This window comes from Acinetobacter courvalinii (assembly GCF_014635545.1).
Taxonomy (GTDB): domain Bacteria; phylum Pseudomonadota; class Gammaproteobacteria; order Pseudomonadales; family Moraxellaceae; genus Acinetobacter; species Acinetobacter courvalinii.
The window spans coordinates 1,817,542-1,932,884 of sequence record NZ_BMDA01000001.1 but is presented as its reverse complement, the minus strand read 5'-3'; the positions used below and the strand labels follow the sequence as shown (position 1 = coordinate 1,932,884).

Below are 115,343 nucleotides of genomic sequence, written 5' to 3'. Positions count from 1 at the left end.
CTAAAAATTATATTATCGACGGAGAGCCGCTAGATATTTTCTAGTGCCTCTCCGTTTTTTATGGATCAACGTTTTGAAATGCAGTCAGTCACGCTTCGATCTGCTGATTGGATTTAATAAACAATTTAATTGCTGATATGTTTATATATTGTGTAACAATGATCGCCTGTGGTTGTGATTGTTAAAAGAAAAGGTATAACTGGTATACGTTTAAACACGAAAGAATTTTTACAATGGGCAGGGCATTATGGCGAATAAAAATAATCAGCCCTTAGCAATCGGTCAGCAGGTCAGACTGTCTGAACTGGCAGGTTGTGAAGAATGTGATGCGATTTACCGCAGGGTTGAGCTTTCATCTGGTGAACGGGCTTACTGTACCTGTTGCGGTGCAGAATTGTACCGTAGAGGTCAGTCCTTTTCCGCGCTACTGGCTTTAGTGATTACGGCATTAATCGTGTTTGTGATTGCCAATAGTTTTCCTATCGTGATTGTGGAGCTGCAAGGCAATATTTCACAAACGACCCTGATTGGTGCAGCATGGACCATGTTTCATATCGATCGGGCGCTGGTCGGGATATTGATCCTGATCACCACCTTTATTGTGCCTTTGGTCGAGCTATTATTGCTGAGTTATGTGCTGTCTTGCATTAGTCTATTTCGGCGTCGACCAAAATATTTAACCCCAGCACTCCGAATGCTGTTTTTATTCCGGACCTGGGGCATGGTTGAGGTGTTTCTCATCGGGGTGCTGGTCACTTTGGTCAAACTGGTGGGGATGGTGACCGTGATTCCGGGGGTAGCGCTGTGGGCATTTACCTTATTAAGTGTACTGTTGGTCTATATTGCTTCGGTTAAGATCAAGGATCTCTGGGACGAAGTGGATCGGAGTCTTGGATGAATAACAACAACGAAGATGAAATTGGAATGATGGCGCCTCATCTTGCTGCCGCTGATTTAAAGGTTAAAAACTATCTCAGGGCAAAAGATGTTGGCTTGATCCAGTGCCATTGCTGTGGATTACTCAACGCTGCTGCGAATAAAGAGGTGGCACAAGATCACCTACATTGTTGCAGATGTAACAGTCGCTTGCATGTACGTAAGCCACAAAGTTTAAATCGTACCTTCGCTTTGGTGATCGCAGCTGCTATTTTATATATTCCAGCCAATGTAATGCCGATGACCGTTACAGATTCATTATTGGGCCGTCAGCAAGATACCATTATCAGTGGGGTCATTTACTTTTGGCAAAATGGCGATTATCTGGTGTCTGTGGTCATTTTCATGGCCAGTATCTTTATCCCGATTTTAAAATTACTGATTCTGGTTTTTTTACTGGTTGCCGTTTCTATGCAGTCTTCGGCAAAACTGCATTTTTCACCTGAACATTGCGCATTGCTGTACCGGATTGTTGAGTTTATTGGACGCTGGTCCATGATTGATGTATTTGTGGTGGCATTATTGACTGCCTTGATCCAGATCCAGTCGCTTGCCACCATTCTGGCCGGGCCGGGTGCTGTGGCTTTTGGAGCGGTGGTGGTACTTACCATGTTTGCTTCCATGAGTTTCGATCCACGGATTATCTGGGATAATTATTTCAAGGCAAATGCGGTGCATGATCCACAGGCTGAGCATTTAAAAACAAGCACGCTTCAACAACTGAAAAGTTAAAACTGTAAAACCCTGTTTTTGACCCATAAAAGAACGATCACTATGTCAGAAAATACACACAATAGCCAAGATTCTGCAGAGAACCTGACCGAGTTAACTCAACAGGATCAGGTTCTCGCGGAACCTGAAAAAAAGAAAGGCCGCTGGAGACCTGCGCTGATCTGGCTGGTACCTTTTATCGCTCTGTTAATCGCGCTTTCACTTGCTGCCAAAGCGGTGCTGGATACTGGCCCAACCATTCAAGTGTCATTTCGTACCGCAGAAGGCTTAGTGGCAGGGAAAACTACGGTTCGCTATAAACAGGTGGATATTGGTCTGGTTCGCCAGATTGATTTGTCTGATGATCGTTCTCATATCATTGCCAAAATTGAGCTACGCAAAGATGCCAGTAATTTTGCGGCCAAAGATTCACGTTTCTGGGTGGTACGACCGCGTATTGGCACAGGTGGAATTTCCGGCATTGATACCTTGCTTTCGGGTGCCTATATTGGTGTGGATGGCGGCAAGGCTGAAGAAAAGCAGGAAAATTTTATCGGACTTGAGGTGCCCCCAGTGGTGTCCTCAGATATTCCCGGAAAAGTCTTTTTCTTGAAAGCACAGGATTTAGGTTCGCTGGATATTGGGGTGCCGATTTACTACCGCAGAATTAATGTCGGACAGATTACCGCCTATAAGCTGGCGAATGATGGCAAAAGCGTAGAACTGCAAACATTTATTCAATCGCCTTATGATAAGTTTGTGACCACCGATGCACGATTCTGGCAAGCCAGTGGGGTCGATGTCACCCTGAATGCTTCAGGCTTTAATTTAGACACGCAATCTCTTGCCAGCATTGTGGCGGGCGGTATTGCATTTGGCTATCCAGAGAACTCTACAGGTGCAATTGCGCCGAATCACAGCTATTTTAGTTTGTCGGACTCCCGAAAAGAGGCGATGAAAGAACCGGATGGTAAACCACGCCCGATTATCATGTATTTTGATCACTCGTTACGTGGCTTAAGTGCTGATGCGCCGATTGATTTCATGGGGATTGAAATAGGCAATGTCAAAGCCATCAATGTGGAGTTTGACCAGAATTATACCCAGTTGCGTATGCGCGTGGATGCGGTGATTTATCCATCACGTTTGGCGCATGGTAAAGAACTTGATCCGGATGGCGAAATTTTCAGAAAATTCATCGCAAAAGGCTGGCGTGCTCAAATGCGTACCGGCAATCTGTTAACGGGCCAAAACTATATTGCGTTTGATAAATTTCCAAAAGCCAAGCCTGCTGCTTTGATCATGCGTCCAGATGGACGGGCCGAAGTGCCAACCACTGCGACAGAGCTGAGTGGATTACAGGCACAAGTGTCACAGATTGCCGATAAGGTGAGTAAGTTCCCGCTTGAAGAGATTGGCCAGGATGTGCGTAAAACCTTAAACAATATGAATACCACCATCGAATCAACTGACAAACTGGTAAAACAGCTGGATGGTAAAGTGGCCCCTGGTCTACAGGCCACCCTGAATGATGTGCGTAAAACCATGCAATCCAGTGAGTCGATCCTATCCAGTGATGCACCGATGCAGCAGGACGTACGTAAGGCATTGCAGCAAATGACCAGAGCAGCTGCCTCCTTGCAATTAATGGCTGATTATATTGAACAACATCCTGAATCGCTGATTCGCGGAAAAAAAGCAGAGAGCAATAAATAATGATGACACTATCTAAACAAGCATTCACTGCTCAAAAGATGATACGTGGTGCGGGCATCGTTGCTGCGACTTTATTGATTGCTGCATGTTCTGGATCACCTACGCCGAATTATTATACCTTGGCCAATAAAGTCACGCCTTTACCGAGCTCCAGAGTGAAGGTGATTGAAGTCTTGCCTGTAGGCTTACCGGATCGAATCAATCGCGCACCGCTGGTGATACAGGAAATCAATGGCCGTTCAAATATTCTGGATAATGAGCGCTGGACCTCAACCTTAGGAGCAGAGCTCAGGGACAATTTATCGGCAGGCTTACAGCAAAAGCTTGGTGCGGTGGATCGCTATAACAGCGGCATGATCGGTGGAAAGGTATCTTATCGTGTGGCAACCGACTTTTCCCATTTTGATATTGTGAATACTACTTCTGCCAATACCAAGAATGTTGAAGTTTCGGTGGCATGGATTATTAAACGTAACGATCCGAATATCACCATTGATCAAAATTCTACCCAGAATCAGCAGTTGGCTTGCCGCATGACATTCAGCCAGCCTGTCAGCGCCAGCAATAACCAGATTGCACCCATTGTAAGCACGGCAAGTACATCACTGGCTCGTGTGATTGATGCCATGGCTGTTTCGATTGCGGCATTGGACAGCAAAACACCCGTCAGCGTAGCAGGGGCGGTGTGTTCTTAAACTACCCGGGAAAATGCATCCAGATGGCAGTGATCTAAGAAAGATGCTTGCTGCTCAAGCGCATCCATAATTTTACAGGAGGCTGGGTATTATTTTATACAATGCCCATCTGAGCAGTGAGGCAGGGTTAAGATCTCTGTATCTGATAAATAAAGGCATAAGACAATATGTGCGCTGGTGCCTTTTGTATGGCTTTTTAGTGTAGACGGCGCTGTAATGGTTTAATGCGCGGTCAAGGCAGGTTTTGATTTAAAACAGACCAGGCAAACAACAATAAAAGTCAATAACAGGAATGAGGCTCCGAATCGGCTTAAATCCAGACCGCCGTGGTTCAGCGGCTTATCGAGAAAATCACCCAACACAGCGCCGAGAGGACGGGTTAAAACAAAAGCTGACCAGAACAGAAAGGTTTTGGAAATTTTAGTCCAGTAATAGCCACCCACCAACATTAACAGTAATGAACCGAAGATCAGCGCTGCCGCTGTATAACCTAGACCTTGGGTATCAGCTGTCCAGTCACCAAGCGCTGTCCCTAGTGTTTGAGAGAACATAATGGTGACCCAGTAAAAGGCCTCGGTCTTTGCGGACTGAACACTGTTTACTGCAATATTTCCACAACGCCAGTACCAGACAGCGAGCGTGCTGATTAATAAGGTGAACAGGATGAGACTTCCACCAAGATAACCGATACCTAAGGAGCGATCGACAAAATCGGCAATCGTGGTCCCTAGGGTTGTGGTTGAAATAATGGTTGCCCAATATAACCACGGTTTATATTGTTTCGCTTTTATCTGCAATGAAACAAGCGCAATAAAAATAACAGTGAAAATACAAGAGCTGAGGATATAACCTAAATTCATCGACATCGATAAAGCATCGCCAGCCGTTTCTCCAAGCGTCGTCGCTGCAATTTTTACAATCCAGAAGAGCAGGGTCAGCTCAGGTACTTTACTGAGCGTTTCAGATATCATCTTTGGATTATTCATAAGGTATTCCAAATTGTATTTAGATAAAATTTAAGCGTCTTTTATTAATAAAGACTTAAATAAAATTTATGATTTACTTATGCATTCATAGAAAAAATTAATTTTGTTTTAAGCTACTTTTTTTATCGTGCCGATATCAAATCATCATGGATCGATTGGCAATGTCAATTGAAGATGTCAATATTGCTTTGTTTCAGTGGGTTAATGCAGCTGCGACTCAAAATTCATTTTTGGATAAAATCGCTATATTTGCTTCGCATAATCTGATTGGCGGTTTATTCGGATTTCTGATTGTTTCTGTCGTGTTTAAGGATAAAAAATACAGAACGCAATTTATAAAAACCTTAATGTTCATATTGGTCGCCTTGCTATTTAGCCAAGTGATCCATGCTTTGTATTATCATCCTCGTCCATTTGCGATGGGGTTAGGACATACGCTGGTCGGGCATGGTTCAACCTCATCGTTCCCGAGTATGCACACACTTACCGTGGCGACGATTGCCTTTTCTTATCTGTTGTCTGGCTTTAGAAAAATTGCAACTGTCGGGTTATTCCTGGGGGCTATTGTGGGCTGGTCCAGAGTGTATGTCGGTGTGCATTTTCCTTTTGATATCGCCGCTTCATTTATTTTCGCCTTTATAATCGTTTCGGTTACTGATTATATTTATGAGCTCTGCAAAGCAAAATTGAGCAGAATCGTATCTATTCCGGTATTTGGTGAAAATATAATTTAAATCATATGATTAAAGACTTATGGTGTTTTTGGTTTGAAATAAAGACAGATAGGCATGTAGATAATCTGTCTGGAAATGTTAATCACTATGAATCACCTGTTCGCGCTGTTAATTGACCCTCAGCAATCAGTTGATCTGCCATTTCCTTGGTTTTCTTTAAACCAGGCATACGATATTCGGTATGACCATAATCCTGAATTGATTTCCAGCGACCGCCCCAGGTCAGGCCAACCGATTCGGCAACCTGGCCATAGAGTTGATAACCCCGCATTGCCCACGGGTCCCGTTCACTAATCACCACTTTACCATTGCGTTTAAAGGCAACATCCGCAGCCAGACCAAACTGGTGGTAACTTTGATAGCCTTTTGCACGCGTGGTATTCGGGTTGCCTGCCAGCATGTTTTGACGATTCGGACTACGATAACCTTCGAGTAAGACCAGTTCATAGCCATGCTGTTCTTTCATGATTTTAAAGACCATGAGTAAACGCTGCTTATAACGTGGATTAATTTTATCCCATTTACGATCCACCATTGATGAATCCAGACTGCCATGAGAATGGGTGAGCGGCACTTCAATTTGTGACGCGTCAATGCTCGGATCAGTCGTATGTTGAGCCTGATAGGCCTGTTCTAAACGAGTTGCCTCTACAATCGCATCTTGAATCAGGGTCTCGTCCACATCTGGTGGAGGGCTCAGCATTTCGCCATTCAGGAGCGCATAGACTTGGGGATCAGTTTCCTTTAAATATTCAGCTTCAATACGTGTGGAACTGATCGGACGGGTAAAGGCAAAAATCAGAATACTGGCAAATAAAAAGAAACCTGCGATCAGGATCCACCATTGTTGCAAATGCCAATGCGACTGTAATTTCTCCGGAGAGGCTGCCTGATGCATATGCTCTGCAAATTGCATGGCATTGGCGATTTTCTTTTTCCCGCTTGGGAGTAGCGATTGTAAAAGCTGCGTACATTTGTAACGCAGCTCATAGGACATCAGTAAAGTTAGCCCAATTGCAACCCCGACAAAGCAGAGAAAAATAAACCAGATCATCTGTTATTTGAGTTCATTGACAGCAAAAGGCTTCTGGGTGACTTTAATCTGCACGGTGGCATCAGGTGCTTCGGCTTCAGGTTCTTTTGCTGGTACAACTTTCGCGGGTTGAGCAGCGGGTTTAACCACTTTGGCTGGTACTGCTTCACTTTTTGCAACGGGTGCTTTTGCTGGAGCTGCCGGTTGAGCTGCTCTGACATGCGGTTCGTTGGCAAAAGGTGAGGCATGTTGTGCTGTTTGGGCTGGTGCAGCCGCTGGTGGTGGCGTGCGCTGGAAGAACTTGTTCAGGTCATTGCTACCTGGCTGGGTAAAGTTACTGTCTTCTTCTGACTCAGTCGATTCATATTGAACAGGAGCAGCGGCTTCAGTTACCTGAGTGGTCTGTTTGGCGCCAGGAAGTACCGTGGTATTTTCTTCTACAACCTGAGTCGGTTCGACATATTCACTGGATGATCCCGTTCCGGTGGACAACATGAAGAAAAACAATGTAGTTAAAATAATCCCCGAAATAAATCCGATCAGTAAATAGATCACAGGAGATAACGTTTTTTTCTTATTTGTCTGTAAGATGCGTAAAGAGGTAGTTCTTTCCTGACTCATACTTCAATCAACTAAGGCAAATGGATAGTAATATGTGCTTCTTCCGCTGGCGCTGAAATCACATTTTGATAAGGTGTTAAAGCATTATGATTTTGTTTATTCAGCATAAACTTTAACCCTGCAAAGGCGAGTGCTGCGAATAACAATAAGAAAATCAGGATCCAGAAAAATGGCAGCTCATGATGAATAATGTGCTTGATCTGGTCAGGAATCGCGGCAAACGGAGAGAACGCGGCTTTCTTGCCTTTGAGATAATCAATTTCATCACCGACACGTGCCACCAGATGATTGAGGCTTTCCACCGATTCGAGACGATATTTACCTTGGAAGCCTAGCAGTAAGCAGTAATGAAACACTTCAAGCGAGGCCAGACGTTCTTTGCCGCGGCTACGGAGCTGTTCCAGAATTTCAAAAAAGCGATAACCGGCCAACTGAGAGCCAAATAAGCTCAATTGTAACGGGCTGATCAGCCAGCTATTTTGCAAGTTAAAGTAAGCTGCATCCTGTTGCGTGGCAATGGTTTCATCAATCAAGGCACAAAATGCATATTTCGCATCATGAATATCCTCTGCAGAAAATTGCAAACGCTTCGCCTGTTGCTCAAAACGGTTGAGTAAATCCAGAATTTTTTCACGAAAATCACCCGGATTTGAGGGGATATAACGGTTACGAAGCAAGAACACCAAATAAAATCCATCGTGTAACAGATCGATCAGATTCGTTGCTTGGGCCTTATTTTGTGGCTGGTCAGTACTAGGTAAGCCTGAACCGATTTTGCCATCATCAAATAAAGAAGGAATACCCGCTGGATGTTGAGTCATTGTGATTCTCTTAACTATTCATTACAGCAATGAGTTCAATACTAATATCTTGGAAACCGGCTGGTACATAGACACAGATGGATTCTGACTCAAGCATACGTTGATAGAGTTCATGATGCGGTTCAATTTCAAAGTAACTCACACCAGAACGCACTGGAATTGCGGTTGGGACTTGCATCAAATGATGCAGTGGAACTGCAGGCAGGGCGGCAATCACACGTTGCTCAACATCAATGGTACTACCCACTTTAAAGCGTAACGGCACGATCTGGATCAGTTCATGGGTTTGCATCATGCTGCTCGAAACCGCAATATAAAGACGTGTATCACGGGTAATCTTGTCAGACTCAAGGCTGCCGACCCAGTAGGATGGACGTGTTTCTTTCAAGGCAATACTGAAATAACGGCTTGAAATAATGGTATCCAGTAAATCTCTCAGAATAACATCGAGTTGCTGGAAACTGTCCTGCAGCTGATGATGCTTGTAATGCGGTAAATGGTCGACATCATAAGCGGTTGAGAAGGTTAGCAGGGAACCGGTCAAACGCAATAATTCAGAGAATAAACGTTCTGGATGAATTTGCGGATAATGCAGTAAATGATTCAATCCTGCATAAGCAGTATTCAGGGCATTGATCAACCAGAATGAAACAATATCGCCTGAACGGAACTCGATCAGTTTCTGTTCGTTTTCACGGTTATTGCTTTGAATAGTTTTAATCTTGGCCTTAATCACATTCAAGGTACGTTTTAAGTTATTGATTAAAGACTCTGACGCAGCCACATGTAAAATCGGTGGAATGAATTTGCTATCCAGCTCGAAAGTCCCCGAGCTTTGGCGTTTTAATCGTCCTACCGCCAGATACAGGAAGCCGTCCAGGTTCTGGGTTGGTTGAATATGCGGATCAAGCAGCTTGAATTCAGCACGACGACGCAACAGACTCAGCTCAGCAGGGCTGGCATCGGTAAACAGGTCATGGGTTTCTGACAGGTAGTTATGATAACGGCTCGACAGCGAACGGGTTTCATCGGCAATATTTTTTTTGTTCGCCTGTAAAATAGGCAGGGCAAGGTAAACAATCATTTCACCTTGTAGATTTAAATCGTCCAGCAATAAGGGTTCTGGTAATAGATCCTGTGCAGGTGCATGGTAGATTTCACCATCCTGCCAGATGATTTCAGCGTCTTCTAAAGCCAGAATATGGGTTGAAAGCTGTACTTCATCAAATTTGAGCTTTTGAACGCCATACGCATGCGGAATTAACGCCCGAACCGTATGGTTCAAGCGTTGCTCGTGGTAGGTGTCCTGAATCTGGAAATGCTGAGGACGTAAAAACAGGCCCTCACCCCAAAGAATTTTCTCTGCTTTAAACATATCGATTTACCAACAATTATTCGTATTCATTCTTTGGTTGCACACCGAGCGTATCTTGCAGCATTTGTAACGGATGCTCATCTTTAATCACTTGGGTTAACCATTCATGTAGTGGCATTTGGCTCCACTTAATGGTTTTTTGCAACATATAGCTCACAGGACTATGCGGTTCATTTTTTTGAAAATAAGTCGCGATTTCCTGTAAAACGCGCATTGCTTGCTCACGATTTTCAACATGCGATTGAACTTGTGGCTGAAAGGTCGGTTGCGCTTGAGCTACAGTCGGCTGAGCGGTCAGATTTTGTGGTGTCGTGGTCATAGCGGTTTCACTGTCAGTCGCCACGGTTTGAGTTACTTGCTCAAACTGTTCTGTTTTATAAATTTTCTTCAGACTAATATGAATATGATCGAGGCTAGAGTCAATTGCAGCAAAGCTTGGTGAATCTAGACCAAGTAAACCATCCAGCACATTTTTCAGGGTCGACCACTGTTGGAAAATCTCACTGAAATGTTGATAGTTCTGGCGTTGGAAGGCTTTGTCTGTATTCAGTAAAGCCTGCTCAAACTGCTCTAGCTCACTGGTACTGCTCGCACTTTCATAGTCATCACTCTGTTTACGTCGAATATTTTCATGATAAAGAAAATTATCATAGTCGAGTAAATGATAAAAAGGAGCGTGATTGATCAGTGGGACTTTTTTAATCAGTAGGGGTAACTGGTTAATTAAACCCTGTAATAATCCAATCCGTTGATCCAGATCATCATCTTCCACTTCTGGATGCAGTGTCAGCCAGTATTGTTCAAGCAAGCGATGACTGAGCTCAAGGCTCTTGGCAATTCCTTCGAAGCCATAGAGATTGGCCCAGGCTTCAGACAGCCAGGTGAGGATACGGATATCTTTACTTTTGCTTTGCAGTAGATCAATTGATGTGGCTGCAACAAAGTCCCAATCAGCCTGTTTCGGTTCTGTGACCCAATCGCCTTGATCAAGCAGCAGATCATCTTGAGTCCGGGCTTTTTTAATGGCATGAAACTCATTTGAAAAAGAGTAATCTTCACCGCAAGGCGACTGCTCATTAATCGGGTTCAGTAATGGGTTAATATCCATATGTATCACAGTGTTGGCTCAATCTTAAAGTTCAGCTTTCGCTTTTTTGCTGGTACGCTTTTTCGTGGTTTTTGCAACAGGATCAAGCTGATAGATGATTTCATCATCTTTGGTATCAATGTTGATCAGTTTCGGCAATTTATGCTCAGCTAAAGCCACCAGAATTTCTGTCGCAAGTGCTGGTAAAACGGTCGAGTTTAAAATGTTATCTACATTGCGCGCGCCGCTATCAACTTCGGTACAACGACTTAAAATCAGTTCAATCAAATCGTCTGAATATTGCACCTGAGTTGCATATTGTTTTTCAATACGTGCAACAATCTTCCCAAGCTTATGTTTGATGATACGAACCAGTAAATCATCATGTAAAGGGAAGTAAGGCACAATGCGCATACGACCAATAAATGCGGGCTTAAACTGTTTATACAAGCTTGGCTTTAAATGCTCGATCAGGTCATCCGCATCCGGCCATTCCTCGACAGGCTGATTTAAGCAGGCCTGCATGATGGCGCTAGAACCCGTATTCGAGGTCAGGATAATGGTAGTGTTTTTGAAATCGATGACACGGCCTTCACCATCTTCCAGAGTACCTTTGTCGAAGACCTGATAAAACAGTTCCTGAACATCGCTATGCGCTTTTTCAATTTCGTCCAGAAGCACAACACTATAAGGATTACGACGTACCGCCTCAGTTAAAACACCGCCTTGGCCATAACCGACATAACCGGGAGGTGCACCTTTTAAGGATGAAACCGTATGCGCTTCCTGATATTCAGACATATTAATGGTAATGAGATGCTGTTCACCACCATATAACTCATTGGCCAAGGCAAGGGCAGTTTCCGTTTTACCTACACCACTTGGACCGATCAACATAAATACACCTTGCGGTTTATTTGGATCTTCCAGCTTGGCTTTAGAGGTCTTGATGCCTTTTACCAATTGATTCAATGCATAATCCTGCCCCATGACGCGCTCACCAAGCTTATCTTCAAGGCTTAGAATCTGTTTGATTTCATCATTGACCATATTGCCAACCGGAATACCGGTCCAGTCGGAAATGATCTCATTGATGATGCGTGCATTGACACGCTCGAAGACCAATGGCGTCTGACCTTGTAACTGAGTCAGTTGATCTCTTAAGGCAGCGACCTGAGTGCTATGTTGTTCTTTCTCATCTTGATTGCTCAGTTGCTGGATCTGTTTGACCAAATCCAGTTCTTGCTGCCATTTCACTTCAACATCCTGTATTTCTTTATCTAAAGAAGCCAGTTGCTGATTGAGTTCTTCCAGACGTTCATGATGAATCGGGAAGTGCTGATGTTCATTGCTTAAAATCTGCTGTTCTAATTTCAGGTTATGCTGTTGCGCTTTTAACTGGTCGAGCACCACCGGCTGCGCATTTTGGGTTAAGGCAACACGAGCAGCTGCAGTATCGAGTACACTGACGGCCTTATCCGGAAGCTGGCGTCCACTGATATAACGGTGAGAAGCCTGAACAGCAGTAATGATGGCCTGATCTTCGATTTGCAGATTGAAATGCTTCTGCATCACCGGAATCATGGCACGTAACATATCAATCGCGACTTCTTCAGTCGGCTCTTCAACCTTAACCACCTGAAAGCGGCGACTTAAAGCCGCATCTTTTTCAAAGTACTGTTTATATTCAGCCCAAGTGGTTGCGGCGATGGTTCTTAGTTCACCACGTGCCAAAGCCGGTTTAAGCAAGTTAGCAGCGTCATTTTGCCCCGCCTGACCACCCGCACCGATCAGGGTATGTGCTTCATCAATAAACAGGATAATCGGGTGTGTTGAAGATTGAACTTCCTGAATCACCTGTTTTAAACGATTCTCGAATTCACCTTTAACGCTCGCACCGGCCTGCAGCAAACCCATATCTAACACATGCAGATGCACATGTTTAAGTGCATCTGGTACCTGACCTTGTGCAATCTTTAATGCAAGGCCTTCTACCACAGCTGTTTTACCAACACCCGGCTCACCGGTCAAAATAGGGTTGTTTTGACGGCGACGCATCAGGATATCGAGCATCAAGCGAATTTCAAACTCTCGACCAATGACCGGATCAATGCCGCCTTTCTTGGCTTTCTCTGTCAGGTTAATCGTATATTGATCAAGTGCCGGGGTTTTTACGCTGCTTGTTGTGGTCGCCGGATTTTCTTCCGAGGATAGATCCGCAGCGGCAGACGGTTCGGAAGCTGGTTGTTCCGTGCTGTTGCCGCAAATATCCAGAAACTTGTGTTTCATGGTATCAATCGGGAACAGTTCAAATAGACTGGAAGCCCTGAACGCAATCTGTTGTAAATCTGGCGCGGTGAGTAGGGCAATCAGTAAATGACTGCTACGAATGACGGGGGTTTGTTCAGCAGACGCTAGCAACCAGGCCTGTTCAAATAATCTTACAATTGATTTGGCAAAAATAGGGGTACGGGTATTGCCTTTTGGTAGAGAACCTATAGTTTCTTTTAAATCATTAATTAAGGCTTCAGCAGAGATATTATTTTTTTTTAGTAAAATGTGTAAATCATTGGCAGGATTTTGATTTAATAACTCAACCAGCAAGTGTTCAATCTCAATCTCATAATTTAATTGGTTAATACAGTAATTTGCTGACTTTTCTAATGCAGTACGAGTAGGAGGTGATAGTTTTGTAATTAAAACCTTTAAGTTACTCATTTAATACTCACAGTAATTTTTAAATACCAAGTTCTATTCGGTACGTATTAACTTGATATGGTTGTTTTCTCTTAAAAATATTTTTTGAATAAAATCAAAAACTTAACTAAACTCTACACGAGTATACAGATTATTCTACAACAAAAAATGTCACTTTTAAACAAAAAATGCACGTTATTTAAGTTTTTTTTTACAGGAATGTCTGTCATGAAACTTTAATAATGTTAATAAACGTAACTGGTATTGACTTTATATGTGTTTTTTTTGTTAAATTCGCGGAAATGATGTAAATGTACAAAAATTGACGAGTAAGAGGGTTTTTTAACAATAATTGTCAGCTCTTCAATTATAAGTTAAATAATGACGAGGCATATTTTGAAAAAAGGTATTGTAATATCAATTCTTTGTATAGCGACTGGTTTAATCGGCAATTCAGTTTATGCTGAAGAGCAGGCTGCGAAACCAATTAAATTAAAAAGCAAATGTATTAAACAGAATCCGTTGGTGGCAGGCCAGACGGATCAAACGCTATTGGGAATTTATCAACAGGTTTGTGATAAAGATAATGCTTCACGTGTCAATGACCTGTTAGCTCAAGCTGCAATGCGCATGTATGAACTCAAGCAGCCGATGAATGCCTTAAAACTGGCGACACAATTACAAGAGCAGAATGTCCGTGGTGCAGCGTTAACCGATGTTGCTTTCTTGGCTAGTGTTGAGCTGGCGAATCAATCGCTTCAGCACATGCGCTCAAGTGAAATGCGTTATTTAAGCAATGAGTTGACGTACCCACCTGCAAAGCAGTTGAGTGACAATATCCGTGCAGCAGTGCCCGCACCTGATACCTCAACCAGCAAAGCCATTACTGACGAATCTTTAAAGAAAGAAGTTCGAAATACTGTGTCGAATACAAATACTCGACGTACAACAAACAGAAAAGCACCTACAACCCAACCAGCACGTAATAATGTAACTCGTACTGCTGCACCTAAGCGACCAGCAGCTGCAGCAGCACCAGCGACTAAACAACCAAATACTGTTCAAAAGACAGGCTCGAATCCTTTTGATTCGTTGAAATAATAAGCAAGGGTAGAAAGTTATGGCAAAGAGAGAAAGCGTACAGAAGAAACTGCAACGCATACGTCCTCCTCGTGTACAGCTGACATATGATGTTGAAGTTGGTGACGGTAAAGAGTCAAAAGAATTGCCTTTTGTTGTCGGCGTCATGGGTGATTTCTCTGCTGCATCCGAGTTAGAGAAAACCAAATTAAAAGATAAGAAATTCATCAATGTAGACCTCGATAACATTGATGAAGTCATGGAATCATTGGCACCACGTGCAGCCTTCCAGGTTGAGAATACCTTGACTGAAGAGGGTGGTCGCATGTCTGTTGACCTAACGTTTAACTCGATGGAAGATTTCCGCCCAGAACAGGTGGTACAGCAAGTTGATCCATTACGCAAACTGGTTGCGGCGCGTGAGCGTTTAACGGATTTGCGCAACAAGATTTCCAATAGTGAACGACTGGAAGACTTGTTGGATGAAGTATTGAAAAATACCGATCAGGTCCGTCAATTAAGTGCGGAGGCTGACAATGAGTAATTTACAGGCAGCTACTGTTGCAAGTGTGGAAGCTGAATCAGCGAACCTGCTTGACTCCATCGTTGAGCAAAGCCGTATTGCACGTAATGATGATGAGCATGTTCGTGCAAAAAGCCTGATTGGTGAGTTGGCAAAAGAAGTGATGGCCGGAACCATTACGGTTTCTGAAAATATGACCTTGTCGATTGATAAGCGTATTGCCGAGATTGATGCATTAATTTCAAATCAATTGAGTGAAATTATGCACCATGAGCAATTCCAGAAAATTGAATCGACCTGGCGTGGTCTTTACTATTTCTGCCAAGAAACACCTTCTAACTCGATGATCAAGATTCGTATGTTGAATACGACCAAAAAAGAGTTGGTGAAAGACTTTCAGGGTGCGACTGATTTCGATCAAAGCACACTGTTTAAAAAGATTTACGAAGAAGAGTATGGCTCATTCGGTGGTGCACCGTATGCGGCCCTGATTGGTGATTTCGAGTTTGATCGTACACCGTCAGATATGTATTTACTGGAACAGATCTCTCATGTGGCTGCTGCGGCTCATGCACCCTTTGTTTCAGCGGCAAGCCCAAGTATTTTAGGCCTTGAATCATTTACGGATATTGATCGTCCACGTGATGTTTCAAAAATCTTTGAAACAGCTGAATACGTGCAATGGCGTTCTTTCCGTGACAGCGAAGACTCACGTTATGTTGCATTGACCATGCCTCACGTGTTGGGTCGTCTGCCATATCATCCAAAAGAGGGAACTGCGACTGAAGGTTTCAACTTCATCGAAGATGTCTCTGGTGAAAACCATGACGATTATTTATGGATGAATGCGGCCTATGCCTTTGGTACCCGTTTAACCAATGCATTTGATATGCATGGCTGGTGTGCGGCGATTCGTGGGGTAGAGGGCGGTGGTCTGGTTGAAGGCTTGCCAGTGCATACCTTCAAGACCTCAGATGGCGAAGTGGTATTTAAATGCCCAACTGAAATTGCCATTACAGACCGTCGTGAGAAAGAACTGAGTGATCTTGGTTTCATCCCGCTCGTTCACTGTAAAAATACAGACTATGCTGCTTTCTTTGGTGCGCAATCAACGCAAAAGCCGAAGAAATATGACAGCGATACGGCCAATGCCAACTCTGCACTTTCGAGCCAGATCCAGTACATCATGGCAGTATCACGTATTGCGCATTACTTAAAAGCAATGATGCGTGACAAAGTTGGAAGTTTTGCATCTGCAGGCAATGTTGAAGCCTTCTTAAATGAATGGTTGTCTCAATATGTCTTGCTAGATGATGGTGCATCTCAAGAAGCAAAAGCACAATATCCGCTTCGTGAGGCATCTGTAAAAGTTGTAGAAGATCCAGCTCAGCCGGGTCACTACAAGTCTGTGGTTTTCTTAAGACCACATTTCCAGCTGGATGAGTTGTCTGTTTCTTTACGACTCGTGACTGAACTACCTCAGTCCTCAAATTAACAATGAGATCAGCTAGATAATAACTTTAAATAAAATAGAGGTAATGTTTAAATGAAAGATATATATGTTGAGTTTCGTGGCAAGTACAAGGTAGACGGAGAATCTCGCGATTCTGAACACAAAGGTTGGCTTGAAGTTAACTCTTGGTCTCATAACATTCGTCAACCAAAATCTGCGACTTCTAGTAGCGTTGGTGGTCACACTGCTGAACGTGTTGAACACTCAGACATGATTTTCGTTAAAGATTTGGATGCAACTAGTCCAAAACTTTGGGAAGCATGTTCTGCGGGTTACACTTTTGATGAAGTACAAATCGATTACTACCGTGCAAATGGTGACAAGCGTATCAAGTACTTACAAATCAAATTGAAACACGTTCTTGTTTCAAGCGTAACGCCAACTGTTAATGAGGAAGGCGTTCCTACTGAAACATTTGGTTTGAAATATGCTGCTGTTGAGTGGACATATAACCAACAAGACATTAACGGTACTGCGAAAGGTGCTGTTACTAAGAAATGGTCACTTTCTAACAACACAGCGTCATACGCTGCGTAATAGAAACCGTGATGTTCTAGTAGAGGTTAATAGTCGCCTATTAGCCTCTATTTTTCCAAGATTTGTTCTTAAAAATGAATTTAGATCATTTATATCCCTATGGCTTCCGGTCAACTTTATTTGATCGTCTGGTGCCTGAGCAGGAAGATTATTTAAGAGGCATGTCGATTCAGCAATTACGAGAGTCTGTTGCTCGGGATCTGGAAGACTTGCTCAATAGTCGGATTGCACAATTTGATCGTGATATGGATGAATATCCACTCGCCAAGAAATCGATCTTGCAGTTTGGAATTATTGACTTTGTTGGCCTGTCAACCGCCAACCCGCTGGATCGGGATAAAATTTGCCAATCCATTGAGCAGTCAATTGCTGCACATGAGCCAAGATTGAGACAGATAAAAGTCGAGATGTTATTAGATGGTCACAATATGGGTTCACTGTGTTTGAGTATTCAAGCTTACTTAAACATCCATCCTTTATATGAACCTGTGTTTTTTGACGCTTTACTCAAACCGACAACACAACAATATGTTATTTCTGCCAGAACCTAGTGTGAGCGAACTGTGATAGAGCAACTTTTACCGTATTATGAAAAACAACTACAAGAATTCGGTCAACAGTCCAGAGAGTTCGCGCAGAAGTATCCCAAAATTGCGCAGCGTCTTTCCTTAAATCAGGAACAGATTGATGATCCGCATATAGAACGGTTAATCCAGGCTTTTTCCCTGATCGCTGCACGTATTGATAAAAAACTAGAAGACAGTTACGACGTATTTACCCATTCACTGTTTGAGGTGATGTTTCCTCAATATTTACGTCATTTCCCCGCCTGTACCGTTGTCAGCTTTGAAGATATTAATAAACTGAAACAGCTCACCGCAGCACATGTCATTCCACAAAAAACAGCCTTGAAATCGCGTAGCTTTAAAGGCGTGCAATGCGAGTTTAATACCACCAATGAAGTTCGCTTATTGCCGATTTCATTAACGCAGCTAGAGTTTCAAACCTCACCCAGTATTCATATGCATTTGAACCAGAATGCGACTTTAAGCCTGAAATTTGAAATTTTTAATGAGGCGCAAAATTGGATTCTGGATGAGAAACTGCCGATTTATCTGGATGCGATTTCAAACTTTCCATTACAGGTGCTGGACAGTATTTTCCGTAAAGATACCGGCTTTGCGCTCCGTGTCGGGCCGCGCGTGGTAGAAATCAGCAATCCATTTGAAGTGATGGGGTTTACCGAGCAGGAAAGCCTGTTGCCGATTGATCAGCATACCCATCATGCTTATCGTTTATTGATGGAATATTTCTGTTTTCCTGAAAAATTTAACTATCTCAATTTGGATTTAAGCCGCTTAAAAGGCTTGCTGGGTCAGCAGAATCAGTTTGAAATCCTGATTCATCTCAAGCTCAATTTAAACGATCAGGCGGTGGTACGGAATTATTCCGAGCTGAATGTCGCAAACTTTAAGTTGTTTACGACTCCCGCAATCAATCTGTTTGAAAAACAGGCCGAGCCGCAGAAAATTTCACATACCCAATTACAATATCCACTCATCACCGATGCGCATCATCCTGAGCTTTATCAGGTCTATTCGGTGATTGAAATGAATATGGTGCGGGAAAAAACCAATCAGGAACAGACCCATCTGCCAGTATTGCCGTTTTTTGCAATGAGTCATTATCATAATGATAAAGTACAGTTCTTTTATTCGCTGAATTATGTGCCCGCACAAAATAAAACCACGCAAATGGGCTATTCAATCGTTTCAAAACATTTGAAACCTTATGAAATTAAATCAGATTTTATTAGTACCCGTTTACTCTGCTCAAATGGCGATTTGCCGCATGAAGCATTAAGTCAAAGTAATAATATCCTGAACCTGAATGACAGCAGCTTGGCACGACGGGCATTAATTTTAAAACGTCCGACTTCGCCTTTCTATTTTGATAAGAATAAAAATGAGCAGTGGCGGATTATTTCTCATCTTTCATTGAATACGCTGGCCTTGATGAAAGGAGATGCCTTGAGTCATGTGAAAGAGCTGTTGGCCTTATATAATTTGCCGCACTCAAAAGAAAATATTTTACTGATTGATGCACTCAAGCAATTGAGCTTTTCAACCACCAATAAACTGGTTAATTCCAAGCCTTTCCCGATGTTCATTCGAGGAGTGAAAGCTGAGCTTGCAGTCAACAAGAGTGTGTTTAGAGGGCATAGTTTATATATTTTCAGTCAGCTGCTCAGCCATGTGTTTAATTTGAAAGTTCAGATTAACAGTTTTGTCGATGTGGTCGTAAAAGACAGTCTTAATCAGCAGGAGATATACCAATGCGTGCAGAACGTTGGTGGCAAGACTCTTCTGTAGTCGACCAGATTTTTAAAAAAGCCGGCTCATTTGAGTTTATTCAGTCGATACGGTTATTACGGCATTTACCTGCACCATCCCGTCAGCAGGACTGGTCAGATGATTTCAAATTTGGAACCTCATTTAGTTTAAGTTTCCCTGCCACTGAAATTGAGGAACTGAGTTATCAAGATCAGCGGATTCATTTGACCAATCTAGTGGTCGGTTTAACCGGTACCCAGGGTGCACTGCCTTATACCTATACCAATAAACTCAAGCAGAGTTCCCGCCAGCAGCGACTCGAAATCAAAGCCTTTTTGGGATTGTTTAATCATAAACTTACGACCAAATATGTCGATGCCAGTATTGCCTATAACTTACCGGTACGTTATGAGATTGAGCAAAAGAATCACTATCTCGATATTTTACATGCCTTAAATGGTTATATTCGCTCCCAGCATCAGCAGCATGATCTGGATGAATATTTTGCCGAATTTTCTGGTTTGATGCAGGGACAGAATAATACTGCCCATGCCTTGAAAACTATCTTAGGACGGGTGTTTGATACTCAGGTACAGATTCAGGAGTTTGTTAAAGAGAAATTCCAGTTGGGCGATGAACAGAAAACCACTTTGGGCGGCAGTCACCCAAGTTTACTGGGCATTAATACCTTCTGCGGAGATACTGTTGAGCAGATTGACGGAAAAATAGAAATTCAAATTGGCCCATTAAACCGCGAACAGTATCTGGCTTTTTTACCGAATCAGCCGCTGAATAAAAAATTAAAAGATCTGATCCAGACCTGGTGCAGTCCGACCCTGTTTATTGATGTGCGCTTGATTCTCGACAAAAATGAAATTCGCCCGATTTCGCTGGATTCATCGCATGCAATGGGCTTGGGACAAGGTGCATTTTTAATGCCGTCAGAACAATTACAACATAACAGTGAAACGCGTTATGCACTTTTAGGAGCCGCATAATGATCAAGAAAATCCTGGCAACGTTAATTACCTGTTTTATTCTGGTTGCACTGATTGTGATCTTCTATTGGAGAGATACGCAATATTTACCTGAATCTGCAGACCTGATTAATTACTTCCTGATTCTGCCTGTTGTCATTACCTTTATTTTACTTTCGCCCTGGCTCATCTATAAGGGCTATCAAAAATATAAAGAGAGAAAAGAACAGGCTTTGGCCGCTGAGCAAAATAATAATCAGGCAGAAGATGAGCAAGCGCCGATTGCTCAGGCAAGTAAATGGTTGAATGTTAATCTGTATTCTGCTGCGGTCTATAATGCATTGGGTGAAAATGATGCCATCCTGACGGGGATTAAAGAGTTTGCCAGCCCGAAACTGGATCCGCATTTATTGAGCTTTCAGGGATTACCGATTTTATCCTATCGTATTGAGGAGCTGGATCAGCTGTTGGGTCCGGATGACGAGGATGAGTCACAGTTTTTAGCTATTCGACAACAACGCATCATGGCATTGATTCGACATCAGATCGAACAGCACCATGATGTACTCGTTTCCATCTCAGAGCATTTAAAGCGCTCCAGCCTGTTTTACGAAAGCCAGAACCTGCATGAATACCGGATGCATCCTGCATGGATTGATCCTGGATTTTCCGGGGAAGAACAAAGTGAAGAGTTGCAGATCGAGCAGGTCTACCGTTTAGATAAGTTAAATTTACATATTTTGCTGTCTGAGGATGTGGTACATACCTGGAATGACCAAAGTAGTAATGAAATGCTGCAGCGCATTTTTTATGAGCTGGGCATCATTCCACAAAAATTCCATATTGAATATCATTTTATCAGTGCCGCATCGACAGAGCAGCAGATGGTCGAGTTAGTGGAGCGTATCCAGAAACAGGCGCATGAAATTTCCTTGATTATTGCTGCAGACTCAGAAATTGATCAGGAAATCGTGGATGAAAAGGTGTGGGGAATGAGTGCCTATACACCTGCCGAGTTTGTCGGTAGCAGTTGCCTGGCGCATCCCGAAGTGCAGCTGATGCAACAACAGCCTTTAAAAAGCTTAAAGCTGGTCGCTCATCAAAATAATTTAGATCAAATATTCAAAGAGCTAGAAATACATGATTTACCACAATATCAAGATGAACAACCTTTTGTACTGGTGGTCGAGGATGCGACCGATATCAAGGCGGTCAAAAAGCTGGAACAGTTTTTTGCACAAAGCCCGGTAGAGCAGCATCACTACCTGTATTGTAAACCGACTGCTGGACATACCCAGAACGTGGCAAAAGTTTTTGGATTGATGTTGGGGGCACACCTTCCAGATCAACAGGTTGCCTTTGTTTATGGACAAAATTTAAAAGCATTTATTCAAACTTTCCCAGAGATCTCACCGGATCAGGAAAGTGTAGCAATTGCTGATTGATTAACTTTATTAAGAATTTGAGAACTCAATGTATACCATTTTAGGTTATCTGTGGCAGTACATCACTAATCCTAAGGCAATCATTGCTTTGTCCTTGTTTGTGGCGCTTATTTCTTCATATTCGTCCATTCCGCGTCATATCTTCTGGGCGTTGGCAGCGACTTATGCGTTGGGCCTGATTGTGTATGGCATTTACTGGTTGATCCAGCGTAAGCGCCATGCAGCACAGGGTGAAGAACTGGCCAATGCGATTGAACAGGACAGCAAGGCTGAGTACGGACAACAAAAAGATAAAGCCGAATTACAGTTAATCCAGCAACAGATGAAAGAGTCGATCCAGTTGATTCGCAAATCCAAACTGGGCGATAAAAAGGGCAATGCGGCTTTATACGAATTGCCTTGGTATATGGTGATTGGTAACCCGGCTGCAGGTAAGAGTTCGGCCATTTATAATTCCGGATTAAAGTTCCCCTTTGAAGAAACCCATCAAAAGATGGTCTCTGCGGGTTTGAGTGGTACACGTAACTGTGACTGGTTCTTTTCTACCGAAGGGATCTTGCTGGATACTGCAGGCCGTTATTCAGTGTACTCGGAAGACCATTCTGAATGGTTGGGTTTCCTTAATATCCTGAAGAAGAACCGTTCTAAAGCCCCGGTGAATGGTCTGATCGTGATTGTCAGTATTGCTGAACTGATCAGCCAGAGTCCTGAAAACTCCTTGAAACTGGCCAAGAATTTACGTGCCCGTATTCAGGATTTAACCGAGCGACTTGAAGTGGTGGTGCCGGTTTATCTGGTGTTCTCGAAAATGGACCTGATTGCGGGCTTTACCGAGTTCTTCGATTGTTATGAGTCGCAAGAATACAATCAGGCTTGGGGCGCAACCTTGCCTTACGAGCAGAACTCCTCCCTGAATGCGGTTGAATTATTCGAAAAACATTACACGATTCTGTATGACGGTTTAAAGAGTGTAAGTACGACGCATTTGAGCCGCCGTCATTCGCAGAATATTTCTCCAAGTGTGATGACCTTCCCGCTGGAATTCAAAACGCTAAAACCGGCATTAAAAAGCTTTATTGGTACTTTGTTTGAAGATAATCCATATCAGTTCCAGCCGGTATTCCGTGGCTTTTATTTTACCAGTGCTTTGCAGGAAGGCATTATTGAAAGTCCAATGACGGAAAATATTGCACAGGAATTCCAGCTTCAGCAGGTTCCGCTCAATGGTCAGGAAGGTCCGAGTCCATCACTTGCACCGAATCACGGCTATTTCTTGCAAGGCCTGTTTTCGAATGTAATTTTACGCGATAAGGATCTGGTAAAGCAGCATATCAATCCTGCGAAAAAGCGTCAGCGTTATATTGGATTCATTGCCGCATTGGTCGGTGTTTCACTGGTCTTGGGCGTATGGGTCTGGTCATATCGCAATAACCAGCAACTGATTGCCGATGTGCAGGCAGATCTGGATAAAGTGGTCCATCTGGAAAAAGCCTCAGGGCAACAGCTTTCCACCCAGCTTGAAGCTTTACTGATCTTGCAGGAGCGTTTACAGCAGCTTGATGAGTTCAATGACCATCGTCCACTTAAATTCAGCTTTGGTTTGTACCAAGGCAATCAGTTACGCGAGAGCTTAAAGGCAGAATACCTGAAAGGGATCAAGCAGATTGTCCTGACGCCAACTCAACAGAATATTGCACAATACCTGCAGCGTGTTAAGAACAATGAAGCGACCCTGAAAGCCAATCATGTCAATGTGGAAATCAAACAGGTTGCCAAGACACAGCAGTATCTGGAGCCTTCGGATACCAATCCGCAAGATGCCTATAACGCATTAAAAGCCTACTTGATGATGAGCAATCCGGAATATATGGATAGTAGTCATTTAAGTGATCAGGTGTCGCGTTTCTGGCGTTCCTGGCTAGATGCCAACCGTGGCCAGATGCCACGTGGTGAAATGATTCAGGATGCGGAAAAAATTCTTTCTTATGCCATGACCTTGGCCAATCAGGATGGCTTCCCGATCCTTGAAACAGATGCGCAAGTGGTTGATCAAACCCGTCAGGTACTCCTGTCAGTCATTCGTGGTATGCCAGCGCGTGATCGTGTCTATAACGAAATCAAGATGCGCGCAGCGGTACGTTTTCCGGCGGTGACTGTTGCACAGATTGTGGGTGAGCAAAACCGTTCAATTGTGCTGGGCAGCTATGCATTACCAGGTGTATTTACGCAAAAAGCTTGGGATGAATATGTCGAAAAAGCGATTGATGAAGCGGCGAATAAACCAACAGACAGTAAAGACTGGGTGTTGAATAGCCGTCAATCTGATGACTTGACCTTCTCGGGTAGCCCGGAGCAGATTCGCAAGCAACTAGTGGCCTTGTATAAGCAGGAATATGTGACGGAATGGAAAAAGTTCCTGAGCGGTATTTATTATGCTAAAGCCGATCAGTTTAGCCAGCAGGTCAAGACCATTGATATCTTGGGTGAACCTCAAAACTCACCGATCCGTACCCTGTTACAACGGATCGCAATCGAGACCAACTGGGATAACCCGATTGTTCAAGCTGAGCTTGCTGTCCCTGAAAAAGGCTTTGTGGCCTGGTTCAAGCGTAAAGTCTTGAATAATTCGGATGATAGAGCAGCGGCTCAAGCTATGGACCGTGCGCAAGGTGCAATTTCTCAAGAGTACCAGATGTTCTATCAATTGGTGCGTAAGCGTGATGATTTGCAGGATAAGTCGCTATTTGATGAATACATGAATAATCTTGCGCAAGTCCGCAGCAAGTTTAATGATCTGAAAACCGCAGGCGAGATTGGTCCAAGTGCGATGGCTTTAGTGAAACAGACCATCAATGATCAAACCTCAGTTTTCAACATCACTCAGAAATATGTGGATGAGAAAATGATGGTGGGTCTGAAGGATACTGACCAGCAGTTATTGCAAAAGCTGTTGATGGGACCGTTGACTCAATCATTTGCCAGCTTGATTGCACCGACACAAGATGAATTGAACAAATTGTGGGGCATTCAGGCCTATCAACCATTTAAAACCAATTTGAGCCAGAAGTATCCATTTAACTCAAGTGTGACTTTACAGGCAACCAGTAATGAAATCGGTCAGATCTTTGGTGAAACAGGTAGCATTGCACGCTTTGTCAAGGAAGCCTTGGACCCATTTGTGATTCGCCGTGGCTATGTGTTGACTTCTAAAACCTGGAAAGACTTGGGCATTAGCCTGAACCCGCAATTTGTGATGGCGTTCCAGCAATATGTGGCGCCAATCAATGGGATGGCGACCGGTAGTCTGGATCAGCCAGCCGCTGCACCTGTGTCAAATCAGTCGAACTTCCAGTTCTATCCATTACCGAATCCACAGTACTTGTCGTACACCATTGATATCGATGGTCAGCGAATGGTGTTTGAAAATGGCATTCAGCAATGGGTGAACTTCGTCTGGCCGAATCAGGGTGCGATTCCAGGTGCTCGTATTACAGCTGTCGATCTTGAAGGCAAGACTCATACCATTTTCGAAGAGCCGGGTGAATATGGCATTAACCGTTTGATCGATGCGGCACAGCGTAAAGAGCAAAACGGTAGCTTCGAAATGACCTGGACCAGCAAAGCTGAACCATCATTAACCTTAAAAGTGAACTTCCGTCTGATTAGCGGTAATAGCTCAGGCAATATCGGTTCGAGCCGTGGTTATGCGGGCTTGCAACTGGTTGATAAAGTGGTGACAGAGAAAGCGGTACGCGTGGTTTCTGCGCAAGCAACCCCTGCGGGTGCTGCACCGAAGCCACAACCGGCTGCACCTGCTCAGCCAGGAGTAACACCGTAATGTTAGGGATAATCACGGAACATCAGGAGGGGCTGGGATGCAACAAGTGAAGACCACACCTTTGTATTACGGAAAGACACCCGCTCGGGGTGACTTTCTGAAGTCCAAAGGGCAATATGCGTTGATTCAGGTGCTTGATCAATGGATCACGGAAGCACTTGAACTTGCCATGCGAGCGCCTGACTTCAAACAACGTTATGAGTCTTTACCAGCGCTGGATTTCTTTATCGCCAATCCTGCTGAGCCGATGTTTCTGGCAGCCAACCTGATCGCCAGCCAGGATAGCTCAGGGCGAGCATTTCCAATGGTATTAAGCCAACTGCTGGAAGTCGAACAACCTTATCAGAATCTGTTGCTGGCGCCGTATTATTACAAGTCGGTACTAGTTGATCTGTTCCAGCGTAATCGGGTACTACGCAGTATCCGTGATACCAATATCATGCTGGAAAAGCTGAATAATCTACCCAACGTGGTTCAGTTATTTACCTCGACCGAATGTAATGGTTTCTATGAAAATCATACCATGCACTCATTTGCACAATTGATGAAGATCAATGTCTATGAACTCGCACAAAGCATGATTGGTTTGGGATTGTTATTGCAGCCGATTTTAAAGAATGGTACCAGTCGCTTAAACAAGGTGTTAATCCTGCCGATCAATAACCATATGTATTGTTATGAAATTGCTGCCTTCTGGGTTGGAATGATTGGACGATTCTTAGGCATTAACAATACCGAAATCCTGATTGGCATCTTGCACCGAGAGGAGCCGATTCTATTTATTGGTTTCCAAGGCGCAGATATCATGGCATTGAGCGATATCTTTACCCAGAATATGCAGAGTGAACATTGGGTTTCATTGATTCAGGCGCAATGGATTGATGCTTATCTGGAGCAAAATGCAGGCCTTGCGACACTCGAACAGTCACTTTGTCAGCGTCAGATGAGCCTGAATCAGGGCTTAAAGCTATTCCGACAAACTTTTTTAGATGAATAAATATGAGAAATAATTTGAAATCTGTATCGGCGGGTTGGGTCTTTGCTTTAACACTCTTAGGCCAAAGTGCTGTGCTCAATGCAGCACCGATCGTGGTGGAAGGCGTAGTGCCGAACGATGCCAGCAAACAGGCAATTCTGGTCAAGATGCAGTCGGTGTATGGCGCTGATCAAGTGGTCGATAAAATTCAGGTCCGTCCAGTGTCAGCACCAAATGGATGGAGTGATTCGGTGACGCGTGTGATTACACCTGACTTGAAAAAGGTCAAGCAGGGGCAATTGCGAGTCAGAGGAACACAGGTCGAATTAACCGGGAAAATGACAGACCCGAATGACATTCAACCGACCACCAATAATTTTCAGGCTTTAGTGCAGCAGCCTTATCGTTTTAATGCACAGCTTTCTGTGAATCAGGCAGAGCAAAAAATTATTGATGATGCATTGAAAAACCGAATTATCGAATTTGAGTCTGGGAGTGCAATCCTGACCGCGGCAGGACAACAGATTCTGGACGAAATGGCGGTGGCTTTAAACAAGGTGGGCGGCAAGAAAGTCAAAATTATTGGGCATACTGATAGTTCTGGTGATGCTACCAAGAATACGGTATTAAGCCAGCAGCGTGCTGCAGCGGTACAAAGTTATCTGGTCAGTAAAAGTATTGCTGCTGACCGTTTGAGTACTGAAGGTAAGGGCTCTAGCCAGCCTGTTGCTGATAATGCAACGGCAGACGGGCGTCGGAAAAACCGTCGAATTGAATTTGAAGTGCTTTAACAGTTTAAATACCTACATGTGAGGGATGTGATTATGGCAACACCCTATATAGTTGTTGGTTGTCCAACCACAGGCGGTGGACAGGTGATTAGTGGTAACAGTAGCTTCTTGATTGAAGGGATTCCAATTGCCTGTGTCGGTGACAAGGCCACCTGCCCAAAACATCAAACTGTTGCGACCATTGTCGCTGGCGATCCGAATATGCAGGTGATGGGCAAAGCAGCAGCACGTGTCAATGATCCCTTATCTTGTGGTTGTAAGTTATTACCGAAGCAGAACTTAGCTGTGAGAGGTTAAAACTTTTTAAAGCTCTTGGAATGAACAAAGGGCTTTAAAATTTAATCTATTTCGGCAAGGTTGCTGGTTAGAGCAATAATTTGGTCGTTGCAGCAGGCTCAACTAAACTGTGTATTTCGCATTTTACTGGACAGATCAATGCTTGATTTTTTAGATGAGCATGGCCGATGTTAAAACAATTGCCTATACTCTTATTGATGGCTTTTCTTGGAGGTTGTAAGGAAAAGCAGACCGAAAATTTTAATTATGAAGTTTCAGGTCATCAGCTTTGTGCTCTAAAAACAAGTGAGATGAGCGCTGCTAATGAGTTTGGATTGTTAGATAGTTCATTTAAGTATAAAGAAAATGTTTTTGATGAAAAATTATCGATTGATATATATGAAGAAAGTTTAAAAAAATTATCGAATAAACAAAGTAAGTATATTTTCTGTATTGATACTTCAAGCATAAAAGCAGGTACTCTGGAGACACAGATAAGATTGGAAATTAAAAAAGGAAAGTATCTGAGGCAGTATGAATTTATAAATTATTCATGCCTGTCGGGTCGTCATTCTAAGCTGAATCTATCAAAAAATGAAATCATTAAATGTAATGAAGGTGATTGGGGAAATGATAGATGATAGATGATAGATTTTAATTATCTTTTAGATTTTGAATATGAATAACTATAAATTATTTGTTTTTATTACTTTTTTTTGTGGTTGCTTAACAGGATGTAATCTAAAAAGTAAGGATCTTGAGGTGAAAATTAATCAGGATCATTTATGTGTATTTAAAAATAATTCTAAAACTTATTATGGTCTTGATAATACATTTCTTATTTATTTAGGGAAGATAGACTACAATAAAGATTTTAAAAGTACTTATGAAAAGCTATATACTAATGTCCCTCTACCTATAGATGAAAAAAATTGCGTTGCAATACCATTAAAAGAAATTGAACGTAATATTGCTTACGAAATTATTTTAGATACAAATAAAAGCTTTCATACAAGCATTTGTCTCATAGATGATGATAATAAGCTGGAAGTTAGATATGTTGAACCAGGAAAATCAACTTGTAATTAATTTGTTACCCATATGGTAAATAATTATTGCCGAGATTATAAAAGATGAAGTCTACATATCTAAATCTATTATTTATTTTTGGTTTTTGTGTCTTTATCACTGGATGTAATCCACAAAGTAAGGATCTTGAGGTAAAACTTATTCAAGATTATTTATGTATATTCACGAACAATCCTAAAACCCATTATGGATATGACAATAGTATTGTAGTGTCTACAGGAAAAATAGATCATACAAAAGAATTTCAAAGTAATTATGAGCAGCTTTATAAAAATGGAGTATTGCCTATAGATGAAAAAAGCTGTATCCAGATATCTGTAGATATTTTCGAAAAAAATATTGTATATGAAATCACTTTGGAAACAAATAAAATTTATCACAGAAAAATTTGTCTGCTTGAGAGTAATGGTCGGATAGACATAAAATATATTGACTCTAGTAAAAAGAATTGTGAGTAATTATTTTAATGATATCAAACTATTTATTTGTCAAGACTTAAAATTTAAAGAGACAATTATGAGTTTTTTGAAGTTTTTTATATATTCAATTATTTTTTTTATTGGCAGCTTGTACTAGGCAGACAATATACTTAGCACCAAGTGCTAAAGGCTATTTATACAATGCTGTTACAAAAGAGCCCTTACGGAATCTCGAAGGTTATGTAAGCTATGCTTCTGGAAATGATCCTTATAATTATGTAAAAACAAATAATGTTGGGAAATTTAAAACGAAACCTATTACATATACTTATCGTATAAATAAGCCTGACTATAAAAACTGGAATCAACCTTTAATTATATTTATTGAATTTCAAAATTATGAACCAGTTGTATTCCAGATTGATAAATTTGTACAAGATCAAAATGCAATCAACCCAGATAAAGAAACTACAGTTAATATAGGGAGAGTTTATCTCAATCCAAAATAAATTATTTTAACTTTTCTCTACCTACTTATTTTTTTATTATTTATTGGGTTGGTTAAATAATTTATATGCAAATAAATAATGGTTCTGTTTCTGCTCGAGATATTTTAAGGTGTCTTAAATAGAAAAGATTATTTTTTAATTGAATTGGATAAATGGGATGTAATGAAGGGATAAAGGGAAGGCCTACTTTTGACTTCTATCAGAATGTTGATATAGGTGTTATTCATTTAGATCCAAAATATTAACCTGTTCGGCTTTATTTTGGTTAATAGTATATTAAAAAACATTTAATGATAAAATTCTATATCTTTTTCTGTCTCATTCCTAAGATAACAATTTATGTTATCTGTTCAAGATAGACAACGACGCCTATTCAATATCATTAACTTGATGTTTGAATAGGCTTTTTTTGTACAAAAAACTGCTTTTAGTACAAATCTTTCAATTGTTGATGGCGTTACAAAGAGGTGAAGGACAAAACCTAACAAAACTGGCGAAATGTTATTTTTAGTGTATCTTTATTCAGCGATATATTTTTAAAAACATATCGAAATCTGAGGACAGGATGATGACAATAACGATGAAAAAATTAGGTCTTTGCAGTGCCATTTTCGGGGCGGGATTATTGATTCAAACCCCTGCATTTGCTGCCGAATCAGTAACAGTATATGCCGCTGCCAGCTTAACCAATGCAGTCAATGAACTCGATGTAATCTATCAAAAGAAGAATAAAACCCAGATCAAGACCTCATATGCCGGTTCCTCAACTTTAGCCAAACAGATTGAAGCAGGTGCGCCAGCTGATGTATTTATCTCGGCTGATACACAGTGGATGGATTATTTACAAAACAAACAATTGCTTGCAGCTACAGATCGCATCAATTTATTGGGTAATCGTTTAGTGATGATTACGCCTAAAGATCGGCCGATTAAATTAAAAATGGATAAAAGCTTTGATCCAGGTAAGGTGATTCAGGGTAAGCTGTGTACAGGCGATACTAAAAGTGTACCAGTCGGGAAATATGCCAAGCAGGCATTGACTTCACTGGGCTGGTGGGACAAGGTTCAATCTCGTCTAGTGGAAACAGAAGATGTCCGTGCTGCCTTAAACTTTGTAGCCCGCGGTGAATGTCAGGTGGGTATTGTCTATGCAACTGATGCTGCCATCAGCAAAGATGTAGTTGTAGCCGGTATCTTCCCTGAAAGTACCCATCCAGCGATTATTTATCCTGTGGGGCTGATCAAGAAAAATACCGAATCGATTAAATTCTATAAGTTTTTACAAAGTGGGCAGGCCAAAGCCGTATTTAAAAAATATGGATTTAGCGTGTCGCAGTAATTGAATGATGATCCTTAGTCCCGAAGAAATTGAAGTCCTTAAGCTATCGTGTAAAGTGGCAGCCGCATGTCTGGTGTTTAGCCTCATTCCTGCAACGTTAGTAGCTTGGGTATTGGCCCGAAAAGAGTTTTGGGGAAAATCACTGTTCGAGACCTTGGTGTTCTTGCCTTTGGTTTTGCCACCTGTGGTGCCAGGCTACTTGTTACTACAATTGTTTGGTAATCGCGGATTATTCGGACAATATCTGGCACCTTTCGGTTTAGAGTTTGCCTTTAACTGGAAAGGGGCGGTATTGGCCTCGGCGGTCATGGGCTTTCCCTTGTTGGTGCAATCGATTCGACTGGCGATTGAACTGGTAGATCAACGTTTGGAAATGGCCGCGAAAACCTTGGGCGCATCTTCCCTTTGCGCTTTTATACAGGTGACCTTGCCATTGGCCAGTAGCGGGATTTTGGTGGGTAGTATTCTGTGTTTCTGTCGTAGTTTGGGAGAATTTGGTGCAACCATTACCTTTGTTGGCAATATTGCCGGTGAAACCCGGACTTTACCGCTGGCGATGTATAGCTTGATGCAGCAACCGGATACCGAGGCAGCAGTATGGAGATTGATTATATTGTCTTTAACCGTGGCGTTCTTTGCGCTCTGGTTTGCACAGTGGTTCAATCGATATCAGAAAAATAAGCGTGGGTATTCAGCATGATTGATTGTCATATACAACTGCAACAAGGGCAATTCTCTCTGGATCAACGTTTTCAATCCGATCAGTTGGTGATTGGCTTGTTTGGGGCTTCCGGTTCGGGGAAAACCACGATATTGCATAGCATTGCCGGATTAATCCGACCGCAATCGGGTTGGATTAAAATTCAGGATCAGATCTGGTTCGATCAAGCTCAAAATATCCATCTAAGTACACAGCAGCGTCGCGTGGGCTTGGTTTTTCAGGATGCCCAACTGTTTCCGCATAAAAACGTCAAACAGAATTTACTGTTTGGTTTTAAGCATATTGCACCACAACAACGTCAGTTTGAAGCGGACTATATTGTTGAGCTACTCAAATTGGGACATTTGCTGGAACGTATGCCCATTAAGCTGTCTGGAGGCGAAAAACAGCGAGTGGCTTTGGGACGAGCATTATTATACTCGCCACAATTGCTGCTTTTAGATGAGCCGCTGTCTGCACTGGATACGGCGCATAAAGCCGAGATCATTCCTTTTTTTCAACGTGTCAAACAGGAAATCAAGATCCCGATGTTATATGTGAGTCATGATCATGCCGAGATCGAGCAGCTGAGCAAGACAATCTGGTATTTATAGATAGCGTTGTAATAAGGTGAAAAACTTTTCTACTTCCTCCTCATCCACATGATCAGCACCTTTTAATACATGTTCTTTTAAGTGTTGTTCGATCAACTGGTTCATTAAACCATTCACCGCACCTTTGACTGCAGCAACCTGCTGTAAAACCTCTATGCAAGAACTGTCAGGATTGGTGAGCGATTTCTCGACTGCTGCGAACTGTCCCTGAATCCGCTTAAGACGATTTAAAATTTTCTTATCTTGGTGTAGGTGAGACATACTTTTTTTCCTAAAAAAAATATATACTAGGGGGAGTATATTGGAAGACTAAAATAAATGCAGCATAGTAACCTAGAACGACGTCATTCTCATCAGTTTGATCAAGGAAATCCTTTAGCGCAAAAAAGAATTTTAATTGCCACTCTTTTAACGGCAGTGATGATGGTGCTGGAAATTCTGGGTGGCTGGTTTTTTAATTCGATGGCTTTACTTGCCGATGGCTGGCATATGAGCTCGCATATGAGCTCGCATATGCTAGCCTTGGGACTGGCTTATTTTGCTTATCGTATGGCACGACATTATGCCCATGACCAACGTTTTAGTTTTGGTACCTGGAAAATTGAAATTCTGGCGGGGTATAGTAGTGCGATTTTATTGATGGTGGTCGCGCTGTTGATGGGGATTCAGTCACTGGAGCGCTTATTCAATCCGGTCACCATTCATTTTAATGAGGCGATTCCGATTGCGATTATTGGCCTGATGGTCAACCTGATTTGTGCTTGGCTATTACATGAAGGTGGTCATGATGATCACCATCACCATCACCATCACCATCACCATCACCATCACCATCACCATCACCATTCGCATAGCCAGCATCATGAAGCACATCACCATGCTCATGACCATCATGATTTAAATCAAAAAGCTGCATTTCTGCATGTAGTTGCCGATGCAGTAACCTCTGTTCTGGCCATTATTGCCTTATTTGCAGCCAAATACTTCGGCTGGAATTTTCTGGATGCTTTGCTCGGAATTGTGGGCGCATTGCTGGTGGCGAAATGGTCTTGGGGGCTGATGCAGGAAACCGGAAAAACCTTGCTGGACGCCGAAATGGGTCATCCTGTGGTTGAAGAAATACGGGAGGTGATTGCCGGGTTTTCACAGGTTGACATTACCGATCTGCATGTGTGGAAAGTGGGGAAAGGCAAGTTCTCGTGTATTGTCGGTCTGGAAACGACATTGACCGATCTTAATCCTGATCAGGTCAAAGCCGCGCTGGCGATTCATGAGGAAATTGTGCACGCCTCAGTCGAAATTCATCATATTTAAGATTGAGTGGCATCGAGTAGGATTTTACGCTACCCGATGCATCTGCTTAAGCACCGATATATAAGATCAGGCCACAAAATGCTGAGGCAAATATCACATACAACACATTGATCTGGAATTTGAATAAGGCAATCAGCGCTGCAAGGGTAATACAGGCTGCTTCATAATTAAACGGGTGGTTAAAGCCCTTTGGCCACAGCACATGATAGCTAAAGAATAAAGCCAGATTTAAAATGACTCCGACCACGGCGGCCGTAATGGCGGTGAGGGGTGCCGTGAATTTCAGTTCATTATGGGTTGATTCAATGACTGGCGCGCCTGCCAGAATAAATACAAATGAAAATAAGAAGGTAAACCATGTGACAATTACGGCGCCGAGCGCACCTGCCAAAAACAGCTGTTCAGCACCCAATACAGCATGATTGTACGCCCCTAGAAAACCCACGAATGCCACCACCATGATCAGAGGGCCGGGAGTACTTTCGCCCAGTGCCAGACCATCAATCATTTGAGTGGGACTTAGCCATGCATAATGATTGACTGCACCCTGATAGACATAGGGCAATACGGCATAAGCACCGCCGAAAGTGAGTAGGGCGGCCTTGGTAAAGAACCATGCCATCTGGGTATAAGTATGGTGCCAACCCAATCCCAAAGTTAAAAGCAACATTGGCACACACCAAAGTAATGCTGCAATGAGCAGGATTTTGACGAGATTGCGCCAGCGGAAAATGGCATGCGCTGGTGTCGGGGTATCATCATCAATCAGGGCGGCTCCATAGCTTTTATGGCTGTTTTGATGGGCTGCCTGAGCCGTAAATAAATCCGGTTTTTTCCTGCTGAGCAGATAGCCGGTCAAGGCAGCTGCTAAAACGATCAGGGGAAAAGGAACATTAAACATAAAGATGGCAATAAATGCGGCAGCGGCGATCCCCCACATAAACGGATTTTTAAGTGAGCGACTGCCAATACGATAAGTCGCATGAAACACAATCGCCGTGACTGCAGGTTTAATGCCATAAAATAGTCCTGCAATGATCGGTACATCACCAAACTGTACATAAATCCAGGACAGAGCAATCAGGATAAACAATGCGGGAAGTACAAACAGAATCCCTGCCACCAGCCCGCCCGCTGTTCGATGCATGAGCCAGCCAATATAGGTGGCCAGCTGTTGTGCCTCGGGACCGGGCAGGAGCATGCAATAATTCAATGCATGTAAGAATCTTTTTTCAGAGATCCAGCGTTTATTTTCGACCAGTTCCTGATGCATCACTGCAATCTGGCCTGCCGGTCCGCCAAAACTGATAAACCCCAGTTTCAGCCAGAACAGCAAGGCTTGCCAAAAGGGTACAGCGGCGATGGGCTGATCGAGCTCATTGATTTGTTTTTGTTGCATGATCATTCTCGAGAAAAATTGGCATAGAGGCCATCAAAGACATAATTAGAGAGTTCAAGTAACTGATCATCATCCGTAATTTTAGTTCTTAAGCCTTGGATGACTTTTTCAATTCCGATTGCTTCGGGTGGCTCCACACCACCAACATCAAGAAAATGCACAATTTCCGCAATCTGCTTTAAAGCAGAATGTTGATGCAGAGCAAAACTGTGCAATAAGGTTTCAAACGTGACCCAATGATCGATATGACTAAAGCGGGCGCCATCAAAATCAAATCCCAGAGCAGTGGCTGAACAATCGTTTGGTGTGTCTAACCAGATGAAGGTTGCCTCAGGGTCAATAAAATTCTGGATGAGCCAGGCGGATGCTAAACGATCAATCCATGGGTGTTTTCTGGTGGCCCACACCCTATTTTGAAAGTCCTGTTTGTGTAGGATCTGAATATCGCCGTATAGGGCATGCGGTTCATCGGTTTCACCGCAACGTAAAATGCTCTGTTCAACTGCATTGAGTTCCCGAACCGTTTGCTGCTGTGCTTCGGTTGGGAAATAGTCAATTTCAATTAATGCATCGAGCTGCTTGCGTAGCTTGCGGATCTGTTTCAGCAGTTCTTTTTTATCGGTCTGGTTGAGTGCCTGTCTTAGCTGGCTGAGCTGCTGATAGAGCGCTTCATAGTCTTCTTTCCGGTTAAATAGCTGTACGAGATCCAGGTGTTCTGAGGCAATGGTTTCAAATAGATAGGCACTGCCATGTTCTGCAATTAGATTTTCGGCAATCGTATCAAACTTTTCTGAATGCTCTACCGGCAGAATATATACCCCATCTCTTAGTGTGGCTGCGCCGCAGGCTTTGAGTGATCGCCATACCCGCATCCGTGTTGTGGTGTTCTGGGTGGGGAGGGAGGAAATGAGTAAGGTTATTTTCATGTAATATACTCAACTTATTTGTTAAATATATTACACTTAAATTTTGTTTTATAAATCTAAAAAATTCATATCCTTGTAGGGTTTATATATAAGTTATTTGAATGTTTTATGACAGATTCAAGGCTTTTAAAAATGCCCAGGGAAAGATACCTTGGTCATGTCCATCATCAAAACAGATTTGAATGCCGTAACCTTGTGAGTAGATTGCAGAGATGGCAACATGCTCTGGATATTGAATTTCTTGCTGACGTAGACGTTTGGCTCGACAAAACCCGCAAGGACAACTGGCTCTCAGTTGGGCATGGCTAAACTGCTTTTCTGTGCCATCCTGCCAAGACAGCAATAGGCGTTGCTGTTCGGTATCGACTTTAAGCTGATCTGGTTCAAGCGACATCTTGTTTCTCCTGAATGAGTGCCAGCCCGATACGGATCGATTTACGTACTTCAGGATCCGGATCTTCTGCATGTTGCAATAAAATATGCTGGGCCTGTTCTCCACCAATTTCCCCTAAGGCAATCGCCACTTCTTTACGTAGGTTGCTGATGTCATGCTGGAAATTTTCCTGAAGTTTGGCAATTGCAGCTTTGTACCGAAGTAAACCTAAACTGCGGGCCACCGCAATCCGTACTTGCCAGTAAGTATCCTCCAGCTGTTGCAAAAGCGGTTGTTCTAATTCGAAGGCTTTTAGTTTTCCAATGGTCAAGGCAGCTTCGACCCGCAGTTGCCATGCTTCGGCGGTAAGAGAACTGTGTAAGGCCGATAAAATCTCGGGTGTTAAAGCTTGACTGGCTGCCAAACCGCCTGTGGCGATACGACGGATTTCAGTTTCAACATCAAACTGGGCAATTTGTGCCAAAGCAGATAATCCCTCAGGCTTCTGCAGCCAGCTTAAGCTGCTGACGGCTTCCTTACGTACCAAAGGATTGACATGTTGTAGCTGTTGCAAAATATCATCAAACAGCTGCTCAGCGCGTAATTCCTTAATTGCCCTTAACACTGAAGCAAGCACAAAGTCATCTTGATGCCTTAAATAACTTGCCAAATGACCAGCAGATTCGGGATATTTAATTTCACTTAAGCTTTGCGCGGCTGCAACACGCACATTTTCATGGGGGTCGCTCAAGGCTTGGGCCAAGGTATTTAAAGACGTTGCATCCTCCCAGCCCTCTAAACGGGTGGCTGCCAACTCACGAACCTTGCTGGCAGGATCATGTAACACGGCATGCTGTAACCAGCTTAACAATTCGGTTTGTTCCTCATCGGCAATATTCATCATTGCGACAAAGCGGATATTTTCATCGTCCTGATTCAGTTGATGGAGATAATCGGCATAATCAGCATCAATATCTGTCAGGATTGGGTAATTTAAACTCATCTTTTATGCTTCCTAAACAGCGGCTTTCTGATTTAAACCGAGTGGATTTAACCGGCTCAGTTCGGCTTGGGTGGCCTGTTTTAATACTTGTATGCAATGTTTTTTAATTTGGGTAAATTCGGTCGAAGTCACCAGATCAACATGTCTTGGGCGGGGGAAATCCAGTTTGATTTCTTCGATAATACGTCCCGGACGATGACTCATGATCAGGACCCGATCCGCCAGAAACAAGGCCTCATCAATATCGTGGGTAATGAACAGCACCGAGGTCTGAATGCTTTGCCAGATTTCAAGCAGCAGTTCCTGCATCTTTAAACGAGTCTGAGCATCCAGTGCACCAAAGGGTTCATCCATCAGCAATACTCGCGGTTGATTAATCAGCACGCGTGCAATTTCAACCCGTTGTTGCATACCACCAGACAGTTCGGCAGGATATTGATGTTCAAAACCTTTTAAGCCGACCAGTTCAATCATTTGTGCTGCCTGTTCCTGTCTTTGGGCTCTGGAAATGCCTTTCATTTTCAAGCCAAAGCAGACATTGTCCAGTACACTTTTCCAGGGAAACAGGGTGTGCTGCTGGAACACCAGGCCACGGTCGGAAGAGGGTTTTTCAATAGTTTTTTGATCCAGTAACATGCTGCCCGAGCTAATCGGTAAATGACCTGCCAGTGCACCGAGCAGCGTTGATTTACCGCAACCCGAAGGGCCCAGTAAACAGACAAATTCACCCGCCTGAACGTCAAAAGAGACCTGATCCAGTGCCTGAAAGCGTTGTTTATCCTGACCCAGATGCAGGTTGATATTGTTTAAATGAATATGACCGTACTGACGCATGTTATGCCTTCCTTAACTGATACCAAGGGGTAAGTTTTTTTCCGAGATAGCGCAGAAAAGCACTGCTGAACATGCCTAATGCGCCAATCAACAGCATGCCGACAATAATGTCTGCGTAGTTTTGCAAGGTGAAGGATTCCCAGGTGAAATAGCCAATGCCAAGCTGACCAGAGATCATTTCAGCCGTGACCAGACAGAACCAGCAGGTACCCATGCCAATTGCGAGACCTGTGGTGATACTCGGTAAAGAGCCTGGAATAATCACTTCTCGCAAAATGGCAAACTGACCCGCCCCCAGACTTTTTGCGGAAGCAATTAAACGTTGATCCACGCCTTCAACGCCATGAATGGTATTGAGCAAGATTGGAAATAACGCACCTAAAAAGGTAATAAAAATCATTGAGGCTTCTGATGATGGAAACATTAGAATTGCCAAGGGAATCCATGCCACAGCCGGAATCGGACGCAAGATTTCCAAAGGTGGCATCAATAGAGCCGCCAGCATTTTGGAATAACCAATCAATAATCCTAAAATGACCCCAACCACTGACGCGAGTAAGAAGCCAACCAACACTCGAGTAATACTGGCTTTGACATGTGCAAGCGCGGTATCCAGTTCGGCAAAAGCAACTAAAGACTGAATCACTTCTCGTGGCGAAGGCACATTGGCAAAATTGATTAGCCCTAAATTTAAATGATGCTGTGAAGCCAGTTGCCAAAATACCAGACTGAATACCAGTGACACGGCACTTAAGCTGTATGAAATGACACGACTTTTTGAAAATTTCAGCACAGGGCGGATTGCCTTAGACTGAATCGGTTGGGTATCCGCTAAACTATTCATATTGTTTTCTCCTGAATCTCAAAATCCCCCTAAATCCCCCTTTAAAAGGGGGACTTTTCACGAGTCTAAAGACTGACTAAGATTCGTGAGGCTCCTCCCTTTCTAAAGGGAGGTTGGGAGGGATTTGTTCATTTCACTAGCTTTTGGGCATTATTAAAGTCATAGACTTTACCGCCATGTGCTTTGGCCCAATTGTTGGCATCTCCACGCAGTAAGAAGGCACTGATCTGACCGTTTTTATCGGTGGCATACCATGCCAGATTCGCCAGTAATTTGATTTTTAAATTACGGTCTTGGTTGTACACCACACGGATGTTTTTACCGCTCTGCTTTAATTTATTTAAATCTGCAAAGGCCGTTTCAGGTGTAGCATAACTACGCACTTGGGCTTCGCCTTTGACCCAAATTTGTGTGACCCGATCAAAACTTTGAATCGGTTTTTGCGTCAGGGCATCTTTGGCAACGAGAGGGGATTGAGCGTAATTTTTGAGTTGTTGCGCGTAATTCAGGCCGGCGCTTTGGAAGGCTTTTTTAATGTATTGCTCATCAATGAATTGATTGACATTAAGATCAACATCATCACGTCCCAGATATTTCAAGGTGTCAACTGCAGTTTGCGTAGCACGTTTGTATTCAGGTTTCCAGCTCAGGTCACGGGTCTGTACGCCGAGAGGTCCATGAAATAAATACACCACTTCGGCAGGGATACCGGTTTTGGCTGCGATCAGTTCACTATATTTTTCAGGTTGTTTACGGATCAGTTGATCGGCTTCAATGGTCGCGCGTAAGTAGGCCTGAATAATTTCCGGATATTGCTGGGCATAGGATTTGCTGGCTAAAGAACCATGAAAGGTTGGGGTCTTGGCCTGTGCGCCGTCATAAATTTTGCGGGCAAAACCTTGGTAGGGAAATAATTCTGCAAAAGGAACGAAGTCGGCATGGGCATCAACCTTATTGCTTTTCAGGGCTGGGCCTGCGACTTCAGGCGCTTGGGCAATAATTTTGACATCCTTTTTCGGGTCCCAACCTTGTGCAGCAACAGCACGTAGTAAAAGACCATGTGCGGTTGAGGCAAAAGGTACAGAAATGGTTTTTCCTTTTAAATCTTGGATAGAGTTAACCTCAGAATCCAGCGGAACCACGATGCCGTTACCACTTCCCGTGGTACTGCCAGAAAGCACACTCAGGAAAATACTTTCTTTGCCTGTCTTTTTAAACGCGACATTGTTATTCACCGCGGGGAAGTCTGCCATGGCGCCGATATCCAGACGACCAGCCACCATTTCGCTGGTTAATGGTGCTCCAGAAGTAAAATTTTTCCAGACAATATCGTATTTGGCATCTTTATATTTGCCTGTTTTTGGCAAATATTTGGGTAGTAGGTTTAACTCGCGAATCAGCAAGCCGCCTGTAGCACAGTTAATGGTGGTATCTTGCGTACCAATGGCGATGCGGATATTTTCTGCATGTGTCAGGCTAAAGATCAGCAGTAAACTACTGCTCAGAATCAGGCTTTGGGCCAAGTGGTTAAGTCTCATGTAGTTCCCCTCATTTAAGTAAATATGGAATGTTGACCTGAATTGCATCGGTCGGGCAGTCTTTCTCGCATGGCATGCAATACCAACATTCATCAAACTGCATATAGGCTTTGTTACTTTCTGGATGAATCGCCAATAAGTCCATTGGGCAAACATCCACACAGACGGTGCAGCCTTTGTCCGCAATACATTTGTCTTCATCCACCAACACAGGTGCAGCAGTGCGGTGGGCAATTTCTTTAAAAATAAAAGCCATGTGATGTTCCTTATTCGACTGTTTCAGCGACTAATTTTTTATTGATACGTAGCAGGTTGTAGGAGTTGGCTTCATCTTGTTCGATCGGGATCAGATAGGGCTCAACTGCTTTTTTGAAGCTGAGCATATTGCCGTGCTGATCCTTTTTCAGATGGGCATGACAGAACCAGTCTCGATCATTTTTTTCAGGGCAATCTGCACGGTAGTGATAGAGTCCCCAACGGCTTTCTTCACGGAAGAGAGACGCCCGTGCGGCCATTTCGGCGCAGTCACGAATCACAGTGACTTCGGCGGCACGCATCAGTTCATGGGGATGACTGGCATTGATCTGGGCGATATCGGTTTTGATTTCTTCAAAGCGTTTCAGCGCAATCTCAATTTTCTGTCGGGTTTTCGGTGGCTGTAAGTAGTCGTTGACCATACGACGCAACTTGTATTCCACTTGTTCCGATGACAGCCCTTCTGGACGGTGTAAAGGCGCAAAAATACGGGCTTTTTCAGCTTCAATTTCCTGCGCATTCAGTTCTGAATCGGCTTGTGCTACGACATATTCGGCGGCATTGACCCCAGCAAACCAGCCATAGGTAAAGGCACCGAGCATGTAGTTATGTGGAACGGCAGCCATATCGCCCGCGCTATACAGGCCTTTGACCGAGGTTTCGGCTTTTTCATTGACCCACACCCCGGAAGCACTGTGACCGCTACAGAAACCGATTTCTGAAATCTGCATTTCCACCATGTCTTGTCGGTAATTGGTGCCACGACCTTCATGGAAACGTCCACGGCTTGGGCGTTCATTGCTATGTAGAATTTCTTCAATGGTTTGAATGGTTTCTTCGGCCAGATGATCCATTTTCAGGAACACCGGGCCATTGCCGCTTTGCAGTTCCTGATAAAATTCCCACATCATTTGGCCTGACCAGTAGTCACATTCAATAAAGCGTTCACCTTTACTGTTGGCGGTATAACCACCCAATGGACCGGTCACATAGGCACAGGCAGGGCCGTTATAATCTTTAATCAATGGATTGATCTGGAAGCATTCCAGATTGGAGAGTTCAGCCCCAGCATGGTAAGCCATGGCATAACCATCGCCGGCATTGGTCGGGTTTTCATAGGTGCCCATCAGATAGCCAGATGCAGGTAGGCCCAAACGTCCAGCAGCCCCACAACATAAAATCGCAGCCTTGGTTTTGATCACATAGAAATCACCCGTACGACAATCAAAACCGAGTACACCATTGATGGCGCCTTCGGCATTTTTCAGCAGGCGAGTAGTGACAATGCGGTTATTGATCTTGACCTGAGCACGTTTCAGTTGGCGATACAGGACTTTTTTAATGTCGTGACCTTCAGGCATCGGCAGTACATAAGCGCCCATGTGATGGACTTTTTTGACCGCGTACTCACCTGTTTCATCTTTTTCAAATTTCACCCCCCATTGATCCAGTTGCTGAATGGTGGTGAAACTGTGTTTGGCATAGGCATAGACGGTGGCTTGATTGACAATGCCATCATTGGCAATGGTAATTTCCTTGGTGTATTGCTCAGGTGTGGCGTAGCCTGGAATGACGGCATTATTCAGGCCATCCATGCCCATTGAAATTGCGCCACTGCGTTTCACATTGGCTTTTTCAATCAGTAAAACTTTCAGGTTGGGGTTGGCTGTTTTGGCTTTGATGGCTGCCATTGGGCCAGCCGTCCCCCCACCGATGACGACAATGTCATAGTCCAGTGTAATCGTATTCATGTTGTGCCTTTTTGAGTGCGTTTTAATTCACACGGTTAGTGACGTTAGGTATTTCTTTTTCGATCTACTCTTAAACGGTATTGGAAGGTCTCTCCCGAGAAGTAGAGATATTCGAAGTCAATTGGATGTCCAGCATGATCGTGAGTCAGTCGCTCTACTCTTAACAGCGGTGCATTGATATCGACCTGCAGCAGTTCACTGAGTTCTTCGTCAGCAAGGGTGGCATCAATGTTTAAATCTGCATGTCCCAAGGCAATCGATAAATCTTCTTCAATCGCTAAAAACACATCGCGCGTGGAGAGGTTGATCTCTTGCAAAGCTAGTCCAATCGCTTCGGGTAAATAGGTCAGTTCAAATGAAACGGGTTTACGGTTAAGCAGGCGAATGCGTTTAATTTCCACCACGGTACTGTTTACTGAAAGTTTTAATTTCGATGCTATTTGTGGTGTGGCAGGAATAAAGCGAAATTCTTTGACCACGTTAAACACCTCATGTCCCATATTGGTCATAGCTTCTGCAAAGCCTTGTAACTGGGAAATGTTTTGGAAGGTTTTCGGTGCGCTCACGAAAGTACCTTTGCCTTGAATCTTGTAAACCAGGTGTTCGAGCTGAAGTTGATTAAGTGCCTGACGAATGGTGATACGACTGACATTAAATAATTCACTCAGTTCTTTTTCAGATGGCAATTGCTGATGAATCCGATAGCTCCCCTCGACGATCTGTTGCAGTAGGGCCTGATAGACTTGATCATACAATGGGCGTTCGCCACTTACTTTATTCACAATCGGTTGGTTCATTGCACTTAAACTTGTTATAACAACTTGGTTGTTAGATTAGCGATTATGCAAAATGAAGAAAAATAACTTATGCAGCAAAAAATATCTGTTTTTGTGCATTGTCTATTGCGCAGGATAAAAATAAAGATGCTTTTTATTGTTTTATGAATGGATGATTTCTATTGATATATAAATGAAAATCAATATTTTAAGATATATTGATTTTCATTTGGTTTGCTATTGTCGCCAGATTTATAAATGAAAGTGCTCGTTTTAGCTTGGGGTATTTTGCGGAAATAAGACCGGTTCTGCGGCTAATTTTTCTGCCAAATATTGAATGAAGACACTGAGTTTCGGTGGCACATGACGGGTAGGTGGATAGAGCAACCATGCACCACCACTGTAATGGGTCTTAAAATGCCAATCAGGTAAAACCTGAACCAAACTCCCTTGTTCTAAGGCATGGCGTGCCACGAAGTAAGGCAAACTGGCAATGCCGAGATGCTGTAAAGCGGCACTGAGACGCACGCCGGTATGATTGGCTGCATAACGACCACGGACTGGCACCGTAATCGATTTCTGTTCCTGCTGGAATTTCCACTTCGAATCATTGGGCTGTTCACCCAAATAAATACATTGATGCTGCTTTAAATCATGTGGATGTTGCGGGATGCCATGTTGCTGCAGATATTCAGGCGTGGCACAAATTAAATGATCAATATCAATCAGTTTTCGTCCCATCAGGCCACCCGGTGGCTGTTCGGTAATACGAATCGCCAGATCGACACCATCATCAATCAAGTCAATATAACGGTCTTCCAATAGCAACTGAATATCAATTTGGGGATAAAGTGCCAGGAATTCGGGCAAATGTGGATGGAGCATAAAATGCCCAACGGCTTTGGGCACACTGATCCGAATTACGCCTTGTGGTTCAATATGAAACTGTCCCGAGCTTTCCATTACCGCTTGTGCCGCATTGACCATGTCGACACAGCGCTCATAGACCTGTTGACCACTTTCACTTAAGCGCAGTTTACGGGTAGTGCGATGCAGTAAACGTGTGCCTAGAGCACGCTCTAAACGGGCAATCGCGCGGCTGACCGCAGAAGGAGTAGAACCGAGCTGCCGTGCCGTTTCAGAAAAGCTTTCCGTTTCGACAACTTTAACAAAAGTTGCCATTTCAGTTAACAGAACCAGACCTTGATTTGTGCTCATGAAGCAAAAGTTATTTGGATTTTGATTGGATTATCGCGCTTTAAAAATCGCAATACAATCTTTTTCCTGTAGTCATGATGGAGATAAATCAAATGTGGCAGTTGTATGGACATGAGTTTCTGGCCTTGGCATTGATCCATTTTATGGCAGTCGTTTTACCGGGTCCTGATTTTATTATTACAGTACGACAAAGTGTGCGATATGGTTATTTAATTGGCTGTATCACTGCAATCGGCATTGGTGTCGGCATTTCGGTACATGTGTTTTACACCTTGGTGGGTGTGGGTGTGCTGATCCAGCAAAGTGTCTGGTTAATGTCGGTATTGCGCATAGCTGGGGCGGCTTATTTGATTTATTTGGGCTGGCAATGTTTACGTAGTCAACCGAATGCCAATCTGGATATTCTGGCGGGGGAAGCGCTGGGCAAACCGAGCTTGATCCAAGCCTTTAATATGGGCTTTTTGACCAACGCGTTGAATCCGAAAGCGACCGTGTTTTTTCTGGCGATTTTTACCACGATTGTGAGTCCGACCACACCGTTAAAGGTTCAAATCGGTTATGGCATCTGGATGTGTCTGGTGAATGCATCATGGTTTATCTTGGTCAGCATCATGTTTGCACAACCGATTGTACGGAAACGCTTTTTAGAGTTTGGCGTGTATTTCGAGCGGGTGATGGGCGTGATCTTGAGTGCAGTGGCAATACGCTTGATCTGGAGCGTTGCCTTTGCCTGAATAGAAAAAAGACTGCACCGAGGCAGTCTTTTTTTATTGCAGAGCGCTTAAGCACTGCGTTTGTTTCTGCTCAGTTGATGTAATACCGACACCAGCAAATCAATTTCTTCCGTGGTGTTGTAAAACGCCAAAGAGGGGCGCACCGTCTGTTCCACACCAAAACGACGCAAGATCGGCTGAGCACAATGATGTCCTGAACGTACCGCAATGCCATGTTGATTCAGTGCTTTACCCACTTGCTCGGTTGAATAACCTGCAAGGGTAAAGGACATCACACTGGCTTTGTTTTTCGCCGTGCCAATCGGTTTCAAACCTGCGACGCTGCTTAGCGCATGCTGGCCATATTCCAGCAAGTCATGTTCATAACGGGCAATATTGTGAATGCCGAGGCGTTCTACATATTCCAGTGCAGCACCTAAACCGACTGCATCGGCAATATTACCCGTGCCTGCTTCAAACTTGTTTGGCGCAGGTTGATAAACCACTTGTTCAAAGCTCACATCCTGAATCATATTGCCGCCACCTTCCCACACGGGCATGGTTTCCAGAATTTCAGGTTTTGCATAGACAGCTCCAATCCCTGTCGGTCCAAACACTTTATGCCCAGAGAATACAAAGAAGTCAGCGTCAATGGCCTGAACATCGGTTGGCATATGCGAAACCGATTGAGCCCCATCGACCAAGACCCGTACACCTTTGGCATGCGCGATTTTGATCACCTCGGCGACAGGCGTGACCGTACCTAAGGCGTTGGACACTTGGGTAATCGAGATCAGTTTGGTCCGTTCATTAATCAGTTTTGGCAGTTCTTCCAGAATGATTTGACCGCTATCATCCACAGGAATGACGCGGAGTTTGGCACCGACTTTTTTGCTCAGTTGAAACCAAGGTACGATGTTGGCGTGATGCTCAAGATGAGACACGATGATTTCATCACCTTCAGCAATATTTTGTTCACCCCACGTTTTGGCAATCAGGTTAATGCCTTCGGTGGTGCCACGAACAAAAATGATTTCCTTGGATGATTTTGCTCCAATAAAACGGGCCACCACATTACGCGCATGTTCATAGGCATCAGTTGCACGTGCTGCCAGTTCATGTGCAGCGCGATGAATATTGGAATTTTCGTGCTGATAAAAATAGGCAATACGATCAATCACGCTTTGTGGTTTCTGCGTGGTTGCTGCATTATCAAACCAGACCAGAGGACGGCCATTGACGCGTTCTTGCAAAATGGGAAAATCACGACGAATCGCCTGAATATCCAAAGGTTGCGCCGCACTGGCAACAAACTGCGGTTGTGAAGCTTGGTAATTGCCATAACCTGCATTGTGTTGCGGCAGATCCAAGAAGTAAAAGCCTGAAGTTGCATTATTTTGTGCTTGAGTTGAAGCTTGAGAATCTTGCTGCAACACACTTTTTAGCACATCGCCATACGGCAATTGAAATGATTGTGCAGTCGCAAAACTGGCAGCATCAAAGTCAGAGCTAGATGAGCTGGGTGCTGCAAAATCATTTAAAAAATAAAACGGCGATGCCTCGCTTGTAGACGGACGAGACGGTTCAACCAAAGGTACATTCGGTGCACTATGAATGGCCTGTGGAAAATTTGGTTCAATCGGTGGACGAGGTAAATTCGCCCCGCCGACCACGGGCGCAGAGGCAATGGCACGACGTTCAGGATAATCGGGATAGTTGGGAATATGCTCAGGATATTCAGGATTCAAACTTTTTTCATAGGCAATATTGGGCGCACGACCACTTAACGCTGCTAAAGGTTCAGCAGGTTGGGGGTGATGGGGGGGAGTACCGATATTGGGCAGGTCCAGATTCAAACCAGAAGGATGGCCACTGCCAGAGCTTGGCAATGCAGCAAAAAATTCAGTGGCAAGCCTTGAAAGTGTTGCTTCATCCGGGAAGTTGGACGGTGGTTGAACACCGGCCACTTCAGAACCCGTCGGATGACCTTGCCCAGCAGCTGTAGATGAAAGCTTACTTGTAGTTAACTGGGTAGTCATGATATTTGTCCACCTCCACATCTTCGAGTACAGCCAACGCATCCTCGGTCAATACCGCCAATGAGCAGTACAGTGAGATCAGATAAGACGCAATCGCATTGCGGTTGATGCCCATGAAGCGTACGGAAAGACCGGGTGACTGCTCACCTGCCAAGCCCGGTTGGAACAAGCCCACCACACCTTGACGTTTTTCACCTACACGGAGGAGCAGGATTTTGGTTTTACCATCTTCCACTGGAATCTTGTTGGATGGAATCAATGGCACACCACGCCATGTGATGAACTGAGAGCCGAATAAACTGACGGTTGGTGGTGGCACGCCACGACGGGTACATTCACGGCCGAATGCTGCAATCGCATCTGGATGTGCCAGGAAGAAACCGGGTTCTTTCCAGACCTTACGCAGTAAATCATCAAAGTCATCTGGTGTTGGCGGGCCATTTAAAGTTGAGATACGCTGTTCATCTGCAACGCTGGCCAATAAACCATATTCGGGATTATTGATCAGCTCGCTTTCTTGGCGTTCTTTAATGGTTTCAATGGTTAAGCGCAATTGTTCTTTAATTTGATCGTGCGGGCTGCTGTAAAGATCGGCAACTCGGGTATGAATATCCAAGACGGTAGACACACCATTTAAGAAATATTCACGCGGTTGCGCATCATAATCAACAAAGGTTTGCGGCAATGTAGCTTCATCACGTTGCGTACATGCCACTTGGATATCATCGGTGTTGCTGACACGGTTAACACGATAAATACCTGCTTCAACAGGAATCCATTGTAATAAATGTGTAAGCCAGCGCGGAGTAATGGTCGAAAGTTGTGGAACGGTCTTGGTGGCGTTGGCAAGCTGTCTGGCTGCATGATCGCCAAGTGCAAGTTGGGCTTTGTCGGTGGTTTTTGCCATGAATCAATTTTCCTGTTGTTTTTTGGCTTTGTTAATAAAAAGGGTTGGTTTTTATTACAATGTGGTTTAATCATTTATTGAATTAGACTAGAGCTGATTTATTATTTTTAAAAATATTAATATGAGATAAATAATGCTGGATTGTGATTATATGACTCATAAGAATATATTTATAAAAAATAAATATAAAATGCGAATATTGACGGTTTAATCTAAAAACCATCTGCTTCATTTAATTAAACTTTACTGTTATGCAAGGACTCGCTGGGGGATTGTAAAATCTGGCTACCTGCTGCAACGCTATGGGTGAGCCAGACATTGCCGCCAATAATGGAGCCTTTACCAATGGTAATGCAGCCTAAAATGGTTGCACCTGCATAAATCACCACGTGGTCTTCAACAACCGGATGACGGGCATAATCTTTTTTCAGTGCGCCATCTTCATTGACTTCGAAGCGTTTTGCGCCGAGCGTGACCGCCTGATAGATGCGGACATATTCACCAATCACCGAGGTTTCACCAATCACCACGCCGGTACCATGATCGATAAAGAAGCCTTTACCAATTTGCGCCCCAGGATGAATATCAATCCCGGTGGCTGAATGGGCCAGTTCAGAAATAATCCGTGAGAGCAGCGGTACACTGTGATAGAGCTGATGGGCGACACGATGATGAATAATCGCTAAAATCCCTGGATAGCAGAGCAGTACTTCATCGACGCTATGTGCTGCAGGATCGCCTTCATAGGCTGCACAGACATCGGCATCCAGTAGACGACGGATGTCCGGCAAGGTGTTGGCAAAGTCCTGTACGATGGTCTGTGCCAATGCCACCTGTTGTTCATATAGCAGCCTGTCGTTATTCGAAATGGGAATCTGCTTCACCCGACTTTTGGCTTCATAATTTAAAGCCAGTTTGACCTGTGCAAACAGGGCATTCAAAACCCGGTCAAGCGTATAGGCAATATAATAATCTTCTGTTTCCTGACGCAGCTCACTGGGTCCAAGCCGCATTGGAAATAGAATGCCGCATAGATCATCCAGTATTGATTTAAGCGCCTCTTTGGATGGAAGTTCGCGTCCACCAAATTCCTTAATACGGTGTTGCCGTTCCCGCCATTCGTGTCGTGCTTGTTGTAAGCCTTCGACCACCGGCTGTATTTTCCATTGGCTCACGAGAGTTCCTTGCAAAATCAGGGGTTAAAAAACATCAAGCTTCAAAGGTCATATCAATCTTGTAGCCAAGGTAATTGATGAATACGCCAGCCATTGCTTTGATTTCGTTGTTGCTGTTCGTTCAGATCGCCTTCGAAGCCTTCTAGCACGTTATAGACTTGGGCAAACCCGGCACTAAAGGCCGCAGTCGCTGCCAAAGCCGAGCGTTTACCACTACGGCAGAGTAAAAGAATGGTTTTGTCTTTGCCGACCTTGCTATCCAGTTCTTTCAGGAAACGTGGATTTCGGTTGAATGAGGTACCGGTTGCCCACGCCACATGGATACTTTCAGGCACATAACCGACAAATTTACGTTCTTCATTGGTGCGGACATCCACTAAGATGGCATGACCTTGTTGAACCAGAAACCATGCTTCAGCAGGCGGAATACTGCCGGTAAAATCAAGCTCATTGTCTTCTGCATATTGTTGTGCGCGTTGCAGGATATCTTGTGGGTCGTTTGAAGAACCGTCTGAAGTGAAGTTGGATTCTGCAGCTTGAGCAGAATCAAATTGAGCATTCATTTTTATAACCTTTATATACATCAGCGGGATAATGTTTTTATCTTAGGACTGTTTTTATATTCAGGAAAATAATCAAAATTTATTTATATATCTATTTTTGATAAATAATGGGTATTTATTAACTTATTCAGAATATGGTTTAAAATGGTTTTTTTAATAAATACATTTATTGGATTTAAAGATGAAATTATCAGGAATTAATATTTTACTTTTCCATTAAGTTGCATCATAAATATTTAAAAAGGGGAGTTTGGAAAATTAAATGCAAGAGCACTGAAAAATATCGCTATTGATGATAAAAACAGCATAAATTGTCTAAGACTTATTCTTATCTTATAAAGGAATAAGCAACTCACTTTTTCTTATTTTTAATCATAAGGCATGCCGCATACCATAAGCCTATATTGTTGAAAGATCATCTAATTATGGGCATCAAGAACACCAAGCCGCTAATTGTTACAGCGATCGTCCTAGTGGCGATTGTTGCTTTTATTGTCTATCAAAATCAAAAAGATGCTGCGCCTGTTCAGTCTAAAAACAACAAGGCAGTGGTGATTGCCTATCAGACAGGTGTTGACCCAACCAAGGTTGCACAGGCCAATGGTGATTATGAACGTGACAGTAAGCAAGCCATTCAATGGCGTAAGTTTGATGCAGGTTCAGATGTGGTCAATGCATTGGCTTCGGGTGATGTGGTGATCGGCAATATCGGTTCCAGTCCGCTGGCCGCTGCAGCAAGCCGTGATTTACCGATTGAGGTCTTTTTGGTGACGGCGAAATTAGGTGGCTCAGAAGCATTGGTGGTGAGTAACAAATCCGGCATCAAAAACCCGCAAGACTTGATTGGCAAAACCATTGCCGTGCCGTTTGTTTCAACCACACATTACAGCTTGTTGTCAGCACTCAAGCATTGGAATATTGCCGATAACCAAGTCAAGATCATTAATTTACGTCCACCTGAAATCACGGCTGCTTGGGAGCGTGGTGATATTGATGCCACTTATGTCTGGGAACCTGCATTAAGCAAAGTCAAAGCCAGTGGTCATGTCTTGACCGATTCGAAACAGGTCGGCGAGTGGGGTGCACCAACCTATGATTTATGGGTGGTTCGTAAAGATTTCGCTGAAAAAAATCCAGAGTTTTTAAAAGCATTCGTAAAAACCAGCTTGAAACAACTTGAAGCGTATCAGCAGGATCCAAAAGCATTTGAACAAAATGCGGACAATATCCAGAAAATTGCTCAGCTGACAGGCTCCGATGTGAAAGATATTCCTTTACTGTTGTCAGGCAATATTTATCTGAATGGCCAGCAACAACACGCAACTTTAGCGGGTGAGTTCGCCAAAAATATTTTCGATACCGCAACATTCCTAAAAAGCCAAGGCAAGGTGGATCAAGTTAAACCTGATTATCAAGCGAATGTCACCACCCAATTCTTACAGCCCTAGGAGATCGAAATGAGCGTATTAGCTGCCGAGCATCTTCATTTAACCTTTCCCAAACAGACCGTGCCTGTATTGCAAGATATCAATCTTAAGATTGAGGAAGGCACCTTGACTGTGGTTTTGGGTGAGTCTGGCTGTGGTAAAACAACATTGTTGAATATCTTGGCGGGCTTTCAACAGCCAAGTTCGGGCCAGATTACACTGGATCATGAAGTGGTGACTGCACCTGATGCACGCCGTGCGGTGGTGTTTCAGGATCATGCACTGTTACCTTGGTTAAATGTCTCTGAAAATATCGGTTTTGCTTTACAGCTCAAAGGCTTGAAAGTGCAAGAAATTCAACAGCAAGTCGATGCAATCCTGAAAATTGTGGGTTTAAGTCATGTGGCTCAAGCCAATATCTGGGAACTGTCTGGGGGCATGAAACAACGTGTCGGTATCGCACGTGCCCTGATCAGCCATGCGGCATTCATTTTGCTGGATGAGCCTTTTGCTGCGCTGGATGCCTTTACCCGTGAAATCATGCAGCAGTTGGTACTGGATTTATGGATTGAACAAAATAAATCGTTCTTCCTGATCACACATGACATTGAGGAAGCGCTTTTGCTGAGCAATCAGCTGGTGTTGATGACGGCGCGTCCAGGCCAGATTGTCGAAACTTTAAAGCTGGATTTTGCAGCGCGTTATAAGCAAGGTGAATCGATCCGTGCGATTAAGTCGGATCCACAATTTATCCAGTTACGTGAGCAACTGTTTGAACGCTTACGCGTACAGAAGCAGGCAGGACATGAGGTGGCTGTATGACGGGTCAAGCAAAAAACACCGCTTATGAGCTGAGCAAGGCAGAACAACTGCAAGCGACCAACAATGCACAGCCGGATTCAATCTTGAGTTCAATTGGGGCTTTTGTTGCTCGTCATCGCAGTTTGGTACTCAGTCTTTCCAGTGTACTGAGCGTATTGGTGATCTGGTATCTGATCACGGCATTAAAAATTGTCCCAAGCCTGTTTTTACCAAGTCCGCAAGCGGTATGGCAGAAGTTCCTTGAAGTCAGCCAGCAAGGCTTTATGAAAGCCACCTTATGGCAGCATCTGGCCGCGAGTATTTCTCGGGTCTTATTGGCCTTGGTTGCCGCGATTGCGATTGGTGTGCCTTTAGGTTTATGGATGGGACTGAATAAATGGGTGCGTGCAGTGCTTGATCCATTGGTTGAGTTATTGCGTCCGATTCCACCTTTGGCTTATTTGCCACTCTTGGTGATCTGGTTCGGGATTGGTGAAACCACCAAAGTACTTTTGATTTTCTTTTCGATCCTTGCGCCTGTGATTATCAGCAGTACCCATGGCGTATTGAGCCATCAGCTCAATCGTGAGCGTGCAGCTTTATCTTTAGGAGCGAGCCAGTCGCAAGTATTCTGGCATGTGATTCTGCCGACGGCATTACCGCATATTTTAACGGGTGTCCGTATTGGTTTGGGTGTAGGCTGGTCAACCTTGGTGGCTTCGGAATTAGTTGCAGCAGATCGGGGCATTGGTTTTATGGTGCAGTCGGCGGCACAATTCCTGATTACCGATACCGTGGTTCTCGGCATTATTGTCATTGCGATTGTCGCAGTAAGTTTTGAATTGTTTTTGCGTTGGTTACAGAAGCAATTATCTCCTTGGTATGGCCAACAGTTATAAGTGTGAGTAGTAGAAGATGACGTTAAATATTGAAATTATTAAACCAACAATCGGTGCCATTATTCACGATGTTGATTTAAACACGGCTGATGAAAATACTACACAACAAATTCAACAGGCTTTGCTGGATCATCATGTGATCTTCTTTCGCAACCAGCAGCTTGCCCCTCAGGCACAAGCTGAATTGGCGCGTGGTTTTGGTTCTTTGCATATTCATCCGATCTATCCATCGGTAGACAATGTTCCTGAAATCATTGTGCTCGATAGCTGGAAACAGGATTTGCGTGACAATGAACTCTGGCACACTGATGTGACTTTTAGCCAGAAACCGCCATTGGGCTGTGTATTGCAAGCCATCAAGATTCCACCTGTAGGCGGTGATACCCTGTGGTCGAGCGGCGCGGCGGCATTTGCTGCCTTGGATCAAGACTTGCAGCAAAAGTTAAAAGGTTTAACCGCAACCCATGACATCCGTCAGTCTTTCCCGATTGAACGTTTTGCGCATAATGATGTTGAACGTCAAAAACTGGAAGAAACCTTTAAGCGTAATCCTCCTGTTGTTCATCCTGTGGTGAGAACGCATCCGGTCACGGGGCAACCGATTTTGTTTGTGAGTGAAGGTTTTACTACCCGTATTAATGAACTGGATGAGACTGAAAGTGCTGAATTGCTCCAGTATTTATTTGCCCATGCCACCAATGAGCAGTTCCATTTGCGTTGGCAGTGGCAGGCAGGCGATGTGGCAATTTGGGACAATCGTTGTACGCAACATAAGGCTTTATTTGATTATGGTGATGCGCATCGGATTATGCATCGTGCCACGATTAACGGAGATGTACCGTTTTATCAAGCGGCAAGTTAAAATTTAGTTTTAATTTTTTGCTTCGGTGGAATCTTACAGAGATCTCATCTTATTTTTGGATAAGCCTTCAGCTGGAGTTACTTTTGTTTCGGCAAAAGTAACCAAAACCATTGTCATCCACAAAACCTGTTTACTTCCATCATCTCTTTAAATTAATCGCAGAAATGGCATTTGATTAATCTCACGCAGGTTGTGGATGACCTGTAGCACCAGTGATTCCTGAGAAAAGTTCTATATAAAATGGTAGATAGCACCCATTAATCCAAAATTTTCAAAGTATTATTTAATTAGAAATGAGCCTCTTGTTTATAGATTGAAGGCGCTTGTCCGGTCCAGCGTTTAAAGGCACGTCGGAATTCACGTAATTCGCTAAAACCCAGTTGCAGGCTAATCTCACTCATTGACAGGTTCTGTTCAATCAGTTGCTTGGCCTTGCGTTCCAGTACATTCTGTCGGATTTGTTGAAAACTCAAGCCCTCTGCTAATAATTGCCGTCTTAAATGGCGTTCGCTGATCCGTAAATGTTCAGCAGCGTGTTGCATCTCAAAACGCTCAGGTAAATGCTGTTCAATCAAATGATCGAGTAAATGCACATAGCCGACCTGATTGAGCCGGTCGATTTCTTTTAGGGCCTGTTCACAGATCTGGATGGCAGTTGCGTAGTTAGCGGGACTGTAATTTTTTAAGCTGCGTTGCAACAGGCGGTGACTAAAACGCATGACATTTTTATCACGGTTAAACTGGATGGGGCAGCCAAACAGATCGTGATATTGTTGTTGATAGTCGCTTGGGAAATAGCTGAGCTCAAGACTGATGACATCCTCATGATCGCCCAGCATCGCGTTTAAACAGGTAATGATGCTGCTGAATAATTCATCATAGAAAAAGGCTTTGAGTGCATTGCAGGGATAGGGTTCAGTGACTTCCAGCTCACACAGATCAGCATGGATGGAAAAGTTAATATTTAATACACTGCCAGAAATCCGATGGTAGCGCAGCGCAATGTCCAAAGCATCTGCCACGGTTTTACACGATTGCATGGCAAAGCCCAAAATTCCCATCGAAATCAGACCTTCACTACTGCCAAGTTTTAAACCGAGGTCGGGTTGCTGATAGGCTGCAATGGCTTGCCGAATAACATCACAAAGCTGGCTGAAACGAACCACCCCTTGGGTTTGCCGTATTTGTGCAATGTCTAAACCTGAATCTTGAAACCATGCGGCATAATCCCACTGTTGCTGCTCTGCATAATGGATCAGGCTCGCCAGAATGGTGGGTGGAATAAATTGCTGTTGATCATTTTTATCGCTGATACATATAGGCATAAGTCCGTTTTGCCCCCCACAGAAAAGTGTCTTTAACCCTGTTGGGTATCGCATAATTTTGATTAACTTTCAACATGCTTTAAGACAGTTAGAAAAAGAATTGAAAGGAAGTCGTAATGTATCAGGTGGGTTGGGACAAGCAGAAAATCAAAATCAAAGCCAAAGGCTATGCCATGTTTGGTTATGGACAATGGTCACATCGGGCCTATGAGCAGCGCACAGCTTTATTTGCACGTAGCGTGAGTATTGTCGATCAACAACGTAACCGATTAGTCATCTGTTGTTTGGACGTAGGTTGTATTACCCATGCCATACGCAGCCAAACTGTAGCGCAACTTACACAAATTCTAGATTCGAAATTTGATGAAAATCAACTGCTTCTCATGGCCACCCATACCCATTCTGGGCCTGGCGGTTGTGGCTATGAAGCTTTGTATAATATGCCGACCCCTGGATTTGTGCCTGAACATTTAAAGGTGATTGTTGAGGCAATTGTACAGAGTATTCAAAATGCAATTGCATCTGAACAAGATACCGAGATTTTTTTAGCGACTCAGCTTTTCCCGGAACAGACACCTGTCGCATGGAATCGTTCAATCAAAGCCTATAATCGTAATCCAGAAGTTCAGTCACGTACCGAAGCTGAAACGCATTTGGCCTTGAATCGTGAAATGCAGTTGATTGGTTTCTATCGGGAACAAAAACTACAGTCCTTTATTTCCTTATTTGGAGTTCATGCAACCTGTTTGGGAAATTCTTTAAAGGCCTATGATGGCGATAATAAAGGTTATGCAGCCGCATTTTCCGAGCAGGCTTTAACTGAGCAAGGGATTCAAAATCCAGTGACGATTTTTGCTCAGGCAACTGCAGGGGATGTATCACCGCATTTTCATGGCAAAGACCAACTCAAGATTCGCAAAAAGATCAAAGGCGAGCAGGAATATCAGTACGCGCAACAAAATGGTCGTTATCAAAGTGAACTGGCTTTGACGGCCTTACAACAGCAGATGCCTAAAGATCTGAAAAATGTTGAAGGCAAGATTGATGCTGTCTTGTCCTATGTCGATCTGAGTAATATTGAAATTCCAGAGGCGTTCGCAGCGGGGCAAAAGCATGCCAAGACCAGTCAGCCTTGTCATGGCACCGCATTTTTTGCAGGCACACCTGTCGATGGTTTAGGGGCGCCCAAACCCTTAATTATGGGGATACAATTTTTAGCCGATCAATTTCGCAAACAGAAAACCAGGCATTCCAATGCAGCTGATTTTGTAGCGTATCAGCAACTGTATGCCTCTCAAGGGCCGAAACAGATTGTACTGGAAGCGGGTGCCAAAAAGATTTTAGGTCAACCGATTGGTTTTCCGCCCGGTATTCTTGATCCGTTGATAGCAGAAATGAATCGACAAGTGAAAGTTGGGGCGATTCAGCACAGTCCCTTAGTTCCAAGTGTAGTTCCATTACAGATCGTGCGATTAGGTCAATTGGCTTTGATTTGTTGTCCAGGAGAATTTACCACCATCGCAGGACAGCGTGTGGTTGATACCGTTAAACAGACGCTTGCCGCACAGGCTTCAATTGAAAGTGTCTGGTTAGCATCCTACTGCAATGATTATATGGGTTATGTCACCACCTATGAAGAATACCAGGTGCAAGCCTATGAAGGGGGACACACCTTATTTGGTCAATGGACACTGGCTGCCTGTCAGAGCAAATTCAAAGCATTAGCAGAACAATTAGGATTAGAAAAAAACAAACGTCATTACGATGAAATGACAAGACCACAACCGATTCCAGCACAGGAACTCGCAAAACGCAGTAATCATGGCAATGTAAAAACTGCCGTTAGCCAAGGAGAGGCAGTATGAGTAATCTAAAACAAGGCATCTGGTCAAACTGGTCTGGTTTTCAACAATCCAAACCGCAACAGGTTTTACACCCTGCCAATATTCAAGAACTACAGAGCATCGTTGCTCAGCAACAAAAAATACGGGTAGTCGGTGCAGGACATTCTTTTACGCCGTTGGTGTGTACCGATGCCACCTTGTTGTCTTTGGATCATATTGCAGGTATTGCATCGACGGATCATGACCGATGCCAGAGTAGTATTTATGCGGGGACCCGTTTATATGATCTAGATCAGCACCTACAGCAGCAATCGATTAATCAGGCCTTGATGAATCAGGGTGATATTGATCAGCAAAGTCTTGCGGGAGCGGTCTCTACGGGTACACATGGGACAGGTGCAGATTTACATTGTATTTCGGCCTATGTGGAGGCTTTTGAGTTATTGACTGCTTCTGGTGAAATCCTGCAATGCAGTCGCACAGAGCATCCTGAAATCTTTGCCGCAGGACGGGTTTCTTTGGGTAGCTTGGGTATCTTGACCCAAATCACCATGCAGAACCGTCCTCGCTATAAACTCAAAGAACATATCGAACTTTGTCCTGTTGAAGACATGATGCAGCATATTCAGCAATGGAAGCAGCAGCATCGACATATCGAATGTTTTGTGTTTTCCCATGAAAAGCAGTTGATGCTAAAAACTTTGGATGAGACCGATGAAGCGGTTTTGCCGCGTAGGGAAAATTTCCCGTCTGACGATACGCTGCTGACCCTTTGTTCCGAGTTAACCAGAAGCTTTCCTGCACTGAATCCGTATTTACAGAAGCTATTAGGTATTTTTGTTAAACCGACCACCTATGTGGATTGGTCGAGTAAAATCTTTCCGACACCGCGTAATACCAAGTTCAATGAAATGGAGTATCAGATTCCTGTAGATCGTGGAGTTGAATGTCTGGATGAAATACTGCATGCCTTAAGAAAATATAAAGTGGCCACCTTTTTTCCACTCGAATTTCGCTTTGTGAAGGGGGATGATATCTGGCTCAGTCCGTTTTATCAGCAAGATTCCATTTCAATTTCTGTGCATCAATATCACAAACAAGACCCGAAGTTGATTTTTGAGGTGGTTGAGCCAATCTTGCAAAAATATCAGGGTCGTCCGCACTGGGGGAAAATGCATACCCTGACAACGACTCAATTACGGACTTTATATCCAAAGTGGGATGATTTTATGGCGTTGCGTCAGCAGCTTGATCCGGAAGCCAAGTTTTTAAACCCCTATCTGGAAAAGCTGTTTTTAGGTTAGTTCTAACTTGGATTGGACTTAAATGTTTATTGAAAAATAATTAACTTTACGGAGTCTTACCGAGTTTTTATCTATTTTAGGATAAGCCACTTCGTCTTGCGCTTCACTAAAGCTTTAGTCGCTTTGGCTTGCTCAGGCTCGCCTTACTTTGGTTTCGTCCAGAGAAGCGTTTGAAGCTTTGTAAGAGCAAAGGCATTGTCATCTACATGAGGAGCGACTAGCTCTGAAGGTAGTTCAGCTTTATTTCGCTTGGCCAAAGCTTTAGCCGCTTTGGCTTGCTCAGGTTGTAGATGACTTTTTCGCGTATCAAATTGTATGTAAATTTTTTTGGATTGAAAAAGGTATAGCCATGTTGGATCATTATTTTAAACAACTCAATCTGGACCTGAAAAAACAGGGGATTGCAACTCCACAACTGATTGTCGATGAAGCCGCGTTAAAACAAAATATCCAGCATGTTCAGATTCGCCTTGCTCACGCCACACATTTAAAAGCACGCCTGGTGGTGAAGTCATTAGCCAGTCTGGATTTACTCAAGTTGTTATCTGCCCAGATCAACACCCAGCGTTTTATGGTATTTCATCAACCGCATATTATTTCGATATTAGAAAATTTTGCCGAAGCCGATATTTTGTTGGGCAAACCGATGCCGGCTCAAGCGGTACGCCATTTTTTTGAACAACATGCAGCATGGTCGGATGCCAATATTCAGTGGCTGGTGGACACCCAGCAACGTGTGCAGCAATATCTTGAGATTGCCCAGACCTATTCGCGCTGTCTAAAGCTGAATATCGAGATTGATGTCGGTTTACATCGTGGCGGGGTTCAGTCGACCCAACAACTGATCGAAATATTAAAGCTGATTGAGCGAAATCCACAGTATTTAAAACTTTCTGGCTTGATGGGCTATGATGCGCATGTCACCAAAATCCCTGCCATCATTAAAAAACCTGAACTGGCTTATCACGGCTCCCAACAGACTTATGCGCATTATCAGCAGCTGATTCAAAAACAGTTCCCAACCTTGTGGAATGAGGCGTTGTGTTTTAATGGCGGTGGCAGTCCAACCTTTAGCTTGCATACCACGGCAAGTGTCTGCAATGACTTGTCTTTTGGTTCAATGTTGTTAAAACCGAGTGATTTTGATAGTGATTTTTTACAGGCATTGCAACCTGCATTATGGATCGCTGCACCTGTGCTCAAGGTATTGCCATTTACCCAATTGCCTTCGATGTCGTTACTGGATAAATTGCCGCATAAATGCAAGGCGCTGTTTATTTATGGCGGCTACTGGCTGGCTGATTATGTTTATCCTGATCAGTGTCATACCCATGCCTTGTATGGGCGCAGCAGTAATCAGGAGCTGGTCAATGTACCGAAGAATTGTGATATTCAGGTCGATGATTTTGTGTTTTTAAGACCCACACAGAGTGAGGCAATTATTCCTCAATTTTCCGAGTTAAAACTGTATCGCACACATGCTTTTGAGACATGGCAAACTTTTAGTGAGTGACGATGAGTCATCAAGCTTTGCTCATCAATATTCGAGCTAAAAACTTGCCGTGTATCTGGAGCTTTAAAACAAATCGGCCAAATGACAGCTTTTTGCTTCAGTCAGGTTTTCAATGGAATCGACCAATAGAATATTGATATCTTTTTCACTTTTATAGGCCGCGATCACTTCTGCATAAATCGGCTGTTTTAGTTTGGTGGCGTTGGAGAGAAAACCTGATACCGCCTTTTGCTTAGACCAGTCGGCATCTTTTAACACATATTCATTTTGCGCAATATCGCATCGCGTTAAAATGGCCTTGTTATTCTGAATAGTTAAGGTACCTATAAAAATATCCATGCTCTCTTTGGGATCAGGCGAATTGGCAATAGTCGTGAAAGGAAAAACTAAGCCAGATATAAATAGTGCAAAGACAACAGCGATTTTTTTCATTGGATTTTCCTGAAGATGACATTCATTATTAAAGTAATACTTTGAGATTTTAATCTCAGAGGTGGATTGAATGCCAGAAAATAGCCAAGTAGGCGCAGGAATTAAATCGGATCATGCGCCTACTTGGCTGGATAAGACTGAATGACTAAAAGCGATAACCCATCTTCAAACCATAGCCAATGGCGCTGTTATCTTTAAAATCGGCTTGTTCAGCAACCGGTTTGATCCCTGGTACAGGAATGTAATAGGTACCGTCTTCGGCCACCACATCGCCTAACCAGAAGTATTTAACGCCTGCGGCAATAAAGTAGTTCGGGGCAGGATTAAACTGGGCACCTAGACCAATCCCCCAAGAGCCCTTGGTGGGGTTCAAGGTGGAGGCTGGGTCGCCTGTACCCGAGTCCCAACTGACTTCTGTGGAGGCACTCCATTTTTCAGTAAATTGATGTCCGAGTCCGAGATTGACCGTCCATTGATCTTTTTGGTAGCTATCCAGATCAAAACCACCGCTATAGCTGCCTTCGCTGATCAAGTCAGTCAGGTATTCGGTGACTGCGCCAAACTGGGTCGGGCGGATGTGAAAATCTTTCCAGTTGACCCAACGTAGATTGCTATAGAGTAGTGTGTCTTTATACACACCCGTCTGAAAATCAATATTCACGGATTGTGGCGTACTAATTTTAGTCTTGCCCGGTGTGGTGACTTCCAGAGGTTCACCAAACATGGTCTCAGTTACCTGCATATCGTGGTCGATCTTGGAGCGATAGGTCACTGCGACTTTTAAGGCAATATCCGGGATCTGATAACTCAGGCCTGCCAGCCAACCGACTGCATGATCCTGTTTAAATTTGGCATCATAGCCATTAAAGGCTTCACTGTATGAATTACCACGTAGTGCGACATCCCCTTTGACCGATTGATAGACCGCACCGCCATAAAGTTGAAAATTACTAAAAGGACTGACACCCAAAATCATGCTAATGCTTTCAGTATCAACATTGACCAATGTGCCTTGATGGGTAAATTCATTGTCCGAGAAGGTATTATTGGACTGCATCGGATAAGTAATGTCCGCACCAAAAGGCTGGTCATAGAGCAAGCCAAAGCTGATCCGGTCGGTCAGTTGCAGCTTGAGCGCAGCAGCATAATATTGAAAGCTGTTGCCCATATTGCCTGAGTTCAGGTTCTGCGGATCATTGACCAGTTCAGGACGATTACGGATTTTTCCTGAAATATCAGGATCGACCGCTGTGGCACCAACCTCGACATAATTGCCATTTTCCAGAAAGGGTAAAATAGATTGGCCGGATTGATCCAGTGCCGCAGCATGATTGAGGGTGGCGGCAAATAGGCTACAGATGCCGATTAAAATTGGATTGCGTTTCATAGTGATCATCCTTGGAAAACCGTGTCTTATTTTTAGCGCTGATATTTTTATTAACGGTCATTTTTTCTATTAGCAGTAAATTGATTTCACTCAATATTTTTAAATAGAAAAGCAATGTCCATGCTTGTAGTGAAGCATCTTTTCAAAAGCGGGAATAGGGTTGTAAATGTTCAGGATGGGGGGCTAAGCGGTCAATTCTTTTTATTCTGATAAGAAAAAAACCTTGTGATCGGGCACAAGGTTTATGAAGCATATTGGGGGATTATTGCTTGACGATGAGTACAGGAATATGTGATTCAGTTAAAACTGCCCGGGCCACACTACCCAGCAATAAACGTTTGACGCCTGTACGTCCATGTGAGCCCATCACAATCAGGTCGGCACCGACTTCGTCGGCAACAAAAATAATGCCTTCACTGGCGGAACCATGGTGGATTTTGGTCTCGACCTGAATACCGTCGCGCACAAAGGACTGGGCAATATCCTGCAACTGGGTTTTGGCGTGTGCTTCAGCCTGCATAAAATAATCGGTTACTGCAGGGGCCAACTGGTAAAAATCAACGCCAACAAAAGGGTCAACCACAACCACACTCAGAACGGTCACTTTTGCTCCGGATAGTTTGGCTAAAGATAGTGCATGTTGAACCGCTGCATAAGAAATTGGAGAATCGTCGACCGGGACTAATATATTTTGATAGGACATCTTATAGTGCTCCTTTATGGTTATAAAAAATGATAAAGCATAAGATGTTGATAACATATTGAGCTGGCGCGAGCAAATCAGCGCAGACTGAATCTGTATGATAAAACTGAAAATAATCTAGAAAAACAGCAGAATCCCCCGCAAAATAGAGCGATAAGAAAATCACTGTATTTTTGTAAGTCAGCTTAAGATGAACCTGAGTGCCAGCGACAACCTTTCAACTGTATTTGAATGTATAAGGAACTTTTGTGTTATTGAGTCTAGAGGCATTTAAGCAACAAAAATTTGACCAGATGGCTGCGAAAATCATGGCTGATCCAGACGTGTACCTGGATTTTGATTCGGTTTCAGATTTTTATAAAGCGGCATGGTTAAATGAGTTTCCACAAGGCACCACATGGTCAGCCACGGGACTGGATGACGGGGCTGAACAATTTTATGCAGTGATCGAATATGGGGATCATTATTTGTATATCAGCCGAATGGAACGTGTTACGGTCAAATTAGGCATACGTCATCATTACAATAAAAATAACTAATCCGAGCAGTCATCTATTTTTAACGGCTCAGACTTTGAGATATCGCCTTGAATGTTATACTTTTGCGCAATGATGAAATCCTAATAAAACAAAATGGACATTTAAAAAATGGCACATCAATTTACGGTGAATGAAACAATTCATGGTGTTTCAATTGAGGACTTTTCTAGACTGGTGGCAGATACGTCATTGCATGAAGCAGTGTGTAAACGTATTCCTGGGGAAAACCTGGAAATTATTGAATCGGCGGTAAATGGCGATATTTATACCTTGCGCCGTGAATATAATCTGGATGTGAATATTCCAGATGTGGCAAAAAAATTATTAAAAAATGCATTCCGTTTAAAACGTGCTGATGTGACCCATTTAAAGAACTTAACTTCTACGGTTGAACTAGGCGCAAACCTGCCTTTGGAAGCCAAAGGTGAGCGTAGTGTGACTGGCGACAGTGAAAAAGTGAATATCTCTTTAACATGGACGGTTAAAGTCAAAGTGCCGTTGATTGGTGGCATGTTAGAGAAGCATGCAGAGGGTGAAATCCGTAAATTCAGCAATCTTGAAATCGAGATTGTTGCTGATGAATTAAAGAAACATCTTTAATTTTTTTTCAATGAATAGAAGACTCTCCAATTGGGGAGTTTTTTGTTTTTAGAAGCGCAGGAAATAGGGAATAACCGAAAGGAGGATCCCCATGATGCTGATCAGCGCGGTACTTTCAATCATGTAGGTGAAGAACATCAGAACCAGACCACAGACCAAAGGCACAGTCATCTTCTGTTTTTTGCCATACAAAAAATAGCCTAAGCCAATCGAGCTAAAGAGCACACCTAAAAACAGTTGCGTTGCATTCATTGGGATTTGCCCGTGTTATTTTTTTCGCAAATATATTATGACAAGATTCTTAAATGAAAATTATGGTAACTCGATAAAATATCCAATACGATAATATCCACTATTTGGTCAAAACAATTATAAGGGCGTGGGATGAGCGTAATTCTACCTGTAGCACAACGTGGTGAAGAGATTTTAAAAATTAAAGCGGCGGCAGTCGCGAACGGGGAATTCAATAGTGAATGGTTATTGCAACTGGCATCTGCCATGCATGCGACCATGCTGGAACGCAATGGTGTCGGTATTGCAGCACCTCAAGTCTATATTTCTAAAAGATTAATTATTGTGGCCTCACGCCCTAATCCGCGTTATCCCGATGCACCTGAAATGGATGCGGTGGTGATGGTCAATCCCGAAATTTTAGCGTTTTCTGAAACTACCTGTTTCGGGGAAGAAGGCTGTCTAAGCGTGCCGAATGAACGGGGGCAGGTGGAACGGGCACAAGCGATCAAAGTCCGTTATTACACCTTACAGGGTGAAGTGATTGAAACCGCGTTTGAAGGTTTTCCTGCCCGCATAGTTCAGCATGAAGTAGATCATCTGGATGGCATTTTATTTGTTGAAAGAATAAATGAGTAGCTATAACCGTTAGCAAGCGGATTGTGGTTGCAGCAATGCCGCCAGAGCTAAAATCATTACAAAAGCTATAATTTCAATATTATCAGTGTTCTGTATTATAAATTTTCACAAGATTAAAATTCGACTGTTGTAAGGCGACTGAACATGAAAACTCCGCTTCCTGATTATTTGGCTCATGTGATTGAAGCCTGCGATACAGATAACAGCGGTCATCTCGCCGATTATATTCCTGAACTGGCCAATGCCAATCCAGATCGATTAGCGCTGGCATTATCGACTGGCGATGGTGAAATCTACTCCGTAGGAGACGATGAGATTGAGTTCACCATTCAATCGATGTCTAAACCATTTACCTATGCCTATGTGTTGCAACAGTTGGGTATTGATGCCGTATTAGAAAAAGTCGGTGTTGAACCTTCAGGTGAAGCCTTCAATGAAATTTCATTGGGAAAAGATCGCCGTCCCAAGAATCCGATGATTAATTCGGGTGCTATCACCACACACTCCTTGATTCCAGGCAAAGACGACTTGTCAGGTGCAGAGATTCTGCGTCAGTTCATGAGTGAGCTGGCTGGTCGTGAGCTACAATTTGATGATGCGGTATATGAATCAGAAGTAAAAACCGCTTATCGCAATCTCTCGATCGGTTATATGTTGCGAACCGTGGGGATTTTGGAGTCCGATCCTGTTGATATTGTGAATGGCTATATCCGTCAATGCGCGATCTTGGTGACGGTCAAAGATCTGGTACGCATGGGTAGTGTTTTTGCCAATGGTGGGGTTGATCCTAAAACTGGAAAGCGTTTATTGAATCGTGCTGTGGTACGCCAAGTTCTGAGCGTGATGATGAGCTGCGGTATGTACGATGCAGCGGGGGATTGGCTGACGACGGTTGGCATTCCTGCTAAAAGTGGTGTCGCAGGTGGAATCTTAGGCGTGTTACCCGGTCAGGTCAGCATAGCGGCTTTTTCTCCTCGACTCGATGAACATGGCAATAGTGTACGTGGCATCGATATCATGGAAAGACTCTCACGTGATATGGGCTTGCATTTGATGGAAGGCACACCTTCCGCACAAACCATTGTGCAGAGTCATTATCGGACTGGAAAAGATGCGTCTTTAAGTGTCTACGTACTGCGTGGTGTATTGAAATTTACTGAAGCGGAAATGTTATTACGGACGTTGCAATGTGAGCCAGTCGATAACAGTAGCATCGTGATTGATTTATCCCAGATTTCCTTGATTCATGATGTCGGAAAACGCATGTTTCTGGAGGGGATTGATCGCTTGATTGATGATGGTCACAGCCTGTTGTTAGTTGATCCTGAACAGCGTCTGGATAACGCACGAACGCATAAAGATCGGGTGTTGCATGTTTATCAGAATCTTGAGGATTTGATTGAGAAGCATAAAGAGTTGTGAGAGTAGAGAGCCTATATTGAAATGATATAGGTTCTAAATAGCATTTATATATTGTGCTAGTTAGATCAGGTTGAGCGTCTGTTTTAAAAGTAGGTATTGATGAAGCCTTATAATAAAAACCTAAAGCAAGCATCTCGAAATTTAAGAATTAATATGACAGATACTGAGCAACTGCTATGGCAAAGAATCAGACGTAAACAGATTTTAGAATTAATGCTAAAAATTTTTTTAAATTAATAATTTTTTTATTGCAAAAAATGAATTTATAATTTATTATTATAAATAAGGGATAGCGCCTATACTTGAACGAGAGTAGAACAGCATTAATAAATAGTCAATTACACATCCATAAATTGGCTTAGTTTAAACTCGTTCCTAAGTATTTTAGGTGTTTTTTTATGACTAATTATAGTAATTTTATTCTTAAATTAGATATTTCTGAAATTAAAAGTTTAGCGGGATCTTTTAAGGTTCTATTTGATACTGCAGCATATTCACTTAATGAAAATATGTTGCCTTTTGAAGTTTTTGAATTTCCTAGTTATCAACAAATCATTGAAATATTAGCAAAGAAAATTGGCTATAACTCGTTTAATTCTCTAAAAAATGATGAAAGAAAATATTTTGTTTTAGATTTGGATAAGCTTGTTCCCGAGGATTTTATTAATATATCAAAAAATAAAATAATGTTTTATAGTTTTAGAAATGAATTATTCCCAAAAATTGTTTTAGAGTGTAAATACACACGAGAAATCCAAAGAGAAATTTTTAAAAATGTTTTGATTAAAGTTATTAATGAGATTAAAAGTTACTTTCCTAATAATTTTATTAATCTTAAATATATTTCATCTTTACAATTTGAGTCTGATCTAAAACTATTTTTTTCGGGTTTTTTTTGGTGTGAGAATTACCTTACAAGTAAGAAAGATAATTTTGAAAAAAAACCTTTATCTTTAATGGCTGTAATGTTAACAATTTTTTCAAATAAAAATAAAGCTGTTAAAGTATTAAATAACTTCAATCCTATTTTTAGGTTGCTATATGTTTGTGAAAAAGTAATTACATTTGATATAGATAAAATTTTTAAAATTAAATTGAATGAATTTGAAAAAAATAACTTAAAAATTTTTTTAGATACATTGTTTGTTGAATTTGATTATTTTAAGAATGAGTTTTTTAAAACAGAATTTGATCTTACTAGTTATATTGGTAATTGTGAATTTATTACTCTGGAAGAAAAAGTAAAAAACATAGAAAATGAGCTAAACTTTAAAAATGATGAAAGTAAATACTTTGCTTTAATTGATTTTTTTGTTTTAAATAATTTTAGCGAAATTAAGGAAAAAGTTTTATTCTTCAACGATGTGGAGGTTGGTGAAATTATTGATCTTAATAAACTAATAATGCACTATATAATTAAAACTAATTCAATCTATGATTTTGAGAATGAATTAATTCCCGAGTTTGATACAGATGAAGGTATGAGAAAACTCGTTCAACTGGCAATTGCTCAAATGAATTTAGAGTATTATTTTATATCGCTAGGTAGTGAAAAAAAATTAAAGCAATGGTTTTCTGTAAATGAAGAGAACTTTAAAGAAAATGAGGTTTGGGATTTTTGCAATGATTATTTAGATATCGAGCATTGGGAAGGTAATATAGAGTTAAAAAAAATATTACTTTCAACCGAACCAAATTATGAAAAATATATAACTATAATAAGAGAATCTTATAAATAGTTGAAAAAATCCCCTCAATCGAGGGGATTTTTTCTTACAGCTTAACCAATCGAATCATCCAAATTCGGCGCTAACCAACGTTTCGCTTCATCCAGTGTCCAGCCTTTACGTTTTGCATAATCCTCAAGCTGGTCTTGAGAAATCTTGCCTACGTTAAAGTATTCACTTTCAGGATGCGAATAATAGAAACCACTCACAGAAGAAGGCGGCATCATGGCAAAATGTTCAGTCAATTTGGTACCAATCTTCGCTTCCGAACCTAACCAGTCAAATAACACCGCCTTTTCAGAATGCTCTGGGCAAGCAGGGTAGCCTGGAGCAGGGCGAATACCGACATACTTCTCTTTGATCAATTCTTCATTGCTCAAAGTCTCATCAGCTTTATAGCCCCAGAACTCTTTACGAATACGCTCATGCAAATGCTCGGCAAATGCTTCGGCAAAACGATCGGCCAACGACTGAACCAAGATTGCTGAATAATCATCACCTTTGGCTTTATATTCATTTGCCAATTCTTCCGCACCAAAGATCGACACGGTGAATCCGCCTAAGTAATCCTGCTGCTCACGGTCACGACGAATGTAATCTGCCAAAGATAAGTTTGGTTTGCCTGTCACTTTGTCAGATTGCTGACGGATATGCTCAAAGGTATGGGTAACCTTTTGACCGGCTTCATCAAATACGCTGACTGTATCCGCACCGGTACGTTGTGCAGGGTATAGACCAAATACAGCACGGGCATCGAAACGATTATTCTCGATAATGTCTTTCAGCATCGCTTGCGCTTGGTTATACAAATCAGTAGCTGCTTCACCGACCACTTCATCTGTCAGGATTTTCGGGAATTTACCCGCCAAGCTCCAAGAGATAAAGAACGGCGTCCAGTCAAAATATTCAACCAGTGTTGCCAATGGATAATTGGTAATGACTTGCGTACCTAAGGTATTTGGAATCGGTGGCACATAGTTATCATCCACCTTGAAACCATTTTCAATCGATTCGGCATAGCTGAGTTTGGCGGCTTTCGGTTGCTTGTTAGCTAGACGCTCACGAATCTTGGCATATTCAGCACGATGCTCGGCAATAAAGTTGCCACGCATTTCTTTCGACAGCAGGGTGGTTGCAACACCGACTGCACGTGAAGCATCCGCCACATAGATCACTGCATCATTTTGATATTGTGGATCAATCTTCACTGCGGTATGTGCTTTCGATGTGGTTGCCCCACCAATCAGTAAAGGAATGTTAAAGCCTTTACGTTGCATTTCTTTGGCAACAAACACCATTTCATCCAGAGATGGGGTGATCAAACCAGACAAACCGATGATGTCACATTTCTCATCAATTGCGGTTTGCAGGATTTTTTCTGCTGGTACCATCACGCCAAGGTCAACGATGTCATAACCGTTACAGCCCAAGACCACACCCACGATATTTTTACCGATATCGTGTACGTCACCTTTTACCGTCGCCATCAACACTTTACCTTTAGACTGGCTACCGGTTTTTTCAGCTTCGATGTACGGGTTCAGCCAAGCGACAGCTTGTTTCATCACACGTGCAGATTTCACCACTTGTGGCAGGAACATTTTACCTGAACCGAACAGGTCACCAACCACATTCATACCATCCATCAAGGCGCCTTCAATCACATCGAGTGGACGTTTGGCTTTTAAACGGGCTTCTTCGGTATCTTCATCAATATACGTGGTGATACCTTTGACTAAGGCATATTCCAGACGTTTTTCAACCGACTCGTTACGCCATTCAAGGTTCTCAGCTTCACGTTGCGCGCCACTATGACCACGGTATTTCTCAGCCACTTCAAGCAGTTTCTCTGTAGCGTTTTGACCCGATTCACCTTGGTTCTGGTTTAGAACGACATCTTCAACAGCTTCTTTCAGCTCTTTTGGAATATCGTCATAAATTGCCATTTGACCTGCGTTCACGATACCCATGGTCATGCCTTGCTTGATGGCATGGTACAGGAATACCGAGTGAATCGCTTCACGGACAGGCTCATTACCACGGAAGGAGAAGGAAACGTTCGATACACCACCTGAAATCATGGCATGTGGCAAGTTCTGTTTGATCCAGCCCGTAGCCTCAATGAAGTCAACGCCATAGTTGTTGTGTTCTTCGATCCCGGTTGCCACGGCGAACACGTTCGGGTCAAAAATAATATCTTCAGCAGGGAAGCCGACATCATTGACTAACACATCATAAGAACGTTTACAGATTTCACGCTTACGTGCAGCGGTATCAGCCTGACCGGCTTCATCAAAAGCCATGACAATAATCGCAGCACCATATTGGCGACACAGGCGTGCTTTTTCGACAAACTCGTCATAACCCTCTTTTAGGGAAATCGAGTTCACTACAGGTTTACCTTGTACACACTTCAAGCCTGCTTCAATGATTTCCCATTTTGATGAGTCAATCATGATCGGCACGCGAGAGATATCCGGTTCAGACGCCACCAGATTGAGGAAATGTACCATCGCAGTTTGCGAATCCAGCATTCCTTCATCCATGTTGATATCGATGATCTGTGCACCGGCTTCAACCTGTTGCTGAGCCACTTCCAAAGCTTCGGCAAAGTTTTCTTCACGAATCAGGCGCAGGAATTTTTTTGAACCGGTGACGTTGGTACGTTCACCAACGTTAACGAACAAAGAGTTTTCATCAATGTTAAATGGCTCTAAACCACTTAAACGGCAAGCAGGAATGGTTTCCGGCACTTGGCGTGGCTGAATATCCTTGACCGCATGATAAATGGCACGAATGTGGTCGGGTGTAGTCCCACAGCAACCACCGGTAATATTGATCAAACCGCTTTCAGCAAATTCTTTAATGAATGCTGCGGTTTGTTCCGGGGTTTCATCATATTCACCAAAGGCGTTCGGCAAGCCAGCATTCGGATGGGCAGAAATAAAGGTATCTGCAACATCAGCAATGGTTTTGATGTGTGGACGCATCGCGTCTGCACCCAATGCACAGTTAAAACCGATCGAGAGTAAATCACCGTGACGTACCGAGTTCCAGAATGCTTCTGCGGTTTGGCCGGTTAAAGTACGCCCTGAGGCATCGGTAATAGTCCCTGAAATCATCAATGGCAGTTCATGACCGATTTGCTTGAAGACCTCTTTTACTGCAAAGATCGCGGCTTTACAGTTCAAGGTATCGAACACGGTTTCGATCAGCAGGATGTCTGCTCCACCTTCGATCAGGGCGTGAGCAGCTTCAATATAGTTTTCTTTTAGTTCATCAAAGGTAATGTTACGGAAGGCCGGATCATTAACATTTGGTGAAATCGAACAGGTACGTGATGTCGGGCCAAGCACACCGGCAACAAAACGGGGTTTGTCTGGAGTCGAATATTTGTCACAGGCTGCACGTGCCAAGCGTGCTGCTTCACGGTTGATCTCTGGTACCAGATCTTCCATGTGATAATCCGACATGGAAACACGTGTGCCGTTAAAGCTATTGGTTTCAATAATGTCCGCGCCAGCATCCAGGTAGGCTTCATGAATGCCCTGAATAATCTGTGGTTGTGTCAGAACTAATAAATCATTATTGCCTTTCAGGTCTGATGCCCAGTCTGCAAAGCGTTCACCACGATAATCTGCTTCTTCTAGTTTATGGCGTTGAATCATGGTTCCCATTGCACCATCAATAATCAGGATGCGTTGGGCAAGAAGTGATTGTAGGGTGGTAAGCGTGGACATTCAGAAACCCCGGTCGATGATGAAGATAAAAATAAAAAGCAGGGGCATTGTAACAGAAGCTAGGTCAAAGCGCGTATTTTCAACAACTCAGAACAGTGATTCATCGGGTCATTTCGAAAATGTCATAAAATGTTCATTCAATTGTCATAATCGAACGGAATAATGCTTAAAAAGCCAACAAATTAATCAGAATATGACAAAAATATGTCATCTTTCGTAGCATTTGTTGCAAAATCAGACAAACAGTTTGGTTGGATATAATATGTTTGTAAGTTATTGTTTTTATTTTATTAAATTTTAAAACAGGACGAAATTATCGTAAAAAAAGCCTAAAAAACGCTATAAAAAAATGAAATTTTGGCTTTATATGACAGTCCTTTGTCATATAATTGTCATAATTTAATTAAACAATACAGAGGATTTTATTATCCTCTCACCGTCTACATGAATTCTAATCTTCCTCCTGTTTCGGATTCACCGCTTGCCAGTTCTCAGGCAAAATCGACGAATGTACATGTACCTACACCGAAATTTTTTATGCCGGTGTTTTTGACAATTATTGTTGCAACACTGGTTTATATCGGTTTTCAGTTAAGTGCTGATCTGGCACATGTACCGCCGTTAAGCTTATATTCAGTTATTCTTTTATCGACGGCACTTTTCATCGCTTTAGGCTTTGAATTTGTAAATGGTTTTCACGATACGGCAAATGCTGTAGCGACGGTTATTTATACCAATGCTTTGCCTGCACCAGCAGCAGTAATGTGGGCTGGCTTCTGTAACTTCCTTGGGGTTATGGTGGCGAGTGGTGCGGTTGCATACGGTATTATTGCATTACTTCCTGTAGAAATGATTATGAATGTCGGCAGTGGTGCCGGCTTTGCGATGGTTTTTGCATTGTTAATTGCGGCGATTCTGTGGAATCTGGGCACGTGGTTCTTAGGAATTCCTGCATCAAGTTCACATACTTTAATCGGTTCGATTTTAGGTGTGGGCATCATGAATCATATCTTGAATGCGTCTGCTGGGGCGACCAGTAGTGGTATTGATATTGATCAGGTGATTAAGGTGGGTAAGGCGTTATTATTCTCGCCATTGATCGGTTTTGCGTTTGCTGCAATCCTGTTCTTGTTGGTGAAAAAAGTCTTTAAACGTCAAATGGAGCTGTTTCAGCCACCAGAAGGCAATAAGCCGCCGCCGCCACTGATTCGTGCAATCCTGATTTTTACCTGTACAGGCGTAAGTTTTGCGCATGGTTCAAACGACGGTCAAAAGGGCATGGGTTTAATCATGTTGATCCTGATCGGCTTGGTACCATTGGCTTACTCATTGAACAAAAATCTGGATGCACAACATTTACAGTCTTTTGAGCAACTTTCTACTCAGACTGCGGTCGTTTTGAATGTGAATCAAAACGAGCTGACCGATGAAAAAGCACGTGATGTATTAACCAAATATATCCAGACCAAAGAGCAAACCGCTGAAGTTGTTCCTGCACTTGCAAGCATGACTTCTCATATCGGTACACGTGTTGCAGGCTATGGTGATCTTAAATTGATTCCTGAAGCGGCGGTCAGTGAAATCCGTAATGACATGTATTTGAGCACTACGACATTCAAACGTTTAGACAAGGCTGAAGCTTTACCAGCAATGGATGAAAGTCAGGCCAAAGTGGTCAAAGAATATCGTAATAGCCTGGATTCATTCCTACAGTACATTCCAAACTGGGTTAAAGTTGCAGTGGCACTGGCACTGGGTCTGGGTACGATGGTGGGCTGGAAACGTATCGTAGTGACTGTGGGTGAACGTATTGGTAAGAACCATATGACCTATGGTCAGGGCATGTCTGCTGAACTTGTGGCAATGAGTACCATTGCTGCGGCTGATGGTTTAGGTATGCCGGTATCAACTACTCATGTATTAAACAGTGCGGTTGCGGGGACCATGGTTGCGAATAAATCCGGTTTAAACTTCAATACTGTGAAAACCATTCTTTCTGCATGGGTCTTCACTTTACCGGCAACGATTGCATTGTCTGGTGGTTTATACTGGTTATTCTTACAGTTTGTCTAATGATGCTGAATCATTAGATTCGAATAAAATTTAAAGGCTTTGCTACGGCAAGGCCTTTTTTTATGGGTGTTGTTTGATGGTGTAACAGACCTCTGCTTGTGAAAGCTCTATCAAATCCTACAAGGCGATTTAACCTGAGCAGCACAAAAGGGATGGTTATGGGGCGAAATGGGCGTAGACGTGGCTTTAAGTGGGCATGCTGTACAGAAAAATTCATTACCGTCTAGGTGAGGACGAGTATTCTTGAAAATGACCCCAATAAAAGCGTTTTATTCCCCAAAAGAGGAATATTTTTTAAAGCATTTATCCGTTAGTATCAATAGACAGATCGTGCCAGGTTGTGCTGACCTATCTCAATAAGAACGATAATTTTGTTGTTTTACACTCCGCCATTCTCTAGGGAATGGCTTTTTTTGTTCCTGTTAAAATAAGAGCCATAAAAAAAAGAGCTATCGAAATAGCTCTTTTTTTATTTCATACCATAATTAAGCTTGTTGAATTCCCGCAACCACCCAGTCTTGTTGTGAACCGGCAGGTTTTACAAAATGCCAGATCTCAGTAAAAGGTTGTGGCAAGCTGTTCAGATCTTCACTTACTGTGCCGGTAAAGCGTACGCTCACCACATATTGACCATTTTCCGTAGTACTTTCGACCACCATCGCATTCAGATTGCTAAACTCGGCAACATCCTGATCCTGATTGGCCATGATATCGCTGTGCATTGAACTATAAAGCTCAGGGGTTAAATAACGACGGATTTCCTCAATATTGCTGGCGCTGTTAACCGATTGAATATGGTTAAAACGTTGACGGGCAATACGTAAGAAGGCAGCAGGTTCAGTCCCATCCGGTAATTGATTGCCACTGCTCATAGACGCACCACCAAATGGGGCTTGAGGAGCAGCGCTACCACCAGCGACAGACTGACCAAAGATATTGGTGTTATCCGCTGCTTGACGTGGTGCTGCTTGAGGTGGAACCTGACGGCCAAAGTTGTTTTGACCGCCATTGTTAGGCGCGTAAGGGTTATTGCTGGCTAATTTTTTTTTTGCGCCCAATTTGCGGAACACAAAGAAGGCGATGGCAGCAGCAAGAAGGACCCAGATCCAGCCAGGAATTCCACCTTTTTCTTCCTGTTGCTGTTGTGCTTGCTGAGCGGCTTGTTCTTGCTCAGTTGTAGTCGGGTTATGTTGTTTGTCATCCGCCAATGCATTGGCAGCTACAGCACCAACGGCTGCACCTGCGACACCCGCAGCAACCATAGAGCCCACACCTGGACCTGATCGTTGAGGCGCAGTTTGTTGTTGAGGCGCTGGCGCTGCTTGACGTGACGGCTGGTAAGATTGGCTAGATGAACTAGATCTGCTCATGCCGTGGCTTTTACCGCCACCTGCACGTTTTGCTTCCGCAAGCGGTGCAGCGACCAAAGTTGCCATCAAAAGAGCTGCCATCAAGCCACGCTGGTGTACTTGCATCGAAATTTCCTATTTAAATTCAATTTGTAAATGTATTTATGAAGGTATTTACATCGAATTTCAACTAGAAAAGTATGTTTTTTTATGTCAGACGCGGGTTATAGCTCATCACTGAGCTGCATGGCTTCGGTTAAGGCTTCATGCAAACGTGCCACAGCAATGATTTGGACGCCATCAACCGGCTTTTGTGGTGCATTGCCTCGCGGTAAAATCACATACTTAAAGCCATGTTTGGCCGCTTCTTTTAAGCGTTCCTGACCATTCGGTACAGGGCGAATCTCGCCGGATAAACCCACCTCGCCAAAAACAGCCAGTTGTTGGGGTAAGGCTTTGCCTCTTAGGCTGGATGCACAGGCCAGTAATACAGCTAAGTCAGAACCGGTCTCGGTGATTTTTAAACCGCCCACCACATTGACATAGACATCTTGTCCTGAGGTTTGCACACCTCCATGTCGGTGCATCACCGCCAAGAGCATGTTTAAACGGTTTTGTTCCAAACCGAGTGCCACGCGACGTGGCTGTCCATGGGCATCATCCACCAGTGCCTGAACTTCGACCAGAAGTGGGCGAGTGCCTTCACGGCTAATCATCACGATTGAACCTGGAATGGCTTCATCATAACGACTCAGGAAAATTGCGGATGGATTGGCAACTTCACGTAGACCTTTATCGGTCATGCCGAATACGCCCAGTTCATTGACTGCACCAAAACGGTTCTTGACCGCACGGATCATACGGTAACGTGAGTCGGACTGGCCTTCAAAATACAGCACACAATCGACCATATGTTCTAAAACACGTGGACCTGCCAGCGCGCCTTCTTTGGTCACGTGACCCACAAGGAATAAAGCCGTGCCGCTATTTTTGGCAAAACGGGTCAGTAACGCTGCAGATTCACGAATTTGCGATACGCCGCCTGGCGCTGACTGTAAGATTTCGGTATACAGCGTCTGAATCGAATCCAGAATTGCAACAGCAGGGCGTTCTTGAGCCAGTACTTCACAAATGCGTTCGACACAGGTTTCAGCCATGACTTTCAGCGAATCGGTCGGCAGGTCGAGGCGCTGGGCACGCAAGGCAACCTGTGACAGGGATTCCTCACCGGTGACATACAGCGCAGAGCTTTTCTTGCTGGCCATATGGGTTGCGGTTTGCAGCAGGATGGTTGATTTACCAATCCCCGGGTCACCACCAATCAAGACCACTGAACCCGTCACCAGTCCGCCACCCAAGACCCGATCAAACTCGCTAATCCCGGTTTGCAGACGGGTTTCCTGTGAAACCGAGATCTGGTTAAGTGTAGTCAGATTCGCCACTTGCCCGGCATAACCTCCGCCCATCTTAGGCTGGCCACGATGTGTCACCACCGGTTCAACACGGACTTCGAGCAGGCTATTCCATTCACCACATTCTGAACATTGACCTGCCCATTTCGGATGATCTGCACCACATTGTTCACATCTGTAAACGGATTTAATTTTTGCCATAAGATAAAATTGAAAACTTTCTTAAAATTAGATAAAAAAGAATCAGGACGAAAAATTTCTAAACATGTCCATCGTTGTTTAAGGAGTAACAAAACGAAGACGGCATGATTTCGTCGCAGATTGGTTAAAGGGAAGTGCTCAGAAAAATAACATGATATACGACTTTTACAAGTTATAGACCGTGTGTTTTTAGCAATCGCTTTTTTTGTTCAATTCACTTTTTCCATGGATGGTGTTGGTGTATTTGCTTATTTGTTGTCAGGAGATTTTGATCGAATGGCATAGATATTGCTCATGCTCAGACGAATGAAAAATTCAACAGTGACTATCTTTTCAAAATATATAATAAAGGTTGATGTCTATGAGTGCAGCAGAGATTGTAAATTGGGTAAATGGAATTATCTGGAGTCCAGCGCTAATCTATTTATGCCTCGGTGCTGGTTTATTTTTTTCTATTTTAACTCGGTTTGTACAGGTTCGTCAGATCAAGGAAATGGCGAAACTGTTAATTAATGGTTCCTCCTCCGCACAGGGAATTTCTTCATTTCAGGCTTTGTCGGTCTCTTTATCGGGACGGGTCGGGGTCGGTAATATCGCCGGCGTGGCGGCCGCTATTGGCTTCGGTGGCCCAGGCGCGGTGTTCTGGATGTGGCTGGTGGCATTTCTCGGTGCCAGTACTGCCTATGTCGAATCCACACTCGGTCAAATTTACAAGGTTGAATATCAGGGGCAATATCGTGGTGGTCCTGCTTTTTACTTTGACCGGGGTTTAGGCCAGCGTTGGTTAGGGATTCTGTTTGCGATTGCTGCCATTGTTTCGTGTGGTCTGTTTTTGCCAGGAATTCAGGCCAATGCCGTCGGGAACGCCTTTACCCAGATTACCGGTCAGGGTGCCATTGTCTTTGGCGATATCGGTGTATTTAAATTGCTGGCGCTGATTGTGGTGGTGTCTTTACTGTCGATTATTATTTTTGGCGGCATTAAGCGGATTGCGCGCTTTGCAGAGCTGGTGGTACCTTTTATGGCGCTGGGTTATATCCTGATGGCGGTGATTATTGTGGTCATGAACATTCAGGAATTGCCTGGGGTAATCAAGCTCATTTTTACAGATGCATTTTCACCGATGGCAGGGATCGGCGCCGCAATTGGTTGGGGAGTAAAACGTGGTGTTTATTCCAATGAGGCGGGGCAAGGCACAGGGCCACATGCTGCTGCAGCTGCAGAAGTGCAACATCCGGCACAGCAAGGCTTTGTACAGGCTTTCTCGATTTATGTAGATACGCTGTTTGTATGTTCAGCAACAGCCTTTATGATCCTGATTACAGGTATGTATAACGTACAAGGCACTTTAGAAGCCGGGCAGTTTATTGTGCAGCATGTTTCGCCGGCAACCGAAATCGGTTCACCTGCATTTACCCAAATGGCAGTCAGCACAGTTTTTGGAGGTTTTGGTCAAATCTTTGTAGCGCTGGCTGTATTCTTCTTCGCATTTACCACGATTGTGGCTTATTACTATATTGCAGAAACCAATATTACCTATCTGAGCTATATCACCAAAACACCTTCACTGCTCTTTATTACCAAGTGTTTTATTATTCTTTCAGTTGCCTATGGCATTATCAGTGCAACCGGTTATATCTGGGGTATCGGTGATATTGGGGTAGGCCTCATGGCCTGGATCAATATTATTGGCATTATCGTGACCTATTTTGTGTGGAAACCGACCATCAAAGCCTTGAAGGATTACGAAGAGCAACAGAAAGCAGGGGTTAAGGAGTTCGTGTTTGATCCGGTAAAACTCGGCATCCGTAATGCAACCTTCTGGGAAGAGCGTCTTAAACGTAAACAGCAGTCAAGATCTGATGATTAAGTTATAAATTCATTTTTGCATAGCCAAGAAGTGGCCTTTATTGCCACTTCTTTTTTTTATTGCTTCTTCAGGGTGACCAAGTTGCCCGCACAAGTTCATTGTATTGTTTTGGCCTTGTGCGTATGATCGAATTCAATTGTATTTTGACAAATACAGGTACAACATTACTTAGCTAAAACAAGCCCAAGCATGGATAGCGAAAAAAGATACTGAAAAGGGTATGTATCGTTATAAACAGCTGGTTTTAGCTAAGGGATTAAAAACACTGGAGAGTTTTTGTAAAATGTCGAATCAAAATCTGAGTGAGGCTGCTGAGCAAAGCGGACTTCACCGTAGTCTATCTAATCGACATCTACAGTTGATTGCGATTGGCGGTGCAATCGGAACAGGATTGTTCATGGGGTCTGGTAAAACCATCAGTTTGGCTGGGCCATCTATCCTGTTTATTTATATGACCATTGGTTTGATGGTGTTCTTCGTAATGCGTGCATTAGGAGAACTGTTATTGTCTAACCTGAACTACAAATCTTTTATCGATTTATCGACCGATCTGATCGGCCCTTGGGCGGGTTATTTTGTCGGCTGGACCTACTGGCTCTGTTGGGTCACCATCGGTATCGCTGATTTATCGGCCATTATTTACTATCTGGAATTCTTTAATGGTGGAGAGTCGTTTACACCATTAGGCGGATTGCTGATTAGTACGGTCGCGATCATGTTTGTACTGGGACTGAATCTGGTCACCGTTAAATTATTCGGTGAAATGGAGTTCTGGTTTGCAATGGTGAAGATTACTGCAATTATTGTGTTGATTGCGGTGGGCCTATGGATGATCTTTACCGGCTTTACCAATGCTTCAGGAACAGTCGCAAGTGTTTCAAATCTCTGGACCCATGGCGGCATGTTCCCGAAAGGTCTGGAAGGGTTTTTAGCGGGCTTCCAGATTGCAATTTTCGCCTTTGTCGGGGTGGAACTGGTCGGTACCACGGCTGCTGAAACGCAAGATCCAAAACGTAACTTACCAAAAGCGATTAACTCGATTCCGATCCGTATCATTATTTTCTATGTATTGGCCTTGTTTGTGGTGATGTGTGTGACGCCTTGGGATCAGATCAATCCTAAAGTGAGTCCATTCGTTAACATCTTCTCACAAGCAGGTATTGCCTCGGCTGCGATTATCATGAATCTGGTGGTGTTGTCTTCGGTGATGTCATCCATGAACAGTGGTGTTTTCTCGACCAGCCGTATGTTGTTTGGTCTATCAACAGATCAGCAGGCGCCTAAACTGTTTGGAAAACTGTCTAAATCGGCTGTTCCATCAAAAGCATTGATCTTCTCGTCAATCTGTATCTTTATCGGTGCATTTGTGCAGTTTGTTTATAAGTTGCAGACCGGTACCAATGATGAAGTCACAGCATTTACGCTTGCAACAACGCTCTCAACCATTCTGTTCATCTGCGTATGGATCATTATCATGTGGAGTTATATTAACTACCGCAGAAACCGTCCAGAGTTGCATGCGCAATCAAGCTTTAAACTTCCAGGTGGCGTGTTCACTTGCTGGGTCGTGATTTTATTCTTCCTTGCAACGATTTACTTCCTTGCACTGGATGAAACCACATTAGAATCGCTCAAAGTCAGCCCGATCTGGTTTGTCATTCTGGCGATTGGTTATTTCTTCTATAGAAAAAAATAAGCAGTAACCAGATTAAAGTATCAAAACGTCGACCTTTAAAGTCGGCGTTTTTTTATGGTTATTGCCTGATTCATTCAAGTTTAGACTTTAGCCAATCCAATGATCACGCTATACTGCTCCGAATTGTAAAAGTTAGGTGCTCAGATGCTTAAAGTCATTTGTTCGATCAGTTTATTATTAAGCAGTATTGTTTTAACTGCCTGTGGCCAGACGGGTGAATTGCATTTGCCATCTGATCCAAATCAAGACAAACGCGCAAAATATCTGCTTTATAAAAATGAAGCAACTCAGGCTAAAACCTCATCCGATGTAAACACTGATGAAGTAGAACAGGACAGCCAGGCAACATCATTGCCACAATCACAGACCATCTCACCTTAAGTTTGTAAATAAGGACATCTTCATGAGTTTCACTCGCATTAATGGAGTATTGCACGCTGAGCAATGTTCACTGGATCAGCTCGCGCAGCAATATGGCACGCCTTTATATGTGTATTCAAAAGCCACTTTTGAAAAGCATTATTTGGATATGCATCGTGCTTTTGATTTTATTGATCATCAAATCTGTTTTGCAGTGAAGTCAAACTCAAATCTGGCTGTTCTTCGTGTATTGGCAAAAGTGGGTGCGGGTTTTGACATCGTGACAGGTGGCGAATTGGCACGGGTACTGGCAGCCGGTGGTGAACCTGCAAAAATTGTTTTCTCCGGTTTGGGTAAATCTGAAGCCGATATCGAAAAGGCTTTAAATGTTGGGATTGCCTGCTTTAATGTGGAGTCGCATGCCGAACTGGACCGCATTCAGAAAGTCGCAGCAAAACTTGGCAAAAAAGCACCGGTTTCGTTACGTGTAAATCCTGATGTGGATGCCAATACGCATCCTTATATCTCAACCGGTTTGAAAGAAAACAAGTTTGGTATTCCAAGCGATACGGTGAATGAAACCTATCAATATGCAGCGTCATTGCCGAATCTGGAGATTGTCGGAATCGATTGCCATATCGGTTCACAGTTGACTGAAACGCAACCCTTTGTCGATGCACTGGATCGTGTCATTTTAATGATCGAGCAGTTGAAAAGTCTGGGGATCAACCTCAAACATATTGATATCGGTGGTGGTTTAGGTGTGCGTTATAAAGATGAAACGCCGCCAAGCGTTGAAGAATATGCCAATGCCATGCGTCCTGCTTTAGAAAAGCTGGGCCTCAAAGTCTATATGGAGCCGGGGCGTAGTATTTCTGCCAATGCGGGCGCATTATTAACCAAAGTAGATTTACTCAAACCAACCAGTCACCGTAACTTTGCCATTATTGATGCGGCCATGAATGATTTAATTCGTCCTGCCTTATATGAAGCATGGATGGATATTCAATCGGTGAATCCGAGTGCTGATGTTGAAGTGAAAACATGGGATTTGGTCGGTGCGATCTGTGAAACTGGCGATTTCCTCGGTAAAGAGCGTGATTTGGCGCTTCAGGAAAATGATGTACTGGCGGTGCTGGGTGCCGGTGCATACGGTTTTGTGATGAGCTCTAATTATAATACCCGTGGTCGAGCTGCCGAAGTGATGGTCAGTGGTGATCAAGCCTATTTAATTCGTGAGCGTGAAACCATAGAATCACTTTGGGAAAAAGAACGTTTATTGCCTGAGGAATAAGTTGAGATGTATTTAGAATTTACCAAAATGCATGGTTTGGGCAATGATTTTATGGTCGTTGACCTGGTGACCCAGCGTGCTTATTTAGATACAGTCACGATTCAGCGTTTGGCAGATCGTCATTTTGGGGTGGGTTTTGATCAACTATTGATTGTTGAACCACCTGATTTACCGGACGTTGATTTTAAATATCGAATTTTCAATGCCGATGGTTCTGAAGTGGAACAATGCGGTAATGGGGTGCGTTGTTTTGCCCGTTTTGTCCATGAGCGTCAACTGACCACCAAAACCAAAATCCGTGTACAAACCAAAGCGGGGATTGTTGAACCTGAATTGGGTGCCAATGGCTGGGTGCGTGTCAATATGGGGCAACCGAAGTTTCTTCCAGAAGAGATTCCGTTTGTGACGCAAGCGCATGAAGATACTGAAGGCTTATATGCACTTGCATTGGCAGACAATCAAAGCATTAATATTGATGTGGTGAACATGGGAAATCCGCATGCGGTGACCATCGTCCCTGATGTATTAACGGCAGATGTAGAACGTATCGGTCCACAAGTGGAATCACATGCGCGTTTCCCTGCACGTGTCAATGCGGGGTTTATGCAGATCCTTGATGAAAAGCATATTCGTTTACGTGTGTATGAACGTGGCGTTGGCGAGACGTTGGCCTGTGGTACAGGGGCTTGCGCTGCCGCAGTCAGTGGTATGCGCCGTGGCTTACTTGCCAATGAAGTTGAAGTTCAGCTTGCGGGTGGTAAATTGCACATTGCTTGGCGTGAAGGGGATGTGGTGTGGATGACAGGCCCAACCACGCATGTCTATGATGCCCGTCTGGATTTAAGATATTTTCAGGGGTGATCAAACCAGATAAAAAAAGCGCGTTTTTAAAACGCGCTTTTTTTATGCTTTATCGTTTGCTGAAAGCCAGCTTGAGTGCAAACAGGAGAAACACACTGCCTGTGATCCGATCCATATATTGAATAAATTTGGGTTGTTTTAAATAGGCTGAAATGGACTGCATTGCAACAATCAGGAATATCGACCAGAACAACCCAATCACCACATGAATCATCACCAAGCCCATGGTCCAGATGATTGGAGATGAGGACTGGGGAATAAACTGCGGTAAAAAGGAAATATAAAAAATACCGACTTTAGGGTTGAGTAAATTGCCCCAAAAACCTTTGATAAACCAGTTTTGCGCCGTCGTAGAATCATTCAGACCAGCGAGTTGGCTACGAGGTTTTAAGATCAGATTGAGTCCTAACCAGGCCAGATAAAGGGCGCCCATCCATTTTAAAAGATTAAAGGCTAGATCCGAGGTCATCAATAAGGCGCCCAATCCACAGGCCACAATAACTCCCCATACGATACAACCCAGATTAATCCCCAAGGCCGCTTGAAATGCTTTGGCCTTACCTTCAAGCGTTGCGGTACGGATAATCAGCGTGGTATCAAGCCCGGGGGTAATGGTCAGCAGGGTAATTGCGATCAGATAGGGAATAAGCATTGTTGTCATGATGAGGCCACCACTTAAAACTTGAAAAATGATTGTAGTACAGTGCACTACATTGTTCGAGCAGGTTTAGCAGGAATCGAGGGAAAAATTTGCTAGACTGTCGCTAGGTCTTGTTTTCAGCATGGAGCGTTATTTGGAAACCCCTGCAAAACTTCTATCGATGTGGTTAAAAGAACGGATGATTCAAAATCAGTCGGAACATACCATTGCGGCCTATCAACGCGACTTGACTGATTTTTTCCGGTTTTGTGAACAAAAGCAATTACAGCTCCAGGATATTGAAGCTTCAGACCTGAGAGAATATTTGGCTGCCCGGGTTGAGCGGGATCAATTGAGTTCCAGCACTTTACAGCGACATTTGACTTCTATTCGCCAATTTATGAAGTGGGCGGAGCAAGGACAATATCTGGAGCAGAATCCATCTGAAGATTTTAAATTAAAGCGCCAGCCACGTCCTTTACCGGGCATGATTGATATTGAGACGGTTCATCAAATTCTAGATCAGGCGGCCCCTGAAAAACCTGTTGAACAGCAGCTGTGGCTGCGCGATAAAGCCATGCTGGAACTGTTATATTCCAGTGGTTTGCGTCTGGCAGAATTGCAAGGCTTAAGCATCAAGGATATTGATTTCAATCGGCAGTTATTACGTATCACAGGTAAAGGCAATAAAACCCGCATAGTCCCATTTGGAAGCAAAGCCAAAGACAGTCTGGTGGAGTGGCTAAAAATCTATCGGATCTGGCAAGGCGGCTTTCATGCGGATTCTGCGGTTTTTATCTCGCAACGCGGCAATGCCTTAACGCCTCGACAAATTGAAAATCGGGTCAAATTACAAGCGCAACGAGCAGGTGTCAATGTCGACCTGCATCCGCATTTATTACGGCATTGTTTTGCCAGTCATATGCTTTCTGCCAGTGGCGATTTACGTTCTGTGCAGGAAATGTTGGGACATAGCAATCTTTCCACCACCCAGATCTATACCCATGTCGACTTTGATCAGTTGGCAAAAGTGTATGATCAAACCCATCCACGGGCGCAAAAGGCGAGTTCCTGATATATTATGTTGCAAATTTGAACGATTAATCGTCGTCTACTTTTCCCGTTTATTCCGTACATTTGTTGAATTGATGTTATTACTTAATTGCCACGTTTTTATAAAAGCGAAAAGGCAATCAAATTTGCAGGAAACGATCCGTTACAGATCATTGCAATCCTGATGAAAAATGCTGGTTTAGATCGTTGAATTTTATAAAATATTAAAAAAATCAAAGTTTAATATTCATCATCTTGATGAGCTAAATAAATAGAATGAATCATTATTTTCAATTTGTGAACTGAGCGTTTCATGTTTTTTATAGCTGTAGCGGAAATTGTGACTTGACCGAAATGCCAAATACATTGCAAGATAGGGCACCTAAAAAGTTTCAATCGAAGAGTTAGAATACTCTTCATTACATTTACTTGCTTAGAACAGCCGAGGATTACATGAAGGCTCTTGTCGCTGTAAAACGTGTGGTTGATGCCAACGTTAAAGTTCGTGTTAAGCCGGACAATAGTGGGGTTGACCTTACCAACGTTAAGATGTCAATCAACCCATTCTGTGAAATCGCAGTGGAAGAAGCGGTTCGCTTAAAAGAAAAAGGAACAGTTTCTGAAATCGTTGTGGTTTCAGTGGGTGCTAAAGAAGCTCAAGAACAAATTCGTTCTGCAATGGCGCTAGGTGCTGACCGTGGTATTTTAGTTGAAACTGCTGATGAAGTTGGCGCTCTTGAAGTTGCTAAAATCTTGAAAGGCGTAGTTGATGCTGAAAAGCCAGAACTTATTCTTCTTGGTAAACAGGCAATTGATGACGACTCTAACCAAGTAGGTCAGATGCTTGGTGCTTTACTGGGTGCAGGTCAAGGTACTTTCGCATCTGAAGTTAAAGTTGACGGCGGTAAAGTTCAGGTAACTCGTGAAATCGACGGTGGTTTACAAACTGTTGAGCTTGCACTTCCTGCAATCATCACGACTGACTTACGTTTGAATGAGCCACGTTATGCTGCTCTTCCAAACATCATGAAAGCGCGTAAAAAGCCACTTGATACCAAATCACCTGCTGATTATGGCGTTGCAACAGGTACTAAGCTTAAAACAATTAAAGTTGAAGCTCCTGCTGAACGTAAAGCTGGCGTACAAGTGAAGTCTGTAGACGAGCTTGTTGAAAAATTGAAAAACGAAGCGAAAGTGATCTAATACAGAAGGATAAAATCATGAGTATTTTAGTTATCGCTGATCACAACAACCAGACACTTAACGGTGCAACTTTAAACGTTGTTGCGGCAGCTCAAAAAATCGGTGGTGATATTACTGTATTGGTTGCTGGTTCTGGCGCTCAAGCAGTTGCAGACGCTGCTGCTAAAGTTGCTGGTGTGAGCAAAGTATTACTTGCTGACAATGCTGCTTATGCAAACCAATTGGCTGAAAACGTTGCTGGCTTAGTTGCTGACATCGCGAAAGGTGGTTACAAATACGTATTAGCTGCATCTACAACAACGGGTAAGAACATCCTTCCACGTGTTGCTGCACTCCTTGACGTTAGCATGATTTCAGACATCATCGCTGTTGAATCTGCAAATACATTCAAGCGTCCGATCTATGCGGGTAACGCGATTGCAACTGTTCAATCTGACGAAGCAATCATCGTGGGTACCGTTCGCGGTACAGCATTTGATGCAGTTGCTGCTGAAGGTGGTTCTGCTGCAGTTGAAGCGGTTGCTGAAGCAAAAGATGCTGGTATTTCTACCTTTGTAAACGAAGAAATCGTGAAACTTGATCGTCCAGAGTTAACTGCTGCACGTATCGTTGTTTCTGGTGGTCGTGGTGTAGGTTCTGGTGAGAACTATCACAAAGTCCTTGACCCATTAGCTGACAAGCTTGGTGCTGCTCAAGGTGCTTCACGTGCTGCGGTAGATGCTGGCTTCGTACCAAACGACTTCCAGGTTGGTCAAACGGGTAAAATCGTTGCGCCTGATCTTTATATGGCGATTGGTATCTCAGGTGCGATTCAGCACTTGGCAGGTATGAAAGACTCTAAAGTGATTGTTGCAATCAACAAAGATGAAGAAGCCCCAATCAACAGCGTTGCTGACTACTGGTTAGTCGGTGATTTAAACACTGTTGTTCCAGAATTGGTAAGTAAACTGTAATTTATAGTCTGCTACTTATTCAAGAAAACGCCCTTGTGCTATACATTGCACAAGGGCGTTTTTTATTGGATAGATGATGAATATTGATTCTGCTGCTACGATGGATGCACAGCATTTACATGGTTCGCTGGTCAGCTTGGCACGTGCAGATATGGCGCGGGATTACTTATGTATTCGGGCGAAAAAACAGCATGGGCTAGCGAATATTCAAGTGAACCAGTTGCATATGGGCATGATTCTGCATGGGCAAAAACAATTAACGCTGCATCATCAACAGGTGAATCTCAGTGCGGGTGACCTGTTTATTATCAAGCCCGATACTGTTGCCGATACCGTCAATATTCCAGATCCGGAAACGGGCGAATATCTAACCATTCTGGTGCCGATGTGTGAAGAGGTGATTCAGGCTGCACAGATGATCTGGGCCAAACCGATTACCGATAAAACAGAAGCAATCTTACGGTTTTCAATCCATGATTTTGCCCCTCATCTTCTAAGCTGGCAAACCGCTTTATTTGAACAGGATCTGGTCAAGGCACGTTTGTCGATTGCAGCGATACTGGTGCAGCTATGTCAACAGCAGTGTTCCGATGTATTGATTGTTCCTGCTCCACAACTCTCCAAACGAATTTACCAGTGGGTGCTGGAGCAACCACAACATGCATGGCAATCCAGTGAAATTGAGGCGCGCCTAGGTTTAAGCAGTGCCACATTGCGGCGTAAACTCAGTCAGGAACAGACTTCTCTAAGAGAAATCATTACCCGTGCTAGGCTTGCCTATGCACTGGAGTTGTTGTATTCAAACAAACTGCCGATGAAAACGATTGCAGCGAAGTCCGGCTATCAATCGGTTACGACGTTCCGTGCCCGATTCATACAGCGTTATCAGGTTGATCCTAACGTTTTAGCTTTGTAATTATCCAGATTGAGCGATTCACGTCGATGATTGAGCGATTTTGAACACTAGAAATACTTAGAGTTAAATCAATCCAATATCGAGGTGATGGACGTGAAATTATTGAAACCGATCCTGATTGCATTATTGTTTAGTGCAGCTACGGTCCATGCTGAATCCAGTCCCCAGCTCAAGCAGGTCGCAGGATATTTTTTACAACCGATTGGAAATCTGAAAGTGACGGCGCTGTTTGACGGCGAACTTGGCTTGCCTCGTAGCGATTTGCTGGGAATTTCATCGCAAAAAGCCAACCGGTTATTTGCTCAGAATTTTGTACCTGTCGATGAGCACAATCAGATCGTGACTGACTTTTCGGCTTATCTGGTCCAAACTCCGACCCAGAATATTTTAATTGATGCTGGCACGTCCCAATGCTTTGGCCCAAGCTTGGGACATGTTCCGGAAAACCTGAAAAAGGCAGGGGTACAACCCGAGCAGATTGATACGATTTTGATTACCCATGCCCATCCTGATCATTTATGTGGCATTAGCTTAAACGGAAAAATGCTCTACCCAAATGCCAGGGTATATCTGGCCAAAGCGGATGTGGACTATTGGACATCAGCAGAGAACGAAGCAAAAGCCACGGATTTCTTCAAACCTTTATTTAAAATGACCCGCGATGCATTACAACCTTATCAGCAGGCAGGACAGTTGAATGCCTTTACCAAAACCTCTTTCCATGTGCCCAATGTACAACTGATCACCACGCAGGGGCATACCGACGGCCATTCCTCATATCTGGTGGATGGACAAAATAGACAAAAATTTTTGGGACTGGGGGATGTGGTGCATTATGCTGCGGTGCAATTTCCTTATCCCGAAGCCAGCTATAAACCGGATACGGATTCCCGAAGTGCTATTGCAGTGCGTAAACATATCTTTGAACAAGCCTATCAGCATCAATGGTGGATTGGCGCTGCACATGTGGCTTTTCCTGGCATTGGTCATATCGGCAAGAATGCGCATGGCTATCAATGGATTCCAGCCCAATATCGCCCAGAACAGTGAAGGGTGGCTTTGATTTTTTCTTTGCGGATAGAAGCTTCAAGCTTATGAGACAGAGCGTTTCCTTTATGCAACGATACTGTTTCTAATTAACATACTGATTTAAATCGTATTAATTTAAGTTTTTCTTAATGGTTAATTTCAATCAAGCTAAAAGTGTACTGATTAGTACACTTTTGTTAGACTTTTATTTTCGCTGATTTTTTTGTTGAATAATGAAGTTAGATTTCCGCTTAAATGGCGTTGTATTGTTTTTATTCTCCCTTTTATCTCTTACCGCTTTTCTAGCCATTGCCCAAAGTGCTGTACTGTTGACATGGAATGTCCATGTCCTGGAAGCCTTTCAGGCCATTGTGTTGTTGGCTTGTGTTCCGTTCACCTGGTTCTATGTCAAACCCAAGACCTTAACTGAGCAGAAGAAATGGTTCTGGATCTGGGCCATGGCGTGGTGGTTGATGTTCTTTGGACGAAGCATTAGTTGGGGTCGTGATTTTTTTCCTGAAGTTCCGCATGTCTATTATCGGATCATTTCAATTTTTGTGATTGCACCTGTGGTTCTGATGCTGTTTTCTCCGCACTTAAGAGCTGAAATCAAGTATAAGTGGCAACAGCTCAAGTTGCCGTTCTGGTATTTACTGATTGCGATTTTGTCATTATTTCTGGCGGATAGTATCGAGCATCATCGCTTTATTGACACCTTGTCGCTCAGTAATCATGCGAATCAGGATATCGTGGAAGAGCTCTACGAAAATCCATTTATCTTGGCGCTGTTCTGTTCTGCTTTTTATTTTATGCAGCAGGATCGGGTGACTGAACAGGACAAGCTTATGCCGGCGATGCAATCAGAGCTTTCTCCCAAGCCCTATCAATAAAAATAGAGACTTTTTAAACGGTTTAGCTCGGGGCTTAACCGATACAGAATTGCGCTCAATCAGCGACTTTTGCAACAGGTTTTGCTGCTTTTTTATCCAAACCGCTGAGCAAAGTATTTTTATCGGCGCTTTTCTGTTTTTAGTAATTTTAAGTCATTCATTTATATATCCTTTTTATTGTAAAAAAATGCTATTTTTGCAGGCTTAAACTTACCGTTATTTTGTGCTTTATGCTATAATTTTTCGCTGTATTTTTTATTTTAGTTCAAGTCTTTGAACTGAATTTTTGCAAGATTGAAGACATAAAAACAGGTACAACTCTCTACCTGTAAACAAGGAGTATGCATGAGCGTATCGGAAATCAGACCGATTGCCATTGAGGACGAACTCAAGCATTCATATCTAGATTACGCGATGAGCGTAATCGTATCTCGTGCATTGCCAGATGTGAGAGACGGTCTAAAACCTGTTCATCGTCGCGTATTATATGCGATGCACGAATTGGGCAATGATTATAACAAAGCGTACAAAAAGTCTGCTCGTGTTGTCGGTGACGTAATCGGTAAATATCACCCGCATGGTGATAGCGCAGTATATGAAACAATCGTTCGTATGGCGCAGGACTTTAGTTTGCGTTACATGCTGGTGGATGGTCAGGGTAACTTCGGTTCGGTCGATGGGGATAGCGCGGCAGCAATGCGTTATACCGAAGTTCGTATGCAAAAGCTCACCCATGAAATTTTGGCCGATCTGGAAAAGGATACGGTTGACTGGGAAGATAACTACGACGGTTCCGAGCGTATTCCTCAGGTGATGCCAACGCGTATTCCAAATCTACTGATTAACGGTACGACTGGTATTGCAGTGGGTATGGCGACCAACATGGCGCCACACAACATGACCGAAGTGGTCAATGCATGTCTGGCGTATGCCAATAATCCGAATATTTCTGTAGAAGGGTTGATGGAGCACATCACGGGCCCGGATTTCCCTACAGGCGGTATTATTTACGGTAAATCGGGCATTGTAGATGCCTACCGTACCGGTAAGGGCCGTTTGCATATTCGTGGTAAATATCACTTCGAAGAAGACCAGAAAACAGGTCGTACCACGATCGTCTTTACTGAAATTCCTTATCAGGTCAACAAGGCAAAAACCATTGAGCGTATTGCTGAGTTAGTTAAAGAAAAGAAAATTGAAGGTATTTCTGAGCTTCGTGACGAGTCTGATAAAGAAGGGATGCGTATCGCCATCGACTTGAAACGTGGCGAAAATGCAGAAGTTGCAGTGAATAACCTGTTCTTGCATACTCAGCTTCAAAACTCGTTCAGTATCAACATGGTCTGCCTGGATAATGGTCAGCCGAAGTTGATGAACCTCAAAGATATTATTGCGGCATTTATCCGTCACCGCCAAGAAGTTGTGACGCGTCGTACCATGTACGAACTGCGTAAGGCGCGTGAGCGTGGTCATATCTTGGAAGGTTTGACCGTTGCCTTGGCTAATATTGATGCCATTATTGAGACTATCAAGACTTCTGCCAATCCGGCTGAGGCGCGTGAGCGTTTACAGGCTGGCGAATGGGCAGGTGGCGGTGTGGTTGCCTTACTTGAAAAAGCAGGCGCGATTTCTGTTCGTCCAGACGAGATTGAAGGCGAAGATCCGGCACGTCCATTTGGCTTGTCAGGTGATATTTATCGCTTGTCACCAACTCAGGTTGGCGCGATTCTAGAATTGCGTTTACACCGTTTAACGGGCTTGGAACAAGACAAGTTACACGCTGAATATACTGAAATCTTAGGCCAAATTGCTGAATTAACAGCGATTCTGAATGACTTCAATTTGTTGATGAACGTAATTCGTGAAGAGCTGGCGTTGATCTTGCAACAATATGGTGATGGCCGCCGTACTGAGATTGTCGAGTCTGGTGTTGATTTCTGTCGTGAAGACCTGATTCCTGAAGAGCAAGTTGTATTGACTGTGTCTCAAACCGGTTATGCGAAAACCCAACCGCTTTCTGATTATCAGGCGCAACGTCGTGGTGGTCGTGGTAAGTCTGCCACTGCTATGAAAGATGATGACATCATCCAGCATTTAATTGTGGCGTCGAACCATGCAACCGTGCTGTGCTTTACCGATGTCGGCAAGGTATATCGCTTACGCGTATTTGAAGTGCCGCAAGCCTCTCGGGGTGCCAAAGGTCGTCCAATTATCAATTTACTTCCTCTGGAAGCGAATGAAACCGTTACTGCTATTTTACCGTTGACTGAATTCCCTGAGAACCATTATGTATTTATGGCGACTGCATCAGGTACGGTAAAACGTGTTGAACTGGCACAATTTAGCAATGTCCGTTCAAACGGTTTACGCGCAATTGAGCTAAATGAAGAAGATACCTTGATCGGTGTTGCGATTACCGATGGTAACCAGCAGATCATGCTGTTCTCGAATGAAGGTAAGGCGATCCGTTTTGCTGAAACTGATGTTCGTGCGATGGGTCGTACCGCCAAAGGTGTGCGTGGTATGCGCGTCAGCTTCGCCAGCAACAGTATCGAAGCTGAAGATGCCGATGTTGAAAATGATGACAGCGATGACAATGATGATTCATCAGATTCAAATGTCATCAGCCGTATTGTTTCGCTTGTAGTTGTACCTGAAACGGGTGAAGTGCTGTGTGCATGTGCCAACGGTTATGGTAAACGTACACCGGTAGATGACTTCCCGACCAAGAAACGTGGCGGTAAGGGTGTAATTGCGATCAAGACCAGCGAACGTAATGGTGAGCTAGTGGGTGCAGTATCGATTGATGAAAGCAAAGAACTGATGTTGATTTCTGACGGCGGTACATTAGTACGTACCCGTGCTGCTGAAGTGGCAACCACAGGCCGTAATGCGCAAGGTGTACGCTTGATCCGCTTAAGCGATGCTGAAACCCTTGTGGGCGTGGTTTCGATTGAAGCTGTAGAAGATGACGAAGAGTTAGATGCTATAGATGAAGTTGAAAATACCGAAGCTGAAACAGTGACTTCTGAAGAAGTGGTTGCTGAGCCAAAAGATGATGCGCCTGAAGCGTAATCATTGAGGTAATAAAAAAGGAAGCTTATGAGCTTCCTTTTTTTATGGGTTGCATCATTACTAAACGGTAATAAGAAATTGCCAGTAAAATTGCAGCGACAGTAGCTAGATAAATTAGTTTTGGTACCACAATTGAGGTCGGGACACCCATTTGATTGAGCTGGACAAACATCTGGACACCATGCGTTGAAGGAAATATCCAGGCCAACCATTGCATCCAGTGCGGCATGGCTTCGTGAGGCCACGCTGTGCCAGTCAGTAAGAACAATGGAACAGAAGTCACCACAATCAGATGCCCAACCCGTTCAGGCATATCCACCAGTGAACCGAGCAGCATGCCTAAGCCAATCACACAGCTGACATAGATTGGAACGGCCAGAAGCATGCCCCAGAAGTTTCCGCCGTGTGGAAATTCATACAACCAGAAGGTAAAGCCGAATAAATATAGACAGCTAAGGCAACCGGTGGTAAAAATGGCGGCAAATGTGGCCCAGAATTCAACCGGTTTTGCGACCCAGCCCTGTTCACGGTAACTGGCAATCAGCATGGCAAGACCCAACACAATAGTCTGATGAATGATCAGGCTGGCCACAGCAGGGAAGATATAACTGCCATAACCTGACATGGTATTGAATAAGGGAATCTGATGAATCGAAAGTTCTGGTTCGAAAGCAGAGGCATTACCGAATTTCTCTAAATGTTCTTTCAGGGTGTATTCGATTGAGCTTGCCAAACCTACGCCAACTTCTTTGGTCCGAATAAAATAGGCTGTACTCAAGTACAGGCCAATGCCGCCCATTTCCCCGCGTTTCAAGCTATTGGTGAGGTTCTCGGGGAGTAACAAGATACCTTCAGCTTGCTGGTTCTGCACCATGTGCTGTGCTTCCAGAAAATTATCCGTCACCGTGGTGATCTTGATATGCGGACTATTCGACGTCTGACTAATGATTTTTGAAGTCAAAATGCTTTGTTCTTCGTCCACAATCACAATCGGAATATCTTCTGCGGTTTGTGCTTTATAAGCGGTTGGGTAGAAGAAGCTATACAGCAGGGTTGCTGCAATCAGGGTGGTGAATACCGAATTATTGGCAAAAATATTCTTAAAGGTCTGTAGGTAATAGCTGAAAAATGACTTCATGCGCTCAGCTCCTGAGTATTTTTCTTCAACAGACGCACGCTTAACGCAAAGAATAAGCTCGCGAAGACCAGCAAAATAGCAAAGGGAACCACTGAGACATGCAGATCGCTGCCGATAATCCACTGTTCGGTTTGCAGCTTGGCATAAGGGGTATAGGGAATAATCATTGACCAGAACTGGGTAAATGCAGGCGCATTGTTCAAGGGTAAGGTAATTCCTGAGAAGCTGGGTGAAGAACCACCATAAAGAGCAATAAAACCAAAGGTTTTAGGTAGGTTTTGGGTGGCGAGTACCACGGTGCTGCTGATCACAGCATAGGAAAAATACAGTAAAAATTGTGCTACCAAAATCAGCGTGAGTGAACCTGCAATGAAGTAACCGCGGATCTGTGCTAACCAGAACATCCAGCACCAGGTCCAGGCACAGAAAATAAAGACATAGAGCAATATTTTACCGAGTAGGCTGGAAACCACTTGTTTGGAACTGACCCATTCACCCACTGTTTTGCGCTTAAACTCTTGCCCTATGGCAAAAGCCACGCAGCAACAGAGCAATAAGTGTAAAACGGCTGGCACCATAAACGGTTCAAGAAATAACTCATAACTCATGCTTGGGTTATATAAGGTCGAGATCTTGATGTGTGGGGTGGGCATGTCCAGATAGGGGATCGTATTGGACAGATAGCTTTGTCCCATATATTCCGCCATGCCATTCAGGGTGCTGATCAGCATGGCTGAGGAAATGGTATTCCCGATACTAAAAAATGACTGGTTATAGGCGATACTGATTTGTGCATCTTGGGCTTTGACCAGCCGTTGTTCAGCACCTTCGGGGATCATCACGAATCCCCAGGCTTCGGTTTTGTTGATCAGGTGTTCGGCTTCATCCTGACTGGCGGTAATGGTCTTGACCTGTAACGTATGGTTCAGACTTAAGCTACGAATCACCTTACGGCTCATTTCACTCTGGTCCTGGTCAATCACTACAATGGGCAGATGCTCAGCCTTACCGGCTGAAAACATACTGCCAAACAGCAAAATCACCAGCAATGGGGCGATAACCGCCATAAACAGATCGACTTTATGGCGTTTGAGATAGCGTAATTCCCGAAGCATGACAGCAAACATCGGTTATTTGGCCTCTTCGATTTTGAAGAGTACGCTCATACCGACTTTTAAATCTGGAATGCGTTGCTCGGGCACCAAATGGAATTTAAAGCTGCGGATGTCATAACCACCAGTTTGACGCGTGGTTTTAATGGTTGCAAAATCACCTTCGGCATCAATGTTTTTGACTTTAAAAGTGACTTTCTGGTTTAAAGCCGGAATAAAACCTTCAATGGTTTTCATTTGATACACAGCGCTGTACATGTCTTCGCGGACATTTAAGCTGACCCACAAATCGTGGTCTTCGATAATACTGACCACAGGCACGCCTGTTGCGACTAACTCAGTCGGTTTACCATAGGTCTTAGAAACAGTTCCGTCAGTTGGTGAATACAGTTTGGTTTCTGCTGTTAATGCGTTGGCTTCTTTGACTGCCGCTTGTGCCATCGCAACTTGTGCATCTGCAGTCGATTTCTGTTGTTCGGTACTACCACGTTTGGCACGGGCATACTGTTGATAAGAAGCTTCGGCAGTTTCACGTGCAGAGGTCTGTGCAGCCCGCATTTCATCGCGACGTTGACGAGAAATCACCCCTTGCTGATAAAGGGTTTCACCACGTTTATAGGTGGTTGCTGCCAATTCTGCCTGGGTTTTCATGGCTTGCCAGTTGGCATACAGGGTCTCAATATTTTCTTGTTGAGCACCACGATACACAGTGGAATGGAATGCAGTTGCACTTTGTAAAGCTGCTTGAGCCTGTTCTTTTTTCGCTTCAAGTTCCGGGCTAACAAAACGAACCAGTGCCTGACCTTTCTTAACCGGCTGGCCTTCAGAAACATAGAACTCTTCGATACGACTAGGTACTTTGGTGCTGATATGCACGGTTTCTGACTCAACCCGACCTTGCAACTCAATAGCTTGCGGTTGATAGGCTTTCCACAAGCCAAAAGCGATTAAACCCAAAAGTAGAATCAAAATAATCAGGCCGATGATTTTTGCCTTGCCTTTTTTAGCTGGCTCGTTCGGTGGCTGGGGTGTATTGGAATTTGATGTCTCAGGTTGTGGCTGTGCAATTTGCTCAGTCGCGCTCACTTGTGCTTGAGCAGATTCAGACGCTTGCGTTTCAGTCTTGTTGTCCACTTGATTTTTATCGCGTTCTGAATTGGATGATGATTGATCTTGGCTCATAAAATTCTCCAATTAACGGATATAGTCAGTACGTGGTTGATGAACATACAGCTTGAACTCATCAATCGAGCCATAGCTTTGTAAAAGTGTTGCTAAAGATAAAATGTATTTATATGAATTAAGCGCCATTTCACTTTTTAAAGCACTGAGGGCATTTTGTGCATCAATCACTTGTGTCGCCGTGCCCATACCTTCCTTAAAGGAAAGCTGCTGGATACGTAAGTTTTCTTGTGCCGCTTTGGTGTTTTGAACCAGCAATTGATGGCTATTCTGTGAGGAACTTAATTCGCTATAAGACTTATACAACACATTTTCGACTTCCTGCTTGGTGCGTTCGGTCATCAGTTCGGCTGCATACTTTTTAAGTTCGGCTGCCCGGATATTTTTATTGTTATCGATGCCCGAAAATAAATTGTATTTTGCCATGACGCCGACAATCCAGTTCTCTTTGCTGTCCAGTCCATATTCACCAAAGGCAAAAACACTCGGTTTTTTGGCTGACTGCTGAACCTTGACATTTTCATTGGCCAGTTGGGTATCCATTTGCAGCTTTTTAATCAGACTGGAATTCTGATCATAATTTGCCAGCATTTTATCCAGAGAATGGTTTTGTGTATTATTCACAAACAGCGGCGTAGTGAGATTTAAACTTTCTCTGGTTTTAAGCAAATTTTGCAGGCTAAACTGACTGGCTTGTAAGTTCGATTGAGCATTTTGATAGCTACGTTGCGCATTATTACGTGCTACCTCAAATTGCATGCGCTGGCCCTTATTAATAAAGCCTTGCTTCTCCAGTTTAAGAGCATTGTCATAATGTTCCTGCATGGCATTTAAATTAAACAGGCTGGCATTGAGTAATTGCTGCTGTAATTGCACATTAAAATAAGACTGGATCATCTCAAAACGTTGCGAGTCTTGTTGTTGTTTTTCGCTAATGTTTGAGCGTTGTGCCTGAATGGTGGCAATCTGTTTGGCGCTGCTAATTTTACCGCCGGTATAGAGCGGCATCACCATGGAAACTGAGGTACGCACATCATGGTCTTTAACCGTAACATCGACATTGTTCGGCACCTGATTCAAGCCTTCACTTACGGTTTGATCAAATCCCTGACTAACCTGATCAATCACTTCAGGCGGTAATACATTTCCCCATTGCGATAATTTGTCATCAAAACCACGGGTCAGCGAATTTTCCAGTCGTCGTTTGCTTGATCCTAAAGGCACGCTGGTTTCACTATGAAATGAATAAGCACGGGCATTTAAATCAATACGGGGAAGGCCCAAGTTTTTAACCGCTTCCATCTCAAGTTGTGAAGCTTGTTGCAGAGCTTGTTGGGCTTGGGAGGCATAGGCATTTTCGACCACATACTGTTCAGCCTCGCTATAGCTGAATGTCTGGGCCCATACAGAAGATGAAAATAAGGCACAGCTGATCAGGCTTATACTCAAGCTTAACATTTTGGGAAAGCGCTTGACCTTGAAATCCGGTCGGTCATGTTGTTTCAACATCAGGTTATGTCGCAATTTAATAATATCCTGCGTTAGTCTAAATTCTTTTTATAAAATTAAAATATTATGTTTTTAATTAAATAGTTATATGGCTCAGATTGGTGTAGTGAATTTGTAAAAAGTAGAGTTTTTAATCTAAATAAAATGGTGAAAAACCGGGACGTTTTAGGTTCGGGAAAAGGGCTGGCAAGTTTGGCCTAAAATAATTGTAATGACAAAACATGATTGAAAAATTAATACTTTTTTTGCAGTCAAATTGAAATATTTACTGCATAAGCTGCTGCAAGCTTCGCCAATCTATGATTAAATTCCCATTCCAATTTGTTCCACTTTAACAAGGGAAAACTCATGCGTGCTTATAATTTCTGCGCTGGTCCTGCTGCATTACCTACTGCCGTTTTAGAAAAAGCTCAACAAGAATTGTTGAATTGGCAGGGCAAAGGTCTGTCGATCATGGAAATGAGTCATCGTAGCAATGACTACGTTGCCGTGGCAGAGAAGGCTGAAGCTGACTTACGTAAGCTCATGAACATTCCAGAAAACTATAAAGTACTGTTTTTACAAGGTGGGGCATCCTTGCAGTTCTCGGCGATTCCGCTGAACCTGTTAGGTAAAAATAACAAGGCAGACTATATCCATACCGGCATCTGGTCTGAAAAAGCGCTAAAAGAAGCGAAACGCTATGGCGATATTAATATCGTTGAAGCGGGTACGCTTATTAATGGTAAACATGCGATCACTGAACAGAGTACTTGGAATCTGTCGAATGATGCAGCCTATGTGCATTATGCAGATAATGAAACCATTGGTGGTTTGCAATTCGCAGCTATTCCAGATGTGAATGCACCGTTGGTCTGTGATTATTCATCTAGCATTTTGTCTGCACCATTGGATGTCAGCAAGTTTGGTCTGATTTATGCCGGTGCGCAAAAAAATATCGGCCCGGCAGGTTTGACCATTCTTATTATTCGCGATGATTTACTTGACCAAGCCAAGCCGGAAATTCCAAGCATCTTGAAATATGCAGACCAAGCCAAGAATGGTTCAATGGTCAATACCCCGGCGACCTACGCATGGTATTTATCAGGTCTGGTATTTGAATGGTTGCTTGAGCAGGGTGGAGTAGATGCCATCTATAAAGTGAATCAGGAAAAAGCCAAGTTATTATATGGTTATATTGATTCGAGTGACTTCTATAACAATCCGATCGCAGTGCCAAACCGTTCAATGATGAATGTACCATTTACCTTGGCGGATGAAGCACTTGAAAAGACTTTCTTGCAAGAAGCTGAACAGCATCACTTATTGAACTTGGCAGGCCACCGTTCAGTGGGAGGCATGCGTGCAAGTATTTATAATGCCGTCCCGTTAGAAGGTGTACAGGCTCTTGTTAACTTTATGGATGATTTTGCGAAACGTCATGGTTAAGCCATAAATAGCAGTTAAAATAAAAGCCCTCATCATTGAGGGCTTTTATATATATGAATAAGGGTATGGGCAAAAATCAGAAAAAGCCAATTTGATGAAAAATAAGTGCTGCTAAGAACATACCGAGTAAGAAAAAGCAAAAAGCACCAACATCAAGTTTAAGACCTTGATCACTCGAATGAATCAGACTGGTGGTTGTTTGTTCTGGTATAATTTTCATTAGAACGCCTAAAATGCCATTTATGTGATTTTTTGTCACTCAAGAGCAGTTTTAGCATAAATATTGGCCTGAATCCATAGGTTGCCACGAATATATTGGCCAATGTTAAAGTTTCTATACAATTGGTTTTTAGTGGCAATACGAATCAGGATTGCTGGTAAATCATCTTCTAAAACCAGGGTTACGTCATACAGGGTATATTCATCCTGCATAAACTGCATTTGAGTTTTACCAACAATATTACCCTGGAACCAGGCTTCATCTTCCTGACCTAAAGTTTCACCAAATAAATAAGCCACCATTTTAGAAAAGTCGACCGTGACAGGTTCTTGATCTTCTGGTGTTTTTGGCTGCCACTCATTAATCAGTTCCTGTAAGTTTTCAGGCGCTACACCATTATGTTCTGCCAAAATTGCATTTAAAGCGCGATGATGTTTAATCGAAGCAGGATCGTCTACAATGATTTTCTCATCTGCAGCCACTGCTTCCAATTCATAGGCCCAAGCATTAAATTGAACTTTATAGCTTTGATTTTTGTCATATTGACAGCTATTTACACTGAATAGATTATCAAAGGCATAAATGGTGGTATCTTTATTTAAATTTAATCGTAATACGGCCTGAGTGGCAGAATCACAGGTAATAATTCGCTCAATTTTAGCATCATATTTATACGGGCTTTCGAAACTTGGAAAAGCAGTTTTTAATGCACGTGGTTTCTGGTCTTCAACCGCAATGATCTGGTTAATCGAAACAGATTCACCGCTTGGGCCCTGAATCAACCAGAATGCCTGATCCATCTCATGTTCATCTTCACATAGCCCCATTGGCATAACCGGTGCATCAAGGGCCAGTCCTAACCATTTGGGAACATCAGTTTCGGGTGTATCTGTCAATAAGTTCCAATGTTCGACATGATTACCGAAATTTTGATCTTGAATTTTAATGATTTCTGGACTGTTTTGATTTTTCATAAAGCGAGAGGCTAAAAAGATTGAACTTATTCTATTAAATCGAGGGTAACCGGGATATTTCAAGTCTGAATCTGTAATTCTCTAAAATTTATTTTAATTTTTAAGCTGATATCAACCTCTACTCCAGTCGAAGCAAATGAAAAAATGCATGGGATGACCGCCGCTTTGTTAACTCTACTTTTCCCGTAATCTGCTACACTAGTCTTTTCTTCTCAAGAGTTTTCGTCAACGTGCTGCCATTTAAATTGTGGGTAGATGCTGATGCTTTACCTAAAATTTTACGTGAAGTGATTTTACGCGCATCCGATCGTTATCAACTTGAAGTGACCTTTGTCGCCAACCAGAATGTCGGTATCACCCCATCCATGCGGATTAAATCCATTCAGGTGATGAGCGGGGCAGATCAGGCGGATCAGGAAATTGTGGAACGTATGCAAGAAAATGACATTGTCATTACACAAGATATTCCGCTGGCGGCGCAAGTAATTGAGAAAGGGGGAATTGCCATTCACCCCCGTGGTGAGATCTATACCACGGCCAATGTAAAAGCACGTCTCCATCTACGTGATTTTATGGATACCTTACGTGGGGCTGGGGTACAGACCGGTGGGCCACCACCGATTTCAGAACGAGATAAACGTGAATTTTCCAGTTCTCTGGATCAGACCATTTTAAAACAAAAACGAAAAACAGCATCTTGAGTTGAGTATGCCATCACGTATTAATCTCATGCTCACTTATGGACTACTGGTCTTTATCTGGGCAACCACGCCGCTTGCAATTGTGTGGAGTGTTTCGGACCTGCATCCGATGTGGGCATTGCTGATCCGCTTCTTTATTGCGTTGCCTCTGGCGGTAACCGTATTATTGCTGTTAAAGGTGAAATTTCCTACTCATAAAATTGCCTTATTGAGTTATGCCGCGGGCTCATTGAGTCTGATTGGTTCGCAAATCTTTACTTATGCGGCCACGGCTTACCTCAGTTCGGGGCTAATTGCCTTAATGTTTGGTCTGGCACCGATTATGGCGGGATTGATTGGCCGTTTTGGTTTTCAGCAAAAACTGGCGGGCTTGCAATGGCTGGGAATGGCAACATCAATTATCGGCTTGGCCATGATTTGCTTGAGTGGTAGCCAGCAGCATGTACAGCCAATTGGCATTATTTTAATGCTGATCAGTGTTTTTTCTTATTCATTGTCGATTTTTCTGGTCAAGAAGATTAATGCAGACTTGCCAGTGATGGCGCAGGCCACCGGCTCAATTCTGGTCTCCACTTTGTTGGCGACTTTGTTAATACCGTGGATCTGGCAATATGCACCAACGCATTTTCCTTCTGCGAAGTCTTTGTTTGCACTGACCTATACCATCGTGATGGCTTCGTTAATTGCCATGTTCTGTTATTTTAAGCTGGTGCAGAACTTACAGGCGACCACATTATCACTCACGACTGTCATGACACCGATGCTGGCGATTCTGATTGGCGCTTATCTGAACCATGAACAGATATCAGCTCAGGTCTTTGTGGGCGCAAGTATTATCCTGTTCGGTTTAGTGCTGTACTTCTTCAGGGATTTAAGGGCATATCGCCGTTTGAAATCTTAAAGATGGGATCAGATTAGCTGGCTTCACTTTGTTGAGCCTGTCGAATACTAGCAGCCAATTTAGCGCGATCTTGCGGATTGAGCGTAATAAAATAGGCACCGATACGGAATTTTCCCTGTTCTTCCGCGGTGCTATGGGCAACTTGCGCAATGGCTGCGATATGGAAGAAATTTTCAGGGTGGCTCAGGGTAATGTGGATATAGGTGCCTTGATTAATATCTTGAGAACTAAAGAAACTTAATCCATTCTCGGAAACATTGACCTGCTCAGGAACCGGCAATAGGGATTGCACGATATTGTCATAATAAGACCCTGTAATCAGGTTTAATTTCTGGTTAAAAAGGGATAAGATGCGAGCAATTTGTTGATCTTTTTCATTTAATTGTTCTAATTCGTAGCGAAACGCATGATCAAATTGATCTAATTCTGCAAGTAGTAGAAAATAGCGGGGCAAAACGAAATGGGAATCATACGGGTCATTCAGCGCTACATCATCGGGAATGATTTGATAGTTGATTCTCAACACGGCATCAATACGAGACATCACACGACGTTCAGTGTTGTCGTCAACAAGATGATGTTGTGAATTTTCCATAATAAATCACCTCGGACTAGATGGTATGTTTAAGCCAATTTCGCTGTATATAGGGTTGAGATACACTCGTGCTCAGCGGAGTAATCATTTTATTTCTTTTGTCGCCTTAGTTTCCATGATCGGCTTGACGCTTGGTGTTGCTGTGCTGATTACAGTGCTATCGGTCATGAATGGTTTCGATCGCGAATTAAAAAATCGTGTCCTTGGAATGGTTCCACAAGCCACTGTTTCTTCTAATCAAATTCTAACAGATTGGCCTGAGCTTGTAAAAAAAGTTGAGCATCACCCGCATGTCACAGGCGCTGCGCCTTTTACCCAATTGCAAGGGATGTTGACTGGGCAGGGGCAAGTCGCCGGTATTATGGTGATAGGGATTGAGCCAAAATATGAAAGCAAGGTGTCGATTATCCAGAACCATATGGTTGCAGGTGATTTAAATGCATTAAAAAAAGGCGAGTTCGGGATTGTCCTCGGTAAAGATATGACCGATGCCTTGGGTCTGAGCCTAAATGACAATGTGACCTTGGTGCTGCCTGAAGCGACGCCGTCTCCAGCAGGTGTGGTGCCACGATTTAAACGCTTTAAAATTGTCGGTATTTTTAGTGTCGGTGCAGAAGTGGATTCTACAGTTGGCTACATTGCCTTGAATGATGCCTCGACCTTATTACGTTTGCCGGATGGTGCCCAAGGTGTGCGTCTTAAAGTGGATGACATTTTTGCGGCACCGAACGTGGTGAACCAGATTGTTAAACAATTACCAGATAATTTTTATGCAACCAGCTGGAAGGAAACGCATGGAAGTCTGTTTGGCGCGGTGCGAATGGAAAAGAATCTGGTGGGTTTACTGCTGTTTCTGATTATTGTGGTGGCTGCATTTAATATCGTTTCGTCACTGGTTATGGTAGTCACCGATAAAAAGGCAGATATTGCAATTCTGCGTACCTTAGGTGCCTCACCACGATTTATTACGTCTGTCTTTATTGTACAAGGGACCATTATTGGGGTGGTGGGTACGGTGACAGGAGTGATTTTGGGCAGTACTTTTGCCTTAACCATCAGTGATTTGGTGAGCTGGTTAAATCACACCTTTGGACTCAATTTATTTAGTGGTTATGTCATTGGCTATTTACCTTCTTATTTACGCTGGCAAGATGTCCTGATTGTTGTGACCGCATCTTTATCTATCAGTTTTTTAGCAACAATTTACCCTGCTATCCGTGCAGCGAAAACGCAACCAGCCGAGGCATTACGTTATGAGTAAGATCGTTCTAGAATCAAAAAATATCTTTAAGCATTTCGATGATGGCAAAAGCAAAGTTGAAGTGATCAAAGGCTTATCCCTGCAAGTCAATGCCGGCGAGTTTGTTTCGATTGTGGGTTCAAGCGGTTCAGGTAAAAGTACCTTGTTGCATGTGTTAGGCGGTTTGGAGCAACCCTCGGAAGGACAAGTCTTCTTACAAGGCCAACGCTTTGATAATTTAGGCGAGGCGGAGCGTGGCTACAAGCGTAACCAATATCTGGGTTTCGTTTATCAGTTCCATCATTTATTGCCAGAATTTACTGCATTGGAAAATGTGGCAATGCCATTAATGTTGCGCAGTGAGAGTAATTTTAAGGACGTAAAAAAGCAGGCAGAATATCTGCTGGATCGTGTTGGCCTGTCTCATCGTATGGATCATAAACCGGGTGAATTGTCCGGTGGTGAACGGCAACGTGTGGCTTTGGCGCGTGCTCTCGTGACCAAACCTGCAGTGGTGCTGGCAGACGAACCGACCGGAAATCTGGATCGTAAAACCGCGCTCAGTATTTTCGAGCTGCTCACCGATTTGAAAAAAGAACTCAATATGGCGATGTTGATCGTGACCCATGATGAGCAACTGGCCCAGTCGGCGGATTCAATTTTGCATATGCAAGATGGTATATGGGTGGGTGAGCATGTTTAAACCCATTTCATTTTATATTGGGCTGAAATATACACAGGCGAGGAAAAAAAGCCGTCTGGTGTCGTTTATTTCATTGATGACCATGATTGGTCTCACGGTGGGTGTTGCGGTACTGATTACGGTTTTGTCCGTGATCAATGGTTTTGACCGGGAATTGAAAAACCGTATTTTAGGAATCGTGCCACAAGCGACGATTGCTTCCACTCAGATTATGACCAACTGGCAAGACCTGGCTCAAGATATTGCTAAACAGCCCCATGTGGCTGCTGTTGCACCGTATACACAGTTACAGGGGATGTTAACTGCACATGGCGAAGTGACTGGGATCATGATCTCAGGCATTGAACCGGAATATGAAAAACAGGTCTCTATTGTTCATAACTATATGCAAGCCGGTAGTCTGGAGGCCTTGAAGAAAGGCAAATATGGTATTGTGATCGGTCAGGATCTGGCAGACAGTCTAGGGTTGAAGCTGAATGATCCGGTGACGCTTGTGTTACCTGAAGCCACCAATTCATCCGCAGGGGTAGTGCCTCGCTTCAAACGTTTCGAAGTGGTGGGTATATTTAAAATTGGTACTCAGGTCGATTCGATGGTGGGATATGTGGCATTAAATGATGCCTCGACACTATTACGCTTGCCGGAAGGTGCTCAAGGCATTCGCTTAAAGCTGGATGATATTTTTGCTGCACCAGAGATTTCCGAGAGTATTATCAAAAAATTACCAAGTAATTTTTACGCTTCGAATTGGACCTATACGCAAGGTAACTTATTTAGTGCCATTCAAATGGCAAAAAATATGGTCGGGTTATTACTGCTCCTCATTATTATTGTTGCAACCTTTAATATTATTTCATCCCTGATGATGTTGGTGACAGATAAAAAATCAGATATCGCGATCTTACGTACTTTAGGTGCATCACCCTTATTGATTACTCAAATCTTTATGGTACAGGGGACAATTATTGGTGTGATTGGTACCGGTTTGGGTACGGTTTTAGGGATTATTTTATCGTTAAGCATTGGTAATATTGTGTCTTGGGTAAATACCACTTTTGGCTTAAATTTATTAGATGCCTATTTTGTGCATTATTTGCCTTCATATTTACGTTGGCAAGATGTATTGCTGGTGGTAAGTGTTTCATTGTTATTAAGTTTACTGGCAACAATTTATCCTGCCTTACGTGCAGCAAAAGTTCAACCGGCTGAAGCATTACGCTATGAATAATGCATAAATATTGAATAAGACCTCTTGTTAAAGCTCCGAAAAGGGGCTTTAATTTTGTCTTTAGAAAAACTAAATCCAATGTTAAGAAATGTTGAAGATTATTTTGTTCGATTGGATTGCCGGTATTGCTTTGATGGGGCAGGATTTCCATTTTATAGGACAAACATGGTGGATATGGCTGATTTTAGCAAGTCTGATATTCGCTTTAGGACGATATAAAAGCCAGCGCTATTTTCAGCGAGCTTGGTATAAGACGCTCCTTTTAAGCAGTTGTAGCTGGGCATTGTGCTGTACCAGTTATCATTATGCTGATGTGGCTTTAGAACAGCGCTTAAGCTTACGGGAACTTCAGGTTCAACCATTTGAAGCCATTGTTTATATTAAAAAGATAGATGAACTAACAGATGAAGGGCAAAAACAAATTGCTGAAGTCCTCAATCGGCATAGCCAGCCAGTAAATTGGTTACTGTATCTGAATAAAGCATCTGAGCAAACCATGCAGCAGCCGAGCTTACAACTGGGGCGTTATTATCGGATCAACGGGATGATCAGGCCTGCGCATAGTTATGCCGTAGCAGGAGCATTTGATCAGGAAAAATGGTTTTTACAGCAGAATATTCTCTCTGCATTTTCGGTCAGACAAATTCAGCCGTTAAGCTCTGATGAGATTTATCGTTTGGGTTATCAGCAACACGATAAGCAACAACGTACGCTCAAAGCCAGGTTGCTGTTAAAAATTGAAGGCATGCGGCTGGACTTCCGGCAAATGCTGCAAACAAGCTCTCTGCAACATCCAGGTTTGCTGCTAGCTTTGCTGACTGGCGATGAAAGCCTGTTGTCGAGCGAGCTAAAACAGCAATTCCAGTTGCTGGGAATATCCCATTTACTGGCTATTTCAGGGCCTCATGTACTGATCTTTGCCTTGATGCTGACCTGGTTGTGCCAAAGGTTGATACAGCGTTATTGCCCGAAATTATATTTATGGAAACCCAGACAGATTCTGGTTATTTTTCCTTTTGTTGCCAGTGTTGTACTTTATGTAGCTTTTGTCGGCTTTGAGATTCCGGCCATCAGAACGCTGTTCACAGTGCTGATTGCCAGTCTTTTCCTGGTCTTGCGACAGTCTATCCAACCTCTGGCTTTGCTGGTTTATAGCGCTAGCTTACTGCTGATTTATGATCCATTTAGCATTTTGTCGGCAGCATTCTGGTTATCTTACGGGGCCTGTTTTATTCTGCTACGAATCTATCAAACGACAGCACACTTGCCTCAAGATCAAGTGCAGACCTCAATACAAAAGATGATACTGGCGATTAAAGTATTGATTGATGCCCAATGGAAAGTTTTTATTGCCTTATTGCCACTGGTGATTATTTTCTTTCAGCAGATTTCCTGGGCAGCGCCATTGAGTAATCTGATTGCAATTCCGCTATTAAGTGGCGTGGTGGTGCCGCTAGGCATTCTTGCTGCTTGTCTGTGGCTAATCATTCCCGCATTGGGACTATTGTTGTTTCAGCTGAATGATCAGTTGCTTACATTCTTGTTGTGGGGTTTAAACGGTTTACAGCACCTGTTCCCAGCATTATACGGGGTTAGTTATACACCTGGCATGATGTTGAGCTTGATCTTGGGATTGGTCATTTTATTTATGCCTAGAGGAAGCGTACCCAAGCTTTGGGCCGGCATCTGCTTTTTGCCCGTACTTTTAGGCGTCAACACTCAATCTACAACTTTAACTATTCTCGATGTGGGGCAAGGACAGGCGATCTTTTTACAGCATCCGCAACAGACATTAATGATTGATACGGGCGGGAATTATGACGAGCGCAAATTTGGTATTGGTGAGCGAGTCGACATCCCGTTCCTAAGACAGCAGGGTATTCGTAGCTTGGATCACGTCATTCTATCGCATCTGGATCAGGATCATAGCGGCGCATTTCCGGCTATACAAAATGCCTTTGCGATTACTCAGGTGCAGTCAAGTGAACGAAGTGAAAAGCTCCCGTTTAAGGACAATTTCTCCTATTGCCAACAGGGGCAGCATTGGTCATATAGCAATCTTAAAATTGAGATTTTGTCGCCTACGCAAGATGGCCTGAATTTTGCCAAACATCAACAGAATGAACAATCTTGTGTGGTCTATCTGCAGTTTCTCAATGCTCGACCTTATCAAAACTTTCTGATTATGGGCGATGCAGGTTGGGAAACCGAATTTAAGTTGCTACAGCAATATCCAGATTTAAAAGTAGATGTTCTGGTTTTAGGCCATCATGGCAGTAAAAATAGTTCTGCTTATGATTTTTTAAAAGTTTTAAAACCCAAGCTGGCGATTGCCTCAGCTGGCTTTAATAATCGTTATGGGCATCCGAGCCGGGAAGTCCAAAAGCGTCTGCAAGCTCTGAATATTCCGTTACTTAATACTACACGAACAGGGTCGGTGAATTTCCTGTTTGAGCATGGCAAAGTTGAGATAAAGCTGCAACGGCAGCAAAGGAAATGGTTACAACGAGAATAGCCTAAGCAAACTCTTCTTGGGCTTGCTGACGAACTGCAGCCACCTGAGCCAGTGCCTCCTGTTCATCAATATCATAAATTTTCTTCAGCGCGGGATTGGCACGAAAGCGTTTATAGCTCCAGTGATAGTGTTCCGGATAGCGTTGAATCAGTTGTTCTAAAGTTTGATGAATGATCAGGGTACCGTGCTCGGCACTGCCTTCATAAATTTGAGGATTGACTGGCTCAATGAACATATCAAAGCCATCTTGCTCATTTCTTTTGGTGTAAAGCAACAGGGCTTTGGCCTTGGTTTTCTGGATCAGCTTGGCACTTAAACTGCTGGAAGCTAAAGGAATACCGAAATAATTCACCATGTCACCGCCATGATCGGGAGTATGATCGGGCAAAATGGCGGTGGTACCCCCTTGTTTTAAGGCTTTAAAAACTTGTCGTACACCACTTTCATCGGTCGGGACCAGATGCGCCTGCTCACGGCTACGTGCATCACGGACAAACTGGTCAGCATCAGGATTCTTAACGGGCTTATATAAGATGGTCATTTGGGTATATTGTGCTAACCATGCATTCATTACTTCCCAAGTGCCAAAATGAGGAACAACCAAGACCACGCCTTTTTTTTCTGCCAGCGCTTCATGCAGGTAGTGTTCGCCCTGAACAGTATCAATACGCTGAATATTCTTCTGATTATGTGCCCCCCAGATACTTAAAAACTCGAAATAAGAGGTGAGTTCATTCTGAATGGCATGTTTGGTTAATAATTGTCTTTGTTGCGGCTCCATATCTGGAAACGCGATCTTTATATTCAGGCGAATAATTTTTGAAAGTTTAGATAGTTGAAAAGTATTGACCAGTCCAGCAACCAGACGTGCCAAAAAACGACCTAATTGAATCGGCTGACGACTTAGGAGCTTGATGAGACGGTAATTTGAGCTGATCGTTCTGGAATGGGTCATGGAGGCGGTATGAGAAAAATTACAAAGGAAAAGTATAATGTAAAAAATAATTATAAGTTAAAACAAGTTATTTAAACAGTTTTGTTGAAATCAGCGTATATAATAAAGCCACTTTAAAACATATTGGATTGGAATCTTATGTCCGATTGGCCACCAAAACCAAAAAATGAATCAACAAATAGTGACAATGTTACGGGCAAAGAATGGCAGATTTTAGAAAAAGCCGTTCTTGCCTCTGTAGAGGAACAGCGACGTAGCCGTCGTTGGAGTATCTTTTTTAAATGTTTAGGCTTCGCTTATTTACTTATTGTCCTGATTGCAATGACCAAGAGTTGCTCGACATCGACAGAGAAATCAACCACCAATATCAGCAGCGACCATCTGGCCGTGATTGATATTATAGGGACAATTGATTCATCTGCCGGTCAGTCGACTGTTAACAGTGAAGATACCAATAAAGCGCTTAAACGAGCGTTTGAGGCGAGTGGCAGTAAAGCAATTGTTTTAAATATTAACTCTCCTGGTGGTTCACCGGTACAGTCAGATGAAATCTGGCAGGAAATTCGCTACCAGAAAAAACAGCATCCAGACAAGAAAGTCTATGCAGTAATTGGTGATATGGGTGCGTCAGGTGCATATTATATTGCGTCTGCTGCTGACGAAATCATTGTCAATCCATCGAGTTTGGTGGGTTCCATTGGCGTGATCATGCCAAACTACGGTTTAAGCGGACTGGCACAAAAGTTAGGAATTGAAGACCGGACTTTAACTGCGGGCAGTAATAAAGATATCTTAAGCATGACCAAGCCATTAGATCCGGCACAAAAACAACATGTGCAATCTGTACTGGATAATGTCCATACTCACTTTATCAATGCGGTAAAAGAAGGTCGTGGCAAACGTTTGAAGACTAACGATCCAGCGGTATTCTCTGGTTTATTCTGGACAGGTGAACAGGCGATTGCTTTAGGTATTGCAGATCGTAGCGGTAGCATTACCACACTGATGCGTGATCTTAAAGTTGAACAAAAAGTGGATTATACCGTTCAACGTAATCCTTTTGAGTCGATTTTAGGCCGTATGGGCGCCAAGATTGGTGAAGGAATTAGCAGTTCGCTTGCGTCACAGCTGGAAACTCAGCAGAACGCGAAAATTCAATAACAGGTCAAATTGTTCCAACTTTATTAAAGCAATGCTTTTGCTGGAATAGATTCATCATACTCAGGCTGTGTTTTCACAGCCTTTTTTATTGTAAAAATAACTGGGCAGTTCTTGTTTTGATTTGCAATACATGTGTAGAGCAGGATAATTGAACGATCAGTGAAAACAAATAAAGAACCCTTTATGAAACCCTTGATTCATTTTGCCCATGCCAACGGCGTCCCTTCTAAAGTTTATCAAAAGCTGTTTGATCAGTTGAAAGATCAATATGACATTATTTATCTGGCTGAAATTGGCAATGACAAACGTTATCCGATTACGCATGGCTGGACACATCTGGTCGATCAGGTCATTGATAATATTGTTCAGCAAGCCCAAGGACGCCAAGTGATTGGTGTAGGACACTCTTTGGGTTCGGTCCTGACTTTAATGGCTGCCTATCGTCGTCCCGAGTTATTTTCCCAAGTGATTATGCTGGATCCACCTCTAATCATCGGTAAAGCCTCTTTTGTGTTTCATTTGGCTAAACTCTTTAAACCTAAGCTGGTGGATAAAATTACCCCTGCGGGTTTATCTGCACGCCGTCGTGACCATTGGGAGTCGCGTGAACAAGCGGCTGAGCTGCTGGGTTCGCGTGGTTTTTACCAACATTTCGATGCCGACTGTTTTCAAGCCTACATTGATCATGCCTTAACCGTTGATCCACAGCGGGGCGGTGTTACTTTAACCATTCCTAAGCAGGATGAGGTGAAGCTGTTTAGAACAACACCATCAATGTGGTGGTTACCAATGCCAAAACCACCCGTTCCTGTACAGTTAGTAGTAGGCCAAGATAGTGTGTTTTTAAAAGAGAAATTTCCGCAGGTTGCGAAAAAGAAACTGGGTATTCCATTTTCTGTTGTTGAAGGGGGGCATATGTTCCCATTGGAGCATCCACTGGATACCGTTGAGAAAATTAAAAGTCTGGTGCTTTGATTGTTTTGATGAGAAATACTGAGATTATTCTAAATGCACTGGGTTTGCTGGGTTATGGGCAAGAAAGTTGCCAAGCAAGCGTGCTGAATTTTTTTGATGCTTATCAACAACGGGTTGAATATATCAGCAATTTTTTAGATATATTTGGCCTTGCGTTAAGCAATGTGCAAGCCCAAGACCAACTTGTAAGCGTATTTGATCGATTCAATCATAAAAACTGGCAAGAAATTGATCAGTATTCATTTCAAGAGGGTGAGTATTACTGCTTTCTTCGCATCAAAGTTTTTCTATTGCATTTAGCTGATGAACATGACGCAGATGAAAGCATGGAGTGGTTAAATATTTTTCAAGAAAAATATTTAACCTATCTTTTAAAGTCATAAAAAAACGCATCCTTAGATGCGTTTTATTTTTTAGAATTGAGCAAACTGAATCGGTCGTTCTAAAGGCTTCTGGTTAAAATAGGCTTGGCCATTTTGCCAGCGCAGTTGACCTGTACAAAACCATTGCGCGACTTGAGGATAAATAAAATGCTCAAGTTCATGCACGCGTTGCGCCAAAGTCTCTACCGTATCATGTAAACCTACCTGAATGGCAGATTGCGCAATACTTTGTCCGGCATCCAGTTCAGCTGTCACAAAGTGAACGGTACAACCATGCAGACGGTCTCCGGTATTTAATACCCGTTGATGGGTATTAACGCCTTTATATACAGGCAACAGAGAAGGGTGGATATTTAACATTTTACCTTGCCATTGCAGCACAAAATCTGGTGTTAAAATCCGCATAAAACCTGCAAGGATCACCAGATCCACCTGCCATGCTAGCAGTTGCTGGTGCATGGCTGCATCAAAGCTTTCGCGATTCGGGTAATCTTTATGTGAAATAACAGCGGTTGCAATATTGGCATCTTTCGCACGTTGTAATGCATAAGCATCAGCTTTGTTTGATAACACACCAATGATTTGCCCTGACAGATTTGCATCTATCAGGGCCTGTAAGTTACTACCGCTGCCTGAAACAAGGACAGCAATTCTCATTATGCAAAGATCACGCGAATTTTTTCGTCAGCGCCTTCAACTGATTCAGCGTTTTCCTGAATGTGACCAATTTTCCAGGCTTTTTCACCTTGAGCATTCAAGACCTCAATGGCTTTGTCCGCTTCACTTGGATCAACTGCAATCACCATACCAACGCCACAGTTAAAGGTGCGATACATTTCAAAGCGTTCTACGTTACCTTCGCGTTGTAACAACTGGAACAATTCAGACCATTCCCAGCTTGATTCATCAATCACTGCTTGAGCGCCGTTTGGAAGAACACGCGGTAAGTTACCTGGTAAACCACCACCGGTGATGTGAGCCATGGCATGTACATCAACTTGTTTGCAAAGTTCGAGGACCGGTTTTACATAAATGCGCGTCGGTTCCATCGCAACATCGGCAAGTGGGCGACCATCAACGATTTGAGTTAGATCTACATTTTTAACATCTAAGATTTTGCGTAGTAATGAGTAACCATTTGAGTGCGCACCGCTTGATGCCACACCGATCAGTACATCACCAGACTTCACTTTTGTTCCATCAATAATTTTACTGTGTTCAACTACACCGACAGCAAAACCGGCAAGATCGTAATCTTCGCCTTCATACATGCCAGGCATCTCGGCAGTTTCCCCACCAACCAATGCACAACCGGCAAGTTCACAACCTGTACCAATTCCTGTCACTACATTGGCAGCCACATCAACATTTAGATGACCTGTTGCATAGTAGTCGAGGAAGAAAAGGGGTTCAGCGCCACAAACGAGCAAATCGTTTACACACATTGCCACAAGGTCTTGACCAATGGTGTCATGACGGTTGAGGTTAAGTGCCAGACGTAATTTGGTACCTACGCCGTCTGTGCCTGAAACCAATACAGGTTCTTCATAACCTTTTGGAATTTTGCATAGTGCACCAAAGCCACCAAGACCGCCCATTACTTCAGGACGAGTGGTGCGTTTCGCGACAGATTTGATACGATCGACTAATGCGTCGCCCGCTTCAATGTCGACGCCCGCATCTTTATAGCTTAAACCAGTGTTTGAGGTAGAAGTTGAGTTGCTCATAGTGAAGTCTCCGCAGTGGCGGCAGATTATAACCTGAATATACGAAACTCTTATGTTATTTATGCTCGAAAATGCTATCTTTAATTAAATTTTTTTTTATTTATAACGAATATACAATAAAAGGCTAGATTTTATGCAAGATCAGGTACTACGTCGTATCTTTATCCTCGCTGGGCTCGCATTACTGCTTTGGGTGCTCTATCTGCTAAAGCCCATCGTCATTCCTTTCGTAGGTGCTTTTTTTATTGCCTACCTGTTTAGTCCACTGGTGGATGTTCTTGTTAAAATCAAATTACCGCGTTGGTTAGCCATCAGTATCGTCTTTATCGGAATTGGTGTGACCCTGACCATGGTGTTGTGGTTCCTGGTACCGTTGATCTGGAAACAGCTGATGTATGCCCGAGATAGTATTCCTGCGGGTATCCACTGGATCAATGCCACTTTCCTACCGTGGGTATCACATACCTTTAATGTTGTACCTATGGAAATTGACACTGAACAGATTTCAAAAGCCGTAATGGATTATATCCAGACCAATTACAGCGCTGACAGCATCCAGACCATGGCATTGCGAGTCGCCCAATCAGGATTGAACTTTATTCAGATTGGTGGTGTGGTTATCCTTATTCCGATCATCTCGTTCTACTTCCTGCTGGACTGGGAGAGAATGCTGCAAAGTTTAAGACGTTTAATTCCACGTCCATATGAAGCTTCAACCTTAACCATCGTGCGTGAATGCCATAGCGTCTTAGGCGCCTTTGTCAAAGGGCAGTTCCTTGTGATGCTTTTGCTGGGAATCGTTTACGCCGTCGGGTTACAGCTGATTGGGCTGGAAGTCGGTTTAATTATTGGCATGATTGCTGGTTTGGCAAGTATCATTCCTTATCTTGGATTTGGTGTCGGGATTATTGCTGCTGTGGTTGCGACACTTTTCCAGTTTGGACTGGACTGGACCCAATTGCTGCTTGTCGGTGTGGTGTTCATGATCGGGCAAATGGTCGAGGGATATATTCTTCAACCGTTCTTGCTGGGTGATAAGATTGGTCTGTCACCTGTGGCTGTTGTTTTCGCGGTATTGGCAGGGGCACAACTGGGTGGATTCCTGGGTATGCTGATTGCTTTGCCTGTGGCTGCGGTGATTGTAGTGCTGCTTAAACATGCACGTGATAATTATGAAAGAAGCCGCTTCTATGGTTCTACCACAGAAGTCGTACTGGTACAGGGTGAAACTCAGCACATAAATGTGGATTCAGAGCAAGTAGAGCTTGATCTTCAAATTAAAAACTCTCAAGATACAGAGACTTCAAACCCGAAAGATTTAAAGTAATTGAGGAACATATTAAATATATGCGTCAACTACAACTGGATATAGAACCACAACTCGATGCTCGAATCAGTGATTTTTCGGGGCCGGGTTGGGGGCCTGTGGTTGATGCAGTCAGACAATTACATGCGGGTTTGGTCAGCCGATTCTATGTCTATGGCGGAGCGGGAACAGGTAAAAGTCATTTGCTTTCTGCAATCTGTGATTCTTATCTGGAGCTAGGCCGGCCTGCAATTAAAGTCTCGCTACTCGAATTATTAGATGCACCGATCGAAGCAATTACTTCTTTAGAGTTTTATGATCTGGTTGCACTGGATGATATTGATGCGATTAGCGGTGTACCGCATTGGCAAAAAGCAGTTTTCCATTTGATGAATAATCATGAAGGTCAGTTGGTGTTTTCTTCTCGGGTTGCGCCGATTGAATTAAAACTGGAACTGCCTGACCTTCAGTCAAGATTAACCCAAGCAGTCAGTGTTAAAGTCCCAAATGGCAGTTCGTATATTGACCGTCAGGCTTTACTTCAATCGGTGATGACCCGTCGCGGTATTCATTTTGACCAGCAAATTGTCGATTATTTATTAAGTAATGGTCCACATCAGGCATCAATATTATTACAAACATTAGCCCAACTTGAAAAAATGTTAAAAGGCGAAAAAACCAAGCTATCCAATACTACTCTTAAGCAAATTTATGCCTTGATAGATGAATATCGCCAATAGTATAAAATTTCTTGAGTAATTTTGAGAGCTATGACAAAGTACGCACAAAGGAATGTGGTTGCAAACACCTAGTTTGTAAAATTAAAAAAATGAAAAATATGAAAGGAGATCGGTATGCTCAAACGGACGCTTGCCTGTACTTTATTGGTGATGACTGGGCACGCTTATTCTGCGGATATCCAAGTCAACACATTAGCTGATGAAGAGAATTATACCGGTTGTTCTCTGCGCAACGCCGTAGAGTTTTTAAATAAAAGAAGTCAAAAAGAATTCGAGAATGGCTATCGCGGCTGTGGTGATAAAGATTCAAGCAGTACAATTATTCTGCAAAGAGATAAAGAATATACATTAAATTCGGCAATTCATATTAAAGCAGGCATG

General features: G+C 43.2%; 106 protein-coding genes and 1 pseudogene (1 of these 107 running past the window's edge). 65 read left to right on the top strand and 42 right to left on the bottom strand.

Annotated features, from left to right (window positions below):
• Nucleotides 1–247: 247 nt before the first annotated feature.
• Genes IEV39_RS08840 through IEV39_RS08825 form a run of 4 tightly spaced genes read left to right on the top strand, consistent with a single transcriptional unit; the run spans nt 248 to nt 4,058 of the window.
• Complete coding sequence (locus IEV39_RS08840; protein WP_005284311.1) at nt 248–898, top strand: paraquat-inducible protein A; 651 nt, start codon at nt 248–250, stop codon at nt 896–898.
• Nucleotides 899–924: 26 nt separating this feature from the next.
• The gene (locus tag IEV39_RS08835) at nt 925–1,668 is read left to right on the top strand and encodes a paraquat-inducible protein A (RefSeq protein ID WP_371873709.1); all 744 of its coding nucleotides are present in this window, start codon (nt 925–927) and stop codon (nt 1,666–1,668) included.
• A 36-nt stretch (nt 1,669–1,704) separates the two neighbouring features.
• On the top strand, nt 1,705–3,363 hold the full coding sequence (locus tag IEV39_RS08830) for a PqiB family protein (protein WP_371873708.1): 1,659 nt from the start codon (nt 1,705–1,707) through the stop codon (nt 3,361–3,363).
• A complete protein-coding gene (locus IEV39_RS08825) occupies nt 3,363–4,058 on the top strand; it encodes a PqiC family protein (protein WP_005284320.1) in 696 nt (231 codons plus the stop codon). The genes IEV39_RS08830 and IEV39_RS08825 overlap by 1 nt, the downstream gene beginning before the upstream one ends.
• Before the next feature lie 221 nt (nt 4,059–4,279).
• Here IEV39_RS08825 and IEV39_RS08820 read toward each other — a convergent pair whose 3' ends face one another.
• Nucleotides 4,280–5,044: a COG4705 family protein gene (locus IEV39_RS08820; RefSeq protein ID WP_005284323.1), complete on the bottom strand. Its 765-nt coding sequence runs from the start codon at nt 5,042–5,044 to the stop codon at nt 4,280–4,282.
• A 161-nt stretch (nt 5,045–5,205) separates the two neighbouring features.
• Between IEV39_RS08820 and IEV39_RS08815 the strand changes: the two genes are divergently transcribed.
• Nucleotides 5,206–5,778, top strand: a complete 573-nt coding sequence (locus IEV39_RS08815; RefSeq protein WP_005229248.1) for an undecaprenyl-diphosphatase — start codon at nt 5,206–5,208, stop codon at nt 5,776–5,778.
• Nucleotides 5,779–5,863: 85 nt separating this feature from the next.
• Here the strand turns inward: IEV39_RS08815 and IEV39_RS08810 are convergent, their stop codons facing one another.
• Genes IEV39_RS08810 through tssH form a run of 6 tightly spaced genes read right to left on the bottom strand, consistent with a single transcriptional unit; the run spans nt 5,864 to nt 13,433 of the window.
• A complete protein-coding gene (locus tag IEV39_RS08810) occupies nt 5,864–6,832 on the bottom strand; it encodes a M15 family metallopeptidase (protein ID WP_005284326.1) in 969 nt (322 codons plus the stop codon).
• Between the two features lie 3 nt (nt 6,833–6,835).
• A complete protein-coding gene (locus IEV39_RS08805; protein ID WP_005284329.1) occupies nt 6,836–7,432 on the bottom strand; it encodes a hypothetical protein in 597 nt (198 codons plus the stop codon).
• Nucleotides 7,433–7,443: 11 nt separating this feature from the next.
• Nucleotides 7,444–8,253: a type IVB secretion system protein IcmH/DotU gene (gene icmH, locus IEV39_RS08800; RefSeq protein WP_005284332.1), complete on the bottom strand. Its 810-nt coding sequence runs from the start codon at nt 8,251–8,253 to the stop codon at nt 7,444–7,446.
• Nucleotides 8,254–8,263: 10 nt separating this feature from the next.
• Nucleotides 8,264–9,628 (bottom strand): type VI secretion system baseplate subunit TssK, encoded by a 1,365-nt coding sequence (gene tssK / locus IEV39_RS08795; protein ID WP_005284335.1) that lies wholly within the window; start codon nt 9,626–9,628, stop codon nt 8,264–8,266.
• A 16-nt stretch (nt 9,629–9,644) separates the two neighbouring features.
• The gene (gene tssA, locus IEV39_RS08790; protein WP_005284338.1) at nt 9,645–10,736 is read right to left on the bottom strand and encodes a type VI secretion system protein TssA; all 1,092 of its coding nucleotides are present in this window, start codon (nt 10,734–10,736) and stop codon (nt 9,645–9,647) included.
• A gap of 24 nt (nt 10,737–10,760) precedes the next feature.
• Nucleotides 10,761–13,433: a type VI secretion system ATPase TssH gene (tssH, locus tag IEV39_RS08785; protein WP_005284341.1), complete on the bottom strand. Its 2,673-nt coding sequence runs from the start codon at nt 13,431–13,433 to the stop codon at nt 10,761–10,763.
• Between the two features lie 375 nt (nt 13,434–13,808).
• Here tssH and IEV39_RS08780 point away from each other — a divergent pair, with 375 nt between their 5' ends.
• The 19 genes from IEV39_RS08780 (at nt 13,809) to IEV39_RS08690 (ending at nt 32,371) form a co-directional block, all read left to right on the top strand.
• Nucleotides 13,809–14,513, top strand: a complete 705-nt coding sequence (locus tag IEV39_RS08780; RefSeq protein ID WP_005229255.1) for a hypothetical protein — start codon at nt 13,809–13,811, stop codon at nt 14,511–14,513.
• Nucleotides 14,514–14,532: 19 nt separating this feature from the next.
• Entirely contained in the window at nt 14,533–15,036 is a 504-nt protein-coding gene (gene tssB / locus IEV39_RS08775; RefSeq protein WP_005229256.1) for a type VI secretion system contractile sheath small subunit, read from the top strand.
• The gene (gene tssC / locus IEV39_RS08770) at nt 15,029–16,510 is read left to right on the top strand and encodes a type VI secretion system contractile sheath large subunit (RefSeq protein WP_005284346.1); all 1,482 of its coding nucleotides are present in this window, start codon (nt 15,029–15,031) and stop codon (nt 16,508–16,510) included. Before tssB ends, tssC begins: the two co-directional genes overlap by 8 nt.
• Nucleotides 16,511–16,561: 51 nt before the next feature.
• Nucleotides 16,562–17,065 (top strand): Hcp family type VI secretion system effector, encoded by a 504-nt coding sequence (locus IEV39_RS08765; RefSeq protein WP_004654761.1) that lies wholly within the window; start codon nt 16,562–16,564, stop codon nt 17,063–17,065.
• Nucleotides 17,066–17,139: 74 nt separating this feature from the next.
• Nucleotides 17,140–17,616, top strand: coding sequence for a type VI secretion system baseplate subunit TssE (gene tssE / locus IEV39_RS08760; RefSeq protein WP_004771197.1), 477 nt, complete (start codon nt 17,140–17,142; stop codon nt 17,614–17,616).
• A 12-nt stretch (nt 17,617–17,628) separates the two neighbouring features.
• Nucleotides 17,629–19,437 (top strand): type VI secretion system baseplate subunit TssF, encoded by a 1,809-nt coding sequence (gene tssF, locus IEV39_RS08755; RefSeq protein WP_005284349.1) that lies wholly within the window; start codon nt 17,629–17,631, stop codon nt 19,435–19,437.
• Complete coding sequence (gene tssG, locus IEV39_RS08750) at nt 19,401–20,396, top strand: type VI secretion system baseplate subunit TssG (protein WP_005284351.1); 996 nt, start codon at nt 19,401–19,403, stop codon at nt 20,394–20,396. Before tssF ends, tssG begins: the two co-directional genes overlap by 37 nt.
• The gene (locus tag IEV39_RS08745) at nt 20,396–21,820 is read left to right on the top strand and encodes a hypothetical protein (RefSeq protein ID WP_005284354.1); all 1,425 of its coding nucleotides are present in this window, start codon (nt 20,396–20,398) and stop codon (nt 21,818–21,820) included. The genes tssG and IEV39_RS08745 overlap by 1 nt, the downstream gene beginning before the upstream one ends.
• A gap of 28 nt (nt 21,821–21,848) precedes the next feature.
• Nucleotides 21,849–25,658 carry a type VI secretion system membrane subunit TssM gene (tssM, locus tag IEV39_RS08740; protein WP_005284356.1) on the top strand — a complete coding sequence of 1,270 codons (3,810 nt, stop codon included), beginning with the start codon at nt 21,849–21,851 and terminating at the stop codon, nt 25,656–25,658.
• A gap of 37 nt (nt 25,659–25,695) precedes the next feature.
• A complete protein-coding gene (gene tagF, locus IEV39_RS08735; RefSeq protein WP_005284359.1) occupies nt 25,696–26,655 on the top strand; it encodes a type VI secretion system-associated protein TagF in 960 nt (319 codons plus the stop codon).
• A 2-nt stretch (nt 26,656–26,657) separates the two neighbouring features.
• Nucleotides 26,658–27,425, top strand: coding sequence for an OmpA family protein (locus IEV39_RS08730; RefSeq protein ID WP_005229269.1), 768 nt, complete (start codon nt 26,658–26,660; stop codon nt 27,423–27,425).
• 33 nt (nt 27,426–27,458) lie between these two features.
• Nucleotides 27,459–27,722: a PAAR domain-containing protein gene (locus IEV39_RS08725; RefSeq protein WP_005229270.1), complete on the top strand. Its 264-nt coding sequence runs from the start codon at nt 27,459–27,461 to the stop codon at nt 27,720–27,722.
• Between the two features lie 167 nt (nt 27,723–27,889).
• Complete coding sequence (locus IEV39_RS08720; RefSeq protein WP_005284363.1) at nt 27,890–28,342, top strand: hypothetical protein; 453 nt, start codon at nt 27,890–27,892, stop codon at nt 28,340–28,342.
• 37 nt (nt 28,343–28,379) lie between these two features.
• Nucleotides 28,380–28,790, top strand: a complete 411-nt coding sequence (locus IEV39_RS08715; protein WP_005284366.1) for an NF045616 family extracytoplasmic (lipo)protein — start codon at nt 28,380–28,382, stop codon at nt 28,788–28,790.
• A 44-nt stretch (nt 28,791–28,834) separates the two neighbouring features.
• Nucleotides 28,835–29,248: an NF045616 family extracytoplasmic (lipo)protein gene (locus IEV39_RS08710; protein ID WP_005284369.1), complete on the top strand. Its 414-nt coding sequence runs from the start codon at nt 28,835–28,837 to the stop codon at nt 29,246–29,248.
• A gap of 101 nt (nt 29,249–29,349) precedes the next feature.
• Nucleotides 29,350–29,718 (top strand): hypothetical protein, encoded by a 369-nt coding sequence (locus IEV39_RS08705; RefSeq protein WP_227554508.1) that lies wholly within the window; start codon nt 29,350–29,352, stop codon nt 29,716–29,718.
• A 568-nt stretch (nt 29,719–30,286) separates the two neighbouring features.
• Complete coding sequence (modA, locus tag IEV39_RS08700) at nt 30,287–31,057, top strand: molybdate ABC transporter substrate-binding protein (RefSeq protein ID WP_005284372.1); 771 nt, start codon at nt 30,287–30,289, stop codon at nt 31,055–31,057.
• 4 nt (nt 31,058–31,061) lie between these two features.
• On the top strand, nt 31,062–31,757 hold the full coding sequence (gene modB, locus IEV39_RS08695; protein WP_005284375.1) for a molybdate ABC transporter permease subunit: 696 nt from the start codon (nt 31,062–31,064) through the stop codon (nt 31,755–31,757).
• Entirely contained in the window at nt 31,754–32,371 is a 618-nt protein-coding gene (locus tag IEV39_RS08690; protein ID WP_005284377.1) for an ATP-binding cassette domain-containing protein, read from the top strand. Before modB ends, IEV39_RS08690 begins: the two co-directional genes overlap by 4 nt.
• Here the strand turns inward: IEV39_RS08690 and IEV39_RS08685 are convergent.
• A complete protein-coding gene (locus IEV39_RS08685; RefSeq protein ID WP_005229281.1) occupies nt 32,366–32,632 on the bottom strand; it encodes a metal/formaldehyde-sensitive transcriptional repressor in 267 nt (88 codons plus the stop codon). The two genes, IEV39_RS08690 and IEV39_RS08685, sit on opposite strands and share 6 nt — an antisense overlap.
• A 57-nt stretch (nt 32,633–32,689) precedes the next feature.
• Here IEV39_RS08685 and dmeF point away from each other — a divergent pair, with 57 nt between their 5' ends.
• Nucleotides 32,690–33,685: a CDF family Co(II)/Ni(II) efflux transporter DmeF gene (gene dmeF / locus IEV39_RS08680; RefSeq protein WP_005284380.1), complete on the top strand. Its 996-nt coding sequence runs from the start codon at nt 32,690–32,692 to the stop codon at nt 33,683–33,685.
• Nucleotides 33,686–33,731: 46 nt separating this feature from the next.
• Here the strand turns inward: dmeF and chrA are convergent, their stop codons facing one another.
• From chrA to IEV39_RS08625, 11 genes are all read right to left on the bottom strand, one after another.
• Nucleotides 33,732–35,084, bottom strand: a complete 1,353-nt coding sequence (gene chrA / locus IEV39_RS08675; RefSeq protein ID WP_005284384.1) for a chromate efflux transporter — start codon at nt 35,082–35,084, stop codon at nt 33,732–33,734.
• A 2-nt stretch (nt 35,085–35,086) separates the two neighbouring features.
• Nucleotides 35,087–36,010: a chromate resistance protein ChrB domain-containing protein gene (locus IEV39_RS08670; RefSeq protein ID WP_005284387.1), complete on the bottom strand. Its 924-nt coding sequence runs from the start codon at nt 36,008–36,010 to the stop codon at nt 35,087–35,089.
• Nucleotides 36,011–36,116: 106 nt separating this feature from the next.
• Nucleotides 36,117–36,404 carry a DUF971 domain-containing protein gene (locus IEV39_RS08665; protein WP_005284390.1) on the bottom strand — a complete coding sequence of 96 codons (288 nt, stop codon included), beginning with the start codon at nt 36,402–36,404 and terminating at the stop codon, nt 36,117–36,119.
• A complete protein-coding gene (locus IEV39_RS08660; RefSeq protein WP_005284393.1) occupies nt 36,394–37,386 on the bottom strand; it encodes a HEAT repeat domain-containing protein in 993 nt (330 codons plus the stop codon). Before IEV39_RS08660 ends, IEV39_RS08665 begins: the two co-directional genes overlap by 11 nt.
• A gap of 12 nt (nt 37,387–37,398) precedes the next feature.
• On the bottom strand, nt 37,399–38,220 hold the full coding sequence (locus IEV39_RS08655) for an ABC transporter ATP-binding protein (RefSeq protein WP_005284396.1): 822 nt from the start codon (nt 38,218–38,220) through the stop codon (nt 37,399–37,401).
• A 1-nt stretch (nt 38,221) separates the two neighbouring features.
• On the bottom strand, nt 38,222–39,064 hold the full coding sequence (locus IEV39_RS08650) for an ABC transporter permease (RefSeq protein WP_005284399.1): 843 nt from the start codon (nt 39,062–39,064) through the stop codon (nt 38,222–38,224).
• A gap of 128 nt (nt 39,065–39,192) precedes the next feature.
• Nucleotides 39,193–40,602: an ABC transporter substrate-binding protein gene (locus IEV39_RS08645; RefSeq protein ID WP_005284401.1), complete on the bottom strand. Its 1,410-nt coding sequence runs from the start codon at nt 40,600–40,602 to the stop codon at nt 39,193–39,195.
• 10 nt (nt 40,603–40,612) lie between these two features.
• Entirely contained in the window at nt 40,613–40,858 is a 246-nt protein-coding gene (locus IEV39_RS08640) for a 4Fe-4S dicluster domain-containing protein (protein ID WP_005229296.1), read from the bottom strand.
• Nucleotides 40,859–40,868: 10 nt separating this feature from the next.
• Entirely contained in the window at nt 40,869–42,608 is a 1,740-nt protein-coding gene (locus IEV39_RS08635) for a fumarate reductase/succinate dehydrogenase flavoprotein subunit (RefSeq protein ID WP_005284404.1), read from the bottom strand.
• Between the two features lie 44 nt (nt 42,609–42,652).
• The gene (locus IEV39_RS08630; protein ID WP_005284407.1) at nt 42,653–43,405 is read right to left on the bottom strand and encodes a GntR family transcriptional regulator; all 753 of its coding nucleotides are present in this window, start codon (nt 43,403–43,405) and stop codon (nt 42,653–42,655) included.
• A gap of 252 nt (nt 43,406–43,657) precedes the next feature.
• Entirely contained in the window at nt 43,658–44,602 is a 945-nt protein-coding gene (locus IEV39_RS08625; protein ID WP_005284410.1) for a LysR family transcriptional regulator, read from the bottom strand.
• Between the two features lie 92 nt (nt 44,603–44,694).
• Between IEV39_RS08625 and IEV39_RS08620 the strand changes: the two genes are divergently transcribed.
• Nucleotides 44,695–45,336: a LysE family translocator gene (locus IEV39_RS08620; protein ID WP_005284413.1), complete on the top strand. Its 642-nt coding sequence runs from the start codon at nt 44,695–44,697 to the stop codon at nt 45,334–45,336.
• 47 nt (nt 45,337–45,383) lie between these two features.
• Here IEV39_RS08620 and IEV39_RS08615 read toward each other — a convergent pair whose 3' ends face one another.
• The 4 genes from IEV39_RS08615 to IEV39_RS08600 all read right to left on the bottom strand — a co-directional run bounded on the left by IEV39_RS08615 (nt 45,384) and on the right by IEV39_RS08600 (nt 49,999).
• Nucleotides 45,384–47,354, bottom strand: a complete 1,971-nt coding sequence (locus IEV39_RS08615) for a family 2A encapsulin nanocompartment cargo protein cysteine desulfurase (RefSeq protein WP_005284416.1) — start codon at nt 47,352–47,354, stop codon at nt 45,384–45,386.
• Nucleotides 47,329–48,261: a family 2A encapsulin nanocompartment shell protein gene (locus tag IEV39_RS08610; RefSeq protein WP_005284419.1), complete on the bottom strand. Its 933-nt coding sequence runs from the start codon at nt 48,259–48,261 to the stop codon at nt 47,329–47,331. The genes IEV39_RS08615 and IEV39_RS08610 overlap by 26 nt, the downstream gene beginning before the upstream one ends.
• A gap of 236 nt (nt 48,262–48,497) precedes the next feature.
• The gene (epsC, locus tag IEV39_RS08605; RefSeq protein WP_126687447.1) at nt 48,498–49,454 is read right to left on the bottom strand and encodes a serine O-acetyltransferase EpsC; all 957 of its coding nucleotides are present in this window, start codon (nt 49,452–49,454) and stop codon (nt 48,498–48,500) included.
• 35 nt (nt 49,455–49,489) lie between these two features.
• Complete coding sequence (locus tag IEV39_RS08600) at nt 49,490–49,999, bottom strand: rhodanese-like domain-containing protein (protein WP_005284425.1); 510 nt, start codon at nt 49,997–49,999, stop codon at nt 49,490–49,492.
• 407 nt (nt 50,000–50,406) lie between these two features.
• Between IEV39_RS08600 and tauA the strand changes: the two genes are divergently transcribed.
• Genes tauA through tauD form a run of 4 tightly spaced genes read left to right on the top strand, consistent with a single transcriptional unit; the run spans nt 50,407 to nt 53,988 of the window.
• Complete coding sequence (tauA, locus tag IEV39_RS08595) at nt 50,407–51,447, top strand: taurine ABC transporter substrate-binding protein (RefSeq protein WP_171067871.1); 1,041 nt, start codon at nt 50,407–50,409, stop codon at nt 51,445–51,447.
• A 9-nt stretch (nt 51,448–51,456) separates the two neighbouring features.
• Entirely contained in the window at nt 51,457–52,248 is a 792-nt protein-coding gene (locus tag IEV39_RS08590; protein ID WP_005284432.1) for a taurine ABC transporter ATP-binding protein, read from the top strand.
• Nucleotides 52,245–53,126 carry a taurine ABC transporter permease TauC gene (gene tauC, locus IEV39_RS08585; RefSeq protein WP_005284433.1) on the top strand — a complete coding sequence of 294 codons (882 nt, stop codon included), beginning with the start codon at nt 52,245–52,247 and terminating at the stop codon, nt 53,124–53,126. Before IEV39_RS08590 ends, tauC begins: the two co-directional genes overlap by 4 nt.
• 16 nt (nt 53,127–53,142) lie before the next feature.
• Complete coding sequence (gene tauD, locus IEV39_RS08580) at nt 53,143–53,988, top strand: taurine dioxygenase (protein WP_005284437.1); 846 nt, start codon at nt 53,143–53,145, stop codon at nt 53,986–53,988.
• A 287-nt stretch (nt 53,989–54,275) separates the two neighbouring features.
• Here tauD and IEV39_RS08575 read toward each other — a convergent pair whose 3' ends face one another.
• Entirely contained in the window at nt 54,276–55,367 is a 1,092-nt protein-coding gene (locus IEV39_RS08575) for an AraC family transcriptional regulator (protein WP_005284440.1), read from the bottom strand.
• Nucleotides 55,368–55,429: 62 nt separating this feature from the next.
• On the opposite strand from IEV39_RS08575, the gene IEV39_RS08570 reads away from it, so the two are divergent.
• From IEV39_RS08570 to IEV39_RS08560, 3 genes are all read left to right on the top strand, one after another.
• A complete protein-coding gene (locus IEV39_RS08570) occupies nt 55,430–57,178 on the top strand; it encodes a neutral/alkaline non-lysosomal ceramidase N-terminal domain-containing protein (protein WP_005284444.1) in 1,749 nt (582 codons plus the stop codon).
• Nucleotides 57,175–58,461 (top strand): D-arabinono-1,4-lactone oxidase, encoded by a 1,287-nt coding sequence (locus tag IEV39_RS08565; RefSeq protein ID WP_005284448.1) that lies wholly within the window; start codon nt 57,175–57,177, stop codon nt 58,459–58,461. Before IEV39_RS08570 ends, IEV39_RS08565 begins: the two co-directional genes overlap by 4 nt.
• Nucleotides 58,462–58,810: 349 nt before the next feature.
• The gene (locus IEV39_RS08560; RefSeq protein ID WP_005284451.1) at nt 58,811–59,974 is read left to right on the top strand and encodes an alanine racemase; all 1,164 of its coding nucleotides are present in this window, start codon (nt 58,811–58,813) and stop codon (nt 59,972–59,974) included.
• Nucleotides 59,975–60,037: 63 nt separating this feature from the next.
• On the opposite strand, the gene IEV39_RS08555 is transcribed toward IEV39_RS08560, so the two are convergent.
• The 3 genes from IEV39_RS08555 to IEV39_RS08545 all read right to left on the bottom strand — a co-directional run bounded on the left by IEV39_RS08555 (nt 60,038) and on the right by IEV39_RS08545 (nt 62,496).
• Nucleotides 60,038–60,406 carry a hypothetical protein gene (locus tag IEV39_RS08555; protein ID WP_005284453.1) on the bottom strand — a complete coding sequence of 123 codons (369 nt, stop codon included), beginning with the start codon at nt 60,404–60,406 and terminating at the stop codon, nt 60,038–60,040.
• 145 nt (nt 60,407–60,551) lie between these two features.
• The gene (locus IEV39_RS08550) at nt 60,552–61,793 is read right to left on the bottom strand and encodes an OmpP1/FadL family transporter (protein ID WP_005284455.1); all 1,242 of its coding nucleotides are present in this window, start codon (nt 61,791–61,793) and stop codon (nt 60,552–60,554) included.
• A gap of 262 nt (nt 61,794–62,055) precedes the next feature.
• A complete protein-coding gene (locus IEV39_RS08545; RefSeq protein WP_005284457.1) occupies nt 62,056–62,496 on the bottom strand; it encodes a universal stress protein in 441 nt (146 codons plus the stop codon).
• A gap of 248 nt (nt 62,497–62,744) precedes the next feature.
• On the opposite strand from IEV39_RS08545, the gene IEV39_RS08540 reads away from it, so the two are divergent.
• Together IEV39_RS08540 and IEV39_RS08535 are read left to right on the top strand one after the other, a co-directional pair.
• On the top strand, nt 62,745–63,035 hold the full coding sequence (locus tag IEV39_RS08540) for a hypothetical protein (protein ID WP_005284460.1): 291 nt from the start codon (nt 62,745–62,747) through the stop codon (nt 63,033–63,035).
• Between the two features lie 108 nt (nt 63,036–63,143).
• Nucleotides 63,144–63,635 (top strand): DUF2505 domain-containing protein, encoded by a 492-nt coding sequence (locus IEV39_RS08535; protein ID WP_005229336.1) that lies wholly within the window; start codon nt 63,144–63,146, stop codon nt 63,633–63,635.
• Nucleotides 63,636–63,683: 48 nt separating this feature from the next.
• On the opposite strand, the gene IEV39_RS08530 is transcribed toward IEV39_RS08535, so the two are convergent.
• Nucleotides 63,684–63,887 carry a hypothetical protein gene (locus tag IEV39_RS08530; protein ID WP_005284463.1) on the bottom strand — a complete coding sequence of 68 codons (204 nt, stop codon included), beginning with the start codon at nt 63,885–63,887 and terminating at the stop codon, nt 63,684–63,686.
• A gap of 132 nt (nt 63,888–64,019) precedes the next feature.
• Between IEV39_RS08530 and def the strand changes: the two genes are divergently transcribed.
• The 4 genes and pseudogenes from def to IEV39_RS08510 all read left to right on the top strand — a co-directional run bounded on the left by def (nt 64,020) and on the right by IEV39_RS08510 (nt 67,666).
• The gene (def, locus tag IEV39_RS08525; RefSeq protein WP_005284465.1) at nt 64,020–64,505 is read left to right on the top strand and encodes a peptide deformylase; all 486 of its coding nucleotides are present in this window, start codon (nt 64,020–64,022) and stop codon (nt 64,503–64,505) included.
• A gap of 144 nt (nt 64,506–64,649) precedes the next feature.
• The gene (locus IEV39_RS08520; RefSeq protein ID WP_005284468.1) at nt 64,650–65,927 is read left to right on the top strand and encodes a glutaminase; all 1,278 of its coding nucleotides are present in this window, start codon (nt 64,650–64,652) and stop codon (nt 65,925–65,927) included.
• 99 nt (nt 65,928–66,026) lie between these two features.
• A pseudogene (locus tag IEV39_RS08515) lies at nt 66,027–66,140 on the top strand (DUF559 domain-containing protein); the annotation flags it as partial.
• Between the two features lie 185 nt (nt 66,141–66,325).
• The gene (locus IEV39_RS08510; protein ID WP_005284471.1) at nt 66,326–67,666 is read left to right on the top strand and encodes a hypothetical protein; all 1,341 of its coding nucleotides are present in this window, start codon (nt 66,326–66,328) and stop codon (nt 67,664–67,666) included.
• 41 nt (nt 67,667–67,707) lie between these two features.
• Here IEV39_RS08510 and metH read toward each other — a convergent pair whose 3' ends face one another.
• The gene (gene metH, locus IEV39_RS08505) at nt 67,708–71,394 is read right to left on the bottom strand and encodes a methionine synthase (RefSeq protein ID WP_005284474.1); all 3,687 of its coding nucleotides are present in this window, start codon (nt 71,392–71,394) and stop codon (nt 67,708–67,710) included.
• Nucleotides 71,395–71,838: 444 nt separating this feature from the next.
• On the opposite strand from metH, the gene IEV39_RS08500 reads away from it, so the two are divergent.
• Nucleotides 71,839–73,467, top strand: a complete 1,629-nt coding sequence (locus tag IEV39_RS08500) for an inorganic phosphate transporter (RefSeq protein ID WP_005229345.1) — start codon at nt 71,839–71,841, stop codon at nt 73,465–73,467.
• Nucleotides 73,468–73,952: 485 nt separating this feature from the next.
• Here the strand turns inward: IEV39_RS08500 and IEV39_RS08495 are convergent, their stop codons facing one another.
• Both IEV39_RS08495 and radA read right to left on the bottom strand, forming a co-directional pair.
• On the bottom strand, nt 73,953–74,942 hold the full coding sequence (locus tag IEV39_RS08495) for a Tim44 domain-containing protein (RefSeq protein WP_005284477.1): 990 nt from the start codon (nt 74,940–74,942) through the stop codon (nt 73,953–73,955).
• A 98-nt stretch (nt 74,943–75,040) separates the two neighbouring features.
• Entirely contained in the window at nt 75,041–76,429 is a 1,389-nt protein-coding gene (radA, locus tag IEV39_RS08490) for a DNA repair protein RadA (RefSeq protein WP_005284480.1), read from the bottom strand.
• Nucleotides 76,430–76,790: 361 nt separating this feature from the next.
• On the opposite strand from radA, the gene IEV39_RS08485 reads away from it, so the two are divergent.
• The 5 genes from IEV39_RS08485 (at nt 76,791) to dapF (ending at nt 82,510) form a co-directional block, all read left to right on the top strand.
• A complete protein-coding gene (locus IEV39_RS08485) occupies nt 76,791–78,299 on the top strand; it encodes an alanine/glycine:cation symporter family protein (RefSeq protein ID WP_005284483.1) in 1,509 nt (502 codons plus the stop codon).
• A gap of 283 nt (nt 78,300–78,582) precedes the next feature.
• The gene (locus IEV39_RS08480; RefSeq protein ID WP_032871928.1) at nt 78,583–79,995 is read left to right on the top strand and encodes an amino acid permease; all 1,413 of its coding nucleotides are present in this window, start codon (nt 78,583–78,585) and stop codon (nt 79,993–79,995) included.
• 144 nt (nt 79,996–80,139) lie between these two features.
• Nucleotides 80,140–80,376 (top strand): LPS translocon maturation chaperone LptM, encoded by a 237-nt coding sequence (gene lptM, locus IEV39_RS08475; RefSeq protein WP_005229357.1) that lies wholly within the window; start codon nt 80,140–80,142, stop codon nt 80,374–80,376.
• A gap of 22 nt (nt 80,377–80,398) precedes the next feature.
• On the top strand, nt 80,399–81,649 hold the full coding sequence (gene lysA, locus IEV39_RS08470) for a diaminopimelate decarboxylase (protein WP_005284489.1): 1,251 nt from the start codon (nt 80,399–80,401) through the stop codon (nt 81,647–81,649).
• A 6-nt stretch (nt 81,650–81,655) separates the two neighbouring features.
• Nucleotides 81,656–82,510: a diaminopimelate epimerase gene (dapF, locus tag IEV39_RS08465; RefSeq protein ID WP_005284491.1), complete on the top strand. Its 855-nt coding sequence runs from the start codon at nt 81,656–81,658 to the stop codon at nt 82,508–82,510.
• Nucleotides 82,511–82,559: 49 nt separating this feature from the next.
• On the opposite strand, the gene IEV39_RS08460 is transcribed toward dapF, so the two are convergent.
• Entirely contained in the window at nt 82,560–83,171 is a 612-nt protein-coding gene (locus tag IEV39_RS08460) for a LysE family translocator (RefSeq protein ID WP_005284495.1), read from the bottom strand.
• Between the two features lie 160 nt (nt 83,172–83,331).
• Here IEV39_RS08460 and xerA point away from each other — a divergent pair, with 160 nt between their 5' ends.
• From xerA to gyrA, 7 genes are all read left to right on the top strand, one after another.
• The gene (gene xerA / locus IEV39_RS08455) at nt 83,332–84,225 is read left to right on the top strand and encodes a site-specific tyrosine recombinase/integron integrase (protein ID WP_162137922.1); all 894 of its coding nucleotides are present in this window, start codon (nt 83,332–83,334) and stop codon (nt 84,223–84,225) included.
• 431 nt (nt 84,226–84,656) lie between these two features.
• On the top strand, nt 84,657–85,406 hold the full coding sequence (locus IEV39_RS08450; RefSeq protein ID WP_004771287.1) for an electron transfer flavoprotein subunit beta/FixA family protein: 750 nt from the start codon (nt 84,657–84,659) through the stop codon (nt 85,404–85,406).
• A 17-nt stretch (nt 85,407–85,423) separates the two neighbouring features.
• Nucleotides 85,424–86,359, top strand: coding sequence for an FAD-binding protein (locus IEV39_RS08445; RefSeq protein WP_004771288.1), 936 nt, complete (start codon nt 85,424–85,426; stop codon nt 86,357–86,359).
• Between the two features lie 76 nt (nt 86,360–86,435).
• A complete protein-coding gene (locus IEV39_RS08440; RefSeq protein ID WP_005284501.1) occupies nt 86,436–87,275 on the top strand; it encodes a helix-turn-helix domain-containing protein in 840 nt (279 codons plus the stop codon).
• Between the two features lie 87 nt (nt 87,276–87,362).
• On the top strand, nt 87,363–88,325 hold the full coding sequence (locus IEV39_RS08435; protein WP_371873696.1) for an MBL fold metallo-hydrolase: 963 nt from the start codon (nt 87,363–87,365) through the stop codon (nt 88,323–88,325).
• Nucleotides 88,326–88,537: 212 nt separating this feature from the next.
• Nucleotides 88,538–89,194 carry a hypothetical protein gene (locus IEV39_RS08430; protein WP_005284507.1) on the top strand — a complete coding sequence of 219 codons (657 nt, stop codon included), beginning with the start codon at nt 88,538–88,540 and terminating at the stop codon, nt 89,192–89,194.
• Nucleotides 89,195–89,539: 345 nt separating this feature from the next.
• Nucleotides 89,540–92,269, top strand: coding sequence for a DNA gyrase subunit A (gyrA, locus tag IEV39_RS08425; protein ID WP_005284510.1), 2,730 nt, complete (start codon nt 89,540–89,542; stop codon nt 92,267–92,269).
• 25 nt (nt 92,270–92,294) lie between these two features.
• Here gyrA and IEV39_RS08420 read toward each other — a convergent pair whose 3' ends face one another.
• Genes IEV39_RS08420 through IEV39_RS08405 form a run of 4 tightly spaced genes read right to left on the bottom strand, consistent with a single transcriptional unit; the run spans nt 92,295 to nt 97,210 of the window.
• On the bottom strand, nt 92,295–93,407 hold the full coding sequence (locus tag IEV39_RS08420) for an ABC transporter permease (RefSeq protein ID WP_005284513.1): 1,113 nt from the start codon (nt 93,405–93,407) through the stop codon (nt 92,295–92,297).
• The gene (locus IEV39_RS08415; protein WP_005284515.1) at nt 93,404–94,534 is read right to left on the bottom strand and encodes an ABC transporter permease; all 1,131 of its coding nucleotides are present in this window, start codon (nt 94,532–94,534) and stop codon (nt 93,404–93,406) included. Before IEV39_RS08415 ends, IEV39_RS08420 begins: the two co-directional genes overlap by 4 nt.
• Nucleotides 94,535–94,537: 3 nt before the next feature.
• Nucleotides 94,538–95,701 carry an HlyD family secretion protein gene (locus IEV39_RS08410; RefSeq protein WP_005284518.1) on the bottom strand — a complete coding sequence of 388 codons (1,164 nt, stop codon included), beginning with the start codon at nt 95,699–95,701 and terminating at the stop codon, nt 94,538–94,540.
• Nucleotides 95,702–95,713: 12 nt separating this feature from the next.
• Nucleotides 95,714–97,210: a TolC family protein gene (locus IEV39_RS08405; protein WP_005284522.1), complete on the bottom strand. Its 1,497-nt coding sequence runs from the start codon at nt 97,208–97,210 to the stop codon at nt 95,714–95,716.
• Between the two features lie 348 nt (nt 97,211–97,558).
• Here IEV39_RS08405 and serC point away from each other — a divergent pair, with 348 nt between their 5' ends.
• Nucleotides 97,559–98,638: a 3-phosphoserine/phosphohydroxythreonine transaminase gene (gene serC, locus IEV39_RS08400; protein WP_005284525.1), complete on the top strand. Its 1,080-nt coding sequence runs from the start codon at nt 97,559–97,561 to the stop codon at nt 98,636–98,638.
• A gap of 76 nt (nt 98,639–98,714) precedes the next feature.
• Here serC and IEV39_RS08395 read toward each other — a convergent pair whose 3' ends face one another.
• Nucleotides 98,715–98,858 (bottom strand): hypothetical protein, encoded by a 144-nt coding sequence (locus IEV39_RS08395; RefSeq protein WP_004771301.1) that lies wholly within the window; start codon nt 98,856–98,858, stop codon nt 98,715–98,717.
• A gap of 35 nt (nt 98,859–98,893) precedes the next feature.
• A complete protein-coding gene (locus IEV39_RS08390) occupies nt 98,894–99,832 on the bottom strand; it encodes a hypothetical protein (protein WP_005284526.1) in 939 nt (312 codons plus the stop codon).
• Nucleotides 99,833–100,062: 230 nt separating this feature from the next.
• On the opposite strand from IEV39_RS08390, the gene IEV39_RS08385 reads away from it, so the two are divergent.
• Entirely contained in the window at nt 100,063–100,533 is a 471-nt protein-coding gene (locus IEV39_RS08385; protein WP_005284529.1) for a YaiI/YqxD family protein, read from the top strand.
• A gap of 7 nt (nt 100,534–100,540) precedes the next feature.
• Nucleotides 100,541–101,434 (top strand): DMT family transporter, encoded by an 894-nt coding sequence (locus IEV39_RS08380; protein WP_005284533.1) that lies wholly within the window; start codon nt 100,541–100,543, stop codon nt 101,432–101,434.
• A 13-nt stretch (nt 101,435–101,447) separates the two neighbouring features.
• Here IEV39_RS08380 and IEV39_RS08375 read toward each other — a convergent pair whose 3' ends face one another.
• On the bottom strand, nt 101,448–102,029 hold the full coding sequence (locus IEV39_RS08375) for a PilZ domain-containing protein (RefSeq protein ID WP_005229403.1): 582 nt from the start codon (nt 102,027–102,029) through the stop codon (nt 101,448–101,450).
• Nucleotides 102,030–102,054: 25 nt separating this feature from the next.
• On the opposite strand from IEV39_RS08375, the gene IEV39_RS08370 reads away from it, so the two are divergent.
• From IEV39_RS08370 to IEV39_RS08355, 4 genes are all read left to right on the top strand, one after another.
• Nucleotides 102,055–103,290 carry a lipoprotein-releasing ABC transporter permease subunit gene (locus tag IEV39_RS08370; protein ID WP_005284536.1) on the top strand — a complete coding sequence of 412 codons (1,236 nt, stop codon included), beginning with the start codon at nt 102,055–102,057 and terminating at the stop codon, nt 103,288–103,290.
• Nucleotides 103,283–103,972: a lipoprotein-releasing ABC transporter ATP-binding protein LolD gene (gene lolD, locus IEV39_RS08365; protein ID WP_005229406.1), complete on the top strand. Its 690-nt coding sequence runs from the start codon at nt 103,283–103,285 to the stop codon at nt 103,970–103,972. Before IEV39_RS08370 ends, lolD begins: the two co-directional genes overlap by 8 nt.
• On the top strand, nt 103,965–105,200 hold the full coding sequence (locus IEV39_RS08360) for a lipoprotein-releasing ABC transporter permease subunit (protein ID WP_005229407.1): 1,236 nt from the start codon (nt 103,965–103,967) through the stop codon (nt 105,198–105,200). The genes lolD and IEV39_RS08360 overlap by 8 nt, the downstream gene beginning before the upstream one ends.
• An 88-nt stretch (nt 105,201–105,288) precedes the next feature.
• Entirely contained in the window at nt 105,289–107,715 is a 2,427-nt protein-coding gene (locus IEV39_RS08355; RefSeq protein WP_005284539.1) for a DNA internalization-related competence protein ComEC/Rec2, read from the top strand.
• Nucleotide 107,716: 1 nt separating this feature from the next.
• Here IEV39_RS08355 and IEV39_RS08350 read toward each other — a convergent pair whose 3' ends face one another.
• Nucleotides 107,717–108,706 (bottom strand): lysophospholipid acyltransferase family protein, encoded by a 990-nt coding sequence (locus IEV39_RS08350; protein ID WP_324620644.1) that lies wholly within the window; start codon nt 108,704–108,706, stop codon nt 107,717–107,719.
• Nucleotides 108,707–108,808: 102 nt separating this feature from the next.
• Between IEV39_RS08350 and sppA the strand changes: the two genes are divergently transcribed.
• From sppA to IEV39_RS08335, 3 genes are all read left to right on the top strand, one after another.
• Nucleotides 108,809–109,831: a signal peptide peptidase SppA gene (sppA, locus tag IEV39_RS08345; protein WP_005284545.1), complete on the top strand. Its 1,023-nt coding sequence runs from the start codon at nt 108,809–108,811 to the stop codon at nt 109,829–109,831.
• 183 nt (nt 109,832–110,014) lie between these two features.
• Nucleotides 110,015–110,806, top strand: a complete 792-nt coding sequence (locus IEV39_RS08340; RefSeq protein WP_005284547.1) for an alpha/beta fold hydrolase — start codon at nt 110,015–110,017, stop codon at nt 110,804–110,806.
• A gap of 8 nt (nt 110,807–110,814) precedes the next feature.
• The gene (locus tag IEV39_RS08335) at nt 110,815–111,189 is read left to right on the top strand and encodes a hypothetical protein (RefSeq protein ID WP_005284550.1); all 375 of its coding nucleotides are present in this window, start codon (nt 110,815–110,817) and stop codon (nt 111,187–111,189) included.
• A gap of 30 nt (nt 111,190–111,219) precedes the next feature.
• Here IEV39_RS08335 and purN read toward each other — a convergent pair whose 3' ends face one another.
• Both purN and purM read right to left on the bottom strand, forming a co-directional pair.
• Nucleotides 111,220–111,849 (bottom strand): phosphoribosylglycinamide formyltransferase, encoded by a 630-nt coding sequence (purN, locus tag IEV39_RS08330; protein WP_171067883.1) that lies wholly within the window; start codon nt 111,847–111,849, stop codon nt 111,220–111,222.
• Nucleotides 111,846–112,916 (bottom strand): phosphoribosylformylglycinamidine cyclo-ligase, encoded by a 1,071-nt coding sequence (gene purM, locus IEV39_RS08325; RefSeq protein ID WP_005284556.1) that lies wholly within the window; start codon nt 112,914–112,916, stop codon nt 111,846–111,848. The genes purN and purM overlap by 4 nt, the downstream gene beginning before the upstream one ends.
• Nucleotides 112,917–113,049: 133 nt before the next feature.
• Here purM and cxpE point away from each other — a divergent pair, with 133 nt between their 5' ends.
• The 3 genes from cxpE to rbtA all read left to right on the top strand — a co-directional run.
• Nucleotides 113,050–114,243 carry a chloramphenicol efflux transporter CxpE gene (gene cxpE / locus IEV39_RS08320; protein WP_005284559.1) on the top strand — a complete coding sequence of 398 codons (1,194 nt, stop codon included), beginning with the start codon at nt 113,050–113,052 and terminating at the stop codon, nt 114,241–114,243.
• A gap of 20 nt (nt 114,244–114,263) precedes the next feature.
• On the top strand, nt 114,264–114,962 hold the full coding sequence (locus IEV39_RS08315; protein ID WP_004771428.1) for a DnaA regulatory inactivator Hda: 699 nt from the start codon (nt 114,264–114,266) through the stop codon (nt 114,960–114,962).
• Nucleotides 114,963–115,076: 114 nt separating this feature from the next.
• Nucleotides 115,077–115,343 carry the 5' portion of a rhombotarget A gene (rbtA, locus tag IEV39_RS08310; protein WP_005284562.1) on the top strand. 1,602 nt of this gene lie beyond the right edge of the window, so the window shows 267 of its 1,869 coding nt (coding positions 1–267); it begins with the start codon at nt 115,077–115,079; the stop codon falls past the right edge of the window.

What these genes read in the sequence shown, in the direction of transcription:
- IEV39_RS08840 (WP_005284311.1), top strand. Translation starts at nt 248, where the DNA reads ATGGCGAATAAAAATAATCAGCCCTTAGCAATCGGTCAGCAGGTCAGA.
- IEV39_RS08835 (WP_371873709.1), top strand. Translation starts at nt 925, where the DNA reads ATGATGGCGCCTCATCTTGCTGCCGCTGATTTAAAGGTTAAAAACTAT.
- IEV39_RS08825 (WP_005284320.1), top strand. Translation starts at nt 3,363, where the DNA reads ATGATGACACTATCTAAACAAGCATTCACTGCTCAAAAGATGATACGT.
- IEV39_RS08820 (WP_005284323.1), bottom strand. Translation starts at nt 5,044, where the DNA reads ATGAATAATCCAAAGATGATATCTGAAACGCTCAGTAAAGTACCTGAG.
- IEV39_RS08815 (WP_005229248.1), top strand. Translation starts at nt 5,206, where the DNA reads ATGTCAATTGAAGATGTCAATATTGCTTTGTTTCAGTGGGTTAATGCA.
- IEV39_RS08810 (WP_005284326.1), bottom strand. Translation starts at nt 6,832, where the DNA reads ATGATCTGGTTTATTTTTCTCTGCTTTGTCGGGGTTGCAATTGGGCTA.
- IEV39_RS08805 (WP_005284329.1), bottom strand. Translation starts at nt 7,432, where the DNA reads ATGAGTCAGGAAAGAACTACCTCTTTACGCATCTTACAGACAAATAAG.
- icmH (WP_005284332.1), bottom strand. Translation starts at nt 8,253, where the DNA reads ATGACTCAACATCCAGCGGGTATTCCTTCTTTATTTGATGATGGCAAA.
- tssK (WP_005284335.1), bottom strand. Translation starts at nt 9,628, where the DNA reads ATGTTTAAAGCAGAGAAAATTCTTTGGGGTGAGGGCCTGTTTTTACGT.
- tssA (WP_005284338.1), bottom strand. Translation starts at nt 10,736, where the DNA reads ATGGATATTAACCCATTACTGAACCCGATTAATGAGCAGTCGCCTTGC.
- tssH (WP_005284341.1), bottom strand. Translation starts at nt 13,433, where the DNA reads ATGAGTAACTTAAAGGTTTTAATTACAAAACTATCACCTCCTACTCGT.
- tssB (WP_005229256.1), top strand. Translation starts at nt 14,533, where the DNA reads ATGGCAAAGAGAGAAAGCGTACAGAAGAAACTGCAACGCATACGTCCT.
- tssC (WP_005284346.1), top strand. Translation starts at nt 15,029, where the DNA reads ATGAGTAATTTACAGGCAGCTACTGTTGCAAGTGTGGAAGCTGAATCA.
- IEV39_RS08765 (WP_004654761.1), top strand. Translation starts at nt 16,562, where the DNA reads ATGAAAGATATATATGTTGAGTTTCGTGGCAAGTACAAGGTAGACGGA.
- tssE (WP_004771197.1), top strand. Translation starts at nt 17,140, where the DNA reads ATGAATTTAGATCATTTATATCCCTATGGCTTCCGGTCAACTTTATTT.
- tssG (WP_005284351.1), top strand. Translation starts at nt 19,401, where the DNA reads ATGCGTGCAGAACGTTGGTGGCAAGACTCTTCTGTAGTCGACCAGATT.
- IEV39_RS08745 (WP_005284354.1), top strand. Translation starts at nt 20,396, where the DNA reads ATGATCAAGAAAATCCTGGCAACGTTAATTACCTGTTTTATTCTGGTT.
- tssM (WP_005284356.1), top strand. Translation starts at nt 21,849, where the DNA reads ATGTATACCATTTTAGGTTATCTGTGGCAGTACATCACTAATCCTAAG.
- tagF (WP_005284359.1), top strand. Translation starts at nt 25,696, where the DNA reads ATGCAACAAGTGAAGACCACACCTTTGTATTACGGAAAGACACCCGCT.
- IEV39_RS08730 (WP_005229269.1), top strand. Translation starts at nt 26,658, where the DNA reads ATGAGAAATAATTTGAAATCTGTATCGGCGGGTTGGGTCTTTGCTTTA.
- IEV39_RS08725 (WP_005229270.1), top strand. Translation starts at nt 27,459, where the DNA reads ATGGCAACACCCTATATAGTTGTTGGTTGTCCAACCACAGGCGGTGGA.
- IEV39_RS08720 (WP_005284363.1), top strand. Translation starts at nt 27,890, where the DNA reads ATGTTAAAACAATTGCCTATACTCTTATTGATGGCTTTTCTTGGAGGT.
- IEV39_RS08715 (WP_005284366.1), top strand. Translation starts at nt 28,380, where the DNA reads ATGAATAACTATAAATTATTTGTTTTTATTACTTTTTTTTGTGGTTGC.
- IEV39_RS08710 (WP_005284369.1), top strand. Translation starts at nt 28,835, where the DNA reads ATGAAGTCTACATATCTAAATCTATTATTTATTTTTGGTTTTTGTGTC.
- modA (WP_005284372.1), top strand. Translation starts at nt 30,287, where the DNA reads ATGACAATAACGATGAAAAAATTAGGTCTTTGCAGTGCCATTTTCGGG.
- modB (WP_005284375.1), top strand. Translation starts at nt 31,062, where the DNA reads ATGATGATCCTTAGTCCCGAAGAAATTGAAGTCCTTAAGCTATCGTGT.
- IEV39_RS08690 (WP_005284377.1), top strand. Translation starts at nt 31,754, where the DNA reads ATGATTGATTGTCATATACAACTGCAACAAGGGCAATTCTCTCTGGAT.
- IEV39_RS08685 (WP_005229281.1), bottom strand. Translation starts at nt 32,632, where the DNA reads ATGTCTCACCTACACCAAGATAAGAAAATTTTAAATCGTCTTAAGCGG.
- dmeF (WP_005284380.1), top strand. Translation starts at nt 32,690, where the DNA reads ATGCAGCATAGTAACCTAGAACGACGTCATTCTCATCAGTTTGATCAA.
- chrA (WP_005284384.1), bottom strand. Translation starts at nt 35,084, where the DNA reads ATGCAACAAAAACAAATCAATGAGCTCGATCAGCCCATCGCCGCTGTA.
- IEV39_RS08670 (WP_005284387.1), bottom strand. Translation starts at nt 36,010, where the DNA reads ATGAAAATAACCTTACTCATTTCCTCCCTCCCCACCCAGAACACCACA.
- IEV39_RS08665 (WP_005284390.1), bottom strand. Translation starts at nt 36,404, where the DNA reads ATGTCGCTTGAACCAGATCAGCTTAAAGTCGATACCGAACAGCAACGC.
- IEV39_RS08660 (WP_005284393.1), bottom strand. Translation starts at nt 37,386, where the DNA reads ATGAGTTTAAATTACCCAATCCTGACAGATATTGATGCTGATTATGCC.
- IEV39_RS08655 (WP_005284396.1), bottom strand. Translation starts at nt 38,220, where the DNA reads ATGCGTCAGTACGGTCATATTCATTTAAACAATATCAACCTGCATCTG.
- IEV39_RS08650 (WP_005284399.1), bottom strand. Translation starts at nt 39,064, where the DNA reads ATGAATAGTTTAGCGGATACCCAACCGATTCAGTCTAAGGCAATCCGC.
- IEV39_RS08645 (WP_005284401.1), bottom strand. Translation starts at nt 40,602, where the DNA reads ATGAGACTTAACCACTTGGCCCAAAGCCTGATTCTGAGCAGTAGTTTA.
- IEV39_RS08640 (WP_005229296.1), bottom strand. Translation starts at nt 40,858, where the DNA reads ATGGCTTTTATTTTTAAAGAAATTGCCCACCGCACTGCTGCACCTGTG.
- IEV39_RS08635 (WP_005284404.1), bottom strand. Translation starts at nt 42,608, where the DNA reads ATGAATACGATTACACTGGACTATGACATTGTCGTCATCGGTGGGGGG.
- IEV39_RS08630 (WP_005284407.1), bottom strand. Translation starts at nt 43,405, where the DNA reads ATGAACCAACCGATTGTGAATAAAGTAAGTGGCGAACGCCCATTGTAT.
- IEV39_RS08625 (WP_005284410.1), bottom strand. Translation starts at nt 44,602, where the DNA reads ATGAGCACAAATCAAGGTCTGGTTCTGTTAACTGAAATGGCAACTTTT.
- IEV39_RS08620 (WP_005284413.1), top strand. Translation starts at nt 44,695, where the DNA reads ATGTGGCAGTTGTATGGACATGAGTTTCTGGCCTTGGCATTGATCCAT.
- IEV39_RS08615 (WP_005284416.1), bottom strand. Translation starts at nt 47,354, where the DNA reads ATGACTACCCAGTTAACTACAAGTAAGCTTTCATCTACAGCTGCTGGG.
- IEV39_RS08610 (WP_005284419.1), bottom strand. Translation starts at nt 48,261, where the DNA reads ATGGCAAAAACCACCGACAAAGCCCAACTTGCACTTGGCGATCATGCA.
- IEV39_RS08600 (WP_005284425.1), bottom strand. Translation starts at nt 49,999, where the DNA reads ATGAATGCTCAATTTGATTCTGCTCAAGCTGCAGAATCCAACTTCACT.
- IEV39_RS08590 (WP_005284432.1), top strand. Translation starts at nt 51,457, where the DNA reads ATGAGCGTATTAGCTGCCGAGCATCTTCATTTAACCTTTCCCAAACAG.
- tauC (WP_005284433.1), top strand. Translation starts at nt 52,245, where the DNA reads ATGACGGGTCAAGCAAAAAACACCGCTTATGAGCTGAGCAAGGCAGAA.
- tauD (WP_005284437.1), top strand. Translation starts at nt 53,143, where the DNA reads ATGACGTTAAATATTGAAATTATTAAACCAACAATCGGTGCCATTATT.
- IEV39_RS08575 (WP_005284440.1), bottom strand. Translation starts at nt 55,367, where the DNA reads ATGCGATACCCAACAGGGTTAAAGACACTTTTCTGTGGGGGGCAAAAC.
- IEV39_RS08570 (WP_005284444.1), top strand. Translation starts at nt 55,430, where the DNA reads ATGTATCAGGTGGGTTGGGACAAGCAGAAAATCAAAATCAAAGCCAAA.
- IEV39_RS08565 (WP_005284448.1), top strand. Translation starts at nt 57,175, where the DNA reads ATGAGTAATCTAAAACAAGGCATCTGGTCAAACTGGTCTGGTTTTCAA.
- IEV39_RS08560 (WP_005284451.1), top strand. Translation starts at nt 58,811, where the DNA reads ATGTTGGATCATTATTTTAAACAACTCAATCTGGACCTGAAAAAACAG.
- IEV39_RS08555 (WP_005284453.1), bottom strand. Translation starts at nt 60,406, where the DNA reads ATGAAAAAAATCGCTGTTGTCTTTGCACTATTTATATCTGGCTTAGTT.
- IEV39_RS08550 (WP_005284455.1), bottom strand. Translation starts at nt 61,793, where the DNA reads ATGAAACGCAATCCAATTTTAATCGGCATCTGTAGCCTATTTGCCGCC.
- IEV39_RS08545 (WP_005284457.1), bottom strand. Translation starts at nt 62,496, where the DNA reads ATGTCCTATCAAAATATATTAGTCCCGGTCGACGATTCTCCAATTTCT.
- IEV39_RS08535 (WP_005229336.1), top strand. Translation starts at nt 63,144, where the DNA reads ATGGCACATCAATTTACGGTGAATGAAACAATTCATGGTGTTTCAATT.
- IEV39_RS08530 (WP_005284463.1), bottom strand. Translation starts at nt 63,887, where the DNA reads ATGAATGCAACGCAACTGTTTTTAGGTGTGCTCTTTAGCTCGATTGGC.
- def (WP_005284465.1), top strand. Translation starts at nt 64,020, where the DNA reads ATGAGCGTAATTCTACCTGTAGCACAACGTGGTGAAGAGATTTTAAAA.
- IEV39_RS08520 (WP_005284468.1), top strand. Translation starts at nt 64,650, where the DNA reads ATGAAAACTCCGCTTCCTGATTATTTGGCTCATGTGATTGAAGCCTGC.
- IEV39_RS08510 (WP_005284471.1), top strand. Translation starts at nt 66,326, where the DNA reads ATGACTAATTATAGTAATTTTATTCTTAAATTAGATATTTCTGAAATT.
- metH (WP_005284474.1), bottom strand. Translation starts at nt 71,394, where the DNA reads ATGTCCACGCTTACCACCCTACAATCACTTCTTGCCCAACGCATCCTG.
- IEV39_RS08500 (WP_005229345.1), top strand. Translation starts at nt 71,839, where the DNA reads ATGAATTCTAATCTTCCTCCTGTTTCGGATTCACCGCTTGCCAGTTCT.
- IEV39_RS08495 (WP_005284477.1), bottom strand. Translation starts at nt 74,942, where the DNA reads ATGCAAGTACACCAGCGTGGCTTGATGGCAGCTCTTTTGATGGCAACT.
- radA (WP_005284480.1), bottom strand. Translation starts at nt 76,429, where the DNA reads ATGGCAAAAATTAAATCCGTTTACAGATGTGAACAATGTGGTGCAGAT.
- IEV39_RS08485 (WP_005284483.1), top strand. Translation starts at nt 76,791, where the DNA reads ATGAGTGCAGCAGAGATTGTAAATTGGGTAAATGGAATTATCTGGAGT.
- IEV39_RS08480 (WP_032871928.1), top strand. Translation starts at nt 78,583, where the DNA reads ATGTCGAATCAAAATCTGAGTGAGGCTGCTGAGCAAAGCGGACTTCAC.
- lptM (WP_005229357.1), top strand. Translation starts at nt 80,140, where the DNA reads ATGCTTAAAGTCATTTGTTCGATCAGTTTATTATTAAGCAGTATTGTT.
- lysA (WP_005284489.1), top strand. Translation starts at nt 80,399, where the DNA reads ATGAGTTTCACTCGCATTAATGGAGTATTGCACGCTGAGCAATGTTCA.
- dapF (WP_005284491.1), top strand. Translation starts at nt 81,656, where the DNA reads ATGTATTTAGAATTTACCAAAATGCATGGTTTGGGCAATGATTTTATG.
- IEV39_RS08460 (WP_005284495.1), bottom strand. Translation starts at nt 83,171, where the DNA reads ATGACAACAATGCTTATTCCCTATCTGATCGCAATTACCCTGCTGACC.
- xerA (WP_162137922.1), top strand. Translation starts at nt 83,332, where the DNA reads ATGTGGTTAAAAGAACGGATGATTCAAAATCAGTCGGAACATACCATT.
- IEV39_RS08450 (WP_004771287.1), top strand. Translation starts at nt 84,657, where the DNA reads ATGAAGGCTCTTGTCGCTGTAAAACGTGTGGTTGATGCCAACGTTAAA.
- IEV39_RS08445 (WP_004771288.1), top strand. Translation starts at nt 85,424, where the DNA reads ATGAGTATTTTAGTTATCGCTGATCACAACAACCAGACACTTAACGGT.
- IEV39_RS08440 (WP_005284501.1), top strand. Translation starts at nt 86,436, where the DNA reads ATGAATATTGATTCTGCTGCTACGATGGATGCACAGCATTTACATGGT.
- IEV39_RS08435 (WP_371873696.1), top strand. Translation starts at nt 87,363, where the DNA reads ATGGACGTGAAATTATTGAAACCGATCCTGATTGCATTATTGTTTAGT.
- IEV39_RS08430 (WP_005284507.1), top strand. Translation starts at nt 88,538, where the DNA reads ATGAAGTTAGATTTCCGCTTAAATGGCGTTGTATTGTTTTTATTCTCC.
- gyrA (WP_005284510.1), top strand. Translation starts at nt 89,540, where the DNA reads ATGAGCGTATCGGAAATCAGACCGATTGCCATTGAGGACGAACTCAAG.
- IEV39_RS08420 (WP_005284513.1), bottom strand. Translation starts at nt 93,407, where the DNA reads ATGAAGTCATTTTTCAGCTATTACCTACAGACCTTTAAGAATATTTTT.
- IEV39_RS08415 (WP_005284515.1), bottom strand. Translation starts at nt 94,534, where the DNA reads ATGTTTGCTGTCATGCTTCGGGAATTACGCTATCTCAAACGCCATAAA.
- IEV39_RS08410 (WP_005284518.1), bottom strand. Translation starts at nt 95,701, where the DNA reads ATGAGCCAAGATCAATCATCATCCAATTCAGAACGCGATAAAAATCAA.
- IEV39_RS08405 (WP_005284522.1), bottom strand. Translation starts at nt 97,210, where the DNA reads ATGTTGAAACAACATGACCGACCGGATTTCAAGGTCAAGCGCTTTCCC.
- serC (WP_005284525.1), top strand. Translation starts at nt 97,559, where the DNA reads ATGCGTGCTTATAATTTCTGCGCTGGTCCTGCTGCATTACCTACTGCC.
- IEV39_RS08395 (WP_004771301.1), bottom strand. Translation starts at nt 98,858, where the DNA reads ATGAAAATTATACCAGAACAAACAACCACCAGTCTGATTCATTCGAGT.
- IEV39_RS08390 (WP_005284526.1), bottom strand. Translation starts at nt 99,832, where the DNA reads ATGAAAAATCAAAACAGTCCAGAAATCATTAAAATTCAAGATCAAAAT.
- IEV39_RS08380 (WP_005284533.1), top strand. Translation starts at nt 100,541, where the DNA reads ATGCCATCACGTATTAATCTCATGCTCACTTATGGACTACTGGTCTTT.
- IEV39_RS08375 (WP_005229403.1), bottom strand. Translation starts at nt 102,029, where the DNA reads ATGGAAAATTCACAACATCATCTTGTTGACGACAACACTGAACGTCGT.
- IEV39_RS08370 (WP_005284536.1), top strand. Translation starts at nt 102,055, where the DNA reads ATGTTTAAGCCAATTTCGCTGTATATAGGGTTGAGATACACTCGTGCT.
- lolD (WP_005229406.1), top strand. Translation starts at nt 103,283, where the DNA reads ATGAGTAAGATCGTTCTAGAATCAAAAAATATCTTTAAGCATTTCGAT.
- IEV39_RS08360 (WP_005229407.1), top strand. Translation starts at nt 103,965, where the DNA reads ATGTTTAAACCCATTTCATTTTATATTGGGCTGAAATATACACAGGCG.
- IEV39_RS08355 (WP_005284539.1), top strand. Translation starts at nt 105,289, where the DNA reads ATGTTGAAGATTATTTTGTTCGATTGGATTGCCGGTATTGCTTTGATG.
- sppA (WP_005284545.1), top strand. Translation starts at nt 108,809, where the DNA reads ATGTCCGATTGGCCACCAAAACCAAAAAATGAATCAACAAATAGTGAC.
- IEV39_RS08340 (WP_005284547.1), top strand. Translation starts at nt 110,015, where the DNA reads ATGAAACCCTTGATTCATTTTGCCCATGCCAACGGCGTCCCTTCTAAA.
- IEV39_RS08335 (WP_005284550.1), top strand. Translation starts at nt 110,815, where the DNA reads ATGAGAAATACTGAGATTATTCTAAATGCACTGGGTTTGCTGGGTTAT.
- purM (WP_005284556.1), bottom strand. Translation starts at nt 112,916, where the DNA reads ATGAGCAACTCAACTTCTACCTCAAACACTGGTTTAAGCTATAAAGAT.
- cxpE (WP_005284559.1), top strand. Translation starts at nt 113,050, where the DNA reads ATGCAAGATCAGGTACTACGTCGTATCTTTATCCTCGCTGGGCTCGCA.
- IEV39_RS08315 (WP_004771428.1), top strand. Translation starts at nt 114,264, where the DNA reads ATGCGTCAACTACAACTGGATATAGAACCACAACTCGATGCTCGAATC.